Origin of the sequence: Prochlorococcus marinus str. MIT 0918 (assembly GCF_027359415.1) — a bacterium.
Lineage (GTDB): Bacteria > Cyanobacteriota > Cyanobacteriia > PCC-6307 > Cyanobiaceae > Prochlorococcus_E > Prochlorococcus_E marinus_C.
Genome location: NZ_CP114780.1, coordinates 858,060 through 968,062, shown reverse-complemented (window position 1 = coordinate 968,062; position 110,003 = coordinate 858,060). Strand labels below are relative to the sequence as shown.

Annotated in this window: 144 protein-coding genes, 3 pseudogenes and 1 riboswitch (1 of these 148 only partly in view); of the genes and pseudogenes, 79 read left to right on the top strand and 68 right to left on the bottom strand. The window is 36.7% G+C overall.

Annotation, left to right across the window (positions count from 1 at the left end):
- Positions 1-12 precede the first annotated feature (12 nt).
- Positions 13-402 carry a preQ(1) synthase gene (gene queF / locus O5636_RS05410; RefSeq protein WP_269621802.1) on the top strand — a complete coding sequence of 130 codons (390 nt, stop codon included), beginning with the start codon at positions 13-15 and terminating at the stop codon, positions 400-402.
- Between the two features lie 2 nt (positions 403-404).
- Here the strand turns inward: queF and O5636_RS05405 are convergent, their stop codons facing one another.
- The 3 genes from O5636_RS05405 to O5636_RS05395 form a co-directional block, all read right to left on the bottom strand.
- A complete protein-coding gene (locus O5636_RS05405) occupies positions 405-1,697 on the bottom strand; it encodes a cytochrome c biogenesis protein ResB (protein WP_269621801.1) in 1,293 nt (430 codons plus the stop codon).
- 3 nt (positions 1,698-1,700) lie between these two features.
- A complete protein-coding gene (locus tag O5636_RS05400; RefSeq protein WP_269621800.1) occupies positions 1,701-2,399 on the bottom strand; it encodes a cytochrome c biogenesis CcdA family protein in 699 nt (232 codons plus the stop codon).
- Between the two features lie 63 nt (positions 2,400-2,462).
- Complete coding sequence (locus O5636_RS05395; protein WP_420063755.1) at positions 2,463-3,701, bottom strand: FtsW/RodA/SpoVE family cell cycle protein; 1,239 nt, start codon at positions 3,699-3,701, stop codon at positions 2,463-2,465.
- A 337-nt stretch (positions 3,702-4,038) separates the two neighbouring features.
- On the opposite strand from O5636_RS05395, the gene O5636_RS05390 reads away from it, so the two are divergent.
- From O5636_RS05390 to O5636_RS05345, 10 genes are all read left to right on the top strand, one after another.
- Complete coding sequence (locus tag O5636_RS05390) at positions 4,039-4,557, top strand: ATP synthase subunit I (RefSeq protein WP_269621799.1); 519 nt, start codon at positions 4,039-4,041, stop codon at positions 4,555-4,557.
- Positions 4,558-4,639: 82 nt separating this feature from the next.
- Entirely contained in the window at positions 4,640-5,365 is a 726-nt protein-coding gene (gene atpB / locus O5636_RS05385; protein WP_269621798.1) for a F0F1 ATP synthase subunit A, read from the top strand.
- 167 nt (positions 5,366-5,532) lie between these two features.
- The gene (gene atpE / locus O5636_RS05380; protein ID WP_269621797.1) at positions 5,533-5,778 is read left to right on the top strand and encodes an ATP synthase F0 subunit C; all 246 of its coding nucleotides are present in this window, start codon (positions 5,533-5,535) and stop codon (positions 5,776-5,778) included.
- 147 nt (positions 5,779-5,925) lie between these two features.
- On the top strand, positions 5,926-6,387 hold the full coding sequence (locus O5636_RS05375) for a F0F1 ATP synthase subunit B' (protein WP_269621796.1): 462 nt from the start codon (positions 5,926-5,928) through the stop codon (positions 6,385-6,387).
- Positions 6,384-6,899 (top strand): F0F1 ATP synthase subunit B, encoded by a 516-nt coding sequence (locus O5636_RS05370; protein WP_269621795.1) that lies wholly within the window; start codon positions 6,384-6,386, stop codon positions 6,897-6,899. The genes O5636_RS05375 and O5636_RS05370 overlap by 4 nt, the downstream gene beginning before the upstream one ends.
- Positions 6,899-7,447 (top strand): ATP synthase F1 subunit delta, encoded by a 549-nt coding sequence (atpH, locus tag O5636_RS05365; RefSeq protein ID WP_269621794.1) that lies wholly within the window; start codon positions 6,899-6,901, stop codon positions 7,445-7,447. The genes O5636_RS05370 and atpH overlap by 1 nt, the downstream gene beginning before the upstream one ends.
- A gap of 71 nt (positions 7,448-7,518) precedes the next feature.
- Positions 7,519-9,036, top strand: a complete 1,518-nt coding sequence (gene atpA, locus O5636_RS05360) for a F0F1 ATP synthase subunit alpha (protein ID WP_269621793.1) — start codon at positions 7,519-7,521, stop codon at positions 9,034-9,036.
- A gap of 30 nt (positions 9,037-9,066) precedes the next feature.
- Complete coding sequence (locus O5636_RS05355) at positions 9,067-10,017, top strand: F0F1 ATP synthase subunit gamma (protein WP_269621792.1); 951 nt, start codon at positions 9,067-9,069, stop codon at positions 10,015-10,017.
- Between the two features lie 17 nt (positions 10,018-10,034).
- On the top strand, positions 10,035-10,229 hold the full coding sequence (locus O5636_RS05350; RefSeq protein WP_269621791.1) for a hypothetical protein: 195 nt from the start codon (positions 10,035-10,037) through the stop codon (positions 10,227-10,229).
- Between the two features lie 6 nt (positions 10,230-10,235).
- Entirely contained in the window at positions 10,236-11,339 is a 1,104-nt protein-coding gene (locus O5636_RS05345; protein WP_269621790.1) for a DUF3326 domain-containing protein, read from the top strand.
- Between the two features lie 8 nt (positions 11,340-11,347).
- Here O5636_RS05345 and ald read toward each other — a convergent pair whose 3' ends face one another.
- From ald to O5636_RS05320, 5 genes are all read right to left on the bottom strand, one after another.
- A complete protein-coding gene (ald, locus tag O5636_RS05340) occupies positions 11,348-12,487 on the bottom strand; it encodes an alanine dehydrogenase (RefSeq protein ID WP_269621789.1) in 1,140 nt (379 codons plus the stop codon).
- 63 nt (positions 12,488-12,550) lie between these two features.
- Positions 12,551-14,245: an NAD+ synthase gene (locus O5636_RS05335; RefSeq protein WP_269621788.1), complete on the bottom strand. Its 1,695-nt coding sequence runs from the start codon at positions 14,243-14,245 to the stop codon at positions 12,551-12,553.
- Complete coding sequence (locus O5636_RS05330) at positions 14,242-14,832, bottom strand: nicotinate-nucleotide adenylyltransferase (RefSeq protein WP_269621787.1); 591 nt, start codon at positions 14,830-14,832, stop codon at positions 14,242-14,244. The genes O5636_RS05335 and O5636_RS05330 overlap by 4 nt, the downstream gene beginning before the upstream one ends.
- Positions 14,829-16,151: a GTP-binding protein gene (locus O5636_RS05325; protein ID WP_269621786.1), complete on the bottom strand. Its 1,323-nt coding sequence runs from the start codon at positions 16,149-16,151 to the stop codon at positions 14,829-14,831. The genes O5636_RS05330 and O5636_RS05325 overlap by 4 nt, the downstream gene beginning before the upstream one ends.
- Entirely contained in the window at positions 16,148-17,134 is a 987-nt protein-coding gene (locus O5636_RS05320; RefSeq protein WP_269621785.1) for a CNNM domain-containing protein, read from the bottom strand. Before O5636_RS05320 ends, O5636_RS05325 begins: the two co-directional genes overlap by 4 nt.
- 102 nt (positions 17,135-17,236) lie before the next feature.
- Here O5636_RS05320 and O5636_RS05315 point away from each other — a divergent pair, with 102 nt between their 5' ends.
- On the top strand, positions 17,237-18,556 hold the full coding sequence (locus O5636_RS05315; RefSeq protein ID WP_269621784.1) for an aminopeptidase P N-terminal domain-containing protein: 1,320 nt from the start codon (positions 17,237-17,239) through the stop codon (positions 18,554-18,556).
- A gap of 8 nt (positions 18,557-18,564) precedes the next feature.
- Here the strand turns inward: O5636_RS05315 and O5636_RS05310 are convergent, their stop codons facing one another.
- A complete protein-coding gene (locus O5636_RS05310) occupies positions 18,565-19,356 on the bottom strand; it encodes a TIGR01548 family HAD-type hydrolase (protein ID WP_269621783.1) in 792 nt (263 codons plus the stop codon).
- 57 nt (positions 19,357-19,413) lie between these two features.
- On the opposite strand from O5636_RS05310, the gene O5636_RS05305 reads away from it, so the two are divergent.
- Positions 19,414-19,893 carry a 30S ribosomal protein PSRP-3 gene (locus O5636_RS05305; protein WP_269621782.1) on the top strand — a complete coding sequence of 160 codons (480 nt, stop codon included), beginning with the start codon at positions 19,414-19,416 and terminating at the stop codon, positions 19,891-19,893.
- Between the two features lie 45 nt (positions 19,894-19,938).
- On the opposite strand, the gene atpC is transcribed toward O5636_RS05305, so the two are convergent.
- Together atpC and atpD are read right to left on the bottom strand one after the other, a co-directional pair.
- On the bottom strand, positions 19,939-20,343 hold the full coding sequence (gene atpC, locus O5636_RS05300; RefSeq protein WP_269621781.1) for an ATP synthase F1 subunit epsilon: 405 nt from the start codon (positions 20,341-20,343) through the stop codon (positions 19,939-19,941).
- 85 nt (positions 20,344-20,428) lie between these two features.
- Positions 20,429-21,895 carry a F0F1 ATP synthase subunit beta gene (gene atpD / locus O5636_RS05295; RefSeq protein ID WP_269623529.1) on the bottom strand — a complete coding sequence of 489 codons (1,467 nt, stop codon included), beginning with the start codon at positions 21,893-21,895 and terminating at the stop codon, positions 20,429-20,431.
- Between the two features lie 236 nt (positions 21,896-22,131).
- Between atpD and groES the strand changes: the two genes are divergently transcribed.
- Positions 22,132-22,443: a co-chaperone GroES gene (groES, locus tag O5636_RS05290; protein WP_269621780.1), complete on the top strand. Its 312-nt coding sequence runs from the start codon at positions 22,132-22,134 to the stop codon at positions 22,441-22,443.
- A 71-nt stretch (positions 22,444-22,514) separates the two neighbouring features.
- On the top strand, positions 22,515-24,149 hold the full coding sequence (gene groL / locus O5636_RS05285; RefSeq protein ID WP_269621779.1) for a chaperonin GroEL: 1,635 nt from the start codon (positions 22,515-22,517) through the stop codon (positions 24,147-24,149).
- A gap of 60 nt (positions 24,150-24,209) precedes the next feature.
- Here groL and O5636_RS05280 read toward each other — a convergent pair whose 3' ends face one another.
- The 3 genes from O5636_RS05280 to gpmI all read right to left on the bottom strand — a co-directional run bounded on the left by O5636_RS05280 (position 24,210) and on the right by gpmI (position 26,367).
- The gene (locus tag O5636_RS05280; RefSeq protein WP_269621778.1) at positions 24,210-24,344 is read right to left on the bottom strand and encodes a hypothetical protein; all 135 of its coding nucleotides are present in this window, start codon (positions 24,342-24,344) and stop codon (positions 24,210-24,212) included.
- Between the two features lie 166 nt (positions 24,345-24,510).
- Positions 24,511-24,741, bottom strand: coding sequence for a preprotein translocase subunit SecG (secG, locus tag O5636_RS05275; RefSeq protein WP_269621777.1), 231 nt, complete (start codon positions 24,739-24,741; stop codon positions 24,511-24,513).
- Positions 24,742-24,753: 12 nt separating this feature from the next.
- A complete protein-coding gene (gene gpmI / locus O5636_RS05270; protein ID WP_420063788.1) occupies positions 24,754-26,367 on the bottom strand; it encodes a 2,3-bisphosphoglycerate-independent phosphoglycerate mutase in 1,614 nt (537 codons plus the stop codon).
- 159 nt (positions 26,368-26,526) lie between these two features.
- Between gpmI and pyrR the strand changes: the two genes are divergently transcribed.
- Entirely contained in the window at positions 26,527-27,081 is a 555-nt protein-coding gene (gene pyrR, locus O5636_RS05265; protein WP_269621775.1) for a bifunctional pyr operon transcriptional regulator/uracil phosphoribosyltransferase PyrR, read from the top strand.
- A gap of 11 nt (positions 27,082-27,092) precedes the next feature.
- Here the strand turns inward: pyrR and O5636_RS05260 are convergent, their stop codons facing one another.
- Positions 27,093-28,688, bottom strand: a complete 1,596-nt coding sequence (locus O5636_RS05260; RefSeq protein WP_269621774.1) for an Hsp70 family protein — start codon at positions 28,686-28,688, stop codon at positions 27,093-27,095.
- Positions 28,689-28,781: 93 nt separating this feature from the next.
- Here O5636_RS05260 and O5636_RS05255 point away from each other — a divergent pair, with 93 nt between their 5' ends.
- The 3 genes from O5636_RS05255 to O5636_RS05245 all read left to right on the top strand — a co-directional run bounded on the left by O5636_RS05255 (position 28,782) and on the right by O5636_RS05245 (position 29,952).
- Positions 28,782-29,009, top strand: a complete 228-nt coding sequence (locus O5636_RS05255; RefSeq protein WP_269621773.1) for a DNA-directed RNA polymerase subunit omega — start codon at positions 28,782-28,784, stop codon at positions 29,007-29,009.
- Entirely contained in the window at positions 29,006-29,383 is a 378-nt protein-coding gene (locus tag O5636_RS05250; protein ID WP_269621772.1) for a DUF1818 family protein, read from the top strand. The genes O5636_RS05255 and O5636_RS05250 overlap by 4 nt, the downstream gene beginning before the upstream one ends.
- Before the next feature lie 302 nt (positions 29,384-29,685).
- Complete coding sequence (locus O5636_RS05245; protein WP_269623528.1) at positions 29,686-29,952, top strand: DUF2811 domain-containing protein; 267 nt, start codon at positions 29,686-29,688, stop codon at positions 29,950-29,952.
- Positions 29,953-29,982: 30 nt separating this feature from the next.
- Here the strand turns inward: O5636_RS05245 and O5636_RS05240 are convergent, their stop codons facing one another.
- The 5 genes from O5636_RS05240 to O5636_RS05220 all read right to left on the bottom strand — a co-directional run bounded on the left by O5636_RS05240 (position 29,983) and on the right by O5636_RS05220 (position 32,709).
- Positions 29,983-30,456 carry an EVE domain-containing protein gene (locus O5636_RS05240; protein WP_269621771.1) on the bottom strand — a complete coding sequence of 158 codons (474 nt, stop codon included), beginning with the start codon at positions 30,454-30,456 and terminating at the stop codon, positions 29,983-29,985.
- A 359-nt stretch (positions 30,457-30,815) separates the two neighbouring features.
- Positions 30,816-31,289, bottom strand: coding sequence for a hypothetical protein (locus tag O5636_RS05235; protein ID WP_269621770.1), 474 nt, complete (start codon positions 31,287-31,289; stop codon positions 30,816-30,818).
- A complete protein-coding gene (locus O5636_RS05230; protein ID WP_269621769.1) occupies positions 31,286-31,699 on the bottom strand; it encodes a hypothetical protein in 414 nt (137 codons plus the stop codon). Before O5636_RS05230 ends, O5636_RS05235 begins: the two co-directional genes overlap by 4 nt.
- A 246-nt stretch (positions 31,700-31,945) precedes the next feature.
- Complete coding sequence (locus O5636_RS05225; protein WP_269621768.1) at positions 31,946-32,476, bottom strand: hypothetical protein; 531 nt, start codon at positions 32,474-32,476, stop codon at positions 31,946-31,948.
- Complete coding sequence (locus O5636_RS05220) at positions 32,473-32,709, bottom strand: hypothetical protein (RefSeq protein ID WP_269621767.1); 237 nt, start codon at positions 32,707-32,709, stop codon at positions 32,473-32,475. The genes O5636_RS05225 and O5636_RS05220 overlap by 4 nt, the downstream gene beginning before the upstream one ends.
- Before the next feature lie 159 nt (positions 32,710-32,868).
- On the opposite strand from O5636_RS05220, the gene O5636_RS05215 reads away from it, so the two are divergent.
- The 11 genes from O5636_RS05215 to O5636_RS05165 all read left to right on the top strand — a co-directional run bounded on the left by O5636_RS05215 (position 32,869) and on the right by O5636_RS05165 (position 38,546).
- Positions 32,869-33,033: a hypothetical protein gene (locus tag O5636_RS05215; RefSeq protein WP_269621766.1), complete on the top strand. Its 165-nt coding sequence runs from the start codon at positions 32,869-32,871 to the stop codon at positions 33,031-33,033.
- Positions 33,034-33,255: 222 nt separating this feature from the next.
- Positions 33,256-33,438, top strand: a complete 183-nt coding sequence (gene psbN / locus O5636_RS09750; protein ID WP_420063754.1) for a photosystem II reaction center protein PsbN — start codon at positions 33,256-33,258, stop codon at positions 33,436-33,438.
- A 336-nt stretch (positions 33,439-33,774) separates the two neighbouring features.
- The gene (locus tag O5636_RS05205; RefSeq protein WP_269621765.1) at positions 33,775-33,951 is read left to right on the top strand and encodes a hypothetical protein; all 177 of its coding nucleotides are present in this window, start codon (positions 33,775-33,777) and stop codon (positions 33,949-33,951) included.
- Between the two features lie 229 nt (positions 33,952-34,180).
- Positions 34,181-34,468 carry a hypothetical protein gene (locus O5636_RS05200; protein WP_269621764.1) on the top strand — a complete coding sequence of 96 codons (288 nt, stop codon included), beginning with the start codon at positions 34,181-34,183 and terminating at the stop codon, positions 34,466-34,468.
- A gap of 384 nt (positions 34,469-34,852) precedes the next feature.
- Positions 34,853-35,032 (top strand): hypothetical protein, encoded by a 180-nt coding sequence (locus O5636_RS05195; protein WP_269621763.1) that lies wholly within the window; start codon positions 34,853-34,855, stop codon positions 35,030-35,032.
- 331 nt (positions 35,033-35,363) lie between these two features.
- Positions 35,364-35,558, top strand: coding sequence for a hypothetical protein (locus tag O5636_RS05190; protein WP_269621762.1), 195 nt, complete (start codon positions 35,364-35,366; stop codon positions 35,556-35,558).
- A gap of 229 nt (positions 35,559-35,787) precedes the next feature.
- Positions 35,788-35,991, top strand: a complete 204-nt coding sequence (locus O5636_RS05185; protein WP_269621761.1) for a DUF2905 domain-containing protein — start codon at positions 35,788-35,790, stop codon at positions 35,989-35,991.
- Positions 35,992-36,153: a hypothetical protein gene (locus O5636_RS05180; RefSeq protein ID WP_269621760.1), complete on the top strand. Its 162-nt coding sequence runs from the start codon at positions 35,992-35,994 to the stop codon at positions 36,151-36,153.
- 387 nt (positions 36,154-36,540) lie between these two features.
- Positions 36,541-37,023, top strand: coding sequence for a hypothetical protein (locus tag O5636_RS05175; protein ID WP_269621759.1), 483 nt, complete (start codon positions 36,541-36,543; stop codon positions 37,021-37,023).
- Between the two features lie 305 nt (positions 37,024-37,328).
- Positions 37,329-37,511 (top strand): DUF3721 domain-containing protein, encoded by a 183-nt coding sequence (locus O5636_RS05170; RefSeq protein WP_269621758.1) that lies wholly within the window; start codon positions 37,329-37,331, stop codon positions 37,509-37,511.
- An 816-nt stretch (positions 37,512-38,327) separates the two neighbouring features.
- Positions 38,328-38,546 (top strand): hypothetical protein, encoded by a 219-nt coding sequence (locus O5636_RS05165; protein ID WP_269621757.1) that lies wholly within the window; start codon positions 38,328-38,330, stop codon positions 38,544-38,546.
- A 75-nt stretch (positions 38,547-38,621) separates the two neighbouring features.
- On the opposite strand, the gene O5636_RS05160 is transcribed toward O5636_RS05165, so the two are convergent.
- Positions 38,622-39,140, bottom strand: a complete 519-nt coding sequence (locus O5636_RS05160) for a hypothetical protein (protein WP_269621756.1) — start codon at positions 39,138-39,140, stop codon at positions 38,622-38,624.
- A gap of 134 nt (positions 39,141-39,274) precedes the next feature.
- On the opposite strand from O5636_RS05160, the gene O5636_RS05155 reads away from it, so the two are divergent.
- Both O5636_RS05155 and O5636_RS05150 read left to right on the top strand, forming a co-directional pair.
- Entirely contained in the window at positions 39,275-40,183 is a 909-nt protein-coding gene (locus O5636_RS05155; protein ID WP_269621755.1) for a hypothetical protein, read from the top strand.
- A gap of 531 nt (positions 40,184-40,714) precedes the next feature.
- Positions 40,715-41,299 (top strand): hypothetical protein, encoded by a 585-nt coding sequence (locus O5636_RS05150; RefSeq protein WP_269621754.1) that lies wholly within the window; start codon positions 40,715-40,717, stop codon positions 41,297-41,299.
- On the opposite strand, the gene O5636_RS05145 is transcribed toward O5636_RS05150, so the two are convergent.
- The 6 genes from O5636_RS05145 to O5636_RS05120 form a co-directional block, all read right to left on the bottom strand.
- Entirely contained in the window at positions 41,265-41,780 is a 516-nt protein-coding gene (locus O5636_RS05145) for a hypothetical protein (protein WP_269621753.1), read from the bottom strand. The genes O5636_RS05150 and O5636_RS05145 overlap by 35 nt on opposite strands.
- A 363-nt stretch (positions 41,781-42,143) precedes the next feature.
- The gene (locus O5636_RS05140; RefSeq protein ID WP_269621752.1) at positions 42,144-42,857 is read right to left on the bottom strand and encodes a phosphoesterase; all 714 of its coding nucleotides are present in this window, start codon (positions 42,855-42,857) and stop codon (positions 42,144-42,146) included.
- On the bottom strand, positions 42,854-43,669 hold the full coding sequence (locus tag O5636_RS05135; protein ID WP_269621751.1) for a metallophosphoesterase family protein: 816 nt from the start codon (positions 43,667-43,669) through the stop codon (positions 42,854-42,856). The genes O5636_RS05140 and O5636_RS05135 overlap by 4 nt, the downstream gene beginning before the upstream one ends.
- 5 nt (positions 43,670-43,674) lie before the next feature.
- On the bottom strand, positions 43,675-44,460 hold the full coding sequence (locus O5636_RS05130) for an ATPase (RefSeq protein WP_269621750.1): 786 nt from the start codon (positions 44,458-44,460) through the stop codon (positions 43,675-43,677).
- A gap of 86 nt (positions 44,461-44,546) precedes the next feature.
- On the bottom strand, positions 44,547-44,717 hold the full coding sequence (locus tag O5636_RS05125) for a hypothetical protein (RefSeq protein WP_269621749.1): 171 nt from the start codon (positions 44,715-44,717) through the stop codon (positions 44,547-44,549).
- 3 nt (positions 44,718-44,720) lie between these two features.
- Positions 44,721-44,873 (bottom strand): hypothetical protein, encoded by a 153-nt coding sequence (locus O5636_RS05120; protein WP_269621748.1) that lies wholly within the window; start codon positions 44,871-44,873, stop codon positions 44,721-44,723.
- A gap of 280 nt (positions 44,874-45,153) precedes the next feature.
- On the opposite strand from O5636_RS05120, the gene O5636_RS09745 reads away from it, so the two are divergent.
- A complete protein-coding gene (locus tag O5636_RS09745; RefSeq protein WP_420063753.1) occupies positions 45,154-45,246 on the top strand; it encodes a chlorophyll a/b-binding protein in 93 nt (30 codons plus the stop codon).
- Positions 45,247-45,564: 318 nt separating this feature from the next.
- Complete coding sequence (locus O5636_RS05115; RefSeq protein WP_269621747.1) at positions 45,565-45,696, top strand: hypothetical protein; 132 nt, start codon at positions 45,565-45,567, stop codon at positions 45,694-45,696.
- A gap of 185 nt (positions 45,697-45,881) precedes the next feature.
- On the opposite strand, the gene O5636_RS05110 is transcribed toward O5636_RS05115, so the two are convergent.
- The 7 genes from O5636_RS05110 to arsJ all read right to left on the bottom strand — a co-directional run bounded on the left by O5636_RS05110 (position 45,882) and on the right by arsJ (position 51,813).
- Positions 45,882-46,613 carry a HEAT repeat domain-containing protein gene (locus O5636_RS05110; protein ID WP_269621746.1) on the bottom strand — a complete coding sequence of 244 codons (732 nt, stop codon included), beginning with the start codon at positions 46,611-46,613 and terminating at the stop codon, positions 45,882-45,884.
- The gene (locus O5636_RS05105; protein WP_269621745.1) at positions 46,610-47,500 is read right to left on the bottom strand and encodes a formate/nitrite transporter family protein; all 891 of its coding nucleotides are present in this window, start codon (positions 47,498-47,500) and stop codon (positions 46,610-46,612) included. The genes O5636_RS05110 and O5636_RS05105 overlap by 4 nt, the downstream gene beginning before the upstream one ends.
- A gap of 62 nt (positions 47,501-47,562) precedes the next feature.
- The gene (locus O5636_RS05100; protein WP_269621744.1) at positions 47,563-47,700 is read right to left on the bottom strand and encodes a ferredoxin--nitrite reductase; all 138 of its coding nucleotides are present in this window, start codon (positions 47,698-47,700) and stop codon (positions 47,563-47,565) included.
- A gap of 37 nt (positions 47,701-47,737) precedes the next feature.
- On the bottom strand, positions 47,738-49,342 hold the full coding sequence (locus O5636_RS05095) for a ferredoxin--nitrite reductase (protein ID WP_269621743.1): 1,605 nt from the start codon (positions 49,340-49,342) through the stop codon (positions 47,738-47,740).
- A 208-nt stretch (positions 49,343-49,550) separates the two neighbouring features.
- The gene (locus tag O5636_RS05090; RefSeq protein WP_269621742.1) at positions 49,551-49,700 is read right to left on the bottom strand and encodes a hypothetical protein; all 150 of its coding nucleotides are present in this window, start codon (positions 49,698-49,700) and stop codon (positions 49,551-49,553) included.
- A gap of 100 nt (positions 49,701-49,800) precedes the next feature.
- Entirely contained in the window at positions 49,801-50,121 is a 321-nt protein-coding gene (locus O5636_RS05085; RefSeq protein ID WP_269621741.1) for a hypothetical protein, read from the bottom strand.
- 432 nt (positions 50,122-50,553) lie between these two features.
- On the bottom strand, positions 50,554-51,813 hold the full coding sequence (gene arsJ / locus O5636_RS05080) for an organoarsenical effux MFS transporter ArsJ (protein ID WP_036919098.1): 1,260 nt from the start codon (positions 51,811-51,813) through the stop codon (positions 50,554-50,556).
- Between the two features lie 602 nt (positions 51,814-52,415).
- On the opposite strand from arsJ, the gene O5636_RS05075 reads away from it, so the two are divergent.
- The gene (locus O5636_RS05075) at positions 52,416-53,483 is read left to right on the top strand and encodes a hypothetical protein (RefSeq protein ID WP_269621740.1); all 1,068 of its coding nucleotides are present in this window, start codon (positions 52,416-52,418) and stop codon (positions 53,481-53,483) included.
- 57 nt (positions 53,484-53,540) lie between these two features.
- Here the strand turns inward: O5636_RS05075 and O5636_RS05070 are convergent, their stop codons facing one another.
- The 4 genes and pseudogenes from O5636_RS05070 to O5636_RS05055 all read right to left on the bottom strand — a co-directional run bounded on the left by O5636_RS05070 (position 53,541) and on the right by O5636_RS05055 (position 56,046).
- Positions 53,541-53,720: a hypothetical protein gene (locus O5636_RS05070; protein WP_269621739.1), complete on the bottom strand. Its 180-nt coding sequence runs from the start codon at positions 53,718-53,720 to the stop codon at positions 53,541-53,543.
- Positions 53,720-54,628: pseudogene (locus O5636_RS05065) on the bottom strand (replicative DNA helicase); the annotation flags it as partial. The gene O5636_RS05070 and the pseudogene O5636_RS05065, both read right to left, overlap by 1 nt.
- Positions 54,629-54,733: 105 nt before the next feature.
- Positions 54,734-54,916, bottom strand: coding sequence for a ribbon-helix-helix protein, CopG family (locus O5636_RS05060; protein WP_269621738.1), 183 nt, complete (start codon positions 54,914-54,916; stop codon positions 54,734-54,736).
- 104 nt (positions 54,917-55,020) lie between these two features.
- Positions 55,021-56,046 carry a PrsW family intramembrane metalloprotease gene (locus tag O5636_RS05055; protein ID WP_269621737.1) on the bottom strand — a complete coding sequence of 342 codons (1,026 nt, stop codon included), beginning with the start codon at positions 56,044-56,046 and terminating at the stop codon, positions 55,021-55,023.
- A gap of 61 nt (positions 56,047-56,107) precedes the next feature.
- Here O5636_RS05055 and O5636_RS05050 point away from each other — a divergent pair, with 61 nt between their 5' ends.
- Entirely contained in the window at positions 56,108-56,650 is a 543-nt protein-coding gene (locus O5636_RS05050; RefSeq protein ID WP_269621736.1) for a hypothetical protein, read from the top strand.
- Positions 56,651-56,706: 56 nt separating this feature from the next.
- Here the strand turns inward: O5636_RS05050 and O5636_RS05045 are convergent, their stop codons facing one another.
- A complete protein-coding gene (locus tag O5636_RS05045) occupies positions 56,707-56,877 on the bottom strand; it encodes a hypothetical protein (protein ID WP_269621735.1) in 171 nt (56 codons plus the stop codon).
- 634 nt (positions 56,878-57,511) lie between these two features.
- Positions 57,512-59,065 (bottom strand): hypothetical protein, encoded by a 1,554-nt coding sequence (locus O5636_RS05040; RefSeq protein WP_269621734.1) that lies wholly within the window; start codon positions 59,063-59,065, stop codon positions 57,512-57,514.
- Between the two features lie 388 nt (positions 59,066-59,453).
- Here O5636_RS05040 and O5636_RS05035 point away from each other — a divergent pair, with 388 nt between their 5' ends.
- Together O5636_RS05035 and O5636_RS05030 are read left to right on the top strand one after the other, a co-directional pair.
- Positions 59,454-60,836 carry a CobW family GTP-binding protein gene (locus O5636_RS05035; RefSeq protein WP_269621733.1) on the top strand — a complete coding sequence of 461 codons (1,383 nt, stop codon included), beginning with the start codon at positions 59,454-59,456 and terminating at the stop codon, positions 60,834-60,836.
- The gene (locus O5636_RS05030; protein ID WP_269621732.1) at positions 60,824-61,894 is read left to right on the top strand and encodes a WD40 repeat domain-containing protein; all 1,071 of its coding nucleotides are present in this window, start codon (positions 60,824-60,826) and stop codon (positions 61,892-61,894) included. The genes O5636_RS05035 and O5636_RS05030 overlap by 13 nt, the downstream gene beginning before the upstream one ends.
- Before the next feature lie 336 nt (positions 61,895-62,230).
- Here the strand turns inward: O5636_RS05030 and O5636_RS05025 are convergent, their stop codons facing one another.
- From O5636_RS05025 to O5636_RS05015, 3 genes are all read right to left on the bottom strand, one after another.
- Positions 62,231-62,353: a hypothetical protein gene (locus tag O5636_RS05025; RefSeq protein ID WP_269621731.1), complete on the bottom strand. Its 123-nt coding sequence runs from the start codon at positions 62,351-62,353 to the stop codon at positions 62,231-62,233.
- Positions 62,346-62,633 (bottom strand): cytochrome b559 subunit beta, long form, encoded by a 288-nt coding sequence (gene psbF / locus O5636_RS05020; protein ID WP_269621730.1) that lies wholly within the window; start codon positions 62,631-62,633, stop codon positions 62,346-62,348. The genes O5636_RS05025 and psbF overlap by 8 nt, the downstream gene beginning before the upstream one ends.
- A gap of 199 nt (positions 62,634-62,832) precedes the next feature.
- Positions 62,833-63,435 (bottom strand): hypothetical protein, encoded by a 603-nt coding sequence (locus O5636_RS05015; RefSeq protein WP_269621729.1) that lies wholly within the window; start codon positions 63,433-63,435, stop codon positions 62,833-62,835.
- A 161-nt stretch (positions 63,436-63,596) separates the two neighbouring features.
- Here O5636_RS05015 and O5636_RS05010 point away from each other — a divergent pair, with 161 nt between their 5' ends.
- A complete protein-coding gene (locus O5636_RS05010) occupies positions 63,597-63,761 on the top strand; it encodes a hypothetical protein (RefSeq protein WP_269621728.1) in 165 nt (54 codons plus the stop codon).
- Between the two features lie 436 nt (positions 63,762-64,197).
- Here O5636_RS05010 and O5636_RS05005 read toward each other — a convergent pair whose 3' ends face one another.
- Positions 64,198-64,371 carry a hypothetical protein gene (locus O5636_RS05005; protein WP_269621727.1) on the bottom strand — a complete coding sequence of 58 codons (174 nt, stop codon included), beginning with the start codon at positions 64,369-64,371 and terminating at the stop codon, positions 64,198-64,200.
- Between the two features lie 364 nt (positions 64,372-64,735).
- On the opposite strand from O5636_RS05005, the gene O5636_RS05000 reads away from it, so the two are divergent.
- The 5 genes and pseudogenes from O5636_RS05000 (at position 64,736) to O5636_RS04980 (ending at position 66,544) form a co-directional block, all read left to right on the top strand.
- The gene (locus O5636_RS05000) at positions 64,736-64,879 is read left to right on the top strand and encodes a high light inducible protein (protein WP_269621725.1); all 144 of its coding nucleotides are present in this window, start codon (positions 64,736-64,738) and stop codon (positions 64,877-64,879) included.
- 314 nt (positions 64,880-65,193) lie between these two features.
- Positions 65,194-65,301, top strand: a complete 108-nt coding sequence (locus tag O5636_RS04995; RefSeq protein ID WP_269621724.1) for a high light inducible protein — start codon at positions 65,194-65,196, stop codon at positions 65,299-65,301.
- Between the two features lie 3 nt (positions 65,302-65,304).
- Positions 65,305-65,529 carry a chlorophyll a/b-binding protein gene (locus O5636_RS04990; RefSeq protein WP_269621723.1) on the top strand — a complete coding sequence of 75 codons (225 nt, stop codon included), beginning with the start codon at positions 65,305-65,307 and terminating at the stop codon, positions 65,527-65,529.
- A 5-nt stretch (positions 65,530-65,534) separates the two neighbouring features.
- A pseudogene (locus O5636_RS04985) lies at positions 65,535-65,648 on the top strand (high light inducible protein); the annotation flags it as partial.
- 443 nt (positions 65,649-66,091) lie between these two features.
- Positions 66,092-66,544, top strand: a complete 453-nt coding sequence (locus O5636_RS04980) for a peroxiredoxin (protein ID WP_269621722.1) — start codon at positions 66,092-66,094, stop codon at positions 66,542-66,544.
- 400 nt (positions 66,545-66,944) lie between these two features.
- On the opposite strand, the gene O5636_RS04975 is transcribed toward O5636_RS04980, so the two are convergent.
- Complete coding sequence (locus O5636_RS04975) at positions 66,945-67,241, bottom strand: hypothetical protein (protein ID WP_269621721.1); 297 nt, start codon at positions 67,239-67,241, stop codon at positions 66,945-66,947.
- A gap of 208 nt (positions 67,242-67,449) precedes the next feature.
- Here O5636_RS04975 and O5636_RS04970 point away from each other — a divergent pair, with 208 nt between their 5' ends.
- Together O5636_RS04970 and O5636_RS09725 are read left to right on the top strand one after the other, a co-directional pair.
- Positions 67,450-67,614, top strand: coding sequence for a hypothetical protein (locus tag O5636_RS04970; protein ID WP_269621720.1), 165 nt, complete (start codon positions 67,450-67,452; stop codon positions 67,612-67,614).
- Between the two features lie 29 nt (positions 67,615-67,643).
- A complete protein-coding gene (locus O5636_RS09725) occupies positions 67,644-68,555 on the top strand; it encodes an OsmC family protein (protein WP_332299701.1) in 912 nt (303 codons plus the stop codon).
- A 24-nt stretch (positions 68,556-68,579) separates the two neighbouring features.
- On the opposite strand, the gene O5636_RS04955 is transcribed toward O5636_RS09725, so the two are convergent.
- On the bottom strand, positions 68,580-69,872 hold the full coding sequence (locus tag O5636_RS04955) for a cytochrome P450 (RefSeq protein ID WP_269621719.1): 1,293 nt from the start codon (positions 69,870-69,872) through the stop codon (positions 68,580-68,582).
- Between the two features lie 350 nt (positions 69,873-70,222).
- Between O5636_RS04955 and O5636_RS04950 the strand changes: the two genes are divergently transcribed.
- The gene (locus O5636_RS04950; protein WP_269621718.1) at positions 70,223-70,942 is read left to right on the top strand and encodes an outer membrane protein; all 720 of its coding nucleotides are present in this window, start codon (positions 70,223-70,225) and stop codon (positions 70,940-70,942) included.
- Positions 70,943-71,009: 67 nt separating this feature from the next.
- On the opposite strand, the gene O5636_RS04945 is transcribed toward O5636_RS04950, so the two are convergent.
- Complete coding sequence (locus O5636_RS04945) at positions 71,010-71,669, bottom strand: hypothetical protein (protein WP_269621717.1); 660 nt, start codon at positions 71,667-71,669, stop codon at positions 71,010-71,012.
- A gap of 248 nt (positions 71,670-71,917) precedes the next feature.
- On the opposite strand from O5636_RS04945, the gene O5636_RS04940 reads away from it, so the two are divergent.
- Both O5636_RS04940 and O5636_RS04935 read left to right on the top strand, forming a co-directional pair.
- Positions 71,918-72,082, top strand: a complete 165-nt coding sequence (locus O5636_RS04940; protein ID WP_269621716.1) for a hypothetical protein — start codon at positions 71,918-71,920, stop codon at positions 72,080-72,082.
- Positions 72,083-72,117: 35 nt separating this feature from the next.
- On the top strand, positions 72,118-72,348 hold the full coding sequence (locus O5636_RS04935; RefSeq protein WP_269621715.1) for a hypothetical protein: 231 nt from the start codon (positions 72,118-72,120) through the stop codon (positions 72,346-72,348).
- A gap of 155 nt (positions 72,349-72,503) precedes the next feature.
- Here O5636_RS04935 and O5636_RS04930 read toward each other — a convergent pair whose 3' ends face one another.
- Positions 72,504-72,668 (bottom strand): hypothetical protein, encoded by a 165-nt coding sequence (locus tag O5636_RS04930; RefSeq protein ID WP_269621714.1) that lies wholly within the window; start codon positions 72,666-72,668, stop codon positions 72,504-72,506.
- Between the two features lie 76 nt (positions 72,669-72,744).
- Positions 72,745-73,029 (bottom strand): hypothetical protein, encoded by a 285-nt coding sequence (locus O5636_RS04925; protein WP_269621713.1) that lies wholly within the window; start codon positions 73,027-73,029, stop codon positions 72,745-72,747.
- A gap of 220 nt (positions 73,030-73,249) precedes the next feature.
- Positions 73,250-73,398: riboswitch (cobalamin riboswitch) on the top strand.
- 11 nt (positions 73,399-73,409) lie between these two features.
- Here O5636_RS04925 and O5636_RS04920 point away from each other — a divergent pair.
- From O5636_RS04920 to O5636_RS04905, 4 genes are all read left to right on the top strand, one after another.
- A complete protein-coding gene (locus tag O5636_RS04920; protein WP_269623498.1) occupies positions 73,410-74,042 on the top strand; it encodes a HupE/UreJ family protein in 633 nt (210 codons plus the stop codon).
- Positions 74,043-74,047: 5 nt separating this feature from the next.
- Positions 74,048-74,221 carry a hypothetical protein gene (locus O5636_RS04915; protein WP_269623497.1) on the top strand — a complete coding sequence of 58 codons (174 nt, stop codon included), beginning with the start codon at positions 74,048-74,050 and terminating at the stop codon, positions 74,219-74,221.
- 173 nt (positions 74,222-74,394) lie between these two features.
- Positions 74,395-74,580, top strand: coding sequence for a Signal peptidase I (locus O5636_RS04910; protein WP_269623496.1), 186 nt, complete (start codon positions 74,395-74,397; stop codon positions 74,578-74,580).
- A 2-nt stretch (positions 74,581-74,582) separates the two neighbouring features.
- On the top strand, positions 74,583-74,741 hold the full coding sequence (locus O5636_RS04905) for a hypothetical protein (RefSeq protein ID WP_269623495.1): 159 nt from the start codon (positions 74,583-74,585) through the stop codon (positions 74,739-74,741).
- Positions 74,742-75,125: 384 nt separating this feature from the next.
- Here O5636_RS04905 and O5636_RS04900 read toward each other — a convergent pair whose 3' ends face one another.
- Positions 75,126-75,689: a hypothetical protein gene (locus tag O5636_RS04900; protein WP_269623494.1), complete on the bottom strand. Its 564-nt coding sequence runs from the start codon at positions 75,687-75,689 to the stop codon at positions 75,126-75,128.
- 189 nt (positions 75,690-75,878) lie between these two features.
- Between O5636_RS04900 and O5636_RS04895 the strand changes: the two genes are divergently transcribed.
- Together O5636_RS04895 and O5636_RS04890 are read left to right on the top strand one after the other, a co-directional pair.
- A complete protein-coding gene (locus O5636_RS04895) occupies positions 75,879-76,103 on the top strand; it encodes a hypothetical protein (RefSeq protein ID WP_269623493.1) in 225 nt (74 codons plus the stop codon).
- A 2-nt stretch (positions 76,104-76,105) separates the two neighbouring features.
- Positions 76,106-76,327, top strand: a complete 222-nt coding sequence (locus O5636_RS04890; protein ID WP_269623492.1) for a carbonic anhydrase — start codon at positions 76,106-76,108, stop codon at positions 76,325-76,327.
- A 159-nt stretch (positions 76,328-76,486) separates the two neighbouring features.
- On the opposite strand, the gene O5636_RS04885 is transcribed toward O5636_RS04890, so the two are convergent.
- From O5636_RS04885 to O5636_RS04875, 3 genes are all read right to left on the bottom strand, one after another.
- Positions 76,487-76,663: a DUF2811 domain-containing protein gene (locus O5636_RS04885; RefSeq protein ID WP_269623491.1), complete on the bottom strand. Its 177-nt coding sequence runs from the start codon at positions 76,661-76,663 to the stop codon at positions 76,487-76,489.
- Entirely contained in the window at positions 76,660-76,878 is a 219-nt protein-coding gene (locus O5636_RS04880; RefSeq protein WP_269623490.1) for a DUF2811 domain-containing protein, read from the bottom strand. The genes O5636_RS04885 and O5636_RS04880 overlap by 4 nt, the downstream gene beginning before the upstream one ends.
- An 848-nt stretch (positions 76,879-77,726) precedes the next feature.
- Positions 77,727-78,116: a hypothetical protein gene (locus O5636_RS04875; RefSeq protein WP_269623489.1), complete on the bottom strand. Its 390-nt coding sequence runs from the start codon at positions 78,114-78,116 to the stop codon at positions 77,727-77,729.
- A 258-nt stretch (positions 78,117-78,374) separates the two neighbouring features.
- On the opposite strand from O5636_RS04875, the gene O5636_RS04870 reads away from it, so the two are divergent.
- Entirely contained in the window at positions 78,375-78,989 is a 615-nt protein-coding gene (locus tag O5636_RS04870; protein ID WP_269623488.1) for a hypothetical protein, read from the top strand.
- A gap of 191 nt (positions 78,990-79,180) precedes the next feature.
- Here the strand turns inward: O5636_RS04870 and arfB are convergent, their stop codons facing one another.
- A complete protein-coding gene (arfB, locus tag O5636_RS04865) occupies positions 79,181-79,609 on the bottom strand; it encodes an alternative ribosome rescue aminoacyl-tRNA hydrolase ArfB (protein ID WP_269623487.1) in 429 nt (142 codons plus the stop codon).
- A gap of 379 nt (positions 79,610-79,988) precedes the next feature.
- Between arfB and O5636_RS04860 the strand changes: the two genes are divergently transcribed.
- The 5 genes from O5636_RS04860 to O5636_RS04840 all read left to right on the top strand — a co-directional run bounded on the left by O5636_RS04860 (position 79,989) and on the right by O5636_RS04840 (position 84,538).
- Positions 79,989-80,330 (top strand): DUF1330 domain-containing protein, encoded by a 342-nt coding sequence (locus O5636_RS04860; RefSeq protein ID WP_269623486.1) that lies wholly within the window; start codon positions 79,989-79,991, stop codon positions 80,328-80,330.
- Between the two features lie 595 nt (positions 80,331-80,925).
- Entirely contained in the window at positions 80,926-81,087 is a 162-nt protein-coding gene (locus O5636_RS04855; RefSeq protein WP_269623485.1) for a hypothetical protein, read from the top strand.
- A 210-nt stretch (positions 81,088-81,297) separates the two neighbouring features.
- A complete protein-coding gene (locus tag O5636_RS04850; protein WP_269623484.1) occupies positions 81,298-81,882 on the top strand; it encodes a succinate dehydrogenase in 585 nt (194 codons plus the stop codon).
- The gene (locus tag O5636_RS04845; RefSeq protein ID WP_269623483.1) at positions 81,882-83,804 is read left to right on the top strand and encodes a fumarate reductase/succinate dehydrogenase flavoprotein subunit; all 1,923 of its coding nucleotides are present in this window, start codon (positions 81,882-81,884) and stop codon (positions 83,802-83,804) included. The genes O5636_RS04850 and O5636_RS04845 overlap by 1 nt, the downstream gene beginning before the upstream one ends.
- On the top strand, positions 83,804-84,538 hold the full coding sequence (locus O5636_RS04840; protein WP_269623482.1) for a succinate dehydrogenase/fumarate reductase iron-sulfur subunit: 735 nt from the start codon (positions 83,804-83,806) through the stop codon (positions 84,536-84,538). The genes O5636_RS04845 and O5636_RS04840 overlap by 1 nt, the downstream gene beginning before the upstream one ends.
- Positions 84,539-84,664: 126 nt before the next feature.
- Here O5636_RS04840 and O5636_RS04835 read toward each other — a convergent pair whose 3' ends face one another.
- The gene (locus tag O5636_RS04835) at positions 84,665-84,823 is read right to left on the bottom strand and encodes a hypothetical protein (protein ID WP_269623481.1); all 159 of its coding nucleotides are present in this window, start codon (positions 84,821-84,823) and stop codon (positions 84,665-84,667) included.
- A gap of 28 nt (positions 84,824-84,851) precedes the next feature.
- Between O5636_RS04835 and O5636_RS04830 the strand changes: the two genes are divergently transcribed.
- A complete protein-coding gene (locus tag O5636_RS04830) occupies positions 84,852-85,154 on the top strand; it encodes a hypothetical protein (RefSeq protein WP_269623480.1) in 303 nt (100 codons plus the stop codon).
- Between the two features lie 125 nt (positions 85,155-85,279).
- Here O5636_RS04830 and O5636_RS04825 read toward each other — a convergent pair whose 3' ends face one another.
- Both O5636_RS04825 and O5636_RS04820 read right to left on the bottom strand, forming a co-directional pair.
- On the bottom strand, positions 85,280-85,603 hold the full coding sequence (locus O5636_RS04825; protein ID WP_269623479.1) for a hypothetical protein: 324 nt from the start codon (positions 85,601-85,603) through the stop codon (positions 85,280-85,282).
- Positions 85,604-86,053: 450 nt separating this feature from the next.
- Entirely contained in the window at positions 86,054-86,257 is a 204-nt protein-coding gene (locus O5636_RS04820; RefSeq protein WP_269623478.1) for a hypothetical protein, read from the bottom strand.
- Positions 86,258-86,641: 384 nt separating this feature from the next.
- Here O5636_RS04820 and O5636_RS04815 point away from each other — a divergent pair, with 384 nt between their 5' ends.
- Positions 86,642-86,779, top strand: coding sequence for a hypothetical protein (locus O5636_RS04815; RefSeq protein WP_269623477.1), 138 nt, complete (start codon positions 86,642-86,644; stop codon positions 86,777-86,779).
- Positions 86,780-86,888: 109 nt separating this feature from the next.
- Here the strand turns inward: O5636_RS04815 and O5636_RS04810 are convergent, their stop codons facing one another.
- Together O5636_RS04810 and O5636_RS04805 are read right to left on the bottom strand one after the other, a co-directional pair.
- A complete protein-coding gene (locus O5636_RS04810) occupies positions 86,889-88,583 on the bottom strand; it encodes a protein adenylyltransferase SelO (RefSeq protein WP_269623526.1) in 1,695 nt (564 codons plus the stop codon).
- 155 nt (positions 88,584-88,738) lie between these two features.
- Complete coding sequence (locus O5636_RS04805) at positions 88,739-90,520, bottom strand: gamma-glutamyltransferase family protein (RefSeq protein WP_269623476.1); 1,782 nt, start codon at positions 90,518-90,520, stop codon at positions 88,739-88,741.
- A gap of 210 nt (positions 90,521-90,730) precedes the next feature.
- Here O5636_RS04805 and O5636_RS04800 point away from each other — a divergent pair, with 210 nt between their 5' ends.
- The 4 genes from O5636_RS04800 to O5636_RS04785 all read left to right on the top strand — a co-directional run bounded on the left by O5636_RS04800 (position 90,731) and on the right by O5636_RS04785 (position 93,990).
- A complete protein-coding gene (locus tag O5636_RS04800; RefSeq protein ID WP_269623475.1) occupies positions 90,731-90,901 on the top strand; it encodes a hypothetical protein in 171 nt (56 codons plus the stop codon).
- 147 nt (positions 90,902-91,048) lie between these two features.
- Positions 91,049-91,795 (top strand): GTP cyclohydrolase I, encoded by a 747-nt coding sequence (gene folE / locus O5636_RS04795; protein WP_269623474.1) that lies wholly within the window; start codon positions 91,049-91,051, stop codon positions 91,793-91,795.
- 1,175 nt (positions 91,796-92,970) lie between these two features.
- Positions 92,971-93,120, top strand: a complete 150-nt coding sequence (locus O5636_RS04790) for a hypothetical protein (protein WP_269623473.1) — start codon at positions 92,971-92,973, stop codon at positions 93,118-93,120.
- Between the two features lie 3 nt (positions 93,121-93,123).
- A complete protein-coding gene (locus O5636_RS04785) occupies positions 93,124-93,990 on the top strand; it encodes a DMT family transporter (RefSeq protein ID WP_269623472.1) in 867 nt (288 codons plus the stop codon).
- A gap of 155 nt (positions 93,991-94,145) precedes the next feature.
- Here O5636_RS04785 and O5636_RS04780 read toward each other — a convergent pair whose 3' ends face one another.
- On the bottom strand, positions 94,146-95,258 hold the full coding sequence (locus O5636_RS04780) for a fatty acid desaturase (RefSeq protein ID WP_269623525.1): 1,113 nt from the start codon (positions 95,256-95,258) through the stop codon (positions 94,146-94,148).
- A 395-nt stretch (positions 95,259-95,653) separates the two neighbouring features.
- Here O5636_RS04780 and O5636_RS04775 point away from each other — a divergent pair, with 395 nt between their 5' ends.
- On the top strand, positions 95,654-95,926 hold the full coding sequence (locus O5636_RS04775; protein WP_269623524.1) for a DUF4090 family protein: 273 nt from the start codon (positions 95,654-95,656) through the stop codon (positions 95,924-95,926).
- Positions 95,927-95,962: 36 nt separating this feature from the next.
- Here O5636_RS04775 and O5636_RS04770 read toward each other — a convergent pair whose 3' ends face one another.
- Both O5636_RS04770 and O5636_RS04765 read right to left on the bottom strand, forming a co-directional pair.
- Positions 95,963-96,244, bottom strand: coding sequence for a hypothetical protein (locus O5636_RS04770; RefSeq protein WP_269623471.1), 282 nt, complete (start codon positions 96,242-96,244; stop codon positions 95,963-95,965).
- A 65-nt stretch (positions 96,245-96,309) separates the two neighbouring features.
- Entirely contained in the window at positions 96,310-97,500 is a 1,191-nt protein-coding gene (locus tag O5636_RS04765; protein ID WP_269623470.1) for a DegT/DnrJ/EryC1/StrS family aminotransferase, read from the bottom strand.
- A 652-nt stretch (positions 97,501-98,152) separates the two neighbouring features.
- Here O5636_RS04765 and O5636_RS04760 point away from each other — a divergent pair.
- From O5636_RS04760 to O5636_RS04745, 4 genes are all read left to right on the top strand, one after another.
- On the top strand, positions 98,153-98,422 hold the full coding sequence (locus O5636_RS04760) for a hypothetical protein (protein ID WP_269623469.1): 270 nt from the start codon (positions 98,153-98,155) through the stop codon (positions 98,420-98,422).
- A gap of 312 nt (positions 98,423-98,734) precedes the next feature.
- Complete coding sequence (locus O5636_RS04755; RefSeq protein WP_269623468.1) at positions 98,735-99,469, top strand: DUF6816 family protein; 735 nt, start codon at positions 98,735-98,737, stop codon at positions 99,467-99,469.
- Positions 99,470-99,652: 183 nt separating this feature from the next.
- Positions 99,653-100,081 carry a secondary thiamine-phosphate synthase enzyme YjbQ gene (locus tag O5636_RS04750; protein ID WP_269623467.1) on the top strand — a complete coding sequence of 143 codons (429 nt, stop codon included), beginning with the start codon at positions 99,653-99,655 and terminating at the stop codon, positions 100,079-100,081.
- 341 nt (positions 100,082-100,422) lie between these two features.
- Positions 100,423-100,662, top strand: a complete 240-nt coding sequence (locus O5636_RS04745) for a hypothetical protein (protein ID WP_269623466.1) — start codon at positions 100,423-100,425, stop codon at positions 100,660-100,662.
- Positions 100,663-101,246: 584 nt separating this feature from the next.
- Here the strand turns inward: O5636_RS04745 and O5636_RS04740 are convergent.
- The 5 genes and pseudogenes from O5636_RS04740 to O5636_RS04720 form a co-directional block, all read right to left on the bottom strand.
- Positions 101,247-101,354, bottom strand: a pseudogene (locus O5636_RS04740) (chlorophyll a/b-binding protein); the annotation flags it as partial.
- Positions 101,355-101,365: 11 nt separating this feature from the next.
- Positions 101,366-101,590, bottom strand: coding sequence for a high light inducible protein (locus tag O5636_RS04735; protein ID WP_269623465.1), 225 nt, complete (start codon positions 101,588-101,590; stop codon positions 101,366-101,368).
- A 15-nt stretch (positions 101,591-101,605) separates the two neighbouring features.
- The gene (locus O5636_RS04730; protein ID WP_269623464.1) at positions 101,606-101,713 is read right to left on the bottom strand and encodes a high light inducible protein; all 108 of its coding nucleotides are present in this window, start codon (positions 101,711-101,713) and stop codon (positions 101,606-101,608) included.
- A gap of 35 nt (positions 101,714-101,748) precedes the next feature.
- Positions 101,749-101,892, bottom strand: coding sequence for a high light inducible protein (locus tag O5636_RS04725; RefSeq protein ID WP_269623463.1), 144 nt, complete (start codon positions 101,890-101,892; stop codon positions 101,749-101,751).
- Positions 101,892-102,011, bottom strand: coding sequence for a high light inducible protein (locus O5636_RS04720; protein ID WP_269623462.1), 120 nt, complete (start codon positions 102,009-102,011; stop codon positions 101,892-101,894). Before O5636_RS04720 ends, O5636_RS04725 begins: the two co-directional genes overlap by 1 nt.
- 179 nt (positions 102,012-102,190) lie before the next feature.
- Here O5636_RS04720 and O5636_RS04715 point away from each other — a divergent pair, with 179 nt between their 5' ends.
- Positions 102,191-102,358 (top strand): hypothetical protein, encoded by a 168-nt coding sequence (locus O5636_RS04715; protein ID WP_269623461.1) that lies wholly within the window; start codon positions 102,191-102,193, stop codon positions 102,356-102,358.
- A 398-nt stretch (positions 102,359-102,756) separates the two neighbouring features.
- Here O5636_RS04715 and O5636_RS04710 read toward each other — a convergent pair whose 3' ends face one another.
- Positions 102,757-103,668 carry an NAD(P)-dependent oxidoreductase gene (locus tag O5636_RS04710; protein ID WP_269623460.1) on the bottom strand — a complete coding sequence of 304 codons (912 nt, stop codon included), beginning with the start codon at positions 103,666-103,668 and terminating at the stop codon, positions 102,757-102,759.
- Between the two features lie 636 nt (positions 103,669-104,304).
- Between O5636_RS04710 and O5636_RS04705 the strand changes: the two genes are divergently transcribed.
- The 6 genes from O5636_RS04705 to O5636_RS04680 all read left to right on the top strand — a co-directional run.
- Positions 104,305-105,129 carry a class I SAM-dependent methyltransferase gene (locus O5636_RS04705; RefSeq protein ID WP_269623459.1) on the top strand — a complete coding sequence of 275 codons (825 nt, stop codon included), beginning with the start codon at positions 104,305-104,307 and terminating at the stop codon, positions 105,127-105,129.
- 3 nt (positions 105,130-105,132) lie between these two features.
- Positions 105,133-106,116 carry a polysaccharide deacetylase family protein gene (locus tag O5636_RS04700; RefSeq protein WP_269623458.1) on the top strand — a complete coding sequence of 328 codons (984 nt, stop codon included), beginning with the start codon at positions 105,133-105,135 and terminating at the stop codon, positions 106,114-106,116.
- A 373-nt stretch (positions 106,117-106,489) separates the two neighbouring features.
- Entirely contained in the window at positions 106,490-107,782 is a 1,293-nt protein-coding gene (locus tag O5636_RS04695; protein WP_269623457.1) for a hypothetical protein, read from the top strand.
- Positions 107,775-109,262 (top strand): oligosaccharide flippase family protein, encoded by a 1,488-nt coding sequence (locus O5636_RS04690; RefSeq protein WP_269623456.1) that lies wholly within the window; start codon positions 107,775-107,777, stop codon positions 109,260-109,262. The genes O5636_RS04695 and O5636_RS04690 overlap by 8 nt, the downstream gene beginning before the upstream one ends.
- 112 nt (positions 109,263-109,374) lie before the next feature.
- Positions 109,375-109,983, top strand: a complete 609-nt coding sequence (gene hisH / locus O5636_RS04685) for an imidazole glycerol phosphate synthase subunit HisH (protein ID WP_269623455.1) — start codon at positions 109,375-109,377, stop codon at positions 109,981-109,983.
- 2 nt (positions 109,984-109,985) lie between these two features.
- Positions 109,986-110,003: the start of an AglZ/HisF2 family acetamidino modification protein gene (locus tag O5636_RS04680; protein WP_269623454.1), read on the top strand. It continues 732 nt past the right edge of the window; 18 of the gene's 750 nt are visible here — the first part of the coding sequence; it begins with the start codon at positions 109,986-109,988; the stop codon falls past the right edge of the window.

The following is a 110,003-nucleotide window of genomic DNA, read 5'->3' as shown; positions in this document are numbered from 1 at the left end:
GGGTTCTTTTAAGTGAAAAAAAATCATTCTGAGTTCTATGGAGAACGATTAATTTCTAATTCCGAGATTTTTTGCTTCCCTAACCCTAGCCCTTCAAGACCATATGAGATTTCTATAGAATTACCTGAATTTACTTGTCAATGTCCCTTTTCGGGTTACCCAGATTTTGCAGTAATTAGAGTCTTATATCAACCTTTCGAAAAGGTGATAGAGCTTAAATCGATCAAGCTTTATATCAATAGTTATCGTAATCAGAAGATTTCACATGAAGAAGTAGCAAATAAAATTTTAAATGATCTAGTTTCTGCAGCAAATCCTACTTGGATGCAAATAGAAGCAGATTTCAACCCTCGTGGTAATGTTCATACAGTTATAAAAACGATTCATGGTGTAAGAAAATGAATCTATTCATATAAAGATAAAGACTTTAATATAATTGGTAATTGATTTGCTAAACCCGAAGAGTTTCTATTAGACAAACATCCTATATGTAATAATTTCTTATCATCTTCTGTAATTACCCATAGTTGGTTAGTAGATATAATACTCATCACTCCCCCTAAGAGACATATTGCAAAACCTATATAAACAAAGGGTACCCCAGGGTCATATTTGATTAGTATCCCACTACTTGGCAAAATATCGAAAACCTTTATTTGCTTATCTAAAACCTTAAAAGAACTAATATTAGGTCTTGTGATACCAATTTGCTTACCTGTTTGGTTAAATATTTTAATAGGTCCTTGCTCACTTGAAAGCGTTAGCAAAATTGATTCATTCTCCTTATTCATCCATGGTATAACTACTCCCCAAACTTGATCACCTAATTCATTAAATTTTTGAAGGGGAAGTTGTAACTTTGGACTTTCATTTATTTGAATTGTGATTGCTGCAAGTGCCCAGTCTGCTTGGTAAATAGTTAGTCCCTTAAAACGCAATGGATGATTTACGCTGATTTCTTTAGATATTATTTCGTCTGAATTTTTATTGTTTAGTGATAAGTATGAACGGAATTGTTCTGGTACACCTGAAGGACTCCTTTCAATTTCAAAATCAGTTAATTTAATACTTAGTTGATTGCTTCTGTTTGGGCTTATAAGATCGATTGATCTCCCTGGAGCGAGAAAATTTTCGAAACGTTCCCCTTTTAATACTCCAAATGTGGCTCCTATCATTAGAAGTATTAGGCCAAGATGTACTAAAGGAGGGCCAACTCTTCCAAGTAATCCTTGTCTTGCAGCTAATCTGGAGGTTTTATTTTGGACGCTCCATCCATGACTAGTTAAATATTTGTCTAGTTTTTCGATGCCGAGAGATGATTCTTGAATTTTGAATGTTTTAGATATTGCCAACTTTTGAATTTGTTTTGGATCTTTATAGTCGATCCATATCATTGCTTTTTTTAGTGCCGGCCATTGCCTTCTCCAAGTACATGCTATTAATGCACAACCAAGCCAAAAAAGAAGCCCTAAGAACCAATTGCTTGAGTAAACATGGTTTAACTGTAGACGAATTACCCAATCTCCATTAATTATCCCTAGGAATTTATTGATTTGGTATTTAGAGAGATAAGCCTCAAGAGGCTCTCCTTGTGGAAGAGCTGTGCCAATGCCACTTGCTAATGCAATCAAAATGATAAGTACTATAGAAACTTTTAAACTTGATAACCAATTCAAAATTTTCAGCGTATATTTCATGGCTTATATCCATCTAGCAAAAAGGCTTAGAAAGCCAATTATTACAAAAAACATTCCGCTCATTAATGGGATCCAACTACTAATAGAACGAAGAGAAAGAAGTTTTGGAATTGTTGCAGCTGTTGTTCCTGCTATGAGCAAAGGTATAACTTGCCCTGTTCCAAAAACTGCTAGAAGAAAAACCCCAGTTATAGGATTACCATTATCTGCCATCCAGGCAAGCAGAACTGCTAATACAGGGGTGGTGCATGGTGATGCTGCTAAGCCAAATGTTAAGCCTGCTGCAATTGGTGCAAGAGGTTCTGGCACTTTTTCTTTTAACCAATTTGGATCTGGCCCAATAGGCATTTGTAGTTGAAATATTCCTAGAAGATTCATTCCCATACAAATAGTAATTATTGGGACTAGTAAACCTATCTTTAATGGGATTTGCCCATAAACTTTTCCAAAAAGGCCACTTAAACTTCCTAGTATTACTAAAGAAAGAACAATACCACTGCAAAAAAATAGACTTCTTACGGATGGTTTTTTGTTGTCTTGAAACCCTGCAAGATAAGCAATGGTTACAGGCAATAGTGATAAAGAACAAGGCCCTAAACTTGTTAATAAACCACTTATAAAAATAATTATTATTGTTGTTGGTCCAGGAGAACTCAAACCATTAGTAATCAATTGCTCACTTTTGAGAGCCAAGTCAGACATTGCAAGGTCTGGAAAATTAATAACAAACTCCTTGATTACTTCTTTAATTTAATCTTTTAGGATCTATCTGAGTTCTTTTTTAATTTTTAATCCACCAATTAATCCTGTGGATTCAAGTGCGCATCTTAAGAGGATGCCGCCTACTAGAAAACTAGATAATAATGAATTGCCTCCATAACTAACAAAAGGAAGAGGAAGTCCAGTTGTTGGCATTGCTCCCGCAGTAACAGCTAAATGCAAGATCGATTGCCCTATAAGCATAGTGCTGCAACCAATTGCTATGAGTTTGGAATAATTATTTCTACTTCTCAAAGATATTCTTAAGCCAAGGAATGCAATTAAAACAAAAAATGAAATGAGCATTATGGAACCTACAAATCCAAACTCTTCTGCGAATACCGAAAAAATAAAATCTGTACTTAGGAAAGGTAAATAAAGAAGCTTTTGAGTAGAAAGACCATATCCCTCTCCAAATAGGCCCCCAGAACCTATCGCCATGAGACTTTGGATAAGTTGATATCCATTCCCTTCAGGATCTTGCCATGGGTTTAGGAATGATGTGACTCGAAGAAGTTGATATTGGTATCTAGTAATACTCCATATCCCTAATGATCCTCCTAATAGTGAAGCTGAAATAAGACTTTTAAAACTTATTCCTGAAGAAAGTGCCATCATCCAAATGAGCATGCCTATTAATGCTGCTGTACTTAAGTTTGGCTGTTTAAGTATTAAAAGAATTAACATTCCTAAAAGACTTAGCTCTAATAGCTTTTGACCATTTTTTATTCTTTTCCATTGAGCAAATATATTAGCTGATTGAAGAATTACAAATGGTTTAACTATTTCAGATGGTTGAATTAGAATAGGGCCAAGAATTAACCACCTAGAGGCGCCATTAATTGTGTTCCCAAAGAGTAGAGTTGATCCAACTAATACTATGCAAATTATCAAACCAGCTTTAGAAATCCTTAACCATCTTCTTAGATTTATTGATATGGCTAACCATGCAATAGTCCAACTCGCTAAAAGCCATAAGAGTTGTTTTTTTATGAAATAACTTCCGTCTCCCATTTCTTTACTTGCTTCCCACCAGCTTGCAGATCCAAGTATTAATAAGCCTGCAATACTCCAAACGAAAATCAGTGCTAATAGTAACTTTGCTTCAGAGGGCCATAGCTCCCAAGGCAGTGGTATAAACCTTTCCCATAATTGATTTCTTTCTATATTTCTTGTAGAATATACTTTTGAAATCTTTGGCGATACTCGCTTTCGACTTATTCTTTTTATTGATGGACTACTCAATTTCTTTTGTTGGAAATTGTTTTTCCTATTGAGCCGTCTTTTTTGACTTTTGCCAAGTGCTTAGAAGAAATATTTATATTAAATTCATTAGAGTTAATTATTTATTTATTTAAAGACATTAATCTTAAATAGAGATACGTATACTTATATTGTTTAAGCTTGTATTGATTTAACGATAATTAAATTAAGATTAGAATAAATCTAAGAGCTTTTTATTCAATATAGATCAATCTTATTGGAATTTTTTGTAAAAAGAGTTTTTTTGTAAGTATTTATTTTCAATAGAACAATTTTTTAGGTGGTTTTTCAGTTTTGGCTCGGTTTTTTTACCTACTGCATGGTAGATTCCGCGGGCCTTTGGAGTAAGGAGCTCTTGCTGGCATCTCGTCTTGTTTTACCTTTCAAGAACTCTTCTAATGAAGAGGATTCTGTAACGTGTTCAGATGTAGAAGCTAGTAATCTGCTAAAGCCTTCAATTGACCTTGGTTCTTTAGATGCCATGTCTAAAGACTCATCCCAAGAATATGTGACTTTTCAACGTCACATTTATAGGATGACTTTGGTTTTAACACTCTTTTTTGGATTGTTAACTGCCATTTTTTTGGATTTGAGTGCTGCTATTAGTCTTCTTTTAGGAGCTTTATGTGGAATTCTTTATTTGAGGCTTCTGGCTAAAAGTATTGGATCACTAGGACGAACTTCGAATTCAATCGGTAAGGTTCAATTGCTTGTGCCGGTTTTACTAGTTTTGGTAATTACAAAATTGCCATTTCTTGAATTATTGCCTTCTTTAGCTGGCTTTTTACTATATAAACCATCTTTCATTATTCATTTTTTATTTAAGCGTTCTGCTTGAAAAACTATGGGGATTTTAAATTGATGGATTTGAAGGCTGATCAAGACTCAATGTCGCTTATGCGATTATTTATTTTTTAAAAATGGGTACCTCTCCATTTGCTTTAACTTTTGCTGCTTTAGAAGTTGGTCAACATCTTTATTGGCAGATAGGAAACTTAAGAATTCATGGACAGGTTTTTATGACCTCTTGGATTCTTATTGGTGCATTGCTGACTCTTGTTGTAGTTGGCACCAAAAAGATGGAACGTGATCCTAAAGGTGTGCAGAACCTTCTTGAATTCCTTTGGGATTACATTCGCGATTTGGCACGCACGCAGATAGGAGAAAAAGTCTATAGAGACTGGATGCCATTTATAGGCACTCTTTTCTTGTTCATTTTCGTGAGCAATTGGGGAGGAGCTTTGATCCCTTGGAAGTTAATTGAATTACCTAGTGGAGAATTAGGGGCCCCTACGGCGGATATCAATACAACCGTCGCATTAGCTCTTTTAGTTTCACTTTCTTATTTTTATGCGGGCTTGAGCAACAAAGGATTGCGGTACTTCGAGTATTACGTTCATCCAACGCCAATCATGCTCCCCTTCAAGATTGTTGAAGATTTCACTAAGCCTCTTTCACTTTCCTTCCGTTTGTTTGGGAACATCTTGGCGGATGAACTTGTTGTTGCTGTTCTAGTTTTTCTAGTACCACTTGTTCTACCTGTTCCTGTAATGTTTCTCGGTTTGTTTACAAGTGCTATTCAAGCCCTGATTTTTGCCACTCTTGCTGCTTACTACATCGGTGAAGCAGTTGAAGAGCATCATTAATCAAAACTTTCTTGTCAGATTTGTTTAATCTTTCTGGCAAAACCCTTGCGATTAGGTCCTTTTATTTTTGGGCCCATCTTATGAACTATGAGATGACCCCCTCGCAGGTATAAACTCCCGGTTTCTCTTAAATTCGCGCTTAGAAGGCGCTTCACCTTAGCTCAATTATGGATTCCATTACGACCGCCGCTTCTGTTGTTGCCGCTGGTTTGGCTGTAGGCCTAGGCGCTATAGGCCCTGGTATAGGTCAGGGTAGTGCTGCTCAAGGCGCAGTAGAGGGTATAGCCCGCCAGCCTGAAGCGGAAGGCAAAATCAGAGGTACTCTCCTGCTTTCTTTCGCTTTCATGGAATCACTAACCATATATGGTCTTGTGGTTGCTTTGGTTCTGCTTTTTGCTAACCCATTTTCTTGATAAGTAGTTCAATCAAGAGGTTGATCTTTAATCGAATAAATTTTTATTTGGTTAATTGATCTATCTCCAACTTGATCTGATCTTTCTATTCCCTTCAGTCCTTAAAAACTTTTTAAGGTCCATTTTAATTTCACGCACCCCTGCCAAATGACCAGCTTGCTTCTATTTGGTGCTAGTGAGGGAGGTCTGTTTGACTTTGATGCAACTTTGCCTCTTATGGCTGCTCAAGTTGTTCTCCTCACATTCATCCTTAATGCTTTGTTCTTTAAACCCGTTGGAAGGGTTGTAGAGGAAAGGGAAGACTATGTCACAACTAGTCGAGCTGAAGCTAAAAAGAAGCTTGCTGAGGTTTCAAAGCTTGAAGTTGATTTAAAAAAACAACTCAAAGAAGCTCGTCAGGCTGCACAACAAGTTATTACTGAAGCTGAAGAAGATTCTGAGAAGCTTTATCGAGAGGCTTTGGCTTTGGCAACTTCTGAAGCTAATGCTTCTAGAGAGCAAGCAAGACGTGAGATTGACACACAAAAAAACCAGGCACTAAAGCAGCTAAATTCAGATGCTGAAAAACTTGGCGATTTGATTGTTAAAAGATTACTAGCAGCCAAATGAATGATTCTCTAATTTTCGCAACAGAAGGCTTTGGATTAAATCTCAATTTATTTGAGACAAATATTCTTAATTTAGCTGTTGTTGTTTTTGGTCTTTACAAATTTCTTCCCAATTTCTTGGGATCAATGCTTGAGCGTCGGCGCTCTGCAATTTTGCAGGATCTTAAAGATGCTGAAGACCGATTAGAAGACGCCGCTATCTCTCTTAACCAAGCAAAAAAAGATCTTGCATCTGCTGAACAAAAAGCAGGCAAGATTCGTAATGATTGCAAGGAACGAGCTGAAGCTATTCGTTTGGAAAGTGAAAAACGCACTGTAGAGGAAATGGCTAGAATTAAACAAGGTGCTGCTTCAGATCTCAATCTAGAGGCCGCCAGAGTCAGTGGTCAGTTGCGCAGAGAAGCTGCAAGATTGGCAATTGAAAAAGCCTTATCTTCTTTGTCTAATAGTCTTGATGATAAAGCCCAAGACAAGTTCTTAAGACAATCAATCAAAAACATAGGAGATATCTGATGCCACTTCTTAACACCATCACTACTCCATATGCAGAAGCATTCCTGCAAGTTGCTGAAAGTCGAAATGAAGTTGATGAAGTAGTTTCTCAATCTAAGTCTCTACTTGAATTATGGAATGATTCCTCAGAATTGAGTAATGCCATGGCTTCCCCAGTTCTTGAAATCGAAACAAAAAAAGCCTTTATTGAAAAGATTTTTTCTAAGGACTTAACTCCTTCTTTTCTAAACCTTTTGAAATTATTGGCTGATCGTCAACGTATTGGGTTGTTGGATTCTGTCCTTATTAGGTTTTTGGAGCTGTATCGCGAACAACGTAACATTGCATTAGCAACTGTCACCTCTGCAACTGCGTTAAATGATAATCAGCAGGACGAAATTCTTAAGACAGTTCAATCAGTTGCAGGCACTGATAACTTAGAGCTTAATTTGAAAGTAGACCCTACTTTGATAGGTGGTTTTATTGTTAATGTTGGCTCTAAGGTTATTGATGCAAGTCTTTCTGGACAGGTTCGAAGATTGGGTCTTGAGCTATCAAAAGTAAACTAGCTCTATCCAACTTTCAGAACAACCTTCTTTTCTAGTTCACCACTTTTTCTCTTTCATCACACTCTCCTCCCATGGTTTCTATACGCCCCGACGAAATCAGTTCACTTCTGAAGAAACAGATAGCTGATTATGATAAGTCTGTTTCTGTAAGCAATGTAGGTACCGTTCTTCAAATCGGTGATGGAATTGCACGAGTCTATGGTCTTGAAAAGGCGATGGCTGGGGAATTAGTAGAATTCGAAGATGGCACAGAAGGAATTGCATTAAATCTCGAAGACGACAATGTAGGTGCCGTTCTCATGGGAGAAGGCTTAGGCATTCAAGAAGGAAGTACTGTTAAGGCTACTGGAAAGATAGCTTCTGTACCTGTTGGAGATGCAATGTTAGGTAGGGTTGTGAACCCACTTGGGCAACCAGTAGATGGTAATGGTGAAATTGCTACTAGCGACTCTCGTCTTATTGAATCATTAGCACCTGGAATTATTAAAAGGAAATCTGTTCATGAGCCTATGCAAACAGGCATTACTTCTATAGATGCAATGATACCTATAGGTCGAGGTCAACGTGAATTGATAATTGGAGACCGTCAAACAGGTAAGACAGCTATTGCAATCGATACAATTATCAATCAGAAGGGGCAAGATGTTGTATGTGTATATGTCGCTGTTGGTCAAAAGTCTGCATCTGTTGCGCAAGTGGTAGAAGTTTTAAGAGAAAAGGGAGCTCTTGAATATACAATTGTTGTTAATGCCAGTGCCTCAGAGCCTGCAGCACTTCAATATTTAGCACCTTATACAGGTGCCGCTATTGCAGAGCACTTTATGTATCAAGGCAAGGCTACCTTGGTGATCTATGACGATTTAACCAAGCAAGCTCAGGCTTATCGTCAGATGTCTCTCCTGTTACGTCGTCCACCAGGACGTGAAGCTTATCCTGGTGATGTTTTCTATTGTCATAGCCGTTTGTTGGAAAGAGCAGCAAAACTTTCTGATGCTATGGGTAGTGGATCAATGACAGCATTACCTATAATTGAAACTCAAGCAGGAGATGTATCCGCATATATCCCTACCAATGTCATATCAATTACTGATGGTCAGATTTTCTTAAGTGCTGATTTATTTAATTCAGGTTTAAGACCTGCAATTAATGTTGGGATTTCAGTGAGTCGTGTTGGAGGGGCAGCCCAAACAAAAGCGATTAAGAAGATTGCAGGTACATTGAAACTTGAATTAGCTCAGTTTGATGAATTAGCTGCGTTCTCTCAATTTGCTTCTGATTTGGATGAAGCAACTCAACAACAACTTGAAAGAGGAAAGCGTTTAAGAGAGCTTCTTAAACAAGCACAATTTGCTCCTTTGAATCTTGCAGAACAAGTTGCAGTAGTTTATGCAGGTGTAAAAGGTTTGATTGATGAAGTTCCTGTAGATCAAGTAACACAATTTGCGTCCGAATTACGTGATTATTTAAAAACAAGTAAGCCAGACTTTATCAATAAGGTTTTGACAGAGAAAAAACTTGATGATGAGATTGAGTCTGTACTTAAAGAGTCAATCAACGAGGTTAAAACCTCAATGTTGGCAGCTGCTTAAACCTTAGGTTACCCAGGAGATTATTGATTTATGGCAAACCTAAAAGAAATTAGGGACAGGATTGTTTCAGTTAAAAACACTCGAAAAATAACTGAAGCAATGCGCTTGGTTGCAGCTGCAAAAGTTAGGAGAGCACAAGAGCAGGTTCTTAGAAGCCGACCTTTTGCTGATCGCTTAGCAAGAGTTCTTCAGAACATCCAATCAAGGATGCAATTTGAGGCAGCAGACTCTCCCCTGCTCAAAACTCGTGATGTTCAAAACGTTACTTTGCTAGCAGTTACTGGAGATCGCGGTTTATGTGGTGGTTATAACACTAATGTGATTAAGCTTACTGAGCAACGTTATGGGGAATTAAAGAAGCAGGGTTTTGATATTGATCTGGTTCTCATTGGTCGCAAGGCTATTACTTATTTCCAAAACAGAAGTAGTCAGTACAAGATACGTGCTTCTTTTCAGGATTTAGAACAAGTGCCTACATCTAAAGACGCAGAGGGGGCCACTAGTGAAGTGTTATCTGAGTTTCTTTCAGAAAGCACTGATCGGGTTGAGGTGATTTATACAAAATTTATTAGCTTAGTTAGTTGTAGTCCTGTTGTTCAGACTCTGCTTCCTCTGGACCCTCAGGGAATTGCTCAAGAGGATGATGAAATCTTTAGAATAACTACAAAAGATAGCCGGCTTGTAATTGAAAAAGATTCTGCTCCAGCCAATGAAGAGCCTAAGCTATCTTCAGATGTGGTTTTCGAACAGAGTCCAGATGAATTATTAAATTCCTTATTGCCACTATATTTGCAAAACCAACTACTTAGAGCGCTTCAAGAAGCAGCAGCTTCTGAATTGGCAAGTCGAATGACTGCAATGAATAATGCTAGCGATAATGCTAAAGAATTGGCTAAGACTTTAAATCTTACATATAATAAGGCTCGTCAAGCTGCAATTACTCAAGAAATTCTTGAGGTTGTTGGTGGAGCTGGCGGATAAGTATTTTAGGTGGAAATGTGAGACTTCAGTCTCTAGAGCTCGAATTAGATTGGCCAGTTGAAATGCCACTAAATTCTTTAAGAGTATTCATATTGAGTAAATTAAGTCAGTATGGAGATCCTCTTAGGTGGTCAATTGCAAGTATTAGTTTTGATGAGGAATTAGATTGTTCTAGGAAATTAAGGATTGAAGCAGTATTGATCATTGATTAGTTTTAGATGACTTCTTCCCCATTGCCATCTCTTTTAGTAATTCCCACGGGAATTGGCTGTGAAATAGGGGGTTATGCTGGTGATGCCATTCCTTTTGCACGTTTATTAGCTGCAGCTAGTGGATGCTTGATTACCCATCCAAATGTAATGAATGGGGCTTCATTGTTTTGGGATGATAAGAGGATTCAATATGTTGAAGGTTTTGCGCTAGATCAATTTGCTTGTGGTGAATTGATGTTGAGCCCTGTTCGTAAACAAAAAGTAGGTGTTCTATTTGATGCAGGATTAGAAGAAGAATTGCATCAAAGACATATTCATGTTGTTGATGCGTGCCGAGCTACTTTGGGTATTGATATTGGACCTGTTGTTGCTACTGAGTCACCACTTGAAATGCGTTTTAAAACATCTTCTAGTGGAGCTAGTACAGGCGAAATTATTAACCCTAGATTATTAGTAAAGGCTGGTGAGAGATTAAAAGATGAAGGTGCGACTGCTATAGCTGTAGTTACAAGATTTCCTGATGATATAGAAAGCAATAGTTTGGAGGCTTATCGGAAGGGAAGAGGTGTAGATGTAATTGCAGGAGCTGAGGCTTTGATTAGTCATTTATTAGTTCGTCATTTATGTCTACCATGCGCACATGCCCCTGCAATGTTCCCTTTGCCAATAGATGAATGTCTAGACCCACGTGCAGCGGCAGAAGAAATCGGATATACATTTTTATCATCTGTATTGGTTGGTTTAAGTCGAGCACCTAATTTAATTCCTAAGAGTGATGATATTGAAAAAATGAATTTAGGGTTAAATCTACCTTTAATAGGTGTTGAACAAGTTGGTGCTATTATTGCACCTCAAGGTGCACTTGGTGGAGAGGCTGTCTTAGCGTGTATTGCAAGAAGAATTCCATTGATTGTTGTAGCTAATTCAGGAATCCTAAGTGTAGGTTTAGATGCTCTAGGGCTTTCTTCAGATTTGCAATTAAAAAAAAACATGCCGATTTTTTCTGTAAAAAATTACTTGGAAGCAGCTTCTATAGTATTAGCGTTGAGAGAAGGTTTATCTATTGATTCATTAATGAGACCAATAAAAAAGGTAACTGTTAGTAAATAAAATAATGATTAATTTAAACATGCCATTGGGTGCCTTGGATGCAGGTTAAGAGCTTTTGCTACGCCAGGGTGGCATACTGATCCTTTAATTGTATTGAGCCCAGAGACTATTTCTGGCCGTTCAGTAATAGCACCTTCAAGACCACGACCTGCAATGCAAAGAATATATGGCAGAGTTACACTAACCAAAGCTTCTGTTGAAGTAAAAGGCACTGCGCCAGGCATATTACTTACAGCGTAATGTTCAACACCTTTAATATTGATAGTGGGTTTGGTATGAGTTGTTTCTTTGCTAGTAGCAATACAACCCCCTTGATCTATAGCTACATCAACGATAACTGATTTGCTTTTCATTTGTTCAACCATTCTTTCATCAACGAGTGTAGGTGCTCTCCCGCCTGGAGTAAGCACCGCCCCAATAATAAGATCAGCAGTTGGGATTAGCCGCTCTATAAGACCTCTACTGCTCACAACGCTTACCAGTCTTCCTTTTCGGTGTGCTTCTAGTTTGCGCAATCTCTCAGGTGAGCGGTCTAGTAGCATCACTTCCGCATCCATATTTGCTGCAAGTCTTGCAGCATTCCATCCAACAGTACCTGCACCTAAAACAATTACTCGTGCAGGCCGGACTCCAGTGCAGCCTCCTATGAGAACTCCTCTTCCTCCATTAGGCTTTTCAAGTAAATGTGCACCTACTTGAGCAGCTAATCGCCCGGCTATTTCACTCATTGGTGCTAATAGAGGGAGGGTACCGTCTTCCATCTGAACTGTTTCGTAGCCGATACTTGTAGTACCAGCTTTAAGTAATGCTTCGCCAACTTTTGGATATGCAGCTAAGTGTAGATATGTAAAAAGAACCATGTCTTCACGAAGTAGTTGATACTCTTCTTCCTGAGGTTCCTTGACCTTTACAATTAAGTGTGAGGACCAGGCTTCATCTCTGCTAACAATTTTTGCTCCTGCAAGTGCAAAAGATTGATCTTCAATTCCTACACCTGTTCCAGCACCTGTTTGCACACGAACTTCAAGCCCTTGAGATACTAGCTCTTTTACACCATCGGGAGTAATGGCAACTCTAAGTTCGTCTGACTTGATTTCTTTAGGGATGCCGATACTAGAAATCGGCGCTGAGAGAACTGAAGATGGCATTTAAGTTTGAGAAATTAGGTAGAGCATTGGCATTTAAAATAATTCTCCACGTAACTGATTTTATTATGTTGAGGCAATGGGAATTCTCCAACCACTCCCAAAAGCTTGATCACTTACTTTCAGCGTGGGAGGCGCTTGTTTCCTTTTAAATTCAGCTTTTTTTAATAAGCGTTGAATTTTTGTTACTAAATCTGGATCATGACCTTGATTCACAAGTGTTAATGAGTCTTGTCGTTCTTCGATGAGGGCTTTGAGAATTGGATCTAGAATTGCATAATCAGGGAGAGAATCACTATCAAGTTGGTTAGGACTTAGTTCGGCGCTTGGAGGTTTAGTTCGAATAATTGAACCCACTAGTTCTCCTTGTGTTGGGAGCCCTAAAGCTTTTCTGCATCGAAATGATTTCTTGTTGTCTAGCCAGTAACACAAATTAAAGACACTGGTCTTATATAGATCACCTATTACTGAAAGGCCTCCATTCATATCACCATAGAGAGTGCAATACCCAACAGCTAGTTCCGATTTATTGCCAGTTGATAATAGTAGGTGTTGCTGTGCATTTGCTATTGCCATCAAAAGCGTTCCTCTGATACGTGACTGAAGGTTTTCTGCGGTAAGTCCTTTAGGGGCTTCTCCAAGAGGTTCCTCTAGAGTTTGATGATAAGTCTTCATGAGAGAGGAAATGGGTATAGTTGCTGTCTTAATTCCTATTCTCTTTGCAAGTGCTAATGCATCTTGTACAGATCCTTCTGAGCTCCATGGAGATGGCATTAAAATCGCAGAAACGTTGTCAGAGCCCATGGCAGCACAAGCAATAATTGCTACTAAGGCAGAATCAATACCTCCACTAAGACCAAGTAAAACACTTTTAAAATTACATTTCCTAGCATAATCTCTTAACCCAAGCACAAGTGCTTGTAAGAGTATTTCTTCCGAATCAATAATTAATGCTTCTCTATAAGATAAGTTTTGATTTGTATCCCAAATAGCTATAGTTTCTTGGCATTTGGGAAGAGACAGTGTTATATCACCTTCACTATTAGTTGCGAAACTAGAACCATCAAAAATAAGCTCATCATTTCCGCCCACTTGATTAACATATATGACTGGGCATTTTAGTCGTCTTGCTGCTTTTGCTGCAATGCGTTCACGAAGTAATGCTTTGTCAGTTGTAAAAGGAGAAGCAGAGAGATTTACAAGTAGATCAATTCTTTGATTAGTAAGACTTTCAATAGGATTTGGGCCTTTTATACGATGTCCTTGAATTCTTTCTTCAACCCATAAGTCCTCGCATATAGTGACGCCAATATTCCAGGCTTTGTTTCCTAGCTTGTAATTGATAAGACCTGTACTTTTAGAAGCTCTGAAATATCTCTTTTCGTCGAAAACGTCATAAGAAGGAAGCAATTGTTTCCTTGCGATTATTTCCCAACCTTGATTATTGAGAAGAACAATTGAATTAAATAAGTTAGGAACTTGAAGGTCTTTTGTAGGTTCAGCTATGCCAACTAATACAGTTAACTCTAAATTTTGTACTGCTAGAAATTTTACTATTTTGTCCAGCAGACTCCATTGCTGATCAATAAGAGTTGGTTGGAATAATAAGTCTTGTGGTGGGTATCCCCAAAGGGATAGTTCTGGTGTAATTAAAATATTTACCTTGTCTGCTGCTTGATCTTTACAGGCATCAATAATCTTTTCACTATTCCCTTTTAGATCTCCTATTAGAGGATTTAGTTGTGCTAGAGCAATTTTCATTGTGTTGTATTAGTTATACCGTAGAGGTTTTCCTTTAAAAGCATGGGTAAGATTGCTTCGGGTATTTGAGATAAAATTGGTTTATTCCTAATATTTGAACTAGCACTAGCAGGTATATTTAGTGGTAATAAGTGTATTATGCCTCCCATTCTGTTAATAACTTTGAGTCTTTGGTTGTCGAGGTCCCACCCTTGACGAGGGACAATGCCAAGTTGGGCTCTTAGTAGTAATTGATTTGATTCATGCCATTTAGGAATATCTGATATTAAATCACTACCTATGATTAAAATCAGAGTGCTCTTTGGCCAATATTTTAAAGCTTTATCTACAGTTTTGATTGCCCATCGACTACTTAATTCTTGTTTTAACTCAAGGTTGGGGATGTTAATACTATCTACCAGAGCATTTAATAGTTCATGTCGTTTTTCAAGAGGTTCTCTATGCTTTTTGGTAGGGTTATTGCTCGCCCAGGTGACGACTTTAGGAAACAACTTGGTTAAACCTATTAACAAAGCTTTATGTCCAGTAGTAGGTGGGTCGGCGCTTGTCCCTAGTAAGGCTATTGACTGATAAGAACGACTACTCACGGTAGCAAAGTGTGAATATGAGCAGCTTTTTTTTGAGCTATTATCTGCCAGCTATTCAAATAATCCTTTACCTTAGGATTGGATCTGGCAAGACAACGTAAGATTTGATTTGGATTGGCGCCTGGTAAATGAGACGCTTGGAGTAATTCTTTTGCGGCTAATTTACCTGTTAGTTTAGTTGTATGAACTGCCACAGCTGCTTGTGCCAATGCTACTGGAGCTGCAGGGGCAAGGCTTAATCCACCTGTGAATGGAGCAGCAGATAGTAAGAGATGCTTGATGCTTCCTAAGAGAATTTGAATCCCAATTTGTGCTCCGCCTAAGAGAAAATTGTGAAGAGATAGTTTTTTTAATAACTCTCTAGCAGAATGCCCTTTTAATTCTAAGTCATATAATTTACTGAGTTGCATAACTAGAGCTGTATCTAAAGCTATTCCTGTAGCAAAATCAAAAACTAAAAGTGGGTTTACTGCAACCCCTGATGCTTTGAAAGCAGCAAATTTACCAATAAGCCCCTGCGCTTCTAACTTTCTTCTTTTTAACCGACCAAGCTTTAAAGAATGGTAAAAATTATCTGCTTGCTGTACAGCATTCAGTGTTAAAAGAAGATTACCTTGTTCTGATAAGAGATTTAATAGTGTTCTTTTCAGTGAGGTAACTTTGGGACTGGATTTCTCACTCCGCACTTTCCCATTTGCTTGAAGCTTCGCTGACCTTGGTGCAGCAGCAACAGTTTCAATTAGCAGATGTTTTGCCGTGGATGGTAGACGATTTCGAATACTATGAACAATTTGATCTACTTCAGTGGGGGTCCATTGATCACATCGATTGAGAATTAATAAAATAGGCTTATTACTGTTTATAAGTGTTTGCATTGCATCTAACTCAATACTATTAATGTCACTATCAATAACTAATAAAATTAAATCTGAATGAAGAGCAACTCTTGATGCTAGTCGAGCTCTTTCTGCCGAAGTAATTTCATCAATTCCAGGAGTATCTACTAATTCAACGTATTGCAGGTTATCAATACCTTGCTCCCAAATCACTCCTTTCATTTTACGAGTAGAGCCATGACCAATATCAGTTGAAAACTTCTCTTCACCAAATAGTGCATTTAAGAGACTTGATTTCCCAACTCCTACTCTTCCAAAAACTGTAACACGCAAATGTTGTTGTGATAAGCGATTTATTTGACGATCAAGGGCTTTTAGTTCCACTGATAATTGTGATTTTTCAAAAGCAGTTAGAGATAAGCTCTTTTTCCATTGATTAAGTAAGAAACTACATTTTTTTGCAGTTGTTTGTTTAGCCTTCATTTATTTGATTTCCTCCACCATCCTGCTAAAACATCTAAAACTGCTTCTGCTCTAATTAAACCTACAAATCCACCGAATTCATCAACTACTACTCTTATTCCTGTTTTATCTTTATTGAATGATGTAAGCAACCTATCTGCTCTAATCATTTCTGGAACAAATTCAACTGCTTCACAAAGGTCTATCGGAGTTAATTGATTGTTGCCTTGTAATAATGCAGTAAGGAGACGTTCTCTGTTGGCAATGCCTAGTATTTTGTCTACTTCTTTACCAAGCACTACCCACCATTGTGAATTGTTCAGAATGAGATTGTTTTTTAGTTTTTCTAATTTTAATGATCCATCAAGAGTTGGAACAGATACTCTAGGAGTCATAAGATCTCTAGCAGTTAAATCGTTTAGTTGAAAAACTTTGTTGATCATTGCAGCTTCATCAGCTTCAATTTGTCCTTTTTGCAAACCTAGTCGTGCCATTTGTCTAATTTCTTCTTCGTCAGTACTAATCTCATTCTCAGTGGTAATTACAGGTAATAAATGTTCCAGTGGGATTGTTAATGGACGCATTAATGAGTTAAGGACGTATAACATTGGTGCACTTGCCAGTGCTATTTGCAAAGAACGTTTTGTTCCTATTGACTTTGGTAATATTTCTCCTAAAAGTAATACAAGAATAGTTAATGTTATTGAAAATACAGGAAGAGCTATCCCTGATTTGAATACAAAGGTTGCATAGCCTCCTAGCATTAAACTCCCAAAAATATTAAAAGTGTTATTAGTAATGGTTACGACAGTTAGAGTTCTACCTAGTTTATGTCGAAGCTTTGCTAATTTTTTTGCACCTCTAACAGGAGGTTGTTTTCCTGTCAGTTCATGGACGTGTAATGGATTGACGGCCAATAATGCTGCTTCGACTCCTGAGCATAATGCTGAACCAATTAGTACCACAACAACAAGAATTGTTAGGAATAGAATGTCAGAATTCATACCTTGGGATCTTTAGAAGTGCCAAAGACTCATTAGATCTCTATTGTCCACTAAGTTTGATTTCATGCCATCTTTTAAGAATTAATTGATTATTAGTTTCTTATGAATAATCAGCAGATCTATAAAAATCATCGGGAGCAATTTCTCGGTAAATTAGAGGGTAGAGCAGCTATTATCCCTGCGGCAAGGATGGTTCCACATCATGCCGATTGTGACTATCCATTTAGACAAAACAGTGATTTTTGGTATTTAACAGGTTTTGACGAGCCTGAATCAGTTGCATTATTTCTTCCTCATCGTCCTAAGGGGGAAAGATATATTCTATTTGTTTTACCTAAGATCTCATCAGATGAAGTCTGGAATGGATTTCGTTGGGGTGTTGAGGCAGTGGTTGATCAGTTTGATGTTGACGTATCTCATCCTTTAGATGAATTAGAAAATAGATTGTGGAGTTATTTAGAAGGTGCTGATGGAATTTCTTTTTCTATTGGTAAACATCCACACATAGAACCATTAGTCCTAAAAATATTCTCCGAACAAATTGAGAGATCTTCGAGAACTGGTGCGGTCCCATTTGATTTAACTGCGCCGAGTATTTTTCTTCATGATTTGAGATTGAGAAAGGATGATTGGGAAATTCAAAGGATGAGAGAAGCTTCTTCGATCTCAGCGAAGGCACATGAATTTGCCCGTCAAATTGTTAGAGCTGGTATGAATGAGCGAGAGGTTCAGGCAGTTATAGAAAAAACCTTTCTTGAAGAAGGGGCTAGAGGACCAGCTTATCCTTCGATTATTGCTAGTGGAGACAATGCATGCATTCTCCATTATACGGCTAATAATGCTTTGTTGCGGGATGGAGAATTGTTACTTATTGATGCTGGATGTTCAATGGTTGATTATTACAACTCAGATATAACAAGAACTTTTCCTGTTAATGGCAAATTCACAGGAGAACAAAGTGACCTGTACGAACTTGTATTAGAAGCTCAAGCAAAGGCGATTGATTGTGTTTTGCCTGGGAAAAATACGGAAGAAGTTCATTTACAAGCTGTAAGAGTTTTGGTACAAGGATTAGTAGACCTTGGATTACTTAAAGGAAATGTTGATTCCCTTATTGAGCAGGGGCTTTATAGGCATTTTTATATGCATCGCACAGGACATTGGTTGGGTTTAGATGTCCACGATGTAGGTGCTTATAGGCTTGGTGAATATCCAATACCTTTAGAGGCAGGAATGGTTTTAACTGTCGAACCAGGAATTTATATCAGTGATTTTTTTCCAGTTCCTGATGGTCAACCATTGATTGAAGATAGGTGGAAAGGAATTGGAATAAGAGTCGAAGATGATGTTGTAGTTACTAATGGTAAGCCGGACATCCTTAGCTCTAATGCTTTGAAGCTTTTAAAAGAAATAGAAGAGTGAAATAACTTTTACCAGGTTGCTAGGTATTCAAAAATGTCATTTGTTGATTTGAGTATTTTATTGGCCCCTGCGGCTATTAATTTTTTTTCATAAGCATTACGGTTTGAGCTGTTATTTACGCTGTGAAGGTGAGGAGGAGCAACTGCAATACTTATAAATTTTTGAGTTGGTAATATCTCACGGGCATTTTCAACAGTCATTACATCAGCAACTGTATCGCCTAGATATGCAATAGGAACATTGTTTTTGCCAAGAGGCATTGGTAAAAGGTTTGAAGCAAGCTTAATGAAGCCTGATGGATCTGGTTTTTCGGGTGCTTCTCCCATGGCTATTAGAGGCGGTTTTGTAAGCCCAAGTCGATTTTCCAGTACAAATTTTGCGGATGGAGGTTCTGCTCCACTAACAAAACCCCAGTTAAAACCCATTTCGGTTAACTTTTGAAAAAATTCTTTTTCTACTAAAAGCTTTTCATTCTTGATAAAGCCATTCCATTCATTTGGGCTTAGAGAGAAATTCTCCCCAAAGTAAAAGGTGCTAAATTCTTTTATTAAATTTGTTTTTTTAGGTAATTTTATATCTAAATTATGAGAATTAATATGTCTTTTAATTAGTTCTAAACTTGCATCCCAATCATTATTCCAAAACCCTTCTGATTTAAGTTCATCAATTGTTTTATTAGTTGGTTCCCACCCGCAAAATTTTTTTACAGTTTTTTGTACTGACAATCTATAGCTCTTGGCAACATCACGAATAACACCGTCGATATCAAATAGTACAAGCCCTTTTAAATTTAAATTCATTTGTTTGGTACTAATTCCTGTTAAGTTAGTAGATTGTTAGTTGGTTAAGGCTTAGTAATGAGTGCTTCTGATGGTTCCTCCACTATTCAAGAGGATCAGACTAAATCAAATTCAAAAGAGAATTCGGAAGAAAATGCCAAAACAGGTCGTCCTGGAATGTTAGGTGCTGCAGAAGTTCTTGCGTCTGCAACATTTGATGCTGATGGAGTGCCTTCTGGACATACGCCTAAAGCAGATGAGGGAAGATTTCTTTTGAAAATTCTTTGGTTGCCAGATAACGTAGCCTTGGCTGTTGATCAAATTGTTGGAGGAGGGACTAGTCCTCTCACAGCTTATTTCTTTTGGCCTAGAGAAGATGCTTGGGAAACACTTAAAACAGAGTTAGAAGAAAAAGCATGGATAACAGATAATAAAAGGGTTGAAGTCTTAAATAAAGCAACTGAAGTTATTAATTATTGGCAGGAAGAGGGTAAAGGCAAGAGCCTTGAAGACGCAAAACTTAAGTTCCCTGAGGTAACTTTCTGTGGAACTGCTTAATCTTCAAAAGGGCTACAAAAAATATTCTTCGTTTTTTAAGGCTTATTAACTAATTGTAGCTTTTAACCTTGCATTTGCTTTTTCGAGCCTCTCTTTAGCTTGGATTTTTTCAGGTGAGTTTGCTTCATCTGAAATTTGACTAAATTTATTTTTAGCTTCTTCAAGTTCTTTTTCAGCTGAAGTTGCATCAATATTTTTACCTAGCTCAGCTCCATTAACTAAAACAGTCACTTCATCAGACTCAACTTCTGCAAAACCTCCCATTAGAGCTATTGAGTTCCAAATTCCTTGTATGCGAATTTTAAGTACTCCAATTTCTATTGCGGTAACCATAGAAATATGCCCCGGAAGAATTCCTAATTGACCGGTAGTACTTGGGAGTATAACCTCCTCAACTTTGTCATCGAAAACACTCTTGTCTGGAGCAAGTACTCTGAGATTGAGGGGCATTTTATTAGTTTGTTAAGTAATTAGAGATTGGTAAATTTAGTAATTTATTTGAGACTTTAATTTAAAGTCTCAAATACAAGTTTAATTAACCTTTGTTTTCAGACTTCATTTTTTGTGCTTTTTCTTTGACCTCGTTAATGTTGCCAACCAGATAAAAGGCTTGTTCTGGCAGATGATCCAATTCCCCTGAAAGAATCATATTAAATCCAGCAATTGTTTCTTCAAGCTTTACATATTTCCCTGACATTCCAGTAAAGATCTCTGCTACAAAGAAAGGTTGAGAAAGGAACTTCTCAATCTTTCTTGCTCTGTCAACTGTACGTCTGTCTTCTTCTGATAGTTCATCCAATCCTAAAATAGCAATAATATCTTGAAGCTCTTTATATCTTTGAAGGGTTGACTGAACAGCTCTAGCAGTGCGGTAGTGCTCATCACCCACGACTGATGGCTGCAGCATAGTACTTGTTGAATCTAGAGGGTCTACTGCAGGATAAATCCCTTTTGCAGCTAATGCTCTTGCAAGTACTGTAGTTGCATCTAAGTGAGCAAAAGTTGTTGCTGGGGCAGGGTCTGTTAAATCATCGGCGGGAACATATACGGCTTGAATAGAAGTAATGGATCCCTCAAGAGTTGATGTAATTCTTTCTTGAAGTTCTCCTACGTCTGTGCCTAAGGTTGGTTGGTATCCAACAGCTGAAGGCATACGACCTAACAGAGCCGAAACTTCAGAACCTGCTTGCACGAATCTAAAAATATTATCAACAAATAAAAGAACATCTTGCTTGTTTACATCACGAAAATGCTCTGCCATTGTTAATGCAGACAGACCAACTCTCATTCTTGCTCCTGGTGGTTCATTCATTTGACCAAAACAGAGAGCAACTTTTGATTTGGGTAAATCATCAGCGTTAATAACACCTGACTCTTTGAATTCTTCATATAAGTCATTTCCTTCACGTGTCCGCTCACCTACTCCTCCAAAAACAGAAACTCCTCCATGCTCTTTAGCAATATTGTTAATCAATTCTTGAATTAAAACTGTTTTTCCTACACCTGCTCCTCCAAAAAGGCCTACTTTTCCCCCCTGCCTATAAGGAGCTAAAAGATCAATAACTTTGATTCCTGTTTCAAATACTTTTGGCTTTGTCTCAAGGTCAGTAAGCTTAGGAGCTTCCCTATGAATAGGAGATGTTGAAGATGTTTTTACAGGACCTTGTTCATCAACAGGTTCACCTAAAACATTAAATATTCTTCCAAGAGTTGCCTCTCCAACAGGCACAGATATTGGTGCCCCTGTGTCTAAGGCCTCCATTCCTCTTACCAGGCCATCCGTTCCACTCATTGCAACTGCTCTAACGCGATGGTCCCCAAGAAGTTGTTGAACTTCTGCAGTGAGAGCAACATCTTGTCCTGCAGGATTTTTGCCTTCTATTCGAAGAGCATTAAGGATTTTTGGCAGCTTCCCAGCAGGAAATTCAACGTCCAAAACTGGTCCAATTACCTGTCGGACAATACCTTTAGTCCCAATCGAGGCGGTAGCAGCAGCAGCCATAAGAATCAATGATGATCTGTTTGAAAGATTCGCTTTTAAAGCAAAGCACATTAAGCCGCGCAAGACTACCACTATGCAGGGGTGCTTTGCTGTGCGGTTCGGTCAACCGCACAGAATAGTTGTAGTCGTGAGGAGGCTTAGGTGAATATCTTGTTGTTCATAAGGCACCGAGTAAATCTCGTTCTTATATAAAATAAAGGCGTAAATTCGCCAAATTCTTGATCCTGCATTAATTCATGGCGGCTGTATCTCTCAGCGTCTCCACTGTTAAGCCACTTGGAGATCGTGTTTTCATTAAAGTCTCTGAATCAGAAGAGAAAACGGCGGGTGGGATTTTGCTCCCAGATACTGCCAAAGAAAAACCTCAGGTTGGTGAGGTGGCTCAGATTGGACCAGGCAAACGTAATGATGATGGTTCTCGTCAGGCTCCAGAAGTTGGAGTGGGCGATAAAGTCCTTTACAGCAAGTATGCCGGAACTGATATCAAGATTGGCAGTGATGAGTACGTTCTTTTATCTGAAAAGGACATACTTGCAGTAGTCAATTGACTTTAAAAAATTGCTTTTCTAAAAGCTAACTTTTACCTAAAACCCTTCTTTCTTTAAGCAAATCGCCACCCATGGCAAAGAGAATTATTTACAACGAGCAAGCCCGCCGTGCACTCGAGCGTGGTATTGACATTTTGGCTGAATCTGTAGCCGTTACACTTGGCCCTAAAGGGCGAAATGTTGTTTTAGAAAAGAAGTTTGGTGCACCTCAAATAATTAATGATGGTGTCACTATTGCTAAAGAAATTGAGCTTGAGGACCATATAGAAAATACTGGCGTTGCTCTTATTCGTCAGGCTGCTTCTAAGACAAATGACGCAGCAGGTGATGGAACCACAACAGCAACAGTTTTAGCTCATGCAATGGTTAAAGCAGGCCTTAGGAACGTAGCAGCTGGTGCTAATGCTATTACTCTCAAGAAAGGCATAGATAAAGCCACTGAATTTTTAGTACAGAAAATTCAGGACCAAGCCAAGCCAATAAGTGATAGTAATGCAATTGCTCAATGTGGGACTATTGCTGCTGGTAATGATGAAGAAGTGGGCCAGATGATTGCAAATGCAATGGACAAAGTAGGCAAAGAGGGTGTGATCTCTTTGGAAGAAGGTAAATCCATGACTACTGAACTTGAAGTAACTGAGGGGATGAGATTTGATAAGGGTTACATCTCTCCTTATTTCGCTACAGATACTGAAAGGATGGAGGCTGTTTTAGATGAGCCATATATTCTCCTTACTGATAAAAAAATTGGATTAGTTCAAGATCTTGTTCCAGTGCTGGAGCAGATAGCAAAAACGGGAAAGCCTCTTCTAATTGTTGCTGAAGATATAGAGAAAGAAGCTCTTGCTACTTTAGTTGTAAATAGATTACGTGGTGTTCTCAATGTTGCGGCAGTTAAAGCCCCAGGCTTTGGAGACCGTAGAAAAGCCATGCTAGAAGATATGGCTGTTTTAACAAATGGTCAACTTATTACTGAAGATGCAGGTCTTAAACTTGAGAATGCAAGTTTAGAAATGCTTGGCACTTCTAGACGAGTCACGATCAATAAAGACACTACAACTATTGTTGCCGAAGGAAATGAAGTTGCTGTCCAAGCTAGATGTGAGCAAATCAAAAAACAAATGGATGAGACAGATTCCACTTATGACAAAGAAAAACTTCAGGAGAGATTGGCAAAACTAGCTGGAGGAGTTGCAGTTGTAAAAGTTGGTGCGGCAACTGAAACAGAAATGAAGGATAAGAAGTTACGTTTGGAAGATGCTATCAACGCCACCAAAGCAGCAGTAGAGGAAGGGATTGTGCCTGGAGGCGGAACAACTCTTGCTCATCTTGCCTCTGAAGTTGAATCTTGGGCAAACAGTAACCTTTCAGGAGAGGAGTTAATAGGAGCAAATATTGTTGAGGCAGCTTTAACTGCTCCATTAATGCGAATAGCTGAAAATGCTGGAGCGAATGGAGCTGTTATAGCAGAAAATGTAAAGAGTAAGCCGTTGAATGATGGTTACAATGCTGCTTCAGGTGACTATGTAGATATGCTTGCTGCAGGCATTGTTGATCCAGCAAAAGTTACGAGATCTGGTTTGCAGAATGCATCTTCTATTGCTGGGATGGTTCTAACTACAGAATGTATTGTTGCAGACCTTCCTGAGAAAGATGCTGGGGCTCCAGCTGCTGGAGCTGGGATGGGTGGAGATTTTGATTACTAATATATCCATTTAGCCTTTGCTTTCAAAATAAAAAAGGGAGGTACTTATGTATCTCCCTTTTTATATTTTTCGGCAACATGCATAAATAGGATTGTCAATTAATGGCTTTCTATTAATATCATGCTCAAGACCTATTTGATAGCATTGAAAGAGACTTTTAGTTGCTGATTTACTCCTAAAGTTTGTTAAATTCATTTTCTTTTCCAATACTATTGCATTGCTTTTGACATCAAATTTAATTTCGCAAATTTTACTCTTTGCAAATACTTTGTATGTACATCCAGTGAAGATGATAACAAAGAAGGTAAATACTTTTCTTCTTAGCTTTAACATATTGCTTCAAAAATATTTCTAAGAAGACTTACTTTAACCATCCTGCACTCAGAATTACTGCAAGGGCGAGAAATATTGTTAAGACTAACCATGTCGCGTTATTTAAAGTGGCTTCGGCACTACTTGCGCTAGAAAACATTGAGCTCCCACTCGCAGCTAATCCTCCCATCCCATCTCCTTTCGGGCTATGAAGCAGGACTAATAGGATTAGAATTAATCCACTAGATACCCATACCCATGAAAGAATTGTAATAAGCATTTTTAAATTGATTTAGGCTGGTTGAGGTATTAGAGATGTTTTAGAAGGGGTTTCAATTACTTCTATTAAAGATGAACCTGTCATAGAACTTGGCTTTGGGAGTGAAAGTAATTGAAGGAGGGTAGGAGCTATATCTGCCAACCCACCTCCTTGTCTTAAGCGAATTGAATTCCCTTGGCCTGCTATTTTTCTTCTTTCTCCTTCTATAAGAATTACTGGCACTGGGTTTGTCGTGTGAGCAGTCCAAGGCTGGCCATCTTCTCCTTGCATTAGTTCAGCATTGCCATGATCAGCAGTTATTAATAGTGTACCGCTCATTTTCCCCGTGGAATTTAATAACTTTCCAATGCAACTATCAACTTTATTTATGGCTTTAGTGGTGGCTTCATGGTCCCCTGTATGTCCCACCATGTCAGGGTTGGCATAATTGATAACTATTAGTGAGTAAATACCACTTTCAATAGCATCTTGGCAGCTTTTTGTAAGTTTATCTGCTGACATTTCTGGAGCTAGATCATATGTAGCTACTCGAGGGGATGGGACTAAATGTCGTTTTTCTCCAGGTAATGGTTTTTCAATTCCACCATTAAAAAAATAAGTGACATGAGGGTATTTTTCAGTTTCTGCAGTCCTGTATTGGAGTAAACCATTATTAGCAACAATTTCTCCTAATAAATCGTTTAGGGATTCTGGTGGGAAAGCAACTGACACTGGTAATTCAGAGTCATATTGAGTAAGGGTAACTATATTTATTGAAGGCTTTATAGTTCGTTTGAAATTATTGAACTCGTTAGCTGTTATAGATCTAATTATTTGTCGAGATCTATCTGGACGAAAGTTGAACATGAGCAGTCCATCCCCATCTTTCAAGTAAGAAGAAGTTAGGCGGAAAGGTTCAAGAAATTCATCAGTTATATTTTCGCTATAACTCTTTGAAATTATTTCTTCTGGAGATAATTTGCTAATTTCTACGTTTGGATTAGTAAGCAATTCATAAGCTTTTTGAGTTCTCTCCCATCTATTATCTCGGTCCATTGCCCAGTACCTGCCACATAAAGATGCAAGTTCTCCTATGCCAATTGATTCAAATTTTTTATTGATTATCTTTAAAAAGTTCAAGGCACTTTTGGCAGGTGTATCTCTTCCATCGGTAAATGCATGTACTGCAACTTTTTGGATTCCTTTCTCCTTAGCCCATTCTAAGAGCCCAAAAAGATGATTTATATGACTATGTACACCTCCATCAGAACATAGCCCTACTAAATGAAGTGTTTTTTTATGTTGGATTAAATTGTTTGCAAGATTCTCAAGATTACTAATTTGATCCAATTTTTTTAAGCGGATTGTATTTGTAATCCTTACTAATTCTTGCTGAATAATTCTGCCTGCTCCAATAGTCAAATGACCTACTTCCGAGTTCCCCATTTGATTATCGGGTAAGCCTACATCTGCTCCACTAGCTTCTATCAGAGTATGTGGGTATGCCTCCCATAGCGCGTCCATGACAGGAGTATTTGCATTTTCAATGGCATTGTTATTAGTTTCTTTACTGTGTCCCCAACCATCAAGAATGGTAAGGACGACAGGTGCTACTGGTCCTGATCTCATTGAATTGGAGGAACTGATGGGGGGCATTTGAAGGATTTAATACCTGTCGCTTTAATTCCTTCCATCAAATTACTTGTTTGTTGGTCAGGCTACTAATTTGTATCAAATTCGGTTAGCTTTTCCCAATTGAATCAAATCAATTAATTTTGCATAGAATTAGAACCTACTTCATTTTCAATGACTGATCATTCTGATAAAGAAAAGGTACAGATACTTTCTAAAACTGAGTTAGCGCTTACTCTTTCTAGGCTTGCTTCCCAAATACTTGAAAATATTTCAGATAGCAAGGGTATTTTGCTTTTAGGTATTCCAACTAGGGGGATACAACTTGCCGAGGTCTTAGCTAGAGAAATAGAAGAGAAAGTTGGCCATAATATTGAGCAAGGAGTTATTGATCCCACTTTTCATAGGGATGACCTTCATAAAGTAGGAACAAGGATTGCTCCTTCGACAGATATCTCTTCTGGTTTAGAAGGAAGACAAGTTGTTTTAGTAGATGATGTGATCTTTACAGGCAGAACTGTGAGAGCTGCAATAGAAGCTCTTCAAGCGTGGGGGAGGCCAAAATCTGTCATGCTTTTAGTAATGGTTGATAGGACTGGCCATAGAGAGCTGCCTATTCAGCCTGATTTCTATGGTCGTCAAATTACTACTAGAAAGACAGAATCAATTGAGCTGAGACTGAAGGAAATTGATGGTGAAGAGGGAGTATATCTTGAACAAAAATCTTAAGTGATTTGAATTTATCTGATTAGACCGATGACTTTTTCTATGACTTTTGTCCCATCTCTAAGGTCAATTCCTTCAACATATAATTCACAAGAATTATTTATGTGAAAAAATAACTTTAAACAGTCTATACCAGGCTCTGTTGGCTTATTTAATTTAATAATAGTTGGAACATCTTTCCATGGAACAATTTTTGGTTGATATATTTTGTCGTTATTTGTTATTGAAGGAATACCATCGATATATATAACCTCTTTGAGTTTATTAAAACCATTATCAGCAATTATAAGTTCAATTTCTTGTTGATTCTCTTCACTTGCACTAATAAGAATTTCGAGGGGTTTGCTTGTAGGCCATGTTTGCCCAGCCAAGAAAAGAGGATGCCAGATATGTTGATTTGTTTTTTGATCCCAAAAGCGTAAAGATACTCCATTGGTTAAGACATCTTTAACCATTACACCAGGAGTTAGTTTTAATGCGCCAATTGCTACAGCTTCGATAGGAGGCGGAGTTAACAATTTTTCAGGTCTAATTTTTTGAAGAATCCATTTTTTAATTGCGGGCATACGTGAGCCTCCCCCCACAATTACTACTCCTGTAAGGTCTTCTAATTCATATCCATTAGATCGTCCTTGAGAAAGGGTTTGTTCTAACAAATTGGAAAGACTTTTAAATAAGCCTTTACGTTTAAGAAGCTCTTCTAACTCGCTTCTGCTTAACTGTAATTCTTTTATTTCCTCTCTTTCGTTATCTAATAGATCCTCCTTAAGAACTTTTGTATCCAATATCTCTAGATTACTTAAATTACACTTTAACTTTTCTGAAGCATTTAGAAGAGAATTTGTTTGTTTATTATTTGGTAAAAGGTAATTAGCGATCCACCTATCAATATCCCTTCCGCCTAGCCTTAGCCCAGCTTTGCCAAGAACTGTAGCTCCTCTCATTATTTGTTTACTAATACCTTCTAGATCTTTTCCATTAAAGCGAATTAATTGTGCAATTGGTTGTGCTTCTCCTTCTCCTCCTTCTATTCGGACCATCGACATATCAATTGTGCTTCCACCAATATCAATGACTAAAAGTTTGGATCCTCCTTGTTGACCAGCTCCAATTGCAGCAGCTGTTGGCTCATCAACTAAAGCAATTTCTTGAACTTCTAGTTTGCTACAAACTTTATTTAGCCATTTTCTATATTCTTTATAAGTTTCTACTGGTGCAGCTAAAACAAGTTTTCTAATTTCATATTCTGTTGGTATTCTTCTCCATATTTCCTTAATTAGAATTTCACCTGCATCTTCTGGAGACAGGCTAGCTTCCCAATGAGATTCATTTTTTGGAGCGCCTATCCATCGTTTGAAGTCACTAATCAGACTAGGGTTGTTTTGATGAGATAATTGTAATTCTGTAATTTGATTGCCAACTAATAAAGAACATTCTTCATTATTAGCTTGCCAAATTAGACTTGGGATTTCCCCAGGACATCTAGTAATTGGTGGAAGTTCTAGAAGCTTTACAGATGCTTCATTCTCAGGTTGAAAGGCAATTACAGTGGTTGAGCTGCCAAGGTCAATAGAGAGTGTTCCTATTGATTTAAGTAGATTATTTTTCACAATTCTTCTATTGAATTTAATTGCTGTCCAAAATTCATTAAGGAACTTAGGGTTCGTTTTCTATTAGAATAAATATACTATCTAAATTTTTTAGTGAATAAAGCTGGATTTAATTCGCAAGATCTTGCAAAACGTGGCGAGAGTCTTATTCGTCAATCAAGTAATAGATATTTAACTACTGTCCGCATTGCTTTTAGAGCAAAGCAGCGCCGTTTTGATGATTTTGATGGTTTGCTTGAAGAATCTTCCGTGAAACCAGTGCAAAGATCAATTATTGAATTGAGTGATGAACAAGATCAACCTGATTTATTGCCAGGATGATTCATAATGAAGGTCCTGGGTGGAGATTAGTAAGGGATACTTCAAGGAAAAATTTTTCAACGTTAATTGGAGGAGAGAATTGGGCAGTTGAACTTTCTGAAGATGAGTGGAATGAACTTAATCAAGTTATTGAGAAATTAATTGATGAACATGAGCAGATTAAGACCAGACTAATGCCTGAAGAAAAGATATCTATAGAACTTGAGCAATCAATATGGTGGGGATCCTTGGAGGGCAATCATGTCTCTTGGAGCTTGAAATTAATTTTGTGTGGTGACTCAACTAATCAGCGTAGTGTTGAAATTTATTGGCCTATTCCTACAGCACAAACTGTTACATCAGTTATGAGAACAATGTGGGATTCATATGAATGAATAAAGACTGATAATCTTAAATTTTTTAGTTGATTCGGAATATCTACAAAATCATTGCACAGTTTTTCCACAGAGATTACCTATAGCCCTCTTGCCATACCTTCACTTGTGGAAAGAGAAATAATTCTCATTCTTCTTGACTTCTTACCAGATGCAGCTATAAGTGATTTCACTTCCAAAGTGTAAAACCATTGCAAAGCAGTTAGTCTTACATTGATAATTCATGAGACAGCCAAGTTAGAAAGGGGTTGACGTTTCCCTTTGAATGTGAGGAAGTAGTTGGGCGACTTTATTTTTTTATGATGTACGACAAAGGTAAATTAATTGAATCAAGCAATAACTCCTCTCAATCAGAGCCAAAAGATTCGATAATTAGTTTTCAGGCCAATCTGCCTCTTTCTCTAAAGGAGTCTATGAATGATTTTATTGAAAAGCATCCAAATTGGGATCAATATAGATTGATAAAAGCTGCTTTAGCAGGATTCCTTGTGCAGAATGGTGTTGATTCTAGGCCAATTACAAGATTATATATAGGTAATATGTTTAAATCTAATGCTTTAATTGATTAATAATTAACTTTCTATTTTGATAAACTTATTTTATTCACTTTTTTCTAGAGTTATAATTAATTTTTCTGCTACTGCTTGAACTATAGGAAGAATAGATAATCTGTTACCTTTTTTTACAAGAATCAACTCTTTATCATTAAATTGATTCGCAATTTCTTTTAAACTTAAAAGCTGTTTATACTCTTTTAGATACTTCAATTTCGCACAATCCCATCTAGGATTTTCTTTTGTTGACTTTGGATCAAAATATTTTGAATTAGGGTCAAATTGTGTAGGATCAATTTGATTAATTGCTATTACTTCCATAAGTCCTATTATCCCAGGAGGCTTGCAGTTGGAGTGATAAAAAAATACTTTATCTCCAATTTCCATTGTTCTCATAAAGTTTCTAGCTTGATAGTTACGAATGCCATCCCAAAGTGTTTCTTTCTCTTTCTCAAGTTCTTTAATTCCATATACATCAGGCTCACTCTTCATTAGCCAATACCTAGTTTCTTCAGTCATAGCAAGGAGTTTCGGCGTTTAATTGTGATACTTTAGGCTATTTTGGTACGAAGACCTAAGAATTGCCTGCATTCTCTTTTCTATTCTTGCTCAATTATATGGTTTGTGCTTTTAGTCGATCTAGTGCTTTGGGAGCAAATAGGTCGCAGGTTCGAATATGGTTCGAATGGATTTTGATCAAAAGCTGAGATCGATTGGTATAAAAGCAGGCTCACTTTTCATTAGCCAGTAGTTAATTTCAGTCATATCAAGGGATTTGGGCGAAAAAGGGCGGTTTGGGTAAAGTTTGGGTAAACCTTAGATCTAGGGGTTTTGTTGTTTCTATTGCCTCGCGTTTGAGGCTGGAAGGATTAAGCGTTTCATAAAACAAGATTTAAAATAACTTTCCCATAGCTTCTATCTTTCTTGGGCGGCTCTTTATAAGGCTTATCACATGTACTATTCCACCCAATCTTTGGTTCACCAGTAGGACATTTAGTATTGTTTCCGATCTTTATGGAATCTCCTAAGTCCAAATTTAATTTACCTGCTCCCATTCTTTGACATCGCCACTTTTTTCCTGCAACTAGTGGATTATTAGTCAGGCCACTTCCCCAATTTCGACATATAACTTCTCGACAATATCCTTGACCTATATAGGCATAACCAGTAGGACATGTATTCCCATTCTTAGATACTTGGTTCCTCTTTAACTCTTCCCCTGACATTGCTTTTACGCAACCCAGATAATCTTTCGCTTGAAGACACTTCTTATGAATGCTTGGATTGACTTCGCCTAGAACAGGAGAGATCACACCAAGTATTAGAGGTAGGAGAAGTAACCGTTTAATCATTTGTTTCTAGTCTCTTCTATATCAATAGTTTTCGCAGCTCCAATCTCTCTACCAGTAAATCTCTCCAATTCTTGTCGAAACTCTCTGACTGTGTGGTGGTTTTGCATAAGGAATTTCCCATTTGCTTTCGAGCCATTTGCTTTCTGATAAGTAACCGTGAAACGGGCACAGTAATAAAAAGTTCCACAATTATCTTCTTGTGTTAAAAGAATTGAACTGGGTGTAATCCCTTTACCAGCATTAACTTTTAACCGTTCTCCTGTAAACGTAACTTCGCAATCCTTATACCTTTGCCCACACCACACATCAAAAGTTCTTGTTTGGAACTCAGTAAGTTCAGCCTCACCTAAATCGGCTAGTGCAGGAGACGAAAGCCCAATTATTAGCGGTGCAAGTAGCAAATGGCGCATATCACTTCAAAAGTAAAGAGAAATCAGCAAAAAAAGGGCTAAATCAATTGGCATCACTAGCTTTTTGGGGTACAAACGTCAGGCTCGCTTTCCATTAGCCAGTAGTTAGGTTTAGTCATATCAAGGGGTTTGGGCGAAAATGGGCGGTTTGGATAAAGTTTGGGTAAGCCGTTGAGCTCAGTATCTAAGTGTTTCTATTGTCGCTCAACCTTCCCATGGCTTTTGATTTCGGAAGCATTGATCGACTTAATCCGTGGTCTTTTCTGACCAGTCAGTAATAGGGGGATAGTCGTAAGGATTTAAACCTTTATCTCTACCTTGTGTGTCTTGAGGACCTTGGCTGGCGGGTAGTCGATAGTTAGGGAAGACATTCTCTGATTGCGACTTCCATCTTCTCAAGGCTTTTGAGAATTCAGCTTGTGCTCTCCCGCTGGAGAATAAGAAAAGAGCTTGCCGAATATTTGGCCCTTGATCTGACTTGTAAGTGATGTAGTGGAAATGCGCTCCACAATTCCTGAAAAGGTCACCCTTACACTCTTTGCTATAGGTATGTTCTATGTATTGCGAGGATTTGATTCCACCTTGGCCTTCAACCCACATCATTGGGCCTTGAAATCGAACACGGCATTCATTATTGAGACGTCCGCACCAAGCATCGTGATAACTCTTTGGTCCTCCCATCAATAATTCAACAGGGAAATCAGCATCACCGAAATCTGCTTTAACAGGTAAAGCTAAGAGAAACAAAACAGGTAAAAAAGTGAATCCCTTTTTCAACGGACGCCCTCCACACATTCATATCCCTTCCCTCTCAAACTGAGTTCACGAGATTCAATTACAATTGATCCTTCCGCATTACATTGTGCCAATGACGCCGTTGGTATTACAACTACCCCTCCCCCCTGTTTCAGATTAAGAACCATCCAAACCACCTTATGTGGCTTCTCATGAGCAATAACACCAATAGGTAGAGCTAGGGCAGCGACTAATGGAAGTAGTAATCGAAGCATTTTTAAAGTTTGAATTATTTAGTAAATAATTTCATGGTAATAGTGATCTTCAATGTTTCATCGATCAGTAAATATTCCTCTTAATTGAAGTGAATAGGAGTTTGGGTAAAGTTTGGGTAAACCTTTGAGCTAGGTTGCATTGCTTCTATTATCACTCATATGGAAAAACCTAAGTGGAAACCTTCAGAAGAAGAAAGGGAAGTTATGGAAGCTGTATGGATGCAAGTTAAAGGTGCATGCGAGAAACTAAAGGAAGAGACTAATGCTCAAGACGAGCACATTAGAAAGATGCTGCAAGAAATGGCTGATCGTTATTTTTCATAAAAGATCAAAATAATATTTACTACCATGGAGATATTCATTTAATGTATATGTCTATATAATTTTAGACATCGCAGAGATGTGAAAAAATTCATAAGAGTATATAACATATTTGAATAACAATTATAACACGAACAAGGCATTTACTTTTCTTGAAATAGTAAAATAAATACTTGAAATTTGATAGGAGATGTTAAACAATAATTAGCAAATATAGTAATTATTTTGGAAAACTCATCTTTAAATCTATCACCATATTTAATGATAGGAATTATTCTATCTTTCCTATTTGGCTCAGTAGCATATGGTATGTATAACTCGTTTGGCCCAGGATCTAAGGCATTGACAGATAGTATTGATGAACATGCTCGAATGCATGAACTAGGTATTGCTCATAGGCATGATTGATTTTCATGTATGCTTTGAACTCTCAATACTTACATCAAATATCAGATTCAGCTCTTTTTTTTAGGGTGATTAAAATTTGATTGCATTTGTTCTGATTTTATTCACTGCATTCTTTCTGGGGTTCTCTTTTTTAATTATTTTTCTTAGCCTGAATAAAAATAGTTTTCAATCTCTTAATTAAATTAAAGTAAGAAGTAAATACCGAACTGATCTTTCTTTTATTATTTCTTATCTAGAAAATTCTTTAGCAGATGACGTAAAAAAGTTTGCATTTAGATCGATCAAAAGAGCAATTTCTCCCTTGGACAGTCTCTATATTAAGTTTGCGTATTAATTATGACTTTGGATCAATTCGTTTTTGCTTTGGCTTCTTCTGATCTGCCCATGAGTGCCTTCACTATAAATACTGCTCTATTGTTTTCTTCCTTACTGGTTTTTGGGATTCCACTTGCATTAATTATGCTTTCTCAAAAAGGTAAATCACCATTAGTGAACAGGAGGACCCAATTGTAGAAGAACATAAAAGAAGTTTTGAAAGTTTTGTTACCATTCGATTTTCAGTTGAAGCCTTTGAAAAGAGTTTATCATTAGTAACAGTTGCTTCGATTTGATCAGTTTTATACCTCCTTTTTGTAGAAAATGATATTTCTATGTCTATTTTGAGCACTAATTGGAGTAAAGAAAATAATTTAATGGAAAACTTTTCATTTTTTATTGTTTAATTTTTTTCATTTTCGTGTTTATGGAAAGTTTTAATCAATTTCGAAAAATCCTTTTGAATATTGAGGCAGACCAACTTGGAGCTTTATGTGAGGAATTTCTTTATGACCATGAAGGTGCTATTCAATCAACCTTGACGCTTGTTTCTAGAGCTAATCTGAAAGTTAGTTCAAATGATGCGAAGGTTTATCTAACTGAGATGCATGAAAAGGGTGATTTTGATGACGTGAATTGCTTCTCTACTCCTTTATATCAAAATGATCTATATAAGAAATTTCATCCAGATAAATTAACCACAGCAAAAAAATAATCATCGTTTATTGTTTCATGCAGAATAAAAAATAATAATTTATTTGCTTTTAATACTACTTATATTCAGAACTATCGATTTGATATTATTTAACTTTGTTTTGCTAAGTAGATGATAAGCAGGGTTTTATGATTTCAAAATGTTCGCATGCGGTATTGCCGACTTTTTTTGTCTAACAGAATGATCCTGGCGGAATAAATGATTAGTTAGATAATTTTGGTTAGGTGGTTTTTTTAGAGCGAATATTTGGTGTCCTTTGCTACGCGGCAAGGTAATTTCACAAAACCATTATTTTGTATCTGTTGCTACAATATTTGTACGTTCGTCCCCTAGGGATGCATGTATTGGCAGCAGGGAACGGGGCTGTCACTTTGGAGGAATGTTATGAACACTCTCCCTTTAATCCGCTCGCAACTTCAAAGAGCTAAACGACTTCACAAAGCACAGTTGCTATCGACTTCACATGGAAGCAAGTACCATGATCAGTCAGTATTAAATGCCAATAGTGCTGCAAGAAAAGAGAAGGCTAAACGTCTGCATCATGCACAACTAATGGCGTTTTAAACGCTCCATAAAATCGGAACGTAATTTTATTTTCTTGTCATAGCTTTAAGCTCATTTTTCATTAGCTAGCAAAGATCAAAAGGAGGTGTTTATACTCTGTGGCTATTGTTCTTAGTTGGCTAGAAATGAAATAGGAGTCCGAGCTCGTTGGTTTAAAAAATAAGAGCTGGACTCAAAGGGGGACATCAAAATACGTCCCCCTTCTTCATGCTCAAAAATGAATCGAAAGTTTGAGTAGGATTTCCATTGTGAAAATTTTTTCGTCTCTTTCGTGAAAACCATACCTTTTAAATTGTAAGCAAGCTAATTTTGGTATACCTGAGGAGTCAAAGTGGCTATCGACCCTGAAATAATCCCACCATCAAGTTCTGATGGATATAACTCTGTGCGCTTTGTTCCCAAGTGGGTTTTCTACCTTGCAATATCACTTGGTGTAGTCGTATTAATTGGAATCTTGAAAGCGTTTCTTCCTTTGATTGTGATGTCTTTGCTTGTTGGGTTTATCTGGAGACAAGCAACTAAGTAATTAGATTTATAGAAATGCTTGTGTCGATGGTGGGCACAAGCTCTTCGCTTTTGACCTTCTAGTTCTATGAGAAACCTTCTAGCCAGTGAGAGAAGCAAGTGGATCTTTGTAATTGGGTTGGTTGCAATCGGGGCAAGCTTTACAGCAAAAAATGTAATCTCATACCAGACTGAATGTCTTCCTGAAAAGGGTTTGGAACTAACTCAGTTAAAAAGACCCCTGGTTTGAAATGCAAAAATTACTAATTACACTCGGACTTGGAATTGCCGTAATAGGTGTTCTATATCCTTACTTAAAGCAAATAGGTTTAGGGCAATTGCCTGGGGACATAATTTTGAGGGGAGAAAACACCACTTTTTATTTCCCAGTAGTCAGTTGCATTGCGATCAGCTTGCTTGTTTCACTCCTACTGAATTTATTGAGATCCTCCTAAATGCCATTAAATAAACCAATACCTGATTCTGTGATGCGACTATGGCGCAAAGTCCGTAGATATAAATTGACTCGTACTCTTCGAGCGAGTGAAAAGAGAATAGAATATGTCAAAAAGTCATTAGATTATATTGATCGAGTAGAAGGCAGGAGATTCAAATAAATGACTGAAGAATCGGATAAAGAAAAAATAGAACCTAGATATTTGTTTGTAATTCTCTTGGTTATATCAGGTATCGCATTATCGGTGTTACCGTTCTTTTTCCTGAATTAGCCGATAATCCAAATTAAAAATTCAAGGTTCTCCCTAGAGCGAGAACTTTTAAGAGATTGTCGACGAAAAGTAAAGAGAAATAAGTGAGAGAAAGTTTGGGTAAAGTTTGGGTAAATATTTCTGGTTCGCTGAAAAGCTAGTCCATGCTTAAAGGTTATGTTTTCATTAGCCAGTCAGTTAGGAGATCTTATCTTTCTTTTAGTTCAATCCCGCACAAAAGATGTACCTCGTGGAAGTAAACCTCTACTTTTCAATTAGGAAGATCAAAGCATTTAAATGGCAAGGTTTTTTAAAATAATTTGTTTAGTTTTTCTTCTTGTGTTGATTCAGCTCAATGCTATGCCTGTAAATGCTTGTGTCGAAGGGTTGTCATGGGGGATGGATCTCCAAAGTGTAGAAAGACATTTAGGTGCGTCATTAAACCCTGTACAGGAAGAAGCAAGTAAGGACCTTTTTGAAGTCAGAGATTTTCAGATAAGTGGGTTACCTGTAAATAGACTTCGTGTTCGTGTTGAGGATGATCATGGGTTGAAACAGCTTGCTTACGAAATGGATTATGAAAATATGACTGAAGTATTGGCTGGATTAAGACACCGTTTTGGTCCTCCAGTTGGAACAAGCGTTGATATTGATGGAAGGTCTCCTCAACAACAATGGATTTGGCATACTGGAGAAGATGTGATCACTGCGGTTAAAAACGAAGAGAGGCCCTTTTTACTTTCATATAGACCATCATTATTAGACCCTTCTTTTCTTTGATTAATGTGGGAATATTTTGGAACCGATTATTGTTTTAGTGCCTTTTAATGTGTTTCTATAACTTAGGGCTCGTATTTCATTAGCCAGTAGTTAGGTTCCTGTTGTGCCATGGGATCTCAGCAATATTGCGATGTGTGGATGGTGTGTGGATGGCTTAACATTCTCACCCCTATTTCTTTATTCTATTTCAATCAGGTTTCTAGTACTAATAAAGAATAAACTAATCACAGCAACCTTAATTTATGAGAAACAACCACTATCAAAAAATTTTGATCCCTCAGGTTGTATGTTTCCTATCTGTTTCAATGTCTCTATGTGCCATTGCAGTTCAAGATCAAGCAATTGGGATGGGAAGGGTATTTAATACCAAGGTAGAGGCGGAGAAAGCAGCAAAGAAAATTGGATGTGAAGGTTCTCATAAGATGGGTAAAAAGTGGATGCCTTGTTCTATGCAGTGGTACCTAGAAGAACAACCAAAGAACAAATAGTTACCTCTAAATTCCAATATCTGACTTGCTAGTATTTTGCTAGTATGGCTAGTCTCACTTCGTTAGAACCCCTTGGTATGACTGCCGGCTCACTCTTCATTAGCCAGTAGTTAGGTTCCTGTTGTGCCATGGGTTTTCAGCGATATTGCGATGTGTGGATGGTGTGTGGATGGATTAATAATCTCACCCCTATTTCTTTATTCTATTTCAATCAAGTTTCTATTACTAATAGCTAACAGATCATATTTCTGTTCTGTTGATGAACCTTTGCTTGTTTAAAGAGCAATCGATCGATACCTAACGGGGCCTTTTGAAATTCTCAATACTTCAAGACAGAGAGAAGGAGAATTTCTAGGATATCTAGATGGAAAAAAATCTCAAATTAGAATTGATCAGTGCTAAATAAGAAAACTAGTAATACCAGTAGATTTAAAGAATTGAGGTTGCCACTCATTCCAACCTTTTTGTGAATCGATTCCAACTTTGAGGAACTATCTAGTTATAGAAAGGTGGTTCGCTTTTCTATGAGGAGTATTCAAGGTTTCTTTTCTCTGCGACGTTAAGGATCAGCTTGAAGACTTTTGAAAATTAAGTCATACGGAAATCATCGTGCACCCCTATATCTACTTTTTGGAGGGGTATAGGGGGGCATCTAAGTCTCGCCTATATCGTTATATGAGTTCAGAAATTTTTGTTATTTGCTATTAACTTATTGAGCCGCTAAAACTGGAATCCACTATTGAAAAGTTATGGATAGACAAGTTGCTTTTAAGACTGGTGCCTTTGCAGTAACTCAAGAGATATGGAAGAAAGCTAGTGATTATTTTAGGTATTCAAAATGCTGATAGAAGGACTCATGTCAAAAGAATAGGACCTGATCAAATTCAGATTATTCAATACGAAGAAGTAGATAAGAAGAGTGTTTTTGCTAGTAGTGCCAATCAAAGAATCTCAGGAACTCTTCAATATCAAGAGCTTCCTTATCTGTCAAAAACAGAGACTAATGCCTATCTACATTACACAATTGGTCTTTAGCTCCTCACACATAAAGATTGCTGACCAAAGTTAAGAGAAATAAGTGAGAGAAAGTCTAAGTGACTCTATAAAAAGTTACCAATTAAAAGGTCTTAAGGTCTCTTTGATGTTTTTGTCTTTATCTATGGGAGTAAACTTCCCTTCATGAGACTCTAGGTTCTCTATAGAAGCTAATAAAGCCTTGCCAAAGCTAGAAGCCGCTCTGCGGTTGATATATCTAATTATGGCTGTTCTGGGTCTATCTGAGTCAGAAATATAACGTATTTTATAATCAACGACAGAGCTAAATGGCGATAGGAAATAATCATGCCAAATATACTTTAAATTTTTGGAGGCTAAAGATTTACATCGAGCATCAGGGTCACAAATATCCATTTGCAAAATTGAATCTTTCTTTATATCTAAATAATCTCTTGGCAAGTTAGCGGTTATTCGAAACTTTTTATAAACAAATACTTCGCAAGGGGTGAATGAACTATAAGAACTACATAAGGCCTTATGCCTTGAGGCGTCAACTTCATTGGCATTGGTATGTAAACTCCCAATACTTAATGAGGCAAGAACAGTTGCTACAACAGTATGAAGCTTATTCATTATTACCCTCTTCCTATCTATATACTATTATGATAACATTTATCAAATAAGATGATGCAATTAGTTGCAGTGAAGAAAAAATCTCTAATTGCAATAAGGATAAATATACAAAACCTAATTCTTCCATTGAGAAAATGAATCATATTTTTAGGAAATCCATAATCATTACAACGCTTCTGTCTTCATGTTTTGCAGTTGATATTAATTATTCTAGAAGTGTTGAGATTGATTGTGAGTCTCCAACGTGGCGAAAAAGTGATTACTGTATAAAACAAAGAAAAAACTCCTCGCCCTCAACACCTCCTATTACTAGAATCCCTCGCGGTAACAAGATCAATAGAATCCGCCCAATAATTTTGATGCCTGTAGTAGACAAGTCTGGCCATAAAGGGATGCAGGGGGAGGCATTTAAAGATTTCTCTACAGAAATATTAAACCAGGCCTTGCGCAATACAGGAGTTAAGACTGTCCCTTGGTTTAAAGTGAGCAAAGCACTTGAACAAGAAGTTTATGGCTTATCTAATACAACACAGTCTAGTTCTCCATATGCCTTTATGATAGCGCCAGGGATGAAGCAAGACCTAACAAGTGATCTTTATATCACTGAAATGATAAGTGCAGGAGAAAAATTAAAAGCTGATTATATTGTGAGACCAGTTGTATTGAAACTCCTTACGTCTTCAAGGGTTGACACAAAGAAAGGAAGATGTCTACCTGTACTTGGCTGCAGCTCTGATAAAACTCAACTTAACGTGTATGGAGATGTGTCAATTAAAATTGACATAATCAGCATTGCTGAACAGGACTTCTTGGCTAGCAGAACATTTAATGGGAGATCAGTAGATGTAACTAAAGAACGTGCAGTTCGGATCGATAATGTAGTTGGTTCTCGGGTATTTTCTGATGAATCAGCCTTTTCATGCGAGTCGGATATTAAAAACAAAGATATCTGCAATGAGAGTAAATTAAAAATCGCAATATATGACACCATTGATAAAATGGTAGACTTTATTGACGCTAAAATTAATTACGAGAATCCGTGAAGTCAGATTGCGGCAAGATGTCGTCTAGTAATGACTTCATAGGTGGTACGTAGTCAATATTATCAAAATCAATTATTAACACTTCTCTAGTCCCAAGATCAATATCACGGTGTAATATAGTGAACAAATGGATATGTTCTAACCTAGTAGTAAATATTCCTTTGCGCTTTCTTAAAGTAGAATTTTCATAAGACCATCTATAGATTGAAGAATAGGGAATTCGTATATTAACCCCAGATTTTATCAATTTAGCGGATAGAAATTTTCGGTGAAATGATACATTACAGACATCTTTGTCTTCAAAGTCTGATTGACAGTAGACATCATTGAATCTTTCGGAAGCTCTTGCTGATTGCCCATTTATGATAGGGTTGATTGCCATAAAAATGGCAAAGCAAAATGAAAGAATAATCTTTCCTTTCATAAGTCTTTTTAAGTTTTAGTAAGATTTAAATATCTCATTAAAAGGCAATCCAAACTTTTGCAGTTATAATAGCACTTTTTAAAAGCTTTTGACTTAATATTCAGTCTATGAGAAATACATTAATTGCTCTCCCAGTTCTTTTAATTGGGCTTCTTCCTCTATCTTATGCTGAATCGAGCGAGCAGAAGTTTGATGCAATATGTCTTCCTAGTAAGAAGAAGTGTAAGGTCTATCTTAATCCCCAAACATTACGAATTGACGAAAAAGGTCAAATTAAATTAACGCCAATCAGAAATATCACTTCATGGAGGCGAGGCGGTAAAGGTTCAAGAACTGCTTTAGGAAGAGCTCTGATAAGCCCTGTTTTTCTTTTTCAATCATCACATGAATATATCTTCACTATCAATTATCTAAATGAAGATGGCATTTCACTTTACAAGTCAATATTATTTAAGAATAAAAAGCCATCAGACAGGTTTACAGCTTATCTATCAAGTATCACAGGATTATCTTGGAGTACAGAGACTAATCGCCCTATGGAAGTATTTAATCAAAAGAAAGCTATTGATGCTTCAAATAACATAGCTATCAACTTAAGGTATTCATCTTTATACAGCTATAATGCGAGGTGTAATTTTTATATGCCATCAAGTTGTCTTACCTTCCCAATTTCAAGGCCTTTCCTATATTAGGCGTAAACTTGCTCCACAATCCCCCGTTGCAGCTTTGATGAACAATCTGCATGTAATTTCCGATCATCTCTCCTCTAAATGCCATCCCTTTTTGAAACTCTATCTGAGAAGCTGAGATGATTTCATCCCATTTTTTTGAACTGCCTAGACCAGTTTGTGCAATTGATTCTTCCTTCGAAGACTTCAACATTAGAATGTTTTTGTTTGATGCATTAATAAAAATCGGCATTCCTTGTAAAATTTGAGTTATACCAAAAACATGTACTGAACATAATGAATTTCTAGAATTCTCTTGAATGATTCCATAGCTTGCTTTTAAGGCTTTGTTATATGAGGCTTGATCAGCAGGATTAGCAAAATAAGTTTGCATTGCGTTGTCTAACGTAGATGCATTATTTATAAATTTTATTTGAATTGGACTATCGGCCAGTAGTAATCCTGCCGCTAAAGAACCACATATCTTGGAAAACAAGGCAGTCATTCTTTCTTGGCATAATATTTGATATTTTACCAACTCATGATAGATTTTAAACCAATAGGAATCATTAAAGAGAAAAGACGGAAAGCATTCACTGTAGCTACAGACGAAATAATCTATGCACCAAACATCGAATTTTGTTTTTTAAGCTCTTAATTTCTTTCTGGTATGGTCAGTCCTCATTTCGTTGGAATGCATTGGTATGAGAACTGGCTCACTCTTCGTTATCCAGTAGCAAGGTTCCTGTGATGCCATGGGATGTCAGCGATATTGCGATGTGTGGATGGCTTAACATTCTCACCCCTATTTCTTTACTCTATCTAATAAGTATTTGAATCAAATGAGAATTACTTCTAAGAATGCTTGTTATGCGAAACCTTTTCCTTTTGTATTGTATTGACCACCAACGGTCAGAAAGTGTGTTTTATCGCTACCAACGTCATAGATGGTGTAATTCGCTCCTGCTCCAATTCCAATGATGCTTTGTTTAGATACTTTCTGCTGATGTTGATTTACGCCATTCAGGTCTTTTACCTGTGAATCGAGCCCTCCCCCTGTGAGTTCAAGATGAAATTGTTTGGTACTGTGTGCTGTGAATAATCTATTTACATCAAGTCGAGTGAGGCGATCAATAAGAATGAGCGGAGATGTTTCAGGTGTAAGGTTATCTCCTACATCTGCGGAGCTTCCATGGATTAAGCCGCAGTCTAATTCAATGAAGCCAAATTGAAGTGATGCTAGCCACTTGAGGTGATAGTTATCAACAGCATTCAATAAGGCCGTTACTGCTTCTTCTCCTTGATTTAGTCGTAAGGCATCGGCCTTTTGCTCGCCACGTAATCCTTGTTCTGCGAGTAGTTGCTCTTCCCACCAGCCATATATGCATTGAGGTTGTAACTCATCACGTCGGGGGGTTTGTAGTCGATTTAATAATGCATCACAGTTGCGTTCTGGCCCGATCATATCTCCCAGGACAAATAAGGCCGTAACTCCGCGAGCTTTCTTTAATTCACTTTGAATCAGCTCGTAGGTTTCTAGGTCACCTTTTAGACCACTCACTAGTGCCCAGCGCTCAATCATCGTTCGCAAACATGACTAGCATCTTCGGCTTGCTCAGCAAATTCAAAGCCATGGCTTAGTCGCCATGCAAATATTGGTGGCAATCCAGCATCAATAATGGCTTGGCAAGTTTGCCTAATATCATAGGCTACCTCTTTGATTTCAACTTCACCAGTAACATCATCATGGATTACATAGGTGGCATTAGTGCTCCCATGACGAGGCTCGCCGACTGATCCTGCATTGACGATTTTTCGCATCGGGAAATTTATTTCTTTTTCTTCTGCATTGTTATTAGACGTGTTTTGTAGCCGCACTCGAATTGATCCATTTCTTAGTTCACGTACATAAGGTTGATGAGTGTGTCCGCAAAACAAAGTATCAGCTCCGGCTTTGTCAACTCTTTCAAGTGCTGCAAATGCATTCATGTCAGGTAGAAGATACTCATGTTGGCTATTGGGACTGCCATGAACAAACAGGATGCGATCTCTACGTATTGATGTTGGCAAACTTGCTAGAAAATCTTTATTGACATCTGTTAATTGTTCTGCTGTCCACTCATGAGCTAGATGTCCACGCTTTTCCGCTAGTTGAGATGGGTAGCTGCATTCGCATGCATTAAGACCCTCAATAATATCTTCATCCCAGCAACCTTGACAGCTAGCAATAGCACGTTCTCGTACTAGATCTACTACTTCATTCGGTTGTGGTCCATAGCCTACTAGATCACCAAGACAGGTGATATCGCTAATTCCATTTTGATCAATATCATTTAACACCGCCTTCACTGCAGCGAGGTTGGCATGTAGGCAGGAGATCACTGCATGTTTCATGATGATTAGCTTGCGTGAAGGGCTTCTGGTTGTCGATCTCGAAGAGGCATTTGATGCATTTCGAGTAAGGAATCGTTTAGCAGGCAGAGGTTGATCGTTGACTGAATGTTTATGCAATCAAGTCCTTTCCCTTGTATGACAATCCCTGATGGTCGTTGAGGCCTGCCATTAGGGGGAGAAACTGTTTTTAGTGGAAGAAACTGTGACCCTTTTTGACTCACAATCCAATTGAAGAAAATAGACTGTCCATCGGGCAAGTTCATGAGAGCCTTGGCTCTATAGACATCTCCATAAGCTCCATTCACGAGCTCAAACCAAAAGGTATTTAGGCTCTGTGGATCCCAGACTCTTTTGGCAAGGTTGAGACTCCAAGATTCAAGTTTTTTGAAAACCAACGTGTCATTATTAGGTAATTCTGAGTCTCGACCAAAGTGTAGTTGCCTATCAGGTTGTAGCCCTAAAGCCTCAAGTTGACTCTTGACGTAAGGATTTAGCTCTGCTGGTTCTAAGCTTTCAGGTGATTGAGATTGTGAAAGCTCAATCAAAATTAAGAAGTCTTTCTGTTGTGACATAGAGGTATCAGAACAGTCCGACAAGTCTTGTAGATGAGGAGCTTGATCTTTCAAGAATGTGTAATCAATTAGAGATTCAGGTGACTTTTCTTTATTATTGTTGGCTTGTTCAGTTAGGCGTAAATATCCGCAAGCACCTTGATTGCTTTGGATCTTGTTAAGTATCCAGGTCGTCTTCCCGCACCCTGGCGAGCCTGAAATTAACCATTTTTGTCCCATCTTTTACGCAAGACCAAACATTGTCGACCTTATCAAAAGATAAGAACGATAATCGTTTTCATTTTGTAATCACGACAATAGGCAGATTAGTATTTAGAATGCTCTTGGCGTGAAACTTCCTTAGCGCTGTTTTTTAGATATGCTCTAGTGCTCTTGGAGCGATTCAAAAGACCTTCATATGGGTCTAGTGATTCGTAAGCTAATATCTCTTCGTAAAGGTCAGGGCTCGTTCCATGAAAGTCTTGATTATTATCCATTGTTTAAAGAGATGTCTGGTAGTGTGATTGATTGACTTTTAAGGAAGGCTTATAAGCTTTCTTTTGAACAGCAATTCCGGATGGATGGCATTTTTGAAATTCTTTAATAATTGCTTTTCTTATTAGATCCTGTTGTCTCAAACTTTTGGTTTCCATAGCCATAGTAATTATTTTGGTTGAAATTAAGCTATAGCTTTATTGTTTTATAGATGTATCTAATTTGACAAAAAGTTTTTTTGATAGTCTTTATTTTTAAATGCTAATTTATTTAGATTGAATACGGGAATTTTATCGTAATTATGTATTGAGGAATACTAAATATTATAGTAATTTTAATTGGCATCGATGTTTTTTGAGAAAAGCATAAATAGATACATACACTTTCTTTTTCTTGTTAGTATATTATTCATCAACAAATACTTTTAATTTCTGAGATATGTCTTTCTGTGATCTTAAGAAAGCCGAAATCCTTAATGGCAGACTAGCTATGATTGGAGTTATTATAATGACATTGACTTCATTTGTATAGTCTTTACTTCGTAAAAATGCTCTTAAAATTATCAGTTAAATTAATGCTATACGAATCAGGAACGAGGCAATGCCACATTTTAGTGGAATCAAAGAATCGAATTGAAAGGATTCTTTTTGACTTAAATGGTATTGAAAATATTGATCATATCAGCTCTCAATTGCTTGCTGTTTATAATCAGTTAGAGGGTATACATGAATTGTATAGGAGTAAGCGTATCTCAAATGTAAGCTCCCTCTAAAAAATGTGGTTGTCAAATTAGATACATTCCTTTTTTCTTATTCTGATATTCTCTTTCGAAATTCCAAATAAAAACAAATGAGTGAATTTGCAGTTATCACTTATTCATTATTTATAGCGATTTTTGCAATAGTGGTTATTTTTTTCTCATTTGAAGATGATGATGATCAAGGTGGTGGGAAAATGATGCCAATACTTCTAAAGAAGTAATAAATTTATTTTATTAAAAGCTGAAATAGATTGCTATAACTATATTGCGTATGCCTTCTTGATTTTCAACCATCTAGTTCATACTTCATTAGCCAGTAGTTAAGTTCCTGTGATGCCATGGGATCTCAGCGATATTGTAATGTGTGAATGGATTAATATTCTCACCCTCATTTCTTTATTCTATTTTATCTATATTGCTGAGATAGCTGTTTTAAAGTCATTTCTTTTTTTTGACCATTTTCTAATGATTGGCTTAGTTGTAATAAGACTTGAATGCTATTTGTATTTGCAATAGAACCTAATGCTATTAGTGCTGCATCTGAAATTTTTTCATGGCTATGCTTCACTATTTTTGCAAGTTCATTACAGACTATTATTCCATCTCTTCTTTGAAGAATACGAATAGTTTTTAAAACTACTGCTTCACGGAAGTCGCTAATTGGTTCTTTTAGAATCTCAATGAGCAATTCATCGTTGATTTGATGAGCTTTAAACTTTAGTATTTCCAACCCTGCTAATCGAATAGCCTGAGACTCTTCAGATAAGATACTTTTTAATAGTTGAATTGAAAAATCGCCTCCCCAACAACTGAGTGCCTGAAGAGTTTCCACTTGAAATTTATTTTTGCAATTGAGTTGACTAAATAACCAATCTTTGGCTTCGGTTTGATAGCACAACCCTGATGCATAAATGAATTCTGGTTGAATACCTTCTTGATCAATAAGTCTTTTTAGGTGTTGCCAGCCTTTTTCTCCCAGCCAACCTAGGCGTTCTGAGATTGAATAGCGAAGATCTTCTGCAAGGCTAGTGGAGTAAGCATCAGCTAACCATGAAGGGTCAAGAGATGAGCTTTTTCTCGTTAGATAAATTTTCTCTCGTAGAACTTCTTCTTTGCAAATCAGTGAACTTTTAATCATCTTGCACCAAGCTCTGCAGCTAATTCTCTTTCTAATTTCTCATCATGAACTGTTGGCAAAACATTAGACATTTTTGTGCGATGAGTGCTGTAAAACAACATTCCAATGAATACCATCCCACCAATAACATTTCCCAAAGTCACAGGTAAAAAGTTCCAGAAAATAACTTTGTAGAATGGAATCCCAGACCCCATTAGTGGCCCAGCTGTATGTAAAAACATATTGACTACTATGTGTTCCATTCCCATTGTTTGGAATGCTGTAATTGGCAACCAACAAGCGAGAAGTTTACCTGGGACACTTTTGCTCACAAGAGCCATTGTTACCCCAAGGCATACAAGCCAGTTTGCAATTACGCCTCTTAAGAATGCGAGGAAAAATCCTGTAGAACCTAGAGCCTCATATTTGGTAAGAACATTTGTTTTGTTAAGAGCAATAATCTTTGCAGCTACAACAGCCCATCCCTTCCCTCCTTCAGCTGCCGCTAGAGGATCTACATTACCTCCACTTGTAAGACTAATGGATAGTAAAACTGCTACTAAAAATGTTCCAAGAAAATTCCCTATCCACACCCAAGTCCAATTTCTAAATGTATTTCTCCATGAGGACTTCCCTGCCCAAGTCGCCATAGGTAATAATGCAAAATTACCAGTTACTAATTCCATACCAAATAGAACAATACTGGCAAATCCAAATGGGAAAATAACTGAACCTAAGAAAGGCATGCCAGATTGAATCCCAACTGTAATTGCCAAACAAGTTGCTAAACCCAGTATTGCTCCTGAATAAAAACCTCTGACCATTAGATTTTTAATGCTTACAGTAGATTTCTTACCTCCAGCTGCAATCATTCCATCTACCAATTCATTCGGTAGCACATAGTCCATTTGGGAAGAATTAGATTCCATTTTTTGCATTAGTTTCTATATATTTGGGGATAATAAATCTATTAATTGCTAATACGATTCATTATTTTAGAGAAAAAATCTTGACCTCCTTTTTCTCTATTAATCTCTGGAAGTTCATCACTCATCCTCATCAGCCAGTTGATAAATCTAGAGAAGTGACCATTGGATTTTTGTTTCATAGGTTTGTAATTACAATTGTTTTTGGTGATAAGCAGACTAAGGAGATTGACTGCTTTTTCTTAATTTTCCTATGAGCTCTTTAGGGTATTTCAGAAAATTAATAGTCTCTTGAGATTTTTCTTTTTTAATCTTTGCCGAGTAGTTTTCAATCAAAATGTTTTTTAATACATCTTTTAAATCATTAACTATGACACCTTTATATTTCAATTCTCCAATTCTATTATTTGCACCTTGCTCTCCACCAATAGTTATGTTGAATGCATCAACTATTTCCCCTGAACTATTCTTTGCTTTGGTTCCAGTCAATCCAACTGCACCCATATATGCTTGACCACAGCTATTTGGGCAACCTGTCCAATGAATTTTTATCTCTTCCGGTAATTGAATTTCTGCTTCTAGTTCTTTCGCTATTTTGCTAGCATTTTCTTTAGTATTTGTTTGAGCAAAACTACAATATGTTTTCCCAGTACAAGCAACAGTTCCAGCAGAAATTGGATTAGGACTTAAACTAAATTTTTTAAATAAATTATCATTTTTAAAATCACTTAAATTTTCTTTTTTAATATCAATAATAATTATATTTTGATCTTCAGTAAGGCGTACTTCTCCGCTCCCAAAAGTTATGCTTGTGGTTGCTATATCTTGAAGATCTTCTGAGCTTAACCTTCCTACAGGAATATGAATTCCTGCGTAATATAGATCCTTTTGCTTTTGAGGATGAATTCCAAATATCGAACGCGGTTTTTCTGAAAATGATGAGCCTGGGTCATTCTCTAATGGTCCAAATCTTTGTTCAACTAAGTTTCTAAATTCTGATATACCTAGTTCATTTAAATAATATCTAAACCTTCCTTTTTGTCTTTTTTCCCTCTCACCATTATCTCTCCATATGGAAATGATTACACCAGTTAAATTACATATATCATCTTTTTTTATCCATACATTTAGTGGTATTGCATAGTCATTTAGTTGCGACGAAAGTATTCCCCCTACCCATACGCCAAAGCCTAGTTCATTTCCTTTTTCTATTGGATGAAAAATAATATCATTATGAAGAAGAAAATTATCTTTTGAACCTGCAACTGCTGTGTTCCATTTCCTAGGCAGATTAGAAAATTCAGAATTACCCTTTCCTTCATTAGTCAAGAATTTCTCTAATTTTAATGTGAAAGGCCTAGTATCTATAATTTCGTAAGGGTCTATCCCTGCTAAAGGATTACCAGTTACATTTCTAGGATTATCGAAGCCAGATTGAATTGTTTCAAGACCAGACTCTTTTATTCTTTTAAGTATCTCTGGAAGATCATTAATTAATATACCTCTGAGCTGTAAATTTTGTCTTGTTGTTATATCACAACTTCCATTTTCACCATACCTAGCAACTATAGAAGCAATGATTCTTAATTGCTTAGCAGTTAAGATTCCATTGGGTATTCTAAGACGCAGCATAAATTTTCCCGGTGTTTTGGGGCGCCAAAAAAAACCATACCATTTCAATCTAAGTTCTAAATCAGTCTTATCTATTTTTTCCCAACCAATTTTTGCAAATTCTTCTATTTCCTTACCAATCAATAGGCCATCTTTCTCGGCTTTGTTCCTTTCAATCTTATTTAATTTTTTACCTTCTAAGTAACTTTTCATTTGCTTAGATTAGCTATTTTGGTGAATAACTAGAATTGCCATTGTTGTATTAGGTTGTTACTATTAATATTTTCTTTGGGATTTCTTGTTGTATCGATTTACACAATTTATCAAACAAATGATTATCTTTCATTAGTGTATTAATGGATACTTTTCTTTTGCATCTGATCAATTAGTTAAAACTTAGTTCCTAATCCTGTGTCCTGGACTAATATTTGCTACTCCCTAATTCTCCGATCCAAGTAAAAAAACCTTCTTGTAGCATTTTTAATACCTTTTTCATTGCATAAATATCTCGATCAAGTGTATTTTTGAAAACACTTCTCTTCTTATTATCCTTCATTTCTTTATTAAGCATGGCTAATTATAAATTTTGAGAATAAAAACATTTTTTAAGATTCAGGTTTGTACTAGATGATACAAAAAGATATCTTCTCATTCCAAATGGTTTAAATTGCTTACTTCATTTCAAAAGAACTTTCTAAATATTTAGAGTCTTTATCAACCATGGCCGCAAAATCATCATTTGAATCGCATTTATACATCAGATTGATTATACGTTCAGGATCAATATTGAGATTGGCTACTTCCTCCCATAGCCTATTGGTTAATTCATCATCGCAAAGTTGAAATTGAGCATTTATCAATTCACGAGTTAATGAGCAAATTTTTTCCTGATCTTTTGTTTCTTTAAGGACTCTAGGCTGGTAGCTCAGTTCAACAAGCCCTTCTTTTTTTTTACTTAAGAACTCAATCGCTTTTTTAACAAGTGAAGTCATGCTATAGATACCTCGAAAATAGGCGTTGCTTTTTGGTTAAGGGAATAAAACCCTTAATATGAAAAGGAAGAGTGAATGCTGAAAATCTATGTCTTTCTTATTAATAGCAACAAGAAGTGGAAAGGAGAATATCTTTATTAAAGACAGTTGTTAATCCAGTTAAAAAGTTCGTCTAGGGACCTCCTGTAGTTTCACTGCTTAAGGCTCACACTTCATTAGCCAGTAGTTAATTTCCTGTTGTGCCATGGGATCTCAGTGATATTGCGATGTGTGGATGGCGTGTGGATGACTTAACATTCTCACCCTCATTTCTTTATTCTATTTCAATCAGGTTTTGATTACTAATAACTAACAGATCTCAACTGATAGAAAATATTATTCAAAATATTTCCTGCGACAGTGCAGAAGTGATCTCTTGGGTTGTGAGACTATTTAATTAAGACATCCGGAGTTCTTTAGTGAAGGAAGCTGAAGGCTGCTCAACCATGAGAAGAGGATAAATAAGCTGGAACACCACAAACAAATCTGCATGCCTAAATAAGGAGTATCTCCCAGTACAAATAAAACTCCTGATAGAAGCGTCCCAATAAGCCTGCCTGCCGCATTTGCCATGTAATAGAAGCCAACGTTGAGGCTGACATTTTCAGCATCTGTATAAGCCAAAACCATGTATGAATGAATAGAAGAATTCATTGCGAAAACTATTCCGAACGCAATTAAACCAGCAGTAATGGCAATGCTTGGATCATTCTGTCTCCATAATGCAATGGCTATTAGTCCAGGTATCCCCATCAGCAACGCACTCCAAAATTGAACCGTTGAAATTCCTGGGCTCGACTTCTTCCCCCAAAGATTTCTTAAACTTGGTGCCAATGCTTGTACAAAACCGTATCCAATAATCCATAGGCCTAGGAAAGCTCCAATCTCAGAGAAGTTCCAATCAAGTGATGTCTCAAGGAAAACAGGTAATGCGACTACAAACCACACATCTCTAGCTCCAAAGAGAAAGAAACGTGCAGTCGAGAGAGTGTTAATTCCTTTTGATTTTGAGAAAAGGTCCTTAAATATTGGTTTTTCCTTCATCCGTCCAATATCACCAGGCAAGATCAATGTCATAAGAAATGACAACGCCAAGCCAATCGCCATTAGCCCAACAGCATTATTAAAACCAAATCCAGTTAGTAATGCCCCTCCTAGGAAAAACCCAACCCCCTTTAGGGCATTTTTTGATCCTGTTAAAAGAGCAACCCATTTGAACAACTTCTTTTTTCCTTTTTGTTCTTCTTCAGGGGTTTCAGGTACGACTGTTTTGATTGCACTCTTTGCACTCATTTTGTTGAGGTCTTTAGCAATACCACTAATTGCTTGCGCAACCATCACATAACTAACGCTTAGAAATTTCGGCCAACTTGAAGCAACAGGAACCAACATCAAAAGAGCACTGATTTGAAGAAGTGTGCCTGCCCAGAGAGTTAGTCGTAGGCCATATCGAGCACCAATCCAGCCGCCATAGAGATTAGTAATGACCCCAAAGAACTCATAAAACAAAAAAAGAAATGCAATCTCTAAAGCTGTATAGCCAAGTTGGTGAAAATGAAAAACCACCAACATGCGAAGTGCGCCATCTGTCAGAGTGAACGCCCAATAATTTGTAGTAACGATCCCGTATTGCTGAAGAGATGATAATTTCATTATTTAAGTGCTTGCTATTACTCAAGGCTCACACTTCATTAGCCAGTAGTTGGGTTCTTGTTGTGCCATGGGATCTCAGCGATATCGCGATGTGTGGATGGTGTGTGGATGGATTAATATTCTCACCACTATTTCTTTATTCTATTTCAATCCAGTTTTGATTACTAATAACCAACAGATCACAGCTGACAGAAAACATATCTATTACCAATAAGAATCCTCTGTTGAGAAATCTAGTGACGGCAACAGATCTGAGTTTTTCGTATTTTTTCTATCCACACAATCTTTCAAGCCTATCCACACAATGCTGAGTCATGGAGTGATCCCAAGGTGGTGCGTGTTTCTCTTAGGAGTATTCAAGGTTCGTTTCCTCTGTGACGTTAAGGATCGACTTGAAGACTTTTAAAATTTAAGCCCTGATTAGAAGAATTCATCCATATCTCTATTTCTTCGAGGGGCATATGGGGGAGTATGCGTCCAGTGTATGTCGTTATAGCAGGTCCGAGATTTCTGTTATTTTTGCAGCCGAGCTCAATGAGATTAGCTAGAAATGTAAGATGAAATGCTTTTAAGAATTGGAATTCAAGAAGTACCGGAAGTTCTTGATCCCAGCAGTTGCGGTTGGCTTGCTTCTTAATGCAAATATTAATAGAAAGCCAAAAGTATCTATTGGTCAATATAGAGATGAAGCGTATGCAATAGACAAGTGCAAGCAAGAAAAGGAGAATATAATGAGTCAATACAAGCTAAAAAATAATATTAGAAACTATCAATTAGAGTGTGAAATAACAGCGAGCCCATATTCGAAAAATAAAATTACACTTATGGAGTCATATAAAGAAAGAGTGAAGAAATATAAGAAACCTTTGATTGAAGATACTTTGTTAAAGTCGATTTACTCTGGGCTTAGTAAAGATATAACTTCTTTAGAAGAGTTTTGTTCAAACGAGTATAATAACCAAGCTCTAATTGAAATTAATGCTTTTATTTCAAATAAGAAATCAATATTAGCAAGATATGAAAGGTGGTATTCTAATCTTGATGAAGAATCAAAGAAGAAACGAGCAAATTTGCTTTACGATTCTCGGCTTAAATTCCTGAAGGAAGTTTTACCTGTTAGAGAAGTAAATGCTTTTAAACATTGTAAGTATGATAAAAGACTGTCTGATAATAGAGAAATTATAAACAATGTTGATAATGATTCCTTTGTAGATTGCGAGAATGATAGAGATAGATTGACTCGCAAGATCGATGTAGAAGATGAACAAATACAATATGAGAGATATTCTTGTTACCACCCAGCATTGAACAAGAAATATATTTCTTTAACAAGAGAATACAGGTGGAGAGAGAAATCATATGATGAATACAACAATAGGCTGAAAAACATTGCATACAATCATGTAGGAAGTTGTCGCAAATTTAGAGATGAAAAAACCCTAATTCCTGTTAGCCAGCAATTCCTGGACAGCAATTGTAATTATAAGCATATTAGAGAGTTTACTAAAGCTTGGGTTTGGCGAAGCAGTGTTGAAAAAAATTGGAATCCCTACGAGAAGTATTTTGATGTTGATAGAGCTCTTAACCAACCAATCCCTGAGGAACTCTTTAATGTTCAAATTGAATTAATAAAAACTATTCGCAGGATTAAAAAATATTATGTTTTTTAAGCACAAATTGCTCCTTAAAAATAATTATTTATCTTATTCTTTGAAAGGTAATTTTAATTATTTAATTACCCATTTATTTATAGCAGCATTCCATTGATGACCTCCACAAGCATCTTGCGGTTCCCAGCTTCCTTTTAAATGTATAGGGAATAATTGCACTTTGTGCTTAGCAGCCTTTTCATTTTTCTTGCGATCAAATGAAGGAACGATTTGAGAAGAGTTCGAGTCAGTCATCATTAAGCCGCTAAATTTCTAAACCTTGTGAACTCGGGTTCAAATAACAGCTTCACGGTGCCGACTGGACCATTGCGATGTTTGCAAGTGATGAGTTCTGTAATCCCTCTGTCTTCTGTGTCAGCGTCATAATATTCATCTCGATAGATCATTACGACTAAGTCAGCATGACTTTCTAATGCTTGTGTTTCTCTTAAATCAGAAAGCATTGGACGCTTATTAATTCGAGACTCAATATCCCGACTAAGTTGAGACATTAAAATGACAGGTACATTTAAGGCTTTGGCCATCTCTTTAAAATCCAGGATAATCTTTGAGAGCTCATCATCTCTGGACTGTTGATTCGGGCCATCCATCATTTGCACATAGTCGACAGCGATTAACCCAAGTTCACCATTACCCCATTCTTCTTTAATCTTTTGGCTTTTATCCAATATCTCTTTGACTGTGATGGAACCCTTGTCGCAGATGAAGACCGGTAATTTACCCAGTCCTTCAATGCCTTTGCCAAGGGTGGGCCATTCATCTTTATGTATCCGACCAGTGCGTAACCTCCCTGATTCAATTCCAATTTCCATTGAAAGTAATCGATAAGTTATTTGCTCCTTACTCAGCTCCAAGCTGAAATAGCAAACTGGGAGGTTATGTACTTGAGCTACATTCTTAGAGATGTTCATTACGAAAGAAGATTTCCCCATCGCTGGCCTACCAGCAACAACAGTCAAAGAGCCTCTCTGCAGTCCTTGTGTTAATGCATCAAAGTCGTAGAAATTGACTGGGACACTATTTGGAGATTCGCCTAATGAACGGTTTTCAATTTCGTTGAAGGTTGTGGTCAGGATGCTTGCTACAGCTTTTAGTTCTTCTGAGTCCTTGAGTTGTTCAGTCCCTTTGATCTCGAGCTGCGTCTTCTTCTCTTGCTGATTACTCATCAAATATTTTTGGCTGGACCATCATCTAAACCATGAAATTTTGACTTCGCTAGGGGGTAGAAATACTGAAGCCTAGATTCCACGTTAACTCTTTGGATTATCTTTATCTTCTTGGAAGAGAGTCTCGAGAAGCCTCTCCAGAACTGCTCCTCTGTGCTGTAGACCCCATTGCTCCTTGAGCTCATCGAATCTTTCAACCAGACTGACAGGAAGATCTACAGAGACTCGAATTGTCTTTTCTGGTCTGTCTTTTGCTTCGTCTGACATGTTCTGTTTGAACTCACTAGAACTAATTACAGGGTTGCATGTAGAAAGGAAATCGGCCAATCAAATAAATGAGATTCTTTTAAACCCAGAAGTTCTTATAAATGTCAGTTAGTACATCTGAATACTTTTTTACCAGCCTTTTCATCAGCAATTTGTTTAATACCTAGGTTCAAAAGAGATAACGCAACAGTCCAAGCAATTACTCCACAAATAATGAACTTACCCCAAAAAGGAATGATTGAACCTGAGTTCCAAATGGCATGGCAAAAAACGACTGTCAAAAAGGGAGCAAAAAATTCTTTTTTAAATAAGAGTCCAAAAGAGAACTCACCACCTCTTTGCACTCGCCATAAAGCAGCACCTGCTATTGCAGTCCAAACAATATGAGCAAAGGGAGAAAGCACTCCTCTTAGTTGGATGATTTGTACCAATGAATCAATATCTGTCATCCCAAGTCGTAATGCATAACCAGCTGATTCAAAGGCAGCAAATCCACAACCAACCGCAGCTCCTAGTAATAAGCCATTCAAGATGTATGGATATTTCTTGTTGTCTTTGATCAGAACGACTAGAGCAATCAGCTTGGCTGGTTCTTCTAATAATCCTGCAACCCATGCACCTGAAGGACCTTCAAAGGCAGCGACATTCTGAAAAAGAACCAGTGCGATAAATAAAGACAACAAGCCTCCACTTAAGACAAGTCGCATGACTTGCCAGATTGGGACATTACGCCTGATGTTCAGTTCAAAGAAGAGAAAGAGAGTCGATATAGGAACGGCAAATGAACCAGTGAAGATAATGCCTGGCAGCAGATTGGCATTTTCAAATTGGTCATAGACTGCGATAAAGCTGTAGAAAAGGATGACTGAACCAGTGATCAACCTAAAGAACAGCCAAGGCTGAGGATAATCAAGAGAAATATTTTCAATCGATGGAGTAGTCGTTGATGTCCCAACAATTAAGCTTTGCTCGACTTCCTCTTCTGAGTGATCTTTATAAATCCCTCCAAAGAATCGCTTGAAGTTGAAATCACCTAAACCTTCTCCTCCTCCAATTCTTCCTATCTCATCTGCAATATTGAGTGAGTCTTTCCATGACTCTTTTTGTTTTGCATTGTTTTTATCTGGCACTGGTTTGCATGATAAAGACTAACTTTTGAACGATAATGGTTCTAGAAGTAGTTTTCAGTAATTGGAGTTCAAGAAGTACAGGAAGTTCTTAATTCCAGCAGCAGCTGTTGCTTTGATTGTGAATGCAAATATCAATAATGGGAACAGAGAAAAGAGCTCTTTGTCTTTTGCTACTTATGAAGAGGCAGAACAAGCTTGTTTTACTGAGAAAACTCTTGCCCATAAAAAGAGACATTTGAAAAAAAAATCTCGGAAGATAAATTTAAAGAAAAATGAACCCTTAGAATTTCATTATTTATCGTGTAGACATAGCTTGAGTTCGAGAGTTTATGTTCTAGAGGAATTGTTATTTACTGCTATAGATGATTCCCATATTATTGGTGCAGAATACATATGGCCTTCTGATTTTAAATTTTCTGAATTACAAGATGGATTTTTTACCGAGACAGTATCGTATCTCTATTCTGGACAAGGTAAATTAAGTAATAGCAGGTTTAAGAATGAAAGGTGTATTGAATACGGCAAATTTTGTTTTAAATCTGAGCTTATTGTTAGATGGGATAAAAATAAAACCAAGAGCTTGCAGTATTTTTATTATCGATAATTCACTAATGGCCGGAAAATACCTCATCTAAAACTCTAGGAATCATCTTTAGATATTCATGAGTGTTCATACTTCAACGAGGGATAACTAAACCCATTTACAAATCTCTTTTTACTCCAAACTTCATCAATAATTTCCTTAGCTCTTTCGGGAGTTAAGGGTTTATCTGAGTCTGGCGTTTGAGGTGTATGTATATTGAGTTTTGGTAGACGTTTAATAGGTTTCATGATGACTGTGAATTAATTAACTAACTATTTATCCATACAGTCTCAACCAGGATGATGCGGAATGTCCTATGAGGGGACAGAGGAATCATCAGGGTTGAACTTTTAGATATTGAGTGTGGGGGTTTGTGTGTTGGGGAGATACAGACGGTGCTTTCGTGATGTTCGTTCGCTCCGCTCACCGGAACATCAGTAAAGGAGATTGTTGTAGGTATGTTTGTTTGTCTTCAGTCTCCCTGTATAGAGTGGCTGTTAAGGAATCTCTTCCCTCTCCCTGTATAAGTGCGGCACCAAGCAGACCCCTTCTTCTGACAGACTTTTCTGAGATACTCGTTTTATCTCTCCTCCTTTACGTGCGACACCAAGCAAATCGTTTCTGCAAGAAGGGTTTATAGGTAATGACTATCTCCTCTCCCCTTTAACCTGCGTCCTTGCTCTTTTATCTCTCCCTTTATACGTGCGACCTCGCTTTTCTTCTCCTTCTCTAAAGGGCGACACCATAGTGAGCAAGTAAGGTTGCGGAATCCCTTCAGTTAGGAGATAGGTCGCTTAGGTAAACAGTGGTCGTTTAATTCTTCTTTGGGCCTTCCAAGCGATTTCTAACGTCGCATAGAGCGATTGAGATAGCGGCTTGAATCTATTCTGCATAGAGCTGCACAACGGCTGCATTTGTTGTCTTCTTTCCGTACTCAATATCTGTTATTTCCTTTGTTCTTTTCCTTATGTCTATTCTTTCGTAGGTGTCCATGATTGTCTTGACGCTATTGCCACAAATACGAGCTAACAAGAAGATGTCAATCCCTTTCATTAAGTGATTCTCAATGAAGGTTGATCGTAGTGAATACAAGGTATAAGGACGATCAGAGAACTTATGACCTTTTAACTTCCCTTCATCCATCAACTTATCAACAGTCCATCTCCAATGCTGTTGGATCTTCCTTTGGTTGGGTTGCTTCATCTCGTTGTGGATCTGAGCAAACACATAGTCATCACCTCTGACCTTGTGATTCAGTTCCTTCTCTAAGAAGTACTTCCATCGCCTAAAGACATATCCAAGATTGCAAGGGATCTCTCTAACTCTGGAAGTCTTTGCTCTAACAGTAGTGATAAAAGAAATCAGTCGTTCTTCTCGTCCCCAAGCATCGTGATTGAGAACCCAATCAGAAGGATTGATATCTAAGTCAGGTGGTTCGATATAGATCTCATCTTCTTTCCCTTCTTCTTTGATTTCATCAAGGATCTGTTCATACTCTTCTATCGCTTTTGACTTACTGATTCGTCCGACATCAATAATCTCGACACTCTTCCATTTCATCTTGCAGATCTCTTCTGGACTCATACCTGTGCTCTTTGCAATTAACAACCAATGCCAAAACATATTGCGGAAATAGATCGACTTCTCTGATCTCCTACCGAACTGATCTTTCTCATAAGCAACTGGCCTCCACTCTTCTCGGATGTAATCAATAATGGTTCTCCAATCTTCTTGATTGATGGCTGGATTAGCGTTTCGATCTGTATCTCTGACTGTGATTCTTGGTAGGAATTGTCCGTCTAACCAGAGATGAGCAGGGATGTATTTATGTTTAACCAAATAGCTTTTTATAAATTCACCTAAGACTGCAAGCTCTCGATGGATCACGATTCTTTTATCTGTTTGCTTGAGTCGATAGACGGGGTAATCATCAAATGTTGTTGTATTGATTTGAGTGGTAAAGACAACCTTCTTCTTTTTTAAATAGAGCTTGATGTGCCGACAGCAATTGAACTTATGGCTAAAGCTTGCTGGTTGAAAAGCTCCAGCTTCTACGCGTTTCTCTTGTTCTGATAGCCACTGATCCATTGCTGATTCAATCACTATCTTTGGACGTTCCTTTTTCTGTTCTTCTTTCGCTAGCTTCTCTTTTTGCTTGATCAGTTTCTCTTCTCGTTGAATCAGAGTTAGAGGATCAGAGGCATACCTGTAACTAGTCTTCTTCTCAGGTTCTTTTGCTAATGCAATGGCTGCTTCTGGTGCCATTGCAATGGCTTGTTCTAAAGAACTCGCTCCAAATAATTGCTTCTCTTTATACCTTCTTTGTCCTTCCACTTTCTCTTTGTAATACCACTTTCCCGCACTCGTTCCTGAGCCGTAAAGAAGAACTCTCCCACGACCATTTAAGACCCTCTCTTGAAGTTGAATCTGTGGCAAAAATGTGTGGATGGTGTGTGGATATGATTCTAGTCTTTTTCTTAAAGCCTTGTGATAACTGTTATATTAGGTCTGGTACGTGGTTCATTAGCCAGTAGTTAGGTTCAGTCATAGTTTGTAGTCTTAGCGATACTCGATGGTTGGAATGGAGTTGGAATGAAACCTCATTCTTCTATCTCTTTTCTTTACTCTATCTAATTAGGATTTGAAAGGAATAAGAAGTGAATGAATTTACAGATCGCATCTCATAGAAAAATTATCACTGTTTATTTGCTTGTTATTAGTTCAGTAGAAATTCAGATGGGGAAATTGCTAAACCCAGCTAAAACGATTATCATTTTCATAATCAATTATTGCTATTTCTTTCGCTTGAAAATAGCAAATTAAAATGAATCTCGAACAAAAGGTACCAGTAACAATCCTTACGGGCTTTTTAGGATCTGGGAAAACAACCCTCCTTAATAGGATTCTGAGTGAAGAACACGGCAAACGAATAGCTGTAATCGAAAATGAATATGGTGAAGTCGGTATTGATCAGGGTCTGGTCATTAATGCTGACGAGGAAGTCTTTGAAATGTCCAATGGTTGTATTTGTTGCACCGTTCGTGGAGACCTGATTCGCGTATTGGGCAACCTCATGAAGCGACGAGATAAATTCGACTATGTGTTAGTTGAGACAACAGGACTTGCTGATCCTGGACCTGTTGCTCAGACATTTTTTATGGATGACGAAATCCGTAATGAATTTTCTCTTGATGGCATTGTTACTCTCGTTGATGCGGCTCATATTGATCAGCAACTCGGTCGCAGTGATGAAAGTTCTGAGCAGGTTGCCTTCGCAGATGTCCTTGTCCTAAACAAAACGGACTTAGTCTCTGATGAATCTCTCGATATTCTTGAATCACGGCTACGCGATATGAACCGGATGGCTCGTGTTGTTCGTAGTAAGCAAGCGGAGGTATCTATTGATACTGTGTTAAACCTTAGTGCATTTGATCTAGATCAGGTTTTAAAGCGTCGCCCCACTTTCCTTGAGCCAGAATATCCATTCGAGTGGACAGGTGTTTTTTCTCTTGAGAAAGGTCGTTATGAACTTAGCCTTGAAGAAGGTCCTGATCCCACGATGTCGCTGGTCGTTCTGGAAGATCAGGGGATTGACGAAGCAGCTCTTAATGCTGGTGCTGAATCTTGCGTAAGACTTTACGCTGACTCTGCGGAACTTCTTCATCCTGGAAGCACAGTCCCAATTGAAAAACATGTCAGTCTTCAGCTTCAGTCTAATGGGCGTAAATCTTTCTTTTTGGAACTTGATAACCCTACTCATATTGGGCTTTTCACCCAGCACACAGCAGAAGAATTTGATATCAAAGTATCCCGAATTGATACTTTAATTACTACAACTGAAAGTGATGGAAAAAATGATGCTTTGGTCCAACTTGAAACTGAGCGGACTTGGGTGGCAGAGCATGAACATGATGATGAAGTGGGCTCAATTGCTATTGAGCGAATAGGTGATGTCGATCCAGAAAAACTTAATAAGTGGTTGAGTCGACTCCTGTCAGAAAAAGGTGTAGATATATTTAGGACAAAAGGGTTTATAAGTTACGCGGGTGAATCCAGGCGAATGGTTTTTCAAGGGGTTCACATGCTCTTCACTGCTCAGCCAGATAAAGAGTGGGGGAATGAACCTCGCCATAATCAATTAGTGTTTATCGGTCGAAATCTTGATGAAAAAGAAATGTGTCGGGAGTTTGATAAGTGCCTGGTGTAGAAGGATTTAGTCCCCAGGGGATGCTTCACGAGGGCTGGAGTGCTGAAGTTGAAGACTATGCCATAGTTTGTGGGTGGACCTTAGGTGGCAAGGCACTCTTAGTAGGTGATGTTGCAGGTGGACTTTGTTTATTTGAGGGTAAATCTGGAAGCCCCCTTTGGCAGAAAAAAGAGGTCCATAAAGGAGGACTACTCGCATTATCTATACACCCAGATGGAGATATTTTTGCAACTTCAGGACAGGATGGACGTGTTCTTATTTGGAATAGCGAAGAAGGGGAGTCAACTAAAGTCATAGAGCTTGGAGACGGTTGGGTCGAACACCTGAGATGGTCACCAGATGGACGTTTCTTGGCTGTAGCCTTTTCTCGCAGAGTGCATGTATATGGGATTGATGGCCATGAGCATTGGAAATCAGGAGAACACCCAAGCACTGTTAGCTCGATCGCTTGGTCAAAGTCGAATGAACTAGCAACTGCATGCTATGGCCGAGTGACTTTTTTTGACGTAGTTGCTGACAAGGTTAATCAAAAGCTGGAATGGAAAGGTTCACTAGTGTCTATGGTACTTAGTCCTAATGGTGATGTTGTGGTTTGCGGTAGTCAGGATAATTCTGTTCATTTCTGGCGACGCTCAACTGATCAAGACTCTGAAATGACTGGGTATCCGGGTAAGCCAAGCCAGTTAGCGTTTGATCAGAGTGGCACAGTCCTCGCTACAGGGGGAAGTGATGTTGTAACAGTTTGGAGCTTTGAAGGTAATGGCCCTGAAGGGACTGTCCCTGGACAATTATCTCTCCATGCTGAATCGATTTCTAGTCTTGCCTTTTCAAATCAGGGAATGCTTCTTGCTTCAGGAGCTAGAGATGGTTCAGTTCTTGTTTGGTTTCTCAAGAGAAATGGTGATGGTGACCCACTTGGTGGAGCATTCGCAGGAGAGCTTGTCTCCGCAATTGCCTGGCGACCTGATGATTGTGCTTTGGCAGCAGTAAATTCAAAAGGAGGCGTTAACGTTTGGAATTTTAAAATGCGTACTAAATCTTCCCCTCAAGGGTTCTAAAAACATTAAGTTCACACTTCATTAGCCAGTAGTTAGGTTCTTCTTTTGCCATGGTATGACTGGGATGTGGTGCTAAATGTGAAAGTTTGAACAGAGTTTGAACAAGGCTATGACTGTTGTCTCAGCCAAGCGAGCTTTTTCGCTATTTGTATTATCTCTTAAATCAAGGAAAGAATGATTTTTAGATAATTAGTCCTTTCTCGATATTCCTAGATTCCCGTTTTCTCGATCCCGTTTCATCTCTTCTTTGATCAGCTTGTAATATGCAACTTCTTTAGGATCTTGAGAACAAAGACCATATCCCATAGTTGCTGATATATAAATAAGTGATCAAGGTTATCTATATATATAGGAGCCTGTAAGTTCCATAGCAATCCACATGAATGTTGTCATTGAGATCAGAAAAAAGACAACCTGATCAGAGTCTTTCATCAACATACGACTATCTGGCTTAGGCATTGAACAACCCTCTTCTGATGAATTGCATTGCAAATATCGCCCCTAGAAAAAAGACAGTTGGGATGCCTAAAGCATTTACAGCAAGTGTTCTGACTGTAAACACTGGGTAGCCTCCGGCTGGTCTGTTCTCTGGGATTATTCCACTATCTTCCCAATCTTGATAGTTTTCCAGTGATATACCGTTCTCTGTTTTAAAAACCCCCCAAAAAAAGAGCCAGAATATAGTTGATACTATTGCTATTAGAACAGGCGCTAATACGATTAAAGACTTTAGAATCATTGTTAATTAATAATTTAGAAGAATTATTTCCCTATTCTCCACTCTTTGTTTGGGTGGCAATGTCTCATATCTTTTATTTAAATGCAAAGATCTTTACTTAGTGATGTTCTTTTTTCGAAATAGTAAATATCAATATCTTAATTAGTAAAATTTTTTGTTTTTATATGTATAAATGATTGTTTGGAATTTACATGTATTTTTAATTGATAAGAGGATTGACTAAAAGATATTGAATGAATATTGCAGTAATACCTAAAGGTAATACCCATATTGCAAGAAAACGAGCTCCAAAGAATCTCATGGAATCAGTCTTTCCAAGAGCTTTTTGGGTTGAGGTATATATAGTCTCTGCTTTGTGAACAGTGAAGTCTGATGTTTGATGTGGAGTGGCAATTTTATATAATTCTCTTGTTATTCCTCTAACCTTCTTTAATAGAGCTATAGGTAGAACCCAAGTTGCTAAATATCGTGGACCAATCCAATGTTTTGGATGAGGGAAATTAAACTGTTTCTTATCACTTTCCTGCGGAAAGCCTTCTTCTATAGCATTAAATATAGCACTAAAACTATTTAATTTATCTAAAACTATAGTCTCATTTCCTACAGCTTTGTTGTTTTTGGACTTTTCTATCAAATTAGTAGTTGGTACTAAAACCTTTTCATTGGGTTGTTGAACTGCTTCGTATGGCTCTGATATATAAGCAGCTTCTACAATTGATGACTCTTTTGTATCTTTTATGTTAACTGTTTCTTTAATATCTTTTTGAGGGATAGAAGACTCATTGTTTTGATGGTTTTTCATATTTTTAAAACAAATAAGATACTATTCCTCTGCTCTCCTATTTGAATGATAAATGTTTTACTTGGATGTATCATTACTTCCATAATCAAGTTATAAATTAACGTTATAAATTATGGATTTGATATATATCCTGAAGAAGTTCTATTTTAAAGGTTAACCCCATGGCAGTAATCCTTTTCTCATTAGCTTATTCCGAATTAGGTGTAAGTAGTTCTACTGTAAATACAATTTTGTTAATTGCGAGCCTACTAGTGATTGGACTCCCTCTATGGTTTGTTTCTCGCTCTCAAAGTGGTTTTATTACCTCTAGGAAAGTTAAGTTATAGGCTTATAAAATCTATGCTTTTCTATGCTTTTCTATGCTTTCCTTTTTAAACATTACTGACCAAAAGTAAAGAGAAATAAGTGAGCGAAAGTTTGGCTAAAGTTTGGGTAAATCTCGACGCTTCGCTGAAAACGTAGTCCACGGCTATAGGTTATGTTTCCATTAGCCAGTAGCTAGGTTCCTGTTGTGCCACGGGTTCTCAGAGATATTGCGATGTGTGGATGGCTTAATATTCTCACCCTCATTTGTTTATTCTATTTCAATCAAGTTTCTATTATTAATAACTAACATCTCAAATATACTTGATCTTTCTGACTGCTTGGTGTGATTCAAACTCGTTTAAGTGAGCGAGTATTGCCTAGCTATACGCCTAATTTTTGAGCTGTATATTTGATGAATGTCTTGAGATGGGCACTGACAGCACTCAAATGAAACTCTTAGGCTGAGTAACTTTGCAAGGCTGGAACCATCTTCCCTCCATCTTGATCATCATCGTCGTCAATACTTCTTGTAAGAAGCTCTAAGGCTACAAGTACAGCCATTGGATAGTAACACCAAAGAATAGCTTGCCATATTGAAAAGCTATTGAATGAGGTTTGAAGTTCGCCCATTGCTATAAAAAAATATTTATAGCATATTCAGTAATTTTTTAAAATGTGGCTAAATTCAGAATACTTTTTTTAGCTTTTGAAGTTAATTACTAATTAAAGCTATTACTAAGTAAGCCTAATTTGCTAATAAAATTATGTTTAATTGATCTTATTACTACTATTGAATAGTATAAAAATTAGATAAATGACTTTTTGGATTTTATTTTTTTACTAAAATTCTTTTTTATAGCAATGCTTTATTGGGGCATTTTCTTATTAATAGGCTAAGGGTAGAAACCGAACCTTCACACTCCGTAATATTATCTGTTATAGTTCTTAACAAGTTGGTCGTATCGGCCTCCTCTCTCTTAAGTAAATTTTTTAAATGAAAAAAGTATCACAAAAGCCATCAGTTGAGCCAGAAAAGCTCATTGCAGAACGCGTTAATGGTTGGGCTGCAATGATGGGTTTTTGGGCAGCTATTGGAGCTTATCTAACCACAGGTCAAATCATTCCTGGGATTGTTTAGGTAATGGAACTTAATCCTTTTAAGCCTTTGCAGCAATTTGTTCAGGCTGCTTACAAAAAGATCTCTATAAATTAGTTTTTGGAGAAGTCTTAAATGGGAATAGGCAAATTATTTCTTACATCTATTTCATCTGGAGTTATCACTTTAGATGAATTGCAATGGATCACTAGCAACCAGTTAACGTTTTCCAGATGTGAGCAGGTTGCAGCTATAAAGCTAGGTAATCTTTTGGACTCTGGTCAGTTACACCTGGGCTGCCGGCTTTGATTTATTCACTAATTCAAAATCATTAATTCACAATCACTTTTTACACCATGACACCTGATGCAGAAAAATTTAATGGCTGGGCTGCAATGCTTGGATTCGTTGCTGCTTTTGGAGCTTATGCCACGACAGGTCAAATTATCCCTGGGATTTTTTAAGAAATGACTACCTCAACTCCTTCCCTCACTGCTAAGAAAAGTTTAGTTGTCACCGAATACGGCAAACAAAATATGTTTGCTTATGAGGCCCCAATGCAATTAGAGGAAAATTACACTAATTATCCAGAAGAAGCTGAAAAAACTAATGGCAGGTGGGCGATGATTGGCTTTGTTTCATTAATGGTTAGCTATGTATTCACAGGACAGGTGCTCCCAGGAGTCTTCTAATGAATAATAACTACTGGGATGTTGCCGAAAGGACTAATGGTCGACTCGCGATGATTGGTTTGTTTGCCCTAATCATTAATTATGGCTTGTTTGGCTGGATTATTCCTGGAATTTATTAATCATCCAAAGCATTTTTGGATGAAAATAAATAAAGTTACCCATGAGAAATTTAGAATTACTCCTCACAACTTTTCTAGCTGGTTCAATTCTTGTGGTTTTCTCAATAAACATATTTGAATTAATTTAATGAAGTCACCACTTGAATTGGCTAAGAATTGACCTTCCTAACCTTTTACAAACTTTGCATATGACTCAGACAATTTCCAATATAATTAACACTCCATTTCGTGATCTTGTTGAATTTGGATTCTTTTGTTTGATTGGTTTTACTGCTGGATTCATGGGGACTCTATGAATTTCTCTTCTTTACTTTTTATTATCTCTTGGTCTGGCTTGTTTTATATCGGGATCTTGCTTTGGAGAGATTTATCTAGAGATGCTGCTTCTCGTAACTGATCAGATTCTTAAAATTTAGTACAATTTATTCCTAATTATTCTGAGAATGTCTTTAAAAATAGGTGATAAACTACCTGATTTTTCCTTGTCTGACCAAGATGGAAAAACAAGAACTAGTAAACAATGTAAAGGGAAAAAACTTATTTTATTTTTCTATCCTAAAGATGATACGCCTGGATGTACGGCTGAAGCGTGTGGTTTTAGGGATAAGTATGACTTATTTAAATTATTTGGAGCTGTTGTTTGGGGAGTTAGTAATGATAATCAGTTAAGCCATAAGAAATTTGCAGAGAAAAATAAACTTCCTTTCCCTCTCTTATGCGATGAAAATAATTCATTGAGAAACAAGTTTGGTGTCCCTAAGGTACTTGGTTTATTAGATGGGAGAGTAACTTATTTGGTTGATTCCACTGGAGTCATTCGTCATGTTTTCAATGACCTCTTAAATAGTACCAAGCATGTAACTACTGCCTTACAAATATTAGAAGAAATTCAGTGAACAGAAAATAAGTAGGTACTTTCTCGATTCTGTCGAGAATAGAAATCTTTGCTTGTGGAGGGGGTGCCTATGTCGTCGAAATTTTGCGCACACTTCATTAGCCAGTAGTTAGGTCCCTTTGATGCCATGGGTTCTCAGCGATATTGCAATGTGTGGATGCTGTTTGGAGTTGGCTAGAAATGAGAACGGAGTCCTAGCTCGTTGGTTAAGAAAATAAGAGCTGGACTCGAAGGGGGACATCCAAATACGTCCCCCTTCGTCATGTCTAAAAATTTCTTTACGTGTTTCCTTTTTTGGTTGTCATTAAGGAAATTCATTTGAAATTTTAAAAATAAAGGGGCCAGACAAGGCCCCTTTTATACCTATTTAGTGACCCCTATCACTCGGCTAGTTAAAAGGCTTAAGCCTTAACAGCGCACTTTTCAGTTTCTTCAGCAGCAGGCTTAGTTTTTTTTTCTGCTGCTGGTCCTAGCGCTTTGAGTTCTTCGTGAAGTTCATGCTCACGTTCATCAATGATTTTGATACGTGACTGATAGTTCTCCTCAAGTCTTTTGCGTGAAGCTTCAAGATTGTCGAGTTCCTCTTGGCTTTGCTTACGTTTTATCTCCTCTAGTTGACTATCAGAGACAACATAAACAGTCCTCATAGGAGAAAAGAATGAGTCGAAGAGAACTGTGTCAAACAAGGATGTGTACATGATGTTCCGTGCAGGAATAGTATTATTTTGCCTCTAGTTTTAGAAATCACTAATCATGTAAACCGAAGAAATATATACGGTAAATATCACTTAAGACGGTTAATAACACTTTGATTAGAGAGGACCGTACAGTCTAAATACTTTCGTAAAAGCCCTATATGTAATTTACAAGAATGTGTTAAAAATGAATTAACCGAACAGGAGGGTTATGAAACTAAGAACTCCTTTTACAGTCTTTTCAAATCCATTGAGAGATCTTGATTATATTCATGACTTCTCTTATGAATTACCACAACAAAAGCAAGATTTATTTTGGGAAGAGGAATGCAAACTTCATCCTTCTAAATCTACTTGTAAGCTCTACGAAGTGTAGACAGAATTCTTTGTCGTTATTTAGGGGATTTGCATACAGAAGCTCAGCATGTGCATTCTGGGCAAATACTTAGAACTGATGCACCTGTTGATCATGCGGGGAAAGGAGAAAATTTTGCTCCTACTGATTTATTGGCGACAGCAGTAGGGACTTGTTTCCTTACAGTGATGGGAATTACATCAAAAGAAAAAGGTTGGGAACTAGGTGAGATAACAGTGGAAATTGAAAAGAAGATGACAACTCATGGTCCACGCAAGATTGAATCTTTATTACTAAAAATTGAGATGCCAAGTGATTTAGAGTCTGGTCAATTAAAGGTTCTTCAAAAGGCCACGAAGGACTGTCCTGTTTTGAGAAATCTAGATGACTCAATACAAATTAACGTTCAGTGGAATCAATCGAAAAGTAAAAAAAAGACTTCTCTAAACTTTGTTCCCACGAATGTGTTTAGGGAAACACCTCAAGTCACTTTCTTTGATGCAGGAGTCAAGGGCTCTAATGGATCTGATGTAGTCATTCATCATGGAAGGGCAATTTCTCCTCCAAATGACGATGAAATTGAGCAGTATTATGTGCATCATCACCAGGTTGACCACAATTTGGTCTTAGCGGGGAAGCGTACTTTTACTTTGCTCAATCCCGAATGGGAAGAGCCTCATCATGTGATTTATCTCAACCAAAAAATGGGTGCTCTCCAGATACCTATTGGTACTTATCACCGATCTGTTTCGGGGCCGGAAGGCAGTATTGTATTGAATCAGGCGATTAGAGATAGCGATTTCGATTCAACTAAGGAATTTCAGCCTGTTAGTTTGAGACATCAAGCTGACTTGCAGAAAGCAAAAGCAGCCGACCCTGTTTGTTGGATTTGGGAAGATGGAAAAATCAGAAGACTGAAAGTTGGTGGTATTTTAAATGGCAAGAAAAAGATCACGGCTTAGAAGTATTGATTTCGAAAGGAGTTTTTACACTTTTACCTTTACTAACAACCCATCACGAGGGGATGGACTTGGAATCTGTCGTAGGGTGAAGTCTTGAGTCTGGATAACGTCAAGTTGCAATTTACGAAATAACCCAACCACCATCAATCTGATCTCAAGTTCAGCTAAAGATTTGCCTAGGCAGACACGTTCGCCTCCACCGAAAGGCATCAGTTTTAAAGAACATTCATTCTCAAGGTGACGTTGTGGTCGAAATATATCTAGATCACCAATCCCATGGCGGTTAGAAGCAATTAAAGCTACTTGTACTACACGATTATTAGGAACGAGAATGTCATCTAAGACCAAGGATTGCTTGGTGCGGCGAAAAAAACCACCTACTGGTGGAGTGAATCGCATTACTTCCTTTACGAGGGCATCGAGTCTTGGAGCATTGACAGGATCGTAGACTATAGGTGCTTCCTCAGGAGTTGGAGGCCATTTTAGAGTATCTATCTCTTCAAGAAGCCATGTTTTTACTTTTGCATTGAGAAGTAATTCTCGCATTAGGCAGCTCAGGGCAGAAGCTGTGGTTTCATACCCCGCAAATAAAAGTAGAAGTAGTTGCTCTCCCAAATCTTCATCTGAGAAAGCAATACCAGCTTCATCTAGACCTCCTGCTAGCAAATCCAATCCACCTTTGCGATTAATAGGTTGACTAAGGATTTCTTGAAGTTTTTTAAGTAAACGTTTTCTTGCCTTTAGAGCTTTAGCAAAGGGACTTCCTGGAACAGAGATTGGAATTGAGAAGAGAGCTTTGGTCCAGATCTCAAAATCAGAAAATAATTTTTCACGATCATTGCCCTCTAGTCCAAGAACAGTTGTAGCGATAACGGAAAAAGCAAAACGTCGCATTCCCTCGGCTAAAGGGAGAGGAGTTTTTGCTGTTTTTAGTTCTTTGCAAAGCTTGTCAATTAAGTCGATAATGCCAGGGCTATAACGTTGAAGTGCTGAAGAGGAAAATAATTGAGCTACTACCCTTCTCCTTGCTTTATGAGCTGCTCCATTGCGGTTTGCCAGTGAATGGCTACCCAAAAGTTGTTGAACACTCTTTGGCCACCAAACTTCAATCGCCTCTGGTTGAGATAACAAATCAGTAATAGCTTTGTCTCCCTGAATGAACACCATTGGTTGCCCAAGCATTGATGTCTCAAAGACATTGCCAAGACGATCAAATCGACTTTTGGCGAAGCTAGGATCGCGGAAGAATGCTAGGGCCTCAAGAATTCCAGTTAGGGCACCAGTAGTTGGTAGAGCACGTGATTTAGAGACAGTCATTAAATTCTTATCTGATGAGCAAATGGTCCAAAAGGTCAAATGGGTTTTGATCAGAACTCGAGACCCCTTTGTATGAAAGCAGCTCACACTTCATTAGCCAGTAGCGTGGTTCCTGTTGTGCCATGGGTTCTCAGTGATATTGCGATGTGTGGATAGAAGCTTCTACTTTACTTCTAAGGAATGCTTTGTGATTTACTAAATTGAATTTTCATGCTATTCATTTCTAGTTGTTTTTAGTCAGAAAGCTAATGATATCCAAGAAAGCCAAAAACATTACTGTCTATACAAACTAGATTGTCTAGGTATCAAATGATAGTTTTTGATTGTATTTTTTGTTTTGTGAGGAACAAATGTCTTTTAGAAGAAAACTTCTAACTGTAGGACTTGCTTTGGGCTCTATAGCTACTCCAATTTTGGCTGATAGCTTCAAACCTGTTCAGGCAGGTGATGAGCATTCAAATTGGTATATGACTATTGGTAGTGGGTTTGAAAAGGTAAGCGAGTCAAATCTAAAGTCGAAAGAAACTGGGTATACTGATGTTAACGGTAATATGAAATACGATCTAGGGTTTTCAGGAAATTTAGGCGTTGGTTATGATTTTGGAAGTTGGAGAGTTGAAGGTACTTATGGGTATTCATCGTTTACTACTGAAAGCGTTAAGATAATGGAAGGTGGTGTTACGGTTACAGCCCCTCTATCTACAAATCTTGAGAACCATTCCTTGAAAGTAGGTGGATTTTATGACATCAATAAAGAAGGAAATAAATTCTCACCATATTTAGGTGCAAGAGCTGGTCTAGTTAAGACTAACTTGGATGGCATAACTGCATCAGTTGATGTAAGCGGTACAACTGTTAGTGTTAGTACCAACGATAGCGATGATACTGCATTTACTTATGAATTCCTTGGAGGACTGAACGTAAATGTTTCTGACGCAGTTGATGTATTTATAGAGACTGGATGGGTAGGTGTAGGAGATCAAACTTTTGACTTAGGGAATAATGCGAAACTAGACGTTGATTCAACAGGCGCATGGAAAACACAAATTGGTTTCCGTCATCGTTTGTGATAGCAAGTTAACTAATCTCTTTGATGATAAAGGGAGTGTGTCTTTCAACGCACTCCCTTTTTTGTTTTTATTTATTAGTTGCCTTCTCTCCAATAAATGTATTCAGATCCTCTGGTGGTAGCCAACTTCTATTAGCCCCATTCTTAAAGGCAAAGCGTAGGAATTCCGCTGCGTATTGGATCCGGAGTCGTCGGCTTGCTGAGCCAGGCTCTCCTCCATGACGTTCAACAAGGGTTTTTAAAACCGAGTAGCCACTTGATAGAGCAGTTTCTCCACTAAGGATAAGCAATGTGCGGGAAATAGGAGTTCGGTAGTTTCGGTTCCAAACTCGTAATCCTTTCTTCCCATTACTTGTTTTATGTGATTTAAATCTTCTGGCTAGTTGTTCCCAGTCAAGTGCACAATTCAATCTAGACTCGTTTTTTTGTTTTACTATTTTATATGCTTCAGCTAAGCCCTTCCCTTGAGATTTCATTATTAGCGAAATGTCTGTGGAGATTTTTAAGATCCATTCAGCACTTGTTCCTACCCATGGAACAAAATCTGGATCGCTCTTCGCCTTTGGCCCAAGAACAATGCTGGTTCGGTTGCCATCCTCAAAACGAACTGTCAGCTGAACCTTTTGAACATGACCTTTCCCTATGCCGCGGACCATCCATCCCTCGCCACATTGCTGTCGAATTTCTTCGCGGAGGGAGGTAATCCATTTCGAAGGCTTATCTGGCATTATTTTTTATTGAATACAAGGCAGGAGAAGGGGGCAGGCTTTTTATTACCCATCCAACCTTTCTGCATAGTCTCTTAAAACATCGACCATTATTGATGCATTAATCTGATTTGATGTATTTTGTTGAATTGATTGCTTTTAATTCAAAAGAATTTCATGTGTATTGGTATCAATGGTTTAGATAGTTAGTGTAGGGATTTGGGTAAATCTTCGATCTCAGAACTTACTTGGGTTCTATGATCTTTTATATGGAAAAGTCTAAGTGGAAACCTTCAGAAGAAGAACGAGAAGTTATGGAAGCTGTTTGGATGCAAGTTAAAGGTGCATGCGAGAAATTAAAAGAAGAAACCAATGCTGAAAATGAGCACATCCGTAAGATGCTTCAAGAAATGGTTGACCGTTATTACTCATGAAACGCTTGTAATTGAAAAGAAGGATATTAATTTAAGTGCTTTTTCTTCCTGGTCGAGATAACATTCTATTAATCAAAGGAGTCTTTATGTCTTCTCGAGAGAGTCAAGCAATGAAATCCTTACAGGTGGCGTTAGATCATGCTCTAGCTCGGTTGAATTATTTAGAGGGGGAAGATAGGATTGCCTTTTCAAGTGAGTACAAGGAATGGTTTGCAGATGATGAGCTAAAGGAAAAGGTTTGGTTTTCTATTCCTTTAAAGCATTAAATGTCTTTAGCTTTTCTAATAGAAAATATCCATTATTTGAAGTAACCTAGAAGTTTAAATAAAACTATGGCTAATATCTCAGCTAGTAGAACTTCACCCCTCCCTCCACTGATATTTTTATTATCTCTTAGAAGAAGATAATTAGTTTAAGTGTATTAATCCGTTCTTGAGATTCCCATGTTCCTTTTTCCCCTTTCTTTTTTCATTTCTTCTTTGATTTGCTTGTAATAGGCAACTTCTTCTGGATCGTCTGAACCAACCCCATATCCCATAGCTGCTGCGATATAAATTTTGTGTTTTCTATGAGGACTAAGAGTCATTTAACTATTACTCCAGTACTTCAGGATTGATAGAATCGTGATCGTAATAATTCCATAGGTCCAAATCGTTCCACTGTTATGAGATAGTCGTTCTATCCATGGAGAAAGACGTTTGTTGTCGATGATCAGGGTGTAGATGAATCCAAGAATTAATAGAGGAACGAATAGCACTAGAAAGAGATTCATTAGCAATGTCACTGATTACTTTATTTAATAATGGTTCAAGAAGAATTGCCTTTAATGGCATATATCTTTTCAATTCTTTTACCATTGATTGGACATATGTAGTTTTAATGCTTTTACTTTTGACTCTATAGTATTTGATTTGAATACGAAAAACCCACCTGTTCAATGTGGCCATCCCATCTTTAAGTATAATTTGATCTTAATAAAAAATATCTACTTAAAAGGAGATGTCTTTTAGTTAATTACTCGCCTTTGAATCATTCTCCTTTTTAATTGTCTTTGAAAATCTATTAATTGTTCCTTTTTGAAGATTTGAACCAGTTCCCTTTGAGGGAACTGGTCTCAGAATAAATGATCTAAGTTTGTCAATAAAGAATCACATTTATAAGTTTTCTGCCAACATAGATTTAAAAGGTTCCAATGGAGATCAGCCATTGGAGGTAACAGGGAAAATACGGTGAGAGTCCGTTGCTGTCCCGCAGCTGTGAAGTATCGACTTTTTGCGATATCAGTCAGAACACCTGCCTTTATTCACTATTCGACGAGGATCGATTCATGAAGCTTCCTGTTTTGGGATCCAAACTCCTGGATTCTCTAGGAGTATTCTTTCTCCTTTTATTACTTGGTTTTATAAAACCAGCCTTGGCTCATCATCCCTTTGGTATGGGCGAGAATTCTGATTTGTCAGTTTGGCAAGCTTTGCTTAGCGGAGTTGGACACCCATTGCTAGGACCTGATCATCTTCTTTTCATGCTGGGCATCGCCCTGATAGGACTCAAAAGAACCAAGAAATGGGTCCTGCCACTTTTGGCGGTTGGCTTGGCAGGAAGTGCATTGGTACAGTTGCAACCGTTGCCTGATTTACTGGCCCCCTGGGCAGAAGCACTTGTTTCATTATCTTTAGCCATAGAAGGATTAATTGTTTTAAATCGGTTGAGTTCAAAATGGCTCTTGCCTATGTTTGCTTTACATGGCTATTTACTTGGAAGCACAATTGTTGGAGCAGAATCTACACCTCTCATAGGTTATTTGTTAGGTCTTCTTTTTGCCCAAGCAGGCTTATTATTACTAGTGACGGCAATGTCTCAAAGAATCATTAATTGGTTAGGGGCTAACGGACTACTCTTGACTGCCGGAGCCTGGATTGGAATAGGCTCAGCTTTCTCTTGGGCTGCTCTAGTTGATTAGTGAAAATGAAATCATCCTTACTATCTTTAATTGCGGGCGTTTTAAGGACTATTGCTGACAGTCTTGAGAAGAGACAAGAGGATGTTGATGCTATGCCAGATGTTGATGTCATGGCAGATGTTGATGATCAAAGAGCACATCATTTTAGGGACCCAAAAGTCTTGGGTGACTTTGAATAATTACGACCAAAAGTTAAGTGAAATAAGTCAGATAAGGTTTAGATAAATTTTGGGTTAATCTTGATCTTCACTAAACAGTTAGCCCATGGGTACAAGTTAACTCTTCATTAGGCAGTAGTTAGTGTTAATAAAGATGGCTAGAAAGAATCAACGCTCTAACTCTTTTGAAATCCATGGCAGAGGGAAAAGAACAAAAAGGCTTTCTCAAAAAATTTGGCAAATGGGCACCAATTATTGGAGGGGGTTGGATCGTATTGAACATTGTCCTTCCTTTACTCTTATTACGTATACCATTTGTTCAAAAATTTTTAGTATCAGCAGGAGATAAGCTTCCTTTTGATATCCCAGGTATTGGATAGCAATGAGTACGGAACTTATTTGCTTTTCTTTGCTTGGTGTTGCAGCACTACTTCTAAATGCTGGGCTCTCCTCTCAAGCTCTTCCACTCTTTTGGTTACTTTTCCCATTGGTTATAAAACTTTTTCTCGACACTAATAAAAACATACCAATTGGCAAATAAATTAAAGAGAAGAAAACGTTTAAGTCAGATCCAAAGCATCTTGATCATCTCTGGCTAAACAAATCACTCTTTTATCTGGAGGAGCTTTTATTTTCCCAGTAACTCTTAGCTGAATCAATCATTTTAACTATTTCACTATTTGGACAACCAGTCTGGTCTTGAATGGTTTTGCATTGGGAGTTGATATCTCGCCAGATTTCTCTGATCTCTAAAAATTGCTCATCTGTGAATTGGAAGTTACTCATTCTTCCCATAAAAGATTTTTATTTGCAAGAAGTTGATCCTTTTCTCAATCTGTATGATATGGGCTTTCTATTCTCTATTAGGCAGCCTATTTGGACTAAAATTTGATTCATTTGAAGAAGTCCAAGATTCATCGATTACTTATTTAAGATTTTTCGTTATAACTGCGTTTAGAAAAGCCTCATTTAAAGGTTCTAAATTGTCATTGGTCCAATCACATAGAGCAGTTCTCATGCCACAAGATCCCTTCCTATAGGCTTTTGTCATTTCTAAGCCTGTTAATACATGATTACCTAATAGGATCTGAAATACTAGTTCAGGGTCACTATGTTTGTAGTTATTGAGATGACGAGCTAGGTCTTTTAATGCAGAGCTCAAAGAAAGTCCTTTTGATTGAATGTGTGAATCAAATATTTCCTTAGCTATCTCGCCATATAACTTTGCGCCTTCATCGGTAAAAATAACTCCTATATCTTCGTTTTGTTTGATAGTCGAACTCTTAACTAAACCAAGCTTTTGTTCTATCTTTAATAGCCTTTGCTCAAGAAGGTAATCCGAATCTTTTTTGTGTTGATGGTTTGCTAGTTGATCAGTGACATATTTCGTTAATGTTTGTCCATTCTTAATTGCTTCAGACTTAAGTTTGAGCAACAATTCTGGGTCGATATTGATATTCAACTGAGTTCTTTTTGGCCCCATTTTCATGATTGATTCTCTTTAAATTATAGTGGATCATTAGGTTTCTATGATTTATGTAACGCCACAAACTAATTTTATTTATCAATTTATTTAGTTGAAAAATCCTTTACAGTTTCTCTATATCTGCAAACACTGAATGCTAAGAGAAATACAACAGAAAAGCGGCATGATGGATTTCTGAATGCTTTTTGTTTAATGACTGATAAGTGCGAAGAGATTTGGCAACCAACAGATGAGCAGGTCGACAGAATAATTCTTCCTGCTATGCAGGGCATAGCTCAGCAATGTGCAGGCTATATTAATCAACTTAAATGTCCTTCTGAATTTATTGCTGTAATGCTTAGGGATGTTGCAGATGCATTCGAAAACACAGCACTTGAAAGTAAAAATGATTCCGATAGCAGTTGTGGTTGTTGCTAGAAATGTCTTTACGTCATCCTCTTTTTCATAGAACTATTTTGGCTCTTTTAGTAGATGCTCAAGAATCAGGGTACGAACCACCAACGCTTGAGAATAGAGAGGTATTCAAAAATGAGCTACTAAAAGAATTAGAGGAAGGCATATCTCCCATCATTGAGCGATGTTGTTATAAGAATCCTTCAGTTCAAAGGAACGAAGAGGTATCAAACTTGCCCAAGTGTTGATAGGTTTCTTCCTAGGGGTTGCTCGTGAGTTATTTGAATAAGTCTTACACAAATCTACTAGAATTTTCCAATGATTCGACAGAGCAATTCTGCAAGCAAGTCTTCTTGAATTTAGAATTAGCAGCATATTTTTCTCTGCTTCTTTCGATTGACAGAGCCTTAAAATAAGTCTTGAAGGAATTTCTCTTTAACATCCTCATTTTTACATCCATTTTGGAACAAAAAATTAGCTAGAGATGAACTCATAAAGCTGTCTTGAGTCCATTTTGGATTTGATTTGATGAAGGCCTTCATCTTTTCATAAAGAACTTCTGATATTTCCGTTTCTAATTTCACAGCATTTCTCTCTTAGAAAGTTTTTGAGGAAAAACATTTTCGATATATAGACGTGTAATCGAGCTCGAGTTGATTCCATTTTGAATTAGGAATTTTGCTATAGCAGCTTGAATAAACCTATGTTGATCCCAGTTTGGATGGCTTTTTATAAAAGCTTCCATAGAAGCCTTTATGGGTGCAGGGACATCGGATATAAAACTAACCACAGAACTCATTTTCAAATCCCTATTAAGGGGTGATAAGTGTTGTTTCGGATTGAAAGTTTTGTGGTCCATTCTTGATCATTCTTCTCGAACTGTCTTTACTATCGACTTGTTTTTTATGGCTAGTCAAGAGAGTTTTTATACTCTCCGTTATTAAGTCGTCTTATCTTGAGAATGTGTCTCTATAAGGATTATCTCGGGTTCAAAAATTTCTTAAACAAATTATATCGTTTTGTGGCCAGAGTCTGCCAGTAAGCTTTTTATTAATTGTTACTTATCCACAGGGGCTAGTTAAGTAAACTAATCTTGATACTAGTCGGTGGAATAACTGTGGAAAACCATGATAATCCTGAGGAAAACGAAGTCTTGAATCATAGAAAAGATTTAGTTGTTATTTCTCACCCAATCTCATGATCTGTCTCTTTTTTCTATGGAAAGGTTAACGACTTGTCATTTTTGCAACAATCATAATCAGTTGCTTTCAATGCTAAGAATTCGTTATGACTGAAGTTAGGCATAGATAGATATATCCAGCATTTTTAATTTATTGAGGTTTGAAAGTTCTAATCAAGATTCATTCTTAGTTATCGTTTTATTTAATACCTCTCCCCAACTTTAGTTGAAAAATTGGTTAGCAAGTAGTTGCTAGTATGAGTTTCCAAAGATCACTGAGATCAATAGGCATGGTTTATAGTTGGCTCTCTATGGACACTGGTTAAAATCTTTTTTGTATGGGATCTCAGTAAAAAACATAGGTTGGAAAATTGTTAAGCTTAAAATTTTAGTTTTTTCTATATGTAGCAAATATGTTTTTGTTTTAAATAGTCCAAGCTCCATTTCTAGGAGTGCGATCACTTAAATTAAGCAACTTTTTCTTCTTCTTCATTAATTACTTCAATCAATTCTGGACTGAATGAAGAAAGAGCAGTGTCCTCATCTTCTTGAACTGACAATTCAAATGATGGCGATTCAACTGGTTCAACTGCTTGAACAAACTTTAATAGCTGTTCATCTAATCCATTTGACTCAGCAGAAGCTGTTTCGCCTGAATTAGAAGAAAAGGAATACTTTGCTAATACTCCTATTAGGCTCTTTAGAGATAGAAAGAACATCTTACAAATATCAAACAAGTTCTTAAGTTCTTCTTTAATAACCTTTTGGGAATCTTCTTTAACTAAGTAAGTGATGATCGTCCATACAGTTATACCAATAAAAAACAAAGAGAAAGATACAGTAATTAGAGTGAACATTATTTAAATAGTATCAGCTTCCTATATATATCTATTTTTTTTAGACATTGCAAGGGAGAGACCCTGGGGTACTAGTTTGCAGATGCGGAGCCTTCTTCATTTTAAATGCCTTTATCTGGCCACTCTTGGTATAACCTAAAAAGAAGGGTTGAATACGTATATAAGGACAACCTTTATAACAGTTCTTACCAAAAAGGAATAAATACTCATGGACCTTTGCTGATAGGAATGGTTTAGTTGTTCAAATTTAATTATTTAATGGTTAGCTTTTTTCTTCCCTTGGGAGTAGAGACCACAGTTGGCTCTTATCCAGCAATTAGCTATGGGTTTATAAGTCTATTCTTTTTCCCTATGATTCTTGGAGTTTCTATTTACTCATTAAGTAAATATGACGAATACCTTTCAAAGCAGACATTATTAAACACCGTTGAAGAGAATGAATTGACAATACTTTCACCTTCTATACAGAAGGAAGAAATCAAAAATAGAGCAACATATAATCCACTTGAAAATTTTGTTGTTGATGCCTTGTCTCTGATTCAAGGAGATTTAAATCAATCAAAGCCAACATCTAGGACTAAGAGGTTAATTAAATTAGGAGCTATTTCACTCTTAGCAGTAGGTGGAACTAGTTTATTAGCACTTGATGCTATTAAGAATACATCTAGTACGATATCTCCAGCACAAGCAGAGTCAGTTATAGAGTTTGAAAATGCTAAGATTTCTTTATATGAAAATATTCAGTTTTCAAAAGTCAAAAAAATAAAATATATAAGCTCTTCATTGGGAATAAATAATAGGTTGAATATGCATTTATATCACCCTTATGGAATTATAAATAGAACTATAGTCAATAAGCTTTTAGCAAATTAGCTTTTACTTAATCTATCGAATAAGTTGTTTTGAAGTAGTTAAAGTAATTGCTTCCCTCTCTAATTTCTATTGCCATTAATAATAATTGCTTATTAAAGAGACGTTGATAAAAAAATCTCAATTTAGTTGTTGTTACATGGTTTTCCCATATATAGAGATTAAGCTAATGCTTGATTAATCAGTAGTTCCGTTTAGTCATCTATGGAAGATTTTCGTTGACGTTTTTTCTTCAACTCACCGCGATGTTTCTTCGTGGTAAGACGACGATTTTGTGAGGCACGGGTGGGCTTAGTTGCTGCCCTTGATTTTGGGGGTGCTTTCAATCCCTCTTGTAAAAGGTTTGTTAAACGGACTAATGCTAATTTGCGGTTGTGATATTGGGATCGTTCTTCTGTAGCAACGATATTTACGCAACCATTTCTAATTCGATTCTGCAGTTGCTCAAGCAATCTAATCTTTTGAAAGGGACTAATGATTGAGGAGTTTTTTATATCGAAAATAAGCTCAACACGACTATCAGTGGTATTTACCCCTTGCCCTCCAGGACCTGATGATCTAGAAAAGCGCCACTTTAGTTCTTTTGATGGAATAATTAAAAGTGAATTTATAATTAAGTCCATTCAGTTAGAAAAAAGAAGGAGTTTGGTTTAATGCGTGATCTCTACGATTTCATAGTAAGTGTGGTCTTACTAATTACCATCTCAAAAGTCAATGTTTCTATAGACCTCCTTTAGAACTTTGTAGGCATCTTTGTAGTGGTTAAAGTCTTGCCAGGAGAGGGGCAAGGCTTCTGTTTTATGCTTGCTGAGTTATATTTTTTTTTTGATCACTAGGTGGCAAGTTCAAATCTTGATGCCTCGACTAGGATCTAAAGAGATAGTGAAACGAGTTCCTCCTCAAAAATTCCCAAAATATAAATTTCTGCTGATCCTTGAGCTTTTTTAATGCTTTAGTGTCAATGGAGGACAAATGCTCTTCTTTTGAAATCACTTAAATCTTATGGACAAAAAAGGTGCAAAAGGTTATTGGATCTCAACCTCAACAGTTATCAACCATGAACTTTTTGATCAATACGTAGAAAAGGTAGGACCCTGGTTAAAAACAGTTGAGGGTAATGTCTTCGCAAAAGATATGCAGCCACAAGGTAAAGAACAAACGGAGGGAGCAAACCTCGCGGTTATTTGTGAATTCCCTTCGATGCGTGCAGCGGTTGAGGCTTATGAATCAGTGGAATATCAAGAGCTTAGTAAAATACGTAAAGCGGCAACAGAGAATGCAACCTTCACGATCATGGAAGGTATGGATGAAGCAACAAAATTAAGAAGAGCTATGGGAAAATAACTTATCTTTCTATTTACGTTGATCATCTTCATAGGAAGCAATGTCTAGGACAGACAGGATCACTAATCCCAAGTTCAGGTGATAATTCTTTTATAAACCCTCATACTTCATCTAAGTGAGCAAGCCTCTTTGGCCTTTCAGTAACGAGTGCTTTTTATTTTCTCCAAGCTCCACAAAGAAAAAACTATCTTCTCCTGTTTAAGCGATGTATCGATCCCTTAGTCACTCGCATATAAACTTCACAATATTGATCCCCACATTCAGGCTTTAACGTAATGTGGAAAACTTTCATGAAAGTTGGTGTTGCCATTTCATTCAATTATTTTAATCAACAGGGTGGCATAGGTTCCTAAACATTTATTTGTCGGAGAGAATCTATTCAGCTTCCACTACTAAAAGTTTTTTATCTATTGAACATGATTGCAGGATATATATTAAGGACGAGTTGATTAAATCTCCGCTGATGCACTTTTTAGACAGCATTAGGATGCTTTTTTTTAAGTTCTTGCATGATTAAAAGACAGCAAGTTGTTGAAAATGCTTTAGTGGTCATGGAGAACCAACAACAAAATTTGTTTTTTCGATTATTTACGCTGTGAAAAATTCTCTTACTTCTGAAAGATCTAAATGGATGTTTGTAATTGGATTAGTTGCAATCGGCGTAGGTTTCACTGCTAAGAATGTGATTTCTTATCCAACGGAATGTTTACCTGATAAAGCTGTTGAAGTAACTATGGTGACTTCGTTTTTGGAGTGATGCTAGTTTTCTAATAGGGTTTTACCTGTCGCAACCAGGTCTTAGAAGCTGATGGAAAGAGCAGTCGATCAGTGATTAATCAGCACAAATAATTAGTAATTTTGCAAAAATAAATACTAAGCAATAGTTTTTTTAGGAAGTTGTTATCTAAGATTTTTAGTAGATACTTTTGAGAAGAGTTTGAGGAGGATTTTTCTTGCTAGTTCTGGTTTGCTTTTACTCTTTTTTTTAGTTATTCATTTGCTTGGATTGTTTATAGCTATAATAGCCCCAATTCCCTTTGAGCTTTATGCGACAGCATTGCATTCAGCTTCTTGGGTAATTATGTGCGAGCTTTGTTTGGTTGCAATTGCTTTGACTCACATATTTTTAACCCTTGTTAAGGTTATAAGTAATTCCCAAAATGGAAGCAACTCAAACTTAGTGTCTAGGAGAAAAAATTTTCTAGCTATTTTTGCTGCGCGAAGCCAACCAATTGGCGGAGTTGTATTATTATATTTCCTTTTTATTCATCTTGGACAACTTAGATTCCCTCGTCCAGCTGATGGATCTGAACTCGTTACATTGCAATTATTCCTTTCCTCTCCTGTAACTTCTAGTTTTTATATCTTGAGTTCATTAGCTTTACTTTTACATCTTTTCCATGGAATTGAATCATCTCAGCGAAGTCTTGGACTTTTAACTCCTTTAAATTCTTCATTAATAAGAGCTCTTGGGCGTGGCTTGTCTGTGATAATTAGTGGTGGGTTTATTTTAGTAACAGCTTTAATTGGCAGATCAATGATTAATTATTAATGAGTTATTTCCTTGACCCATGCATACCTTTAGGGAACATAGATGGTGCATGGGAAAGAATTCAAAAAAGTCTTCCATATATTTCTTTAGGGAATAAGAATAAACTGCAAATTGTTGTTGTTGGTGGTGGGCTTGCGGGGGCCTCGGCTGCGGCGACTCTCGCCGAACAAGGATTTCCAGTAAAGCTTATTACCTATAACGATAGTCCTCGTCGTGCTCATTCTGTTGCTGCGCAAGGAGGAATCAATGCTGCAAAGAAAATCAGAGAGGATGATTGTGATGGAGTAAATGAACTATTTGTAGACACTGTTCGTGGAGGTGATTTTAGAGCACGAGAGGCAAGTTGCCGACGACTTGCAGAAATAAGTAGTTCAATTATTGATCAATGTGTAAATCAAGGAGTACCTTTTGCTCGAGATTATGATGGATTGCTCTCGACCCGTCGTTTTGGGGGTGCACTTGTCAGTAGAACATTCTATGCACGTGGGCAAACAGGGCAGCAACTTCTTTATGGTGCTTACCAGTCACTTATGCGTCAGGTAGGGAGCCGAAGAGTAGAACTCTTACCTAGGAGAGATGTAATTGAATTTATCAACCTCAATGGCGTTATTAGAGGAGTAGTTACTCGTAATCTGCTTAATGGTCAGCTTGAGGTTTTTCAGGCTCATGCTGTAATTCTTGCAACAGGTGGATATAGTAATGTTTATTTTCTTTCTACAAATTCAATTAAATCTAATGCCAGTGCTGTTTGGAGAGCTCATAAACAAGGAGCATTTTTTGCTAACCCATCTCTTACACAAATTCACCCTACATGCATTCCAGTAGGGGGAGAATATCAGAGTAAATTAACTTTAATGAGTGAGAGTTTGCGGAATGATGGAAGAATTTGGCTCCCTAGGCGTAGTCATGATATAAGGGACCCTTCTGAGATTTCTGAATCGGAGAGAGATTACTTCCTAGAGCGTTTATATCCAAGTTATGGAAACTTGGTACCTAGAGATGTTGCATCTAGGAGAGCTAAAGAGCTTTGTGATCAAGGTTTTGGTGTAGGGAATGATGGGCGTTCAGTATACCTTGATTTGCGCGATGCAATTCAAAAAAAAGGGGCTCAAGAAATTAAAGCAAAGTATGGCAACTTGATTGAGATGTATGAGCGAATAGTTGGAGAAGATCCAATGACAATGCCTATGCGTATTTATCCTGCACCTCATTACACAATGGGAGGATTGTGGGTTGATTACAACTTAATGAGTACTCTCCCAGGATTGTTTGTATTGGGCGAAGCAAATTGCACTGTTCATGGTGCGAATCGTTTAGGTGCTAATGCTCTATTGCAGTGTTTAGCTGATGGATATTTCATTGGTCCTTGCTCCATTCATTCATGGTTGGAAGGTCACACTTTCTCAATCTCTTCACATGAAATGGATCAGGCATGTCAAGATGCTTTGGAAAACACCAAAAAGCGAATAGATGATTTAATTAATGTCCAAGGGGAAATTCCTGTGGATATTTTTCATCGTGCACTGGGTGAAATAATGATTAATAGATGTGGAATTACTAGAAATGAGAGTGGTTTGCTTGCAGGCTTGGAAGAAATCAAGTTATTAAAGCAAAAGTTTCATCATCAAGTTAGAATCCCCATTGAAATTAATTGTCCAAACCCAGAACTTGAAAAGGCTTTGAGGGTTGCTGACTTTCTTGAACTAGCTCAGTTAATGCTCTCTGATGCGCTTTCCAGGAAAGAGTCTTGTGGGGCCCATTTTCGTGAAGAATATCAAACTCCAGAAGGCGAAACTATGAGAGATGATGAGAATTATGCACATATTGCTGCTTGGGAATATGTTCCAGGCTCGGAGCCCATAAAGCATTTAGAAAATTTGTCCTTCAGTCTTCTTAAACCAAATAAACGTAGTTATCAGTGATGAAAAAAATCTCGCTTGTTTTTCGTATTTGGCGTCAGAAATCTCAATTAAGTAAAGGGCAATTTGTTGAATATACCCTTAAAGATCTATCGACTAATTTGTCTTTATTAGAAGCTCTCGACAAGCTTAACGAAGAGTTAATTCTCAATGGTGATAGACCAATAAATTTTGACCATGATTGTAGGGAAGGAATCTGTGGAAGTTGTGGGTTCCTTGTAAATGGTCAGCCTCATGGCCCCAAAGATGCAACTACTATTTGCCAACTATATTTACGAAACTTTAAAGACCATACGACACTAACTCTTGAACCATTGCAAACAAAAACCTTTCCAGTAATTCAGGACCTTGTAGTAGATCGATCTTCTCTTGATAGGTTGATCATGTCTGGTGGTTTTTGCTCTGATGATGTTGGGAAGGCTCCAGATGCAAACTTTTTTAAAGTTAATCAAACTGATGCTTTCTCTTCATTTCAAACGGCAACCTGTATCGGATGTGGAGCTTGTATAGCCAGTTGTAGAAATGCTTCAGCAAGTCTCTTTGTTGCGGCCAAGCTTGCGCATTTAGGTCAATTACCTCAAGGTCAGTTACTTAGGTCGAAACGTGCTTCACAAATGAAACACCAAATGCTTTCTGAGGGATTTGGGAGTTGTAGTAACAATCTTGATTGTGAGGCTGCTTGTCCAAAAGAGATTTCAGCAAATTGGATAAGTTGGATGAACCGTGAAGATGACTAGTGATTGGCTATGTGGGGATTGCAGTTAAGAAATTGTTTTAAATTGAATAATTAAGATAAGTAGTTAGTTGATTCGACTAAAGGTTCGTGGATTAGGACCAATGTGGAAAATTTTTAACAAGAATTTTTAATCTTTGAGATACCTTCTCAATATTAGATTCTGAGATATCCATTTATTTGTGTCGGTTATTACGGGGGTGGGTTGTAGTAGAGACCGAAGTTCGGTGTAGATACCGCATATTTCCCTACGGTTTGTATCACCATCTAAACCTACTATTTGGTTCATAGTGAATTTGTACTTTGCATTTGTAGCTATGTATTCAGTTACTCGCTTCTCTCTTGCTCCATCTTTCTATCACCCTATTTATGTGATCTCTGATAGCGAGATGGCTCAATTAAAACTTCAACAACACCAAGAAGAAATTGATTCAGTAGTGGATCAACGAAAAAGATTAGAGGATGCTTATGAGAAGCAAAAAAGACATTTGCTTGAACGAGAGAAATGTCTTAAGAGTGAGTTGCAAGCCCTTGCTCCATCTACTAATAACCCTGTTAAAGAAACGGTAGAGAAAGCGGTTGATGCACTTAAAGATACTGCTAAGAAAGTAGTTGCATAAAGTTCTCTTTTACATTAAAAAAAAGCCCTGTTTTATCAGGGCTTTGAAAGGAGTCGGCATTGAGTAATGCGTATTCATTTATTTGTGAATTAATAGATTTCATAGTTCTTTTGCTTAATTTCACGTTAAGAATCCTCTTTGGAAATAACTTCTACATCAACTACATCTTGAGATTCAGCAAAGTCATTAGTTTTTCTATCAATCCAACTATTGATTGTAGTTACCAAAGGGAGAGAGCCTCGGTATATAAAAAAAGCAGTTGGTAGAATACTTATAATTCCAACTATAGGACTTTTAAAAAGCAATCGACCAGCTTTCAAATTGAACAAAATGATCAATGCTGATGGAACTAATATACCGATAATTGTCTTAAGAGCTTCTAGCCAGCCAACACGATAAGCCCACCAAATACACACTATGCAAGCAAGATATAACACCACGTAAGTCATAAAATTATTATAGGAAGCTTATGAACCCCAGTGATTTTTTCTTTTATCTTTGGATTCTAAATGGAATAGGGCGCAGATATGGATGTTTTTATGAAAAAAAGAATGCTCAATTACTTTCAAGTTAAGGTTATATGGCTGGTAGTGATGTAGTGAATATTTGTGGAGATCATATAAAAAATGCCAATCTTTAAATGCATTCTTTGTCATATGAGTATAGAAAGATCAGCAAAGCCCTATTTGAGAAAAAAAAGGACATATTTTTGTTCTAGCTGTTTAGACAAAATAGAAGAGAAAACACAACAAGATAAGTTTGAGCAAAGCTAAAAGTCATTATTGAAGAGATTCCTTAATTCCCTTAGTCCTTTGTTATAACTCTATTGTTACTTTAATTAGCCCATGTTAGATCTACTTATAGCACTCATTTTTAAGAAAATTTAGGGGTCAATTTTATTATTTAGATTCCTTTCTTATCCATTCTCTATACCACTGACGATCATCAAGCCACCGAATTACTGGCCAATTAATGAGAATAGATGCAATGAGAACTCCAGAAACTGAATACTTTTCAGAGAAAATAGTGAAGAGAATCGTTGGAGCAATGGACATTATTGCTGCAGTAAGCAAAGCTCTTCTAGGGGACATTTTTGTGCGCATTGTTTGTAGTTGTTGAAAAGAGGGAATAATGTTCAAAAGGTTTTAGGGATTTGTTCTAATCCCTTGGTATCCATAGCTTTTCATTGCTCATTAGCCAATAGATAATTGTAGTCATATGAAAGAGACACTTGAAATTAGGTTGTGTGAATGAGATGACTACTGGCTTTTGCAATGATCAGCACAAATCTTTTCCTCGACCACTTAAAAATACTCAATTGAATGCTTAATGCCTCACAAATTGTCTATAACAATTTAATTTGATCACATGACATGTATGTGGCAGTTCGATACTGAAGTTATTTTTTTTATTTATAACCAATGAGAATGGTACATTGTTGATCAAGAATAGACGAAAAACAAAATGATATGAATTAAAGCGGCATAATGGATAAAAAGATTTTTGTTATGGATCAACTTCAACTTAGATTTATTTGGCCTGTTGCCTTAATTGTTATTGCAGCTTTTGTGATGATGATCGGAATAATTGGTGGCTTTATAGATCCAAAATCACTTATGATTTAACAAATGCTAATCAACAAAATAACACTTGTGTCTATTATGTATTTATTTTAGATAGAGATATAATGACTTGGGGTAAAAGATGGATTTAGTCTATGACTTTTTAGTGATGTCAAGATGAACAGCTGTAGTGGGATACGCCTCCAGTATTGAAGAATTCCTTGGGCTTTAGGCGATTGTACTTCTTATCCAGTTCTGATGATTGTTCGTCATAGGGGTTTTTGAATACATCCTGTAGTTCTTTGATAAGACTATAATCACCTTCCTCAGCCTTCTTATAAGCTGGTACGATAAGCCATTCACGCCAGGTGTATTTGGGGTTGATGCGTTTCATCTTTGAAGATATCACTTTGAGATCACCGCAGGTTTTGAGGCGATCCCGCCACCGTTGTAGCCAGCTATTCCACTGTGCCTCAACTTGCTCTGAGCAGGGAAGGTAGAAACTTTCTTTCAAGGCTGTGAATTGGTTTGGAATGTGAGACAGCTTTCGGAAAAAGATTGTGTAGTCCACCTTTGATAGAATCATTAGCTGTAGCAACTCGTTCACTAGAGTTGTGTCATGGTTGATTAGTCCGAGTTTGTTTGCCCACATAGCCTCCATCTTCTGACTCATAGCTTCTGCGAAGCCATCTCGAAGTTGATCTAGTCTCCCCATAGCTTCATTGTCATGGCTGAGCAAGGGGCGGATAGATGCCCAGAACATCTGATAATTGGCTTCGGCAGCAGCCGGTTGATTGAAGAATGCGAAATGCTCACCGCCTCCTGTCCAGGGTTGAAACTTAGGGTCGAAGAGTTCGCAGAACCCAAAGGGGCCGTAGTCCAGCGTGAAGCCACCAGCGGCGCAATTATCACTGTTAAAATTACCCTGGCAGTAGCCAATACGTATCCAATTGGCTACGAGTGAAATAAGTCGTTCACGAAATAATTGGGCTAGTTCTACCACTTGATCACTAAAGGTAAGACTTGGATCAATCTCTTGCTCGTAGTTCCGTTTGATCAGGTGCTTCACGATCATCATCAGCTCGTTCAGCGCATTATGATGTGTCTTACTGCGTATTCGACGAGCGAATAGCTCAATCTGACCGACACGTAGAAAAGATGGTGCCACGCGTGTTGTGATCGCTGCAGGGTTGTCCACGAGGATGTCGGGGTCGATTGAATTAGAGGTTTGTGAGTACCAAGGTCTGCGTACAGTTTCGGATCGGGAGACATATAGCGTCAGAGAGCGTGTAGTAGGAACACCTAGGGCTTGCATATAGTCTTGAGCAAGAAACTCGCGCACACTGGAACGAAGAACGGCCCGTCCATCGGCTCCACGGCAGTAGGGTGTCGGCCCTCCGCCTTTAAGTTGCATCTCCCAGCGTTTTCCATTAAAGAGGCCTTCGAAAACAGAAATTGCTCGGCCATCACCGTAACCGTTGCCAGTTCCAAAAGGACATTGCTCTATATATTCTGTGCCATAGATCGATAGCGCATAACCAGTCGCCCACCCAACTGGACGCATTGGATTTTGTGCCACGGTGATATCGCCTGAAAAGAGACGGCGGAATTGTTCGTCAAGGGCAAGCTCATGGCTAAGTCCCAGTTCGTTGAATAAGGATTTGCTGTGTGAGATGTATTCTGGGGACGGAATTGCAGTGGGAGTTACTGGTACATAATGACCGGAGAATACTTGGCGAGGGTGGTGATCTTGTCCATGGTCGGTTGCTTTAGGGTCTGCTAGGAGTGAATCCATGAGTGAATAGTCAGCTCTTTGTGAAAACTCAGTGAAAGTTTTTGTTGTTGATGGTTCGAATAGGTTTTCCATATGATTTAACTCTTCTTGGTATGAGTTTTGGTGATTTCTTTCTGTCAAATAGTATCAAAGGTTTTAACTCTTTATTAGCTAGTGACTAGGGCTAATAAAAATTCTACTTTCAGCCAACAATGGAGGTTTTACAAGAGACTCGTAAAATTCCGATTTCAAGGCTTTTTCTTGAATTGCAAGCTGAGTGCTTTCCCTTCTCTTCTTGGATCAGCTGCACCATGCCATCTTCCTTTATGCCATTTGATTATAGCTAGCCCACTGCTAAAATTATTATATTTAATTGTGTGGCCAAGATTTTTTAGACCTTCATGGATATTGTTATGGTTTTTTGACCAGTTACCATTTTTTTCAAGCACAGTGTAATTAGGCCGGACAGATAACAACTTTTGGCTAACTACTTCTTTTGGGGAAAGTTGTAAATCTAGTGCGCTAATTAATGCATTTGTTATGTAATGGGGGATCAGCCAGCCACCTGGTGACCCAATGGCCAAAACCGGACTATTATTACGAAATACTATAACTGGAGACATAGAACTCATAGGACGCTTGTTGGGGCGAATTCGATTGGCAATTGGTTTCCCTGAGATATTTGATAAGAATGAGAAGTCTGTAAGTTGGTTGTTTAAGATCATACCCCCAGATAAATACCTGCTTCCGAAGACGGTTTCAACTGAGCTTGTGTAGGAGGCGACGTTCCCATCCATATCAACTACTACCATGTGAGTCGTTCCTCCACCAGCAGTCCGTGGTTGACTTGCTAAATCCAATGATTCACTACCTTTTGGTTCCCCTGGGGAAGGACGAAATGTTGTAGATTCTCTTTGGATAACGTTTGCCCTTGCCTTTATATAGTTGTCTGCTAATAATCCCTTGAGAGGTACTGGTAAATCAATTGGGTCTCCTATCCAATGAGAACGATCAGCATCTGCAAACCTTAAAGACTCGGCTAGAAAATGCCAACGGTTTACCGTTTCTTTTGACCTGCTTTCTTTAGAGAGGATCTCATATGTTCCAAGAGCTTGTAATACAGCGACACCTCCTCCACTTGGAGGGGGGAAAGAACAAATTTCCCAAGATCTGTATTTACGACATATAGGAGTACGTTTTTGGACTTTATACTTTGCTAAATCTTGATGAGTGATTGTCTGTTCTGATTTCTTGTTTTTCTGTTGGAGTTTGAGGTCAGATATAAGTCTATTGGCTACTTCTCCACGATAAAATTCTTTTATGCCTCCCTTTGCAAGGCGGCTTAAGGTTGATGCTAATGCATGGTTGCGAAATGGAATCGTTTGTGTTGGGAGAGAGCCATTAGGGAGATAAAGAGATTTAAAAGCATGACTATGCTTGATTCCTAATGCCTTTGCCAAAGAGATTGATCTCAGTAAGCGAGGACTTGGAATGAATCCCTCCTTGGCAATCTGAATACTTGTTTGGAAATTAACTTCCCATGGTAAACGCCCAAATTGTTGGTGTCCTTCCCAGAGTAATGCTGTTGTCCCTGGGACTCCTATTGCGGAGAGACTTTTTGTAGCCTGCAGCCATGGGACTGTTTTCTTATCAGATGTCATCCACATGTCTTCTTCGACTTGAGCTGAGGCAGCCTCTCTTCCATCAAGAGCGAATAAAACTTTTTTTGCTTGATCCCAATACAAAAGAAAAGACCCACCACCTAAACCTGAGCTTTGTGGCTCAACGACAGCAAGTACTGTCTGAGCGGAGATAACCGCATCCATGGCGGTACCACCTTTCTCCAAGGCCTTAAGGGCTGCATTGCTGGCGAATTGATTGGCAGTTACAACTACAGCCTGCCCGCTTGCAGTTGATACTTTGACATTTTTTACATCAATACTCTCTGGTGCATTCCAGTTAACTTGTGCAATGAGCGGTAGAGGAAGCGTAAAAAGGAGAACCAGCTCTAATTTTGTGTGCGTTTTCAATGCAAGTTTGATAAAAGGTGAACAAGCTTTAGATATCTTTAGTAATTCATTGCTAGAAAAGCATGCACTCGTTGCATTTGCCTGTAGTTAATTTCAATCATAGCAACTCATCTCGCTGAAAAGAGTGGTTTAATGGAAATTTCGATCAGGAATCTCTTGCTTGCATTATCTCTTACATAGAATCTTGATCAGTTGATGCCGTAAAAAAATTTGCAGCCAGATCGATCAAAAGAACAATTTCTTCCTATTGCTCTCTCTAATCTGATTTTGTCTACTCATTATTACTTTGGATCAGTAATGGTTTTTTGTATTCCACTTTTATTAAAAATGCGTTCTCAGAAAGACCAACCACCATTAGTTGAGAGAAGAACTCAGTTGTAGATTAATTAAAGAGCATTTGTGGGCGGTCCGATCTTAATTAGGCCTGTGAAATAAGTGATTTCCCTATAGCAAATGCGAGCCTAGTATGATAGGGTCATAAATCTCGAATTAAGGTTATCTGTTTTTTGTTCTTTTAACCTAGAATTTATGACTTCTACAGCATCGAATGAGAATATTAAAGATGATCTACAAGAAAAGATCTCCTGTAAATTAGTATCAGAAATAATTCGTGAGCGTATAAAGTCTAATGGTGCGAGGTTTCATGCAAATGACAATATTTCTGATTACATTTTACCAGGTGAACTAGATACTCTAGAGAAAGAGGTTGCAACTCGAATTAGAGATTTACTTAAAACTTTATTGATTGATATTGATAATGATCATAATACTCAAGAAACGGCAGAAAGAGTATCAAGAATGTATATCAATGAAGTTTTTAAGGGTAGATTTTATCAACAACCTAAAGTTACCAGTTTTCCAAATGATAAGAATTTAGATGAAATATATACGGTTGGCCCGATTACAGTTCGATCTGCATGTTCTCATCATTTAGTACCAATTTTAGGTGATTGTTGGATTGGGATTAAACCAGGTGAAAAAGTGATTGGTCTTTCAAAGTTTGCAAGAGTAGCGGATTGGGTTTTTTCTAGGCCTCATATTCAAGAAGAAGCTGTAATGATCCTTGCGGATGAAATAGAACGCCTTTGTGAACCTAAAGGCTTAGGAATTATTGTTAAGGCCCAACATTATTGTATGAAATGGAGAGGTGTGAAAGAGCCAGACACTAGCATGATCAACTCAGTTGTTAGAGGAGATTTTCGTCATGATTTAAGCTTGAAGCAGGAGTTCTTTGAACTTGTTAGACAGCAATCAAATGCTGCCAAGAATTATTAGATTAATACTGTATTAGAGAGTAGATTTTTTATTTCTATCGTTAATTCTTTAGTGGATAATTGTATTTGAGCAAAGTGTGTAAAGCTTTGATTAGTGTTTTTTGTTGCCTTTATATCTCTCAAATGGAAACACTTGTATTGAAAACTTCAGAAGAAGAATGATAATGTGTGGATGTCAATTAAAGGTGCATTCGAAAAAATAGACGAAACAAATGTTCAGGAGGAACACACCCTTTCTTAACCAAATAAAACCAAGATGCTCTTGCTAATTAAAGCTAGAGGGATCTCGTTAGGGTGGATAGTGACGCTATAAATCGATATGAAAGAGTCTTAGAGGGTATATAAGAGCAATTAGTTTATTGATAACGTTAACCATTGTAGGTTTATTAGTTAGGGAATTGTGAATCAAATATTTGTTTTTATGTTTCCCAATCAGTGCCATCATCATCTTCTTCACACTCATAGTTCAATAGAGAATCTATGTGCTTCTCATTAATTTCTTCTTTGTTTTGAGGCGACTTGTTTTCTTGATGATACATTTGTAGGATTGAGCAAAATCTCTATAAATCTCCGGTCGGGGAGGCTTGTTTCTTCTATTATCTCTTAAATCAAGAAAAGTATGCGTTCATAATATAATTAGCCATAGTTTGCCCCACAAAAAAGTTGCTCTTCTAGCTCTGTGAATCTCTTTCTAGAATTGTTGGTAATATGCAACTTCTTCAGAATCTTTTGAACTAAAACCATGCCAAGAGTTATGGCAAGATAAATTTTCTTTGTAAAGTAAGTTTTTATGGATTGTGTGATATTTGTTTTTTCTTTCGGCTGAAGATGATCAGGTTGGTGGTATGATAATAACAATAACTCTTAAGAATTAATTATATACCTTTGTGTAGGTGTAATATTTTCCATGTCTAATACAAATAGATATCTAGGAGACTGGATTAGTGTAACAATGTTGACTCTATTTACTTTGGCCTTCGCTATTTTGTTATTGCCCTTTCTGGATGCACCATCCCAACGCTTTTTATTCAAGAGTAATCTCAGATGCTCATATACAGGCTAGCGGCTAGTTTTTTGCTGACGAAGTATTTAAATTAATGGGATTTGTAAAATCAATAAAGTGGATTCTCGATTTTTCTTTAAACTCTTTAAGATGTTTCTAAAGTCAAATTCACAGTGAAATTTTTTTTTACATTAGTACTTGCGCTTTCTATTAGTACTGCTCCTTTACTTGCTTGGGGTTGGGGAGGAGATGGTGATTGCCCTCATTCTAAAGAGAATGCAAAGGAGCAGAAGACTGAGCAAGTAGAAGATTCAGATCAGTAAGTTTTGATTGGAATTGTTTTTGCTTTAGGAGCTGCTTTCTCCTGGACATATGCATGTTATTTATGGAGATACCAAACTAAATATTTATCCGCTTCACAGATAAACATAACAAAAAATATAATTGCGCTTATTATATTTTCACCAGTTATATTAACTTTTGATTTTCAACCTGGTTTTATAGAAATATTGATTCTTTTATTAAGTGGGATTATAGGAATTGCTATAGGGGATACTTTTTACATAATATCTTTATCGAAATTAGGTACACGTCGTACTCTTACAGTTGAAGCGCTTTCTCCAATCATTGCAGCGATAGTAGGGTCATTTCTTTTGCAAGAAATGCTTTCTTTAAAGATGTGGATAGGGGTCTTTATAGTAAGCATTTCTTTGGTAGGAGTAGCATTACAAAAAACAAAAAACAATAAATACATAACATCTAAAAAAGATAAAAAAGAAGGGTTTGCTTTTGCAATCCTTTCTGTATTATGTGCAGTAATTGCAGCTTCTTTATCAAGGTTTGTGTTGAAAAACTCTGATTTAACTCCATTTCAGACTACGGAAATTCGTTTGCTTGGAAGTATTGTTGCCCTCTTTCCTTTTATAAGAAATGACTTGATTGGTTCAATTAAAAGAATACCTTTACAAAACAAGTCTAGGCTTTTATATGCAACATTTTTAGGTACAAATATAGGGATATTGTTACAACAGAATGTCTTTAAATTACTGCCTATTGGATTAGGGTGGACTCTTTTAAGCACTTCACCTGTAATTGCACTTTTTTTTGCAAGAGCAGAAGGTGAGGTGCTTAATTGGAAAACTTTAGTATTAACTGCCACAACAATTTGTGGTGTCGGTATAGTATTTATATGAGTAGTTAAAAGTAGTGATGTTTTTAAATAGCCATAGAAGAAATTTTTATAGGATTACAATAAAATCTTCTCATAATTGCTTTTTACAGTTCTTATGAAGTTTTGAAATTATAGAAGAATGATTTAATAAAAATATTGTTTGGATGAGGTTATTCTTTAATGCTTTGTGTACGAATTCTTCCAAATATATTGACCTTCATTTTTTTCTGACTGAACAGCAATACAATTGCAAGCAATATTCCAGAGGGCCTTATGTATTGGAGTTGGATTATAAAGATAGGCCTTAGGGAAAGCTTTTTTAATAGCAATAGTTGCTTCTATAGCGTGGTAATGAGGAATTGTCGGAGATATGTGATGAATTACGTGACTTGAGCCAATGTGATGATGTAGGAAATTCAGGAGTTTTCCATAAGGTCTATCAATTGATAGGAATGCACCTCTCAAGAAAGTGAAATTTGAGTTAGATAAATGTGGAACATCTGTATCAGTATGATGAAGCCAGGTATATAGCACTAGCCAACAATTCACTACTAATAACGGACCTATATACATTGCTATTAAAGGTGCTATCCCATATTGAATTATCAATATAAAAAGTACTGTTAAGACCAATGCTACTCCAATATCAGATATCCAAACCTTTTTTTCCCAATTGGTAGACCATAATTTTCTAGAGAAAGGTTTCTTTGGCCAAAAGTGGTTCGTAATGCCGTATTTAGGGCCTCCTGTACTGCCAGTCAGCAAATAGGCAGGCCAACCAACGCCAAGATGTAAAATAAGTTGCATAAGGCCATATGCGTTTTTCCCTAGGGCATTTGAAAGGGCTAATTCGCTTTCCCCTCCAGTTTTCTCATTAATGCCATTGCCTCCTATCACCATTGGCACGTGAGTCTCACCATCACTTATGTGATTAGTAAAGCGATGATGTATGGCATGAGACCGTTGCCAAGAAAAGTAGGGAACAAGCAACAATGAATGGAGCACATAACCAATACCTGTTTCCAACGTCCTATTGTTCGAGAAGGCTCCGTGTCCACATTCGTGGGCAATAACCCAGAATCCCATTGCTGTAGTACCTGAAATCAAGGCATAGAGAATCCAAATAGGTATCATTGCTTGATTTAATGGAATCGCTAGCCCTATAGCGATAACAATTCCTTGGATTATTAATGATTGAAAAAGGTAAGCCAAGGAAGTTGATGTCTGACGTGAGAAACAGTGGGCAGGCACGACATCCGTAATATCTTTCATTTTTGGGATATCAGTCATATCTATGGCAAGAGCCTTTCCATTGAGGCCAGAGAACTTAATATTCCTAAAACTATTTTGTTTTGAGAAGGGAGGTTGTGTTGTATGCAAGCTGCTCAACTGTTTTGTCAGCTAAATGGTGTAGCTCGTAAGGGAAATCGAAAAACCCTTCACTTAAAAATAAAATTATTGCTAAATGGGCTTATGCCTACCATTTGTTTTGAGAGCAGGATCCACATGAATCAAATTAGCTTTTTGGTATTGGCTTTAGAGATCTTATGAGATTAATTGGTATTAAAGGTTTCTACTTTTATTACTAAGGACTTGGTGCGGTTATATCAATATAATTTTCTACAAAGTATTTTTCTGGACATAATCCATTTGAACCTATGATTATGACCCGATCGCTTTTAGCAATGGATTTTTCAGGACCTGATGCAATTGATAAAGCTATTAGGTCAGGACTAGATCTTGACGGAACTCCGATTCCTTTGGAGATGCTCAGTCTTTACCGAGAAGTAATGGAAAAAGAAGGAGCTAGAAAAAGAAGTGGAGTTAAAAAATCAATGCGTAATCGAATTGTACGTTCTGGAGCTAAACATTTTGATAAAGACATTCTTAATCAGCGGCTTATCGACGCTGGTTGGGAAGGTTTAAAGTCTAAGGAAGTAGATTTCTTTTTTGGTTGATATTTTCCTCGGTGCAAGCTTGTTGGATAGCAATTTCTATTGCTTTTGAGATGCTTTCCTTAATCGAATTTCTTCTTCTGTCATGGGTATACCCTTTCGATTAAGCATGGGTTCTGTCATCTTTTTAAATTTGGCTTCGTAATAGCGCTTTCTTATAAGATCAAATTCCGAAAGATATGTATCAGGAGTGGCTCTTAGTTCTATCTCATCACTGAATTTTCTTTTTGCGGTTTGTTTCTCAATGTGTGATTGACGTAGAGCAGCCAATAACCAACCTATAATCGAACCAAAAATGAATGTAATTATTAAGATCATCATTGTTTTATTATAACAACTGAAAACATAATGCTTTTAAAATTTCTCATTAATTCAAAAGAGTTCTTTTATATGGGATAGTTGCTAAGATTTATTTGATCTAATATTGTCCTTGCAATAGTTTGAATAGCTTCTCTTGAGAAGTGAATCGGCAATCGAAGATCATAAACTTCTGATAAATTATTTATTGTATTGGGTAAGTTAGAATTGCTTGTATCTATAAATTTCCAATTTTGATATAAACGAGCATTGGTATTGTTAGTGCCCCCAAAATAACTTATTGGTATTCCAGATTTGACTAGTTTTTGTTTCAGCTTTATCCTATCATTTGAATTAATTTTTATTCGAAATTGAGCAGAATCTCGGACTGGTCTTATTTCAGGGAAATCTAATGGAAAGGAAATTAAACTATTATTAGAAAGTGCTTTTTTAAAAATATTATAATTTTGATTTATATGATCTATTCTCGACTCTATAATTTGTATTTGTGGAATAGCTAAAGATGCTGTTAAGTTATTCATTCGCACATTAAATACTGGAAGTTTGTTTTTATATTGATCAGCAATATCTATATCCTTAGAAGAGTGGAGTATATAGTTGTTTTCATATGAACCAGACATGAAAACTGATTTCCAAAAAACATTAGGATCATTAGTTACTAGAATCCCTCCCTCTCCAGAATTAATAACTTTATATGATTGCAGTGAATAAATTCCAGCTATTCCAAATGTTCCAGCATGTTTTCCATTCCATTTAACCCCTAATGCATGAGCAGCATCTTCAACTAAGGTTATTGAATGATTCTTACAGATTTTCATTACTTTATTCATATCACATAAGTGTCCTCGCATATGAGATAACAAAAGATACTTTGCTCCTGAAGATAATATTTTTAATTCGAGGTCATTTAGATCAATTACATATTCTTTTGTGATGTCTACAAGAACAGGCTCTGCCCCACATTGAATAACGGAGCTTGGCACTGCAGTAAATGTGAATGCTGGTATAAGTACTTTAGAATTAGAGTTAACTCCAACGGATTTCAGTGCTAAAAAAATCGCATTGGTCGCAGATGAAACACCAAGAGAAAATTTGGATTTTGTATACTTACAAATAAGAGTTTCTAGTTGATTTACAGGGCTATTTGAATCTTTAAATTGATACCTAAAAAGTTTTTTAGTCTTTAGTGCTTCTTGTAGTGAAGCATTGATCAGATCTACATCTAATTCAGCTTCCCATGAAATTTGTGAAATATTCATTTCCTTGCCTTTTACAAGGAACATAACATCTCGCTATTGCGAGGAATTAAAGGACGTAGTACAAGAGATAGGCGCTAAGAGTAAAGAGATTATCTTGGAGGGAATTATTCTGTTGTGATTATTAACGTACCTTCTATTGCTATTATTACTATTAGAATGTTATTTCTATTAAGGTTTTCGATTTCTTATTAAAGAGGAATTAGAAGGAAAGTATTAAATGAATTGGTGTGACAGAATGTTTCTTTTATCTCTCACTTCTTTAATCGATTATCAGAGCAGAAGTTGAAAGAAACTTAAAGTTTAAGGATGCTTCCTTGCTACTAGACTTGTGAGTTTTTCTTGAAAACATCTTCGCACGCTTTTTAGTGCGAAGGTTCATACAATAAATTATTTTAGTAAAAGATTTCCTAGAGTTGATTTGTAAGGCTTCAATACATTAGATGGTTAACATTTTTAGATTAGTTTTTCTAAGTATTCTTCTTTTTCTTATTCAATTCACCCCTAAACCAGCGATAGCCTGCGTGGAAGGCTTGTCTTAGGGAATGATCACGCAAGTGTAGAGAGACATCTTGGAGCCTCCTTATCACTTATAGAGAAAGAGGTAAGCAGAGATGTTTTTGAAGTTAGAGACGTCAATTTTAGTGGTTTGCCTGTGAATAATCTTCGTGTTCGCATTGAAGAGGAGGATGGATTACAACAACTTGCTTATGAAATGGAATATAAAAATATGACAGAAGTATTGGCTGGCTTAAGGCATCGTTATGGAGCTCCAGTGGGGACAAGCATAGATGTTGACGGGAGATCTCTTCAAGAACAATGGATTTGGCATACTGGAGAAGATGTAATAACGGTAGTTAGAAGCGACAGAGAACTTTTTTGGCTTTCTTGTCGACCATCATTGTTAAACCCTTCGTTTCTTTGAGAATTTTCGAATGAATTTTTTCTGGAGAGACTCTCTCGTTGTACTTTTTGTTTGCTATAAGCGAGTTTCAATTTTCTGATGAGCAGTTTGTAGAGATAAGACAAGTATGGAGGGCAAGAAACTCTTACTACAAAGCCTTGTTTTAGAAGACGGCTACCCAAATAGTTAGATTTTTAAGATGATTGATTCATCTAAGAACGATTCGGAGAATAAAGAATAGATAATTTATGCTTTTTATTTATTCTTAGCCAAACCATTAGTTTTTATTTCTATATTTGATGCTAATTCTAATTAAGCAGTAGGACTATATATATGAAGATCTCTTTTTTATATAAGTTGGTTTTAAAGGTAATTATCCTTTCGCTTCTATGTACATTTAACTTCTTTATAACTGCTCCTGTTGATGCTTTGATAGAAGATTCTCACAATATATCTTTAGTAACTCGACAAAGTGAATGGCCCGAATGGAAGCTCCCTGGACCTTTTAAACGCTCAGCTTTGAAAAAAGATATTGTTTATCCACCCTGGTTTAATGGCTTTTGGATAGTAAAAAGTATAGATGTCAACCAAACAGAAACTCAGCCCATTGAATATCAAGCTAAATTTCAAATAAATAATTCTCAAGAGTTAGTTGGGGAACGTTCTTTTAATGCGATGTCTTTAGGAAAAGCAATTTTAGGGGACAAAATTTTGTATGTAAAAGATGATCCAATCTCTCCCAATCGGCAGTTAGCAAAATTTGAAGATCAAGAGTTCCTTGAAACAAAAGTAATAGGTCGTAATCAATCCTTAGATAATGCATCGGTTTTTTTTGTAGATGAATTGGTTTTACAGGTTTTTCATTCTTTAGACGTTTCAAGAGTTAAACAGGTAGAAACCTTGTCTAAATACCAATTATGTAATTCATCATTTGCTATTTCTGAAGATTTCTCTGACTATAAAATTTGTGGGGAACAATGGCAGGCCATTTATCCTGCTCCAGGAGAGAGGTTGGCCTCTCAACCATTAAAAACTAGGCATTACAAATTAATTTTAGATAGGGGGTAGTTAATGCGAGCTCTTAGAGAATTAACCTTCCCTCTAGAGATAGTTGTTGAACCATCTATTGATTTTAGATCTTAACTTTAGTTATTGATTCCTTCTAAGACTTTGCTAATTAGATTGAAGTCTATTAAAAAAACAGCCAATGGATCTGTTTTGAGCTTTACTGGATGAAGACTTTTCATCAAAATGTTTACTAATGTCATAAAGGTTCAATCTTCATCGATGTTTAGTTGTCACCCTGTTACTGAGAAGATTCAAAACTTCTTAGATACCTCTCAACAGCTCGAAGGTGTTGTTTGTGCATTTTGTCAGCATTCAACCGTTGGGATGATTGTTAATGAGATGGAAGAAAGGTTGATATTAGATCTTGGTAAATGGTTAGAAGAGATGGCACCTATAGCTCAAGGTTATAAACATGATGATTTACACCTTAGAGAGAATATTCCAGCAGATGAGCCTAAAAATGCTCACTCTCATCTAAGAGCTTTGTTGTTAGGTAATCATGTAAGTGTTCCTTTCAAAGATGGAAAGCTGCAGCTAGGGAAATACCAAGATATAATTATGGTTGAATTAGATGGACCTAAGGAAAGAAGCATTGTGATTAGTATTCAATAATTTCAAAATAAATATATGCTTTTGAAACTATTGATTTCTTCTTTTTTTCTATAAGTTCTATGGGTCTAAGAGGTTCAATAAATCTAACAGTAATATATTAATCGTATAAAAGGATATTTTCTTTAGATGTAAGTACTGGTGGTTTCAATAAATATATAGACTTTTAATTTAACTTTCATTGCCATTCTTTCATTAGATTCTTTAAATAAATTCCATTGAATACTCTTAATTCCTTATTGCTATTAAGGAAATATTGAGCACATACGGTTTTTACTATATTCCCTTACTTTCGAAGTCATATATTCCTTTTGTAAGATGCTTATAAATACTTTTATAATCTAATGACTATAGAGAACACAAGCGAAACGAAAAACTGTGGTAGAAAGAAAGGAGTCATGCTTGCGTATGGCTCACTCCAGTTAGGGACTAGTATTATTTCAGCCATATCTCTTGCTGCACTTGCTCTTAGTTTTTGCTCAGTCAAGAACGAATCTAAGCTTTTTATAGAATGCGTAGAAGAAGTTAGAGGCAATGGAAAGAGTGCTTCTCAGGCGGTTTACTTTTGCAATGGAGGACGATAACTCTGTTATTTAGCACCTTGTAAGAGAGGGAGCATTTCCCTTCCACCTTTATCATTACCGTAATAAAACCTCTAGCAAAAACTCAAGTACAACAAGAACTGGCATTTGATAAAAATACCAAAGGATTGCTTTTAATGTTGAAAGATCTTCTATAGATGCTTGTAGCTATCCTAAGGGCCTAGTAATTAATAAATAGGGTTTGAAGATAAATCTTTTTGATTAAGCTATTTATTTCGTGAAAGGTCTCTCCAAAGAAAAGCACCAATATAAAATAAACTAGCCCATGAAGTAATAAAAACTAATGAAGAGAAATTCATTTTGTTTTTGTTAACCATATAGGATAAATAATGACGAATAAGAAAGTATTTTCCATTAATTCTCGAAAAGGTGAATTTAGAGAGTAAAAAATGTTTCTATTCATTTGGAATTTTGAGTCGATTTTATAAATGGACTTGGTTAGAATTTTTCCAATATGCTTATTGCTACGACAACAAGCATCCCTCCTGCATAGAATGTCATCAGTAATAGGTTTACAATTTCCATGCCTACTTTTTTTGTTTAACGTAGATTTAGTGGTTAGTACCTTAATAAATGCCTGGAATAATCCAGCCAAAAAATCCATAATTAATGATTAATGCAAATAAACCAATCATCGCTAAGCGACCGTTAGTTTTCTCAGCGACTTGCCAATAGTTGTTGTTCATTAATAGATGCCTGGAATTATTTGGCTAGTAGAAATATAGGAGCCTAATAAGGCTATGAAGCCAATCATTGCCCAGCGGCCATTAGCTTTTTCAGCTTCTTCTGGGTAGCTAGTGTAATTCTCATCCAGTTCCATTGGAGCTTCCAAGGGGAAAATATTTTGCTTGCCGTACTCTGTAACGACTAAGCTACTTTTAGTAGTGAAGGATTGATTTGAGATTGTCATCTTATAAATTAATAGTTAGAAAATCCCAGGGATAATTTGGCCTGTAGTGGCATAAGCACCAAACGCGGCAACAAAACCAAGCATTGCTGCCCAGCCATTAAACTTTTCTGCTTTAGGAGTCATTTTTAATTAAAAGTAGGTTGAAAAAGTGGAGTTGTTTAGAGATAACCAGGAATGATTTGACCTGTTGATGAATAAGCGCCTAAAAGAGCAATTACGCCAATGAGTGCAGCTCTGCCATTGATTTTTTCTGCCAAAACCTTGCTAGTTTCGATTCTGGTTGAAAGTGTGGAATTTTTCATTAGAAAGTGCCAGGGATGATTTGACCAGTCACGAGGTATGTTCCTGAAATGAGCATGAAAGCAATCATTGCCGGTCTCCCAAAAGCAATGTCTAGAACTGGAGTGTTGGATTGACCCATGTAGGACAATGAATGGATGTAACGAAATATAACAGATATTGTTAAGGAGTGTGAAGCAAGTTTGTTCAGTTAGTTCGATATGAGCGGATGTGGCTTTCCCTAGAATTTCTTAGTTCGGTTATTTGCAGCTCTTTTGATTTTGATTTTGGTTAGCATTTTTATCCAGTTAAGGAATACCCATGGATGTCCCAGTAATGCATGTTAATTTGCTCAATGTGATTATTGCTATTTATGTGATTGGCTATCAAATAACTATTTGTACTGATTGGAGTTGGATCCCTATGGATAAAAAGGATTATGAGCTTCCTTATAAGGAGAAATGGAAAGCTATTCAGCAAAATTTCTAAGTAATTTTTGGGAACATTTCTTTTCACAATATCGCTGATTAGTAAAACCTTCATATTAATAGTAGACATCTGTTCTAAATTGACCTTTATTGCATCTGTGAGTGAGTCATTCCATTTCTCAATACATTTTCTTGAAGCTTTAGCAATGATTAAAAAGAGTCTTTAGGATAACGAGTTTTAAAGATAAGTCTTTTGATTCTGCCATGGTGACAAGGGCAAGAAAACTCAAACTTTGTAGTTAACCCTTAGGTCTCTTTTAATTATGTTGATCTTCCGAGATTGACTAAGCTTTTGTTGCTCAAATGCTTTCACCTTGAAAACGCAGTTTTATCAGTAAACATTTTATCTATTATAAAATGTATTAATAACTAGCAAAAGATTAGATAAGCAATCTGCAACTAATTATCAGTTGGGTTCCTAAACTGATTTTTGATTGACCGTTTTAAAACAGATACGTCTAAGTCTTTATAGCCTTCTTTTATTAACCTTTCTTCTAACTCTTTTACATTGGATGTTATTGGTAGCTTTAACCCAGAGTCTTCAGCTGTTTTTAATGCAATACATAAATCTTTGTGGTGTAGATGTAATTTAAAACCTAATGGATAGTTGTCTTGCAGCATTGATTGGGAGCGATTAGAAAGTGCCCATGAACTAGCTGCTCCTTTTTGTAGTGCTTCGACAACTATATCCATTGGTAGGTTGAGTGCTTCTCCTAAAGAGATAGCTTCTGCAACTGCTGCGTAACTTCCAGCAACTAATATTTGGTTAATTGCTTTGACTTCTTGCCCTTTCCCAACCGTGCCGAAGGGATAAAAACTACTTCCTATCGGTTGAAGAATAGAAGAGACTTCTTTAAGAGAATCATCATTGGTACCTAGGAAAATTGTAAGAGTACCTTTCTTGGCCCCTTCTGTTCCTCCGGTAACTGGTGCATCTATATACTTAACATTTTTTCTAGCTAATTTTGCCGCAAACGACTTTGCCTTAGTAGGACTAATTGTTGATAAATCAATTACGGTTTTACCTGAAGTAAGGTTGCTTTCCGCACCGTGAAAACCAAATAGAACTTCTTCTACAGCTTTGTCATCACTTACACAAATTAGCAAGACTTCACAACCTTGGGCGACCTCTTTTGGGGTTGAACAGGGTTTCGCCCCTTTCAATTCAGGGCTTTTTTCAGCCTTCCTACTCCGTGTATGAACTTGCAAGGGGAAGTCTGCTCTAATCAAGTTTGCTGCTATAGGGAGTCCTATTGCGCCTAGCCCTATAAAACCCAAGGTTGGCTTTTCTTTTAGATCTTTTGGATACATTTAAAGGTTTCCTTGCTTTGTAGAGATTTCGGATTGATCAATCTGGCCACATTCATTTTTTGGAAATGAATCTCTCTTTGGGTGATGTAATTGCTACAGTCATTTATATTAGTTGTATGGTTTTGATAAGGCTTCAAAATTTACAGAGATGTTAATTAACCTCTAGCAAGATTTTTTGCAGGCGAAAAATATCTTGAGGTTGACATTCAGTTGTCTATGAGATGATTGCGTTGCTGAGAATATTTCTAAGCCCAAGGCCACGACTCTAATCAAAAATAATCGTTGAGCTCTTTTACTAAATTAAGAGAAGATGCATAGTGGAATAGTAATCATTTAATTATTAGTTCAATCTATTTTCATAATCCCTTGAAATGTTTATTCGATCATCTAATGTATTTCTCTTTCTTAATAGATTCTTAGATGTTTGTAAGCAAGTTTGCAGAATAATTTATTTAATTTCTGTTTTTTATGCTTATGCAGTCTTAATTATGTTTATTCTCATCACTCAGGACAAAGGTTAAGTTATTTTGCCGCTTAATCTGTACTTCTCGTAGAAATAATATTTCCAATAAATTTAGATTTGTTTCAGTGATTGTTCCCTGATGTAAAATTCTAATTCTTTGGTTCAGAAAATTAATGCCAGATATTAAATCATTATCTGCTGATTACTTTGATTCCACCTCAGATGAATACACCAATGATTATTACCTAAGTCAGCAAGATCATCCTAAATGGGCTAGGCAAAAAGAAATTGTTTTTTTGATTACCAAATATCTTCAGAGTCAAAACACCAAAATACTTGATATAGGCTGTGGCCCCGGATTGCTTGAAGAAGATTTGTCTAACCTTTCTTATAAGGGTATTGGAATGGATATTTCACAGCAGATGATCAAAATCTCACAAAACCGTGCTAAGGCAAAAGGATTTGATGAATCATGGGAGTTTATGCTTGGTGATTGTGAAGATACAAAACTTCAAACCCAGTCATTTGATTGTGTAATCGCTTCAGGAGTTATTGAATATATGCCAGAAGATAATAAGTTGCTTAAAGAAATTAATCGGGTATTAAAGGTAGATGGATTGTTTATTCTCAACGTAACGAATGCATTTGGTATTTCAACTGTTCTTAATCGTCTAAGTCATTACGTTAAAGGAATCCCAGGTGTTATGAAATTAGCTAACTTTGTTAAGGTTAGCCTTTTAGGCTCTAAGACGAAAGCTAAACGATTGACATTTATACCTAGGAAGCATATCCCTGGTAATTTTTTGAGAACCGCTTCTAGACATGGCTTTGATCTGGTAGATGATATTTACCAAGGATTTACGCTTCTACCAGCTCCTTTTGACCAGCTACTTCTCAAGTTAATAGGTAAAAAATCCGTTAGTCTGGAAAAATTAAATGATACTCGTTTCAGGGTTTTTGGTGCTAGCTACTTGGTTTGCTTAAGAAAAAAGACCTAAATAATGGCTCAATTAAAACTTAGGAAATATTTTTCTATGATCTGCAATAAGATTGGTCTTGCGCCAAGATTATTATCAGATTACTCTAAGAGGTTGGTGGCTATAGATTATCATTATTTCACAAATAAAGATGTAGAATATGATGGTTTAGAAGTCAATTATAAGAATTTAATAAACCAATTGGAAATAATAAATAGAAACTGTAAGTTACGCTCACCTATTGATAGTTTAAATGATTTGTTCAATGGGAAACTTCAATCAAACAAGCAAAATCTAATAGTTACTATTGATGATGCTGATATTTCTATATTAAATGCCTTGCCTATTTTTGAGGAATATAATATACCATTAATATTATTTGCTCCTGTAGGGTTATGTCTTCCACAAAATGACTCTGATGGTTTAAGAAGTAGGTGTTTACATATGTATAAATATGTAAACAAGACCGATATCAATTTGCATTACCCAAATTTAATTAGCTCTAAGGAATACTTTGATTATATAGTTAACTCTAACTTTAGAGATTTAGATAGATTTTATAGCTTAATAAAAAGCATCAGAAGTGAAAAAACTATTATTTTAGAAAGAAAGCTTATGTCATTAGAGCAACTTAAAAAAATTATAGACAATAATAATTTTATTGTAGCTTCACATACTATGAGCCATAGTGTCTTATCAGAATTACCAGCAGAGTGGATGGAGTGGGAGATTTCTAGAGCATCAAGTATTATTCAACAGTTAGGAGGAGATACCCGCTTTTTTGCATATCCTTATGGATACAAAAGCTCATATAATAAAGATGTAAAAGATGTATTAAAAAAGTATGGAGTGAAATATGCATTTACGACTACTTCTTCTTTGAGTAAAAAAGAATCAGATCCTTTATCTATAGGCAGAGCATCTATGCTTGACTTTAATGAAAAGTCTTTTGTATTAGGAACAGTTTCTGGAGCATTTAGACTTTGGGATAAATTATTAATGAGATAATAGAGGATAGTGTTCTGAATCAATTATAATATTTATGTTTTAACAGATAGTAGTTAAATATAAAACTTAAAGTTTACGTATTATTTATGCCCGTTCTTGAGTTTAATTGTATTAAAAATCTATTTTTCATTATATATATATGGATTTTTTAATACTTCTATAATTTTCTAATTTTACATATTGGTTAGTTTGCTAGAATTGAAAAAAGAGAATTCCAAAATTACTATTTAATATAAATAATTACCGCTCCAAATTCTTTTCTCCCTTTGACTTTATAGAAAAATCTAAGTTATTAAGTTATTAAGATATTAATATCTTCTATTGTATGTTATTTATCCTGATGATATAGTTCAAATCATAGTTATTGGATTTTATGAAGGTTGCCTTGCTAGGAAATACCTGCAATAATAATTTTGCGTTTCTTAGATACCTGCTGGATTTAGATATAGATGCTCATTTATATTTATATAGCAATGAGGGAAAAGGTGAAGAGAACCCTATTCATGCACCAGAATGGGATTCATATAGTGCTAGTTTATATCAAGATAAGATATCATATTTGAATATCCCTAATGGAATAGCTTCGGTAATAGGTAGACCAGACAAATTCATCTTACCGCTAAATTTATCTAAATTATCTAAAACATTATCTAAATACGATATATGTGTAGGTTCGGGTCTTGCTCCAGCAATTTTCCTGAGAATGAATAAACATTTAGATGTTTTCACTCCATATGGAATTGGTCTTGAATGGGTTGCTGATAATGAAAATAAGAAGAAATTAGAAACGCTAAATTTAGAGTGGCCATTTCGGAAATTATTAACTTACTTTCAACTACAAGGTCTTAGAAAGACTAGAATAGTCACAAGTTGGCTGCCTGGAATTACTGCTGAGGTTTTCAAAAATCACTCAATACCTACTAGGTATATGCATGTACCTGCTTATTATGTTGAGCAAAGCACCAAGAGTCCAATTGAAGCTCTTAAAACTTTAGATAATAGTCTGATAAAAGAAATTACTAATAAAGACTCTTTTAAAACCTTTTCGTTTATGCGTCATTATTGGGTTTTTAATAAGAAAAGAAATGATAAAAAGACCTGGATGACATGTAATAAAAATAATAATTTCCTTATAGAGGGATTTAGTGAATTTATTAAAGAATCTAATAATATAAATTGCAAATTATTTCTTTCAGCATGGGGGCAAGACCTAGAGGAATCTCGTCAACTTGTAAGAGATTTAAACATTGAAGAGAATGTTTTGTGGATGCCTCTAATGCCAAGGGCTCAAATTACATATATTTTGAATAATTATGCGAATTTAGCTGTAGGAGAGTTTATAGTATCCTCCGAAGAGCACTGGGGCTCTACAGCATGGGAGTGTATAGCATTAGGTGTTCCATTCTTGCAAACTGTAAATTATACTGAAGCTTCATTTAAGCAATTCTGGGATTATGGACTCCCGCCTGAAATATTAAATGTTAAATCCTCTAGAGACGTCACACATCATATGAAAAGTATTTATAAAAAGTCATATAATGCATGTCTTAGGTCTTATAAAAATCAAGATTGGTTTAAAGCCAATAATGCACATTCACTAACTGAAAAATGGGTCGAATTATTTGAGGAAATAACCTTTAAAAAAAGAATTGAAAATATTGACTAATAGATCAAATATCGAAAAAAGTTCAAGCTTTGAATTTTTATTAGTTGAAAGCTCAGCCATTTTTACTGTGGCTAAAATATTTAGCCTTGGTTTTACCTTCTTAGCCTTTAGTCTCTTGGCAAGAAGAGTACCTCCTGAAATATTTGGAGAAATAGATTTCTTATTAAGCGGAGTAGTATTTCTAGTAAATTTATCAATATTTGGACAAGATCAGGCACTTGGTAGGCTAATTAATGACCCAATAAGTTCTGAAGAAAAAAATAACATTGCTTTTCACGGTTTTTTAATACAAATAATTTATGCTTTACTAATAATTACTTTTATTTCTATATTAATAGAAAATATTGACTATTTAAATGGCATTATCTATTCCTCTAATTCAAGGCTAATAATATATGTAATGCTTGCCCAAGTTCCATTCCAAGTTCTTACGTTTGCTTCACTAGGTCTCTTGCAATGGTCTATACATCGTCGATCCTATATATTGATATCTATACTTTCATCAGTGATACCAGCTGTTATTTTAATTTCCAGCATTATACTTGGTGATACTAATCTCTTAAGTGTTTTAATTTGCTTTCTTTTATCACGATTAATAGTTTCCATAATAGCAATTTATATTTCATTTAAAAGGAATTTAATCATCTGGCCTAAGGATTTAGATTTAAGTCTATATAAAAGACTTATTATATTTTCATTACCCCTTGGCCTTGTAGTTGGATTAGAAACATTTTCTCCATTGTTAGAAAGGTTTTTAGTAAGATTTTATTTAAATGAATTTGATCTTGGTCAGTTTGCTTTGGCAGCAAGAATCTGTTCCTTTATAACTCTTTTTGGAGCAGCGTTTGCAACAGCATATGGCCCATATAGCCTTCGCTTCTATAATTATCCAAGTGCAAAAAAAAGTTTTAAATTAATTTTTAAAGTCGTTGTTCTATTTTCTTGCTTTGCGGTTATTTTATTGTCAGTTTATTCACAAGATATCGTATGGTTTTTTGCAGGGAATAATTTCCTACCATCTACCAAACTTTTACTTCCTTTATCTGTAGCAGCTTGTATTGACATTTGTGACAATGTTACTGGAATTGGCTTGTTTATAAAGAAAAATAATATCTACTTTCTTTTTTCATACTTATTATTTATCTTTGTATTCACTAGTGCATTCATAATTTTAAAACCTTATTATGGTCTAATCTCAATAGGCTGGTCAATTGTATTAGCCCAACTATTGAAGGCAGCAACTAATACTATTTTTTCTAATAGATTTTATAGCGTTAATTGGCAATTCCAGTCAATTATGCTTCCAATAATTTTTACACTATTAGTTTCAATTTTTATATCCATCAATAGTTTATCTGGTTATTATAGCCTTAAGTTAATTATTTTCATGGTGAGTATTTCTATAGTCAGTTATTTGTTTAAAATTACACTTAGTTCTTATGAAAAACTTAGTTTTTTTAGGATATTTTCTAGAAAATAAAAATATTTACTTTATTTTAATTAAGATATTAATTTATTACAAGTATTCATTCCTTCTTACCAGAAATTAACTTTTTTTCCTAGAATTTTAAATATACGGTTTAAAGCATCAGGTGATTAGTATTGTTAACTATGAGATTGGGAATATGGGATCTATGTTAAATATGTTGAGATATATTGGTGTGGAAGCGAATGTAGAAAGTGATCCAGAAAAGCTTAGCATGGCTAGGAAGTTAATACTCCCTGGAGTGGGTAGTTATGATATTGCCATGACAAAGATTAATCAGATTGCTGGCATGAAGGAGGTTCTAAATAGAAAAGCACAAAAAGAACAAGTTCCTATATTAGGGATTTGCTTAGGTATGCAACTTATGACAAATGTTAGTGAAGAAGGAAAACTCAACGGTTTAGGATGGATTCCAGGTAGGGTAAAACGTTTCCCAAGTTATAAAGACATTAAAGTACCTCATATGGGCTGGAATTCTGTAGATGTAAATATAAGAAATAAGATGAGTGCTTCGATTAACAATCAATCACGCTTTTATTTTGTACATTCTTACTATGTAGACTTGATAGATAAGAGTTATTCTTTATTTACTACACATCATGGAATTACATTTGAATCAGGTATTTGTTTAAACAATATCTATGGGGTTCAATTTCACCCTGAAAAGAGTCATAAGTACGGTATGCAAATACTCAAAAGCTTTTCAGAAATATAATAATGTTGCGTACTCGAATT

Coding starts and splice junctions, on each gene's coding strand:
- O5636_RS05405 (WP_269621801.1), bottom strand. CDS start 1,697: ATGAAATATACGCTGAAAATTTTGAATTGGTTATCAAGTTTAAAAGTT.
- O5636_RS05400 (WP_269621800.1), bottom strand. CDS start 2,399: ATGTCTGACTTGGCTCTCAAAAGTGAGCAATTGATTACTAATGGTTTG.
- O5636_RS05390 (WP_269621799.1), top strand. CDS start 4,039: ATGGTAGATTCCGCGGGCCTTTGGAGTAAGGAGCTCTTGCTGGCATCT.
- atpB (WP_269621798.1), top strand. CDS start 4,640: ATGGGTACCTCTCCATTTGCTTTAACTTTTGCTGCTTTAGAAGTTGGT.
- atpE (WP_269621797.1), top strand. CDS start 5,533: ATGGATTCCATTACGACCGCCGCTTCTGTTGTTGCCGCTGGTTTGGCT.
- O5636_RS05375 (WP_269621796.1), top strand. CDS start 5,926: ATGACCAGCTTGCTTCTATTTGGTGCTAGTGAGGGAGGTCTGTTTGAC.
- O5636_RS05370 (WP_269621795.1), top strand. CDS start 6,384: ATGAATGATTCTCTAATTTTCGCAACAGAAGGCTTTGGATTAAATCTC.
- atpH (WP_269621794.1), top strand. CDS start 6,899: ATGCCACTTCTTAACACCATCACTACTCCATATGCAGAAGCATTCCTG.
- atpA (WP_269621793.1), top strand. CDS start 7,519: ATGGTTTCTATACGCCCCGACGAAATCAGTTCACTTCTGAAGAAACAG.
- O5636_RS05355 (WP_269621792.1), top strand. CDS start 9,067: ATGGCAAACCTAAAAGAAATTAGGGACAGGATTGTTTCAGTTAAAAAC.
- O5636_RS05345 (WP_269621790.1), top strand. CDS start 10,236: ATGACTTCTTCCCCATTGCCATCTCTTTTAGTAATTCCCACGGGAATT.
- ald (WP_269621789.1), bottom strand. CDS start 12,487: ATGCCATCTTCAGTTCTCTCAGCGCCGATTTCTAGTATCGGCATCCCT.
- O5636_RS05335 (WP_269621788.1), bottom strand. CDS start 14,245: ATGAAAATTGCTCTAGCACAACTAAATCCTCTAATAGGAGATCTAAAA.
- O5636_RS05325 (WP_269621786.1), bottom strand. CDS start 16,151: ATGAAGGCTAAACAAACAACTGCAAAAAAATGTAGTTTCTTACTTAAT.
- O5636_RS05320 (WP_269621785.1), bottom strand. CDS start 17,134: ATGAATTCTGACATTCTATTCCTAACAATTCTTGTTGTTGTGGTACTA.
- O5636_RS05315 (WP_269621784.1), top strand. CDS start 17,237: ATGAATAATCAGCAGATCTATAAAAATCATCGGGAGCAATTTCTCGGT.
- O5636_RS05310 (WP_269621783.1), bottom strand. CDS start 19,356: ATGAATTTAAATTTAAAAGGGCTTGTACTATTTGATATCGACGGTGTT.
- O5636_RS05305 (WP_269621782.1), top strand. CDS start 19,414: ATGAGTGCTTCTGATGGTTCCTCCACTATTCAAGAGGATCAGACTAAA.
- atpC (WP_269621781.1), bottom strand. CDS start 20,343: ATGCCCCTCAATCTCAGAGTACTTGCTCCAGACAAGAGTGTTTTCGAT.
- atpD (WP_269623529.1), bottom strand. CDS start 21,895: ATGGCTGCTGCTGCTACCGCCTCGATTGGGACTAAAGGTATTGTCCGA.
- groES (WP_269621780.1), top strand. CDS start 22,132: ATGGCGGCTGTATCTCTCAGCGTCTCCACTGTTAAGCCACTTGGAGAT.
- groL (WP_269621779.1), top strand. CDS start 22,515: ATGGCAAAGAGAATTATTTACAACGAGCAAGCCCGCCGTGCACTCGAG.
- O5636_RS05280 (WP_269621778.1), bottom strand. CDS start 24,344: ATGAATTTAACAAACTTTAGGAGTAAATCAGCAACTAAAAGTCTCTTT.
- secG (WP_269621777.1), bottom strand. CDS start 24,741: ATGCTTATTACAATTCTTTCATGGGTATGGGTATCTAGTGGATTAATT.
- pyrR (WP_269621775.1), top strand. CDS start 26,527: ATGACTGATCATTCTGATAAAGAAAAGGTACAGATACTTTCTAAAACT.
- O5636_RS05250 (WP_269621772.1), top strand. CDS start 29,006: ATGATTCATAATGAAGGTCCTGGGTGGAGATTAGTAAGGGATACTTCA.
- O5636_RS05245 (WP_269623528.1), top strand. CDS start 29,686: ATGTACGACAAAGGTAAATTAATTGAATCAAGCAATAACTCCTCTCAA.
- O5636_RS05240 (WP_269621771.1), bottom strand. CDS start 30,456: ATGACTGAAGAAACTAGGTATTGGCTAATGAAGAGTGAGCCTGATGTA.
- O5636_RS05235 (WP_269621770.1), bottom strand. CDS start 31,289: ATGATTAAACGGTTACTTCTCCTACCTCTAATACTTGGTGTGATCTCT.
- O5636_RS05230 (WP_269621769.1), bottom strand. CDS start 31,699: ATGCGCCATTTGCTACTTGCACCGCTAATAATTGGGCTTTCGTCTCCT.
- O5636_RS05220 (WP_269621767.1), bottom strand. CDS start 32,709: ATGCTTCGATTACTACTTCCATTAGTCGCTGCCCTAGCTCTACCTATT.
- O5636_RS05215 (WP_269621766.1), top strand. CDS start 32,869: ATGGAAAAACCTAAGTGGAAACCTTCAGAAGAAGAAAGGGAAGTTATG.
- O5636_RS05205 (WP_269621765.1), top strand. CDS start 33,775: ATGACTTTGGATCAATTCGTTTTTGCTTTGGCTTCTTCTGATCTGCCC.
- O5636_RS05200 (WP_269621764.1), top strand. CDS start 34,181: ATGGAAAGTTTTAATCAATTTCGAAAAATCCTTTTGAATATTGAGGCA.
- O5636_RS05195 (WP_269621763.1), top strand. CDS start 34,853: ATGAACACTCTCCCTTTAATCCGCTCGCAACTTCAAAGAGCTAAACGA.
- O5636_RS05185 (WP_269621761.1), top strand. CDS start 35,788: ATGCAAAAATTACTAATTACACTCGGACTTGGAATTGCCGTAATAGGT.
- O5636_RS05180 (WP_269621760.1), top strand. CDS start 35,992: ATGCCATTAAATAAACCAATACCTGATTCTGTGATGCGACTATGGCGC.
- O5636_RS05175 (WP_269621759.1), top strand. CDS start 36,541: ATGGCAAGGTTTTTTAAAATAATTTGTTTAGTTTTTCTTCTTGTGTTG.
- O5636_RS05170 (WP_269621758.1), top strand. CDS start 37,329: ATGTCTCTATGTGCCATTGCAGTTCAAGATCAAGCAATTGGGATGGGA.
- O5636_RS05160 (WP_269621756.1), bottom strand. CDS start 39,140: ATGAATAAGCTTCATACTGTTGTAGCAACTGTTCTTGCCTCATTAAGT.
- O5636_RS05155 (WP_269621755.1), top strand. CDS start 39,275: ATGAATCATATTTTTAGGAAATCCATAATCATTACAACGCTTCTGTCT.
- O5636_RS05150 (WP_269621754.1), top strand. CDS start 40,715: ATGAGAAATACATTAATTGCTCTCCCAGTTCTTTTAATTGGGCTTCTT.
- O5636_RS05145 (WP_269621753.1), bottom strand. CDS start 41,780: ATGACTGCCTTGTTTTCCAAGATATGTGGTTCTTTAGCGGCAGGATTA.
- O5636_RS05140 (WP_269621752.1), bottom strand. CDS start 42,857: ATGATTGAGCGCTGGGCACTAGTGAGTGGTCTAAAAGGTGACCTAGAA.
- O5636_RS05135 (WP_269621751.1), bottom strand. CDS start 43,669: ATGAAACATGCAGTGATCTCCTGCCTACATGCCAACCTCGCTGCAGTG.
- O5636_RS05130 (WP_269621750.1), bottom strand. CDS start 44,460: ATGGGACAAAAATGGTTAATTTCAGGCTCGCCAGGGTGCGGGAAGACG.
- O5636_RS05125 (WP_269621749.1), bottom strand. CDS start 44,717: ATGGATAATAATCAAGACTTTCATGGAACGAGCCCTGACCTTTACGAA.
- O5636_RS05120 (WP_269621748.1), bottom strand. CDS start 44,873: ATGGAAACCAAAAGTTTGAGACAACAGGATCTAATAAGAAAAGCAATT.
- O5636_RS09745 (WP_420063753.1), top strand. CDS start 45,154: ATGTCTTTCTGTGATCTTAAGAAAGCCGAAATCCTTAATGGCAGACTA.
- O5636_RS05115 (WP_269621747.1), top strand. CDS start 45,565: ATGAGTGAATTTGCAGTTATCACTTATTCATTATTTATAGCGATTTTT.
- O5636_RS05110 (WP_269621746.1), bottom strand. CDS start 46,613: ATGATTAAAAGTTCACTGATTTGCAAAGAAGAAGTTCTACGAGAGAAA.
- O5636_RS05105 (WP_269621745.1), bottom strand. CDS start 47,500: ATGGACTATGTGCTACCGAATGAATTGGTAGATGGAATGATTGCAGCT.
- O5636_RS05100 (WP_269621744.1), bottom strand. CDS start 47,700: ATGAAACAAAAATCCAATGGTCACTTCTCTAGATTTATCAACTGGCTG.
- O5636_RS05095 (WP_269621743.1), bottom strand. CDS start 49,342: ATGAAAAGTTACTTAGAAGGTAAAAAATTAAATAAGATTGAAAGGAAC.
- O5636_RS05090 (WP_269621742.1), bottom strand. CDS start 49,700: ATGCTTAATAAAGAAATGAAGGATAATAAGAAGAGAAGTGTTTTCAAA.
- O5636_RS05085 (WP_269621741.1), bottom strand. CDS start 50,121: ATGACTTCACTTGTTAAAAAAGCGATTGAGTTCTTAAGTAAAAAAAAA.
- arsJ (WP_036919098.1), bottom strand. CDS start 51,813: ATGAAATTATCATCTCTTCAGCAATACGGGATCGTTACTACAAATTAT.
- O5636_RS05070 (WP_269621739.1), bottom strand. CDS start 53,720: ATGATGACTGACTCGAACTCTTCTCAAATCGTTCCTTCATTTGATCGC.
- O5636_RS05060 (WP_269621738.1), bottom strand. CDS start 54,916: ATGTCAGACGAAGCAAAAGACAGACCAGAAAAGACAATTCGAGTCTCT.
- O5636_RS05045 (WP_269621735.1), bottom strand. CDS start 56,877: ATGAAACCTATTAAACGTCTACCAAAACTCAATATACATACACCTCAA.
- O5636_RS05035 (WP_269621733.1), top strand. CDS start 59,454: ATGAATCTCGAACAAAAGGTACCAGTAACAATCCTTACGGGCTTTTTA.
- O5636_RS05025 (WP_269621731.1), bottom strand. CDS start 62,353: ATGCCTAAGCCAGATAGTCGTATGTTGATGAAAGACTCTGATCAGGTT.
- psbF (WP_269621730.1), bottom strand. CDS start 62,633: ATGATTCTAAAGTCTTTAATCGTATTAGCGCCTGTTCTAATAGCAATA.
- O5636_RS05015 (WP_269621729.1), bottom strand. CDS start 63,435: ATGAAAAACCATCAAAACAATGAGTCTTCTATCCCTCAAAAAGATATT.
- O5636_RS05010 (WP_269621728.1), top strand. CDS start 63,597: ATGGCAGTAATCCTTTTCTCATTAGCTTATTCCGAATTAGGTGTAAGT.
- O5636_RS05005 (WP_269621727.1), bottom strand. CDS start 64,371: ATGGGCGAACTTCAAACCTCATTCAATAGCTTTTCAATATGGCAAGCT.
- O5636_RS05000 (WP_269621725.1), top strand. CDS start 64,736: ATGAAAAAAGTATCACAAAAGCCATCAGTTGAGCCAGAAAAGCTCATT.
- O5636_RS04995 (WP_269621724.1), top strand. CDS start 65,194: ATGACACCTGATGCAGAAAAATTTAATGGCTGGGCTGCAATGCTTGGA.
- O5636_RS04990 (WP_269621723.1), top strand. CDS start 65,305: ATGACTACCTCAACTCCTTCCCTCACTGCTAAGAAAAGTTTAGTTGTC.
- O5636_RS04980 (WP_269621722.1), top strand. CDS start 66,092: ATGTCTTTAAAAATAGGTGATAAACTACCTGATTTTTCCTTGTCTGAC.
- O5636_RS04975 (WP_269621721.1), bottom strand. CDS start 67,241: ATGTACACATCCTTGTTTGACACAGTTCTCTTCGACTCATTCTTTTCT.
- O5636_RS04970 (WP_269621720.1), top strand. CDS start 67,450: ATGAAACTAAGAACTCCTTTTACAGTCTTTTCAAATCCATTGAGAGAT.
- O5636_RS04955 (WP_269621719.1), bottom strand. CDS start 69,872: ATGACTGTCTCTAAATCACGTGCTCTACCAACTACTGGTGCCCTAACT.
- O5636_RS04950 (WP_269621718.1), top strand. CDS start 70,223: ATGTCTTTTAGAAGAAAACTTCTAACTGTAGGACTTGCTTTGGGCTCT.
- O5636_RS04945 (WP_269621717.1), bottom strand. CDS start 71,669: ATGCCAGATAAGCCTTCGAAATGGATTACCTCCCTCCGCGAAGAAATT.
- O5636_RS04940 (WP_269621716.1), top strand. CDS start 71,918: ATGGAAAAGTCTAAGTGGAAACCTTCAGAAGAAGAACGAGAAGTTATG.
- O5636_RS04930 (WP_269621714.1), bottom strand. CDS start 72,668: ATGACTCTTAGTCCTCATAGAAAACACAAAATTTATATCGCAGCAGCT.
- O5636_RS04925 (WP_269621713.1), bottom strand. CDS start 73,029: ATGGCCACATTGAACAGGTGGGTTTTTCGTATTCAAATCAAATACTAT.
- O5636_RS04920 (WP_269623498.1), top strand. CDS start 73,410: ATGAAGCTTCCTGTTTTGGGATCCAAACTCCTGGATTCTCTAGGAGTA.
- O5636_RS04915 (WP_269623497.1), top strand. CDS start 74,048: ATGAAATCATCCTTACTATCTTTAATTGCGGGCGTTTTAAGGACTATT.
- O5636_RS04910 (WP_269623496.1), top strand. CDS start 74,395: ATGGCAGAGGGAAAAGAACAAAAAGGCTTTCTCAAAAAATTTGGCAAA.
- O5636_RS04905 (WP_269623495.1), top strand. CDS start 74,583: ATGAGTACGGAACTTATTTGCTTTTCTTTGCTTGGTGTTGCAGCACTA.
- O5636_RS04900 (WP_269623494.1), bottom strand. CDS start 75,689: ATGAAAATGGGGCCAAAAAGAACTCAGTTGAATATCAATATCGACCCA.
- O5636_RS04895 (WP_269623493.1), top strand. CDS start 75,879: ATGACTGATAAGTGCGAAGAGATTTGGCAACCAACAGATGAGCAGGTC.
- O5636_RS04890 (WP_269623492.1), top strand. CDS start 76,106: ATGTCTTTACGTCATCCTCTTTTTCATAGAACTATTTTGGCTCTTTTA.
- O5636_RS04880 (WP_269623490.1), bottom strand. CDS start 76,878: ATGAGTTCTGTGGTTAGTTTTATATCCGATGTCCCTGCACCCATAAAG.
- O5636_RS04875 (WP_269623489.1), bottom strand. CDS start 78,116: ATGTTCACTCTAATTACTGTATCTTTCTCTTTGTTTTTTATTGGTATA.
- O5636_RS04870 (WP_269623488.1), top strand. CDS start 78,375: ATGGTTAGCTTTTTTCTTCCCTTGGGAGTAGAGACCACAGTTGGCTCT.
- arfB (WP_269623487.1), bottom strand. CDS start 79,609: ATGGACTTAATTATAAATTCACTTTTAATTATTCCATCAAAAGAACTA.
- O5636_RS04860 (WP_269623486.1), top strand. CDS start 79,989: ATGGACAAAAAAGGTGCAAAAGGTTATTGGATCTCAACCTCAACAGTT.
- O5636_RS04845 (WP_269623483.1), top strand. CDS start 81,882: ATGAGTTATTTCCTTGACCCATGCATACCTTTAGGGAACATAGATGGT.
- O5636_RS04840 (WP_269623482.1), top strand. CDS start 83,804: ATGAAAAAAATCTCGCTTGTTTTTCGTATTTGGCGTCAGAAATCTCAA.
- O5636_RS04835 (WP_269623481.1), bottom strand. CDS start 84,823: ATGAACCAAATAGTAGGTTTAGATGGTGATACAAACCGTAGGGAAATA.
- O5636_RS04830 (WP_269623480.1), top strand. CDS start 84,852: ATGTATTCAGTTACTCGCTTCTCTCTTGCTCCATCTTTCTATCACCCT.
- O5636_RS04825 (WP_269623479.1), bottom strand. CDS start 85,603: ATGACTTACGTGGTGTTATATCTTGCTTGCATAGTGTGTATTTGGTGG.
- O5636_RS04820 (WP_269623478.1), bottom strand. CDS start 86,257: ATGCGCACAAAAATGTCCCCTAGAAGAGCTTTGCTTACTGCAGCAATA.
- O5636_RS04815 (WP_269623477.1), top strand. CDS start 86,642: ATGGATAAAAAGATTTTTGTTATGGATCAACTTCAACTTAGATTTATT.
- O5636_RS04810 (WP_269623526.1), bottom strand. CDS start 88,583: ATGGAAAACCTATTCGAACCATCAACAACAAAAACTTTCACTGAGTTT.
- folE (WP_269623474.1), top strand. CDS start 91,049: ATGACTTCTACAGCATCGAATGAGAATATTAAAGATGATCTACAAGAA.
- O5636_RS04780 (WP_269623525.1), bottom strand. CDS start 95,258: ATGACTGATATCCCAAAAATGAAAGATATTACGGATGTCGTGCCTGCC.
- O5636_RS04775 (WP_269623524.1), top strand. CDS start 95,654: ATGGATTTTTCAGGACCTGATGCAATTGATAAAGCTATTAGGTCAGGA.
- O5636_RS04770 (WP_269623471.1), bottom strand. CDS start 96,244: ATGATGATCTTAATAATTACATTCATTTTTGGTTCGATTATAGGTTGG.
- O5636_RS04765 (WP_269623470.1), bottom strand. CDS start 97,500: ATGAATATTTCACAAATTTCATGGGAAGCTGAATTAGATGTAGATCTG.
- O5636_RS04755 (WP_269623468.1), top strand. CDS start 98,735: ATGAAGATCTCTTTTTTATATAAGTTGGTTTTAAAGGTAATTATCCTT.
- O5636_RS04750 (WP_269623467.1), top strand. CDS start 99,653: ATGTTTACTAATGTCATAAAGGTTCAATCTTCATCGATGTTTAGTTGT.
- O5636_RS04745 (WP_269623466.1), top strand. CDS start 100,423: ATGACTATAGAGAACACAAGCGAAACGAAAAACTGTGGTAGAAAGAAA.
- O5636_RS04735 (WP_269623465.1), bottom strand. CDS start 101,590: ATGACAATCTCAAATCAATCCTTCACTACTAAAAGTAGCTTAGTCGTT.
- O5636_RS04730 (WP_269623464.1), bottom strand. CDS start 101,713: ATGACTCCTAAAGCAGAAAAGTTTAATGGCTGGGCAGCAATGCTTGGT.
- O5636_RS04725 (WP_269623463.1), bottom strand. CDS start 101,892: ATGAAAAATTCCACACTTTCAACCAGAATCGAAACTAGCAAGGTTTTG.
- O5636_RS04720 (WP_269623462.1), bottom strand. CDS start 102,011: ATGGGTCAATCCAACACTCCAGTTCTAGACATTGCTTTTGGGAGACCG.
- O5636_RS04715 (WP_269623461.1), top strand. CDS start 102,191: ATGGATGTCCCAGTAATGCATGTTAATTTGCTCAATGTGATTATTGCT.
- O5636_RS04710 (WP_269623460.1), bottom strand. CDS start 103,668: ATGTATCCAAAAGATCTAAAAGAAAAGCCAACCTTGGGTTTTATAGGG.
- O5636_RS04705 (WP_269623459.1), top strand. CDS start 104,305: ATGCCAGATATTAAATCATTATCTGCTGATTACTTTGATTCCACCTCA.
- O5636_RS04700 (WP_269623458.1), top strand. CDS start 105,133: ATGGCTCAATTAAAACTTAGGAAATATTTTTCTATGATCTGCAATAAG.
- O5636_RS04695 (WP_269623457.1), top strand. CDS start 106,490: ATGAAGGTTGCCTTGCTAGGAAATACCTGCAATAATAATTTTGCGTTT.